The sequence below is a fragment of the Chitinophagaceae bacterium genome, from assembly GCA_016717285.1.
Classification (GTDB): domain Bacteria; phylum Bacteroidota; class Bacteroidia; order Chitinophagales; family UBA10324; genus JACCZZ01.
This window is the reverse complement of record JADKFU010000005.1, coordinates 1,443,598-1,558,940: the sequence shown is the minus strand read 5'-3', so window position 1 is coordinate 1,558,940 and position 115,343 is coordinate 1,443,598. Positions and strand designations below refer to the sequence as shown.

General features: G+C 40.5%; 95 protein-coding genes, 2 tRNA genes, 1 other RNA gene and 2 pseudogenes (1 of these 100 running past the window's edge). 57 read left to right on the top strand and 43 right to left on the bottom strand.

Annotated features, from left to right (window positions below):
- Positions 1 to 150: 150 nt before the first annotated feature.
- Positions 151 to 1,791, bottom strand: a complete 1,641-nt coding sequence (locus tag IPO83_16195; protein MBK9732793.1) for a T9SS type A sorting domain-containing protein — start codon at positions 1,789 to 1,791, stop codon at positions 151 to 153.
- Positions 1,792 to 2,503: 712 nt separating this feature from the next.
- Here IPO83_16195 and IPO83_16190 point away from each other — a divergent pair.
- The 3 genes from IPO83_16190 (at position 2,504) to IPO83_16180 (ending at position 8,268) form a co-directional block, all read left to right on the top strand.
- Positions 2,504 to 4,378: a T9SS type A sorting domain-containing protein gene (locus tag IPO83_16190; GenBank protein MBK9732792.1), complete on the top strand. Its 1,875-nt coding sequence runs from the start codon at positions 2,504 to 2,506 to the stop codon at positions 4,376 to 4,378.
- A 173-nt stretch (positions 4,379 to 4,551) separates the two neighbouring features.
- Complete coding sequence (locus IPO83_16185; protein MBK9732791.1) at positions 4,552 to 6,318, top strand: tetratricopeptide repeat protein; 1,767 nt, start codon at positions 4,552 to 4,554, stop codon at positions 6,316 to 6,318.
- Between the two features lie 339 nt (positions 6,319 to 6,657).
- The gene (locus IPO83_16180; GenBank protein MBK9732790.1) at positions 6,658 to 8,268 is read left to right on the top strand and encodes an arylsulfatase; all 1,611 of its coding nucleotides are present in this window, start codon (positions 6,658 to 6,660) and stop codon (positions 8,266 to 8,268) included.
- A 160-nt stretch (positions 8,269 to 8,428) separates the two neighbouring features.
- Here IPO83_16180 and IPO83_16175 read toward each other — a convergent pair whose 3' ends face one another.
- From IPO83_16175 to IPO83_16155, 5 genes are all read right to left on the bottom strand, one after another.
- Positions 8,429 to 8,740 (bottom strand): hypothetical protein, encoded by a 312-nt coding sequence (locus IPO83_16175; GenBank protein MBK9732789.1) that lies wholly within the window; start codon positions 8,738 to 8,740, stop codon positions 8,429 to 8,431.
- A 46-nt stretch (positions 8,741 to 8,786) separates the two neighbouring features.
- On the bottom strand, positions 8,787 to 9,143 hold the full coding sequence (locus IPO83_16170; protein MBK9732788.1) for a helix-turn-helix domain-containing protein: 357 nt from the start codon (positions 9,141 to 9,143) through the stop codon (positions 8,787 to 8,789).
- A 5-nt stretch (positions 9,144 to 9,148) separates the two neighbouring features.
- Positions 9,149 to 9,442 (bottom strand): type II toxin-antitoxin system HigB family toxin, encoded by a 294-nt coding sequence (locus IPO83_16165; GenBank protein MBK9732787.1) that lies wholly within the window; start codon positions 9,440 to 9,442, stop codon positions 9,149 to 9,151.
- A gap of 346 nt (positions 9,443 to 9,788) precedes the next feature.
- Positions 9,789 to 10,115 carry a DUF5615 family PIN-like protein gene (locus tag IPO83_16160; GenBank protein ID MBK9732786.1) on the bottom strand — a complete coding sequence of 109 codons (327 nt, stop codon included), beginning with the start codon at positions 10,113 to 10,115 and terminating at the stop codon, positions 9,789 to 9,791.
- Complete coding sequence (locus IPO83_16155; GenBank protein ID MBK9732785.1) at positions 10,099 to 10,332, bottom strand: DUF433 domain-containing protein; 234 nt, start codon at positions 10,330 to 10,332, stop codon at positions 10,099 to 10,101. Before IPO83_16155 ends, IPO83_16160 begins: the two co-directional genes overlap by 17 nt.
- A 761-nt stretch (positions 10,333 to 11,093) precedes the next feature.
- Here IPO83_16155 and IPO83_16150 point away from each other — a divergent pair.
- Positions 11,094 to 12,287 (top strand): annotated as a pseudogene (locus IPO83_16150) (beta-lactamase family protein).
- Positions 12,288 to 12,352: 65 nt separating this feature from the next.
- Here IPO83_16150 and IPO83_16145 read toward each other — a convergent pair.
- On the bottom strand, positions 12,353 to 12,535 hold the full coding sequence (locus tag IPO83_16145; protein ID MBK9732784.1) for a hypothetical protein: 183 nt from the start codon (positions 12,533 to 12,535) through the stop codon (positions 12,353 to 12,355).
- A 562-nt stretch (positions 12,536 to 13,097) separates the two neighbouring features.
- On the opposite strand from IPO83_16145, the gene IPO83_16140 reads away from it, so the two are divergent.
- The 5 genes from IPO83_16140 to IPO83_16120 all read left to right on the top strand — a co-directional run bounded on the left by IPO83_16140 (position 13,098) and on the right by IPO83_16120 (position 19,317).
- A complete protein-coding gene (locus IPO83_16140) occupies positions 13,098 to 14,789 on the top strand; it encodes a T9SS type A sorting domain-containing protein (GenBank protein ID MBK9732783.1) in 1,692 nt (563 codons plus the stop codon).
- Between the two features lie 75 nt (positions 14,790 to 14,864).
- A complete protein-coding gene (locus tag IPO83_16135; GenBank protein MBK9732782.1) occupies positions 14,865 to 15,578 on the top strand; it encodes a hypothetical protein in 714 nt (237 codons plus the stop codon).
- A gap of 3 nt (positions 15,579 to 15,581) precedes the next feature.
- A complete protein-coding gene (locus tag IPO83_16130) occupies positions 15,582 to 17,069 on the top strand; it encodes a T9SS type A sorting domain-containing protein (GenBank protein ID MBK9732781.1) in 1,488 nt (495 codons plus the stop codon).
- A 55-nt stretch (positions 17,070 to 17,124) separates the two neighbouring features.
- Entirely contained in the window at positions 17,125 to 17,826 is a 702-nt protein-coding gene (locus IPO83_16125) for a T9SS type A sorting domain-containing protein (protein ID MBK9732780.1), read from the top strand.
- A 3-nt stretch (positions 17,827 to 17,829) separates the two neighbouring features.
- Positions 17,830 to 19,317, top strand: coding sequence for a T9SS type A sorting domain-containing protein (locus IPO83_16120; GenBank protein MBK9732779.1), 1,488 nt, complete (start codon positions 17,830 to 17,832; stop codon positions 19,315 to 19,317).
- Between the two features lie 433 nt (positions 19,318 to 19,750).
- Here IPO83_16120 and IPO83_16115 read toward each other — a convergent pair.
- The 6 genes from IPO83_16115 to IPO83_16090 form a co-directional block, all read right to left on the bottom strand.
- A tRNA-Lys gene (locus IPO83_16115) sits at positions 19,751 to 19,823 on the bottom strand.
- A 218-nt stretch (positions 19,824 to 20,041) separates the two neighbouring features.
- An RNA gene (gene rnpB, locus IPO83_16110) (RNase P RNA component class A) lies at positions 20,042 to 20,572 on the bottom strand.
- A gap of 372 nt (positions 20,573 to 20,944) precedes the next feature.
- Positions 20,945 to 21,139, bottom strand: coding sequence for a cold shock domain-containing protein (locus IPO83_16105; protein MBK9732778.1), 195 nt, complete (start codon positions 21,137 to 21,139; stop codon positions 20,945 to 20,947).
- A gap of 166 nt (positions 21,140 to 21,305) precedes the next feature.
- Positions 21,306 to 22,001 (bottom strand): ABC transporter ATP-binding protein, encoded by a 696-nt coding sequence (locus IPO83_16100; protein ID MBK9732777.1) that lies wholly within the window; start codon positions 21,999 to 22,001, stop codon positions 21,306 to 21,308.
- A 41-nt stretch (positions 22,002 to 22,042) separates the two neighbouring features.
- Positions 22,043 to 22,339, bottom strand: a complete 297-nt coding sequence (gene gatC / locus IPO83_16095) for an Asp-tRNA(Asn)/Glu-tRNA(Gln) amidotransferase subunit GatC (protein ID MBK9732776.1) — start codon at positions 22,337 to 22,339, stop codon at positions 22,043 to 22,045.
- Complete coding sequence (locus IPO83_16090) at positions 22,329 to 23,072, bottom strand: 1-acyl-sn-glycerol-3-phosphate acyltransferase (protein ID MBK9732775.1); 744 nt, start codon at positions 23,070 to 23,072, stop codon at positions 22,329 to 22,331. The genes gatC and IPO83_16090 overlap by 11 nt, the downstream gene beginning before the upstream one ends.
- Positions 23,073 to 23,106: 34 nt before the next feature.
- Here IPO83_16090 and trpS point away from each other — a divergent pair, with 34 nt between their 5' ends.
- The 4 genes from trpS to IPO83_16070 all read left to right on the top strand — a co-directional run bounded on the left by trpS (position 23,107) and on the right by IPO83_16070 (position 28,262).
- Positions 23,107 to 24,102, top strand: coding sequence for a tryptophan--tRNA ligase (gene trpS, locus IPO83_16085; protein MBK9732774.1), 996 nt, complete (start codon positions 23,107 to 23,109; stop codon positions 24,100 to 24,102).
- Between the two features lie 114 nt (positions 24,103 to 24,216).
- Positions 24,217 to 24,864, top strand: a complete 648-nt coding sequence (locus tag IPO83_16080) for a deoxynucleoside kinase (protein ID MBK9732773.1) — start codon at positions 24,217 to 24,219, stop codon at positions 24,862 to 24,864.
- 406 nt (positions 24,865 to 25,270) lie between these two features.
- On the top strand, positions 25,271 to 26,092 hold the full coding sequence (locus IPO83_16075; protein MBK9732772.1) for a hypothetical protein: 822 nt from the start codon (positions 25,271 to 25,273) through the stop codon (positions 26,090 to 26,092).
- Positions 26,093 to 26,243: 151 nt separating this feature from the next.
- Entirely contained in the window at positions 26,244 to 28,262 is a 2,019-nt protein-coding gene (locus IPO83_16070; protein ID MBK9732771.1) for a helix-hairpin-helix domain-containing protein, read from the top strand.
- Positions 28,263 to 28,379: 117 nt separating this feature from the next.
- On the opposite strand, the gene IPO83_16065 is transcribed toward IPO83_16070, so the two are convergent.
- Entirely contained in the window at positions 28,380 to 28,955 is a 576-nt protein-coding gene (locus tag IPO83_16065; protein ID MBK9732770.1) for a hypothetical protein, read from the bottom strand.
- A 368-nt stretch (positions 28,956 to 29,323) separates the two neighbouring features.
- Here IPO83_16065 and IPO83_16060 point away from each other — a divergent pair, with 368 nt between their 5' ends.
- Entirely contained in the window at positions 29,324 to 30,172 is an 849-nt protein-coding gene (locus IPO83_16060; protein MBK9732769.1) for a T9SS type A sorting domain-containing protein, read from the top strand.
- A 28-nt stretch (positions 30,173 to 30,200) separates the two neighbouring features.
- Here IPO83_16060 and IPO83_16055 read toward each other — a convergent pair whose 3' ends face one another.
- The gene (locus IPO83_16055; GenBank protein ID MBK9732768.1) at positions 30,201 to 30,608 is read right to left on the bottom strand and encodes an SET domain-containing protein-lysine N-methyltransferase; all 408 of its coding nucleotides are present in this window, start codon (positions 30,606 to 30,608) and stop codon (positions 30,201 to 30,203) included.
- Between the two features lie 234 nt (positions 30,609 to 30,842).
- Here IPO83_16055 and IPO83_16050 point away from each other — a divergent pair, with 234 nt between their 5' ends.
- The 3 genes from IPO83_16050 (at position 30,843) to IPO83_16040 (ending at position 33,022) form a co-directional block, all read left to right on the top strand.
- A complete protein-coding gene (locus IPO83_16050) occupies positions 30,843 to 31,241 on the top strand; it encodes an Hsp20/alpha crystallin family protein (protein MBK9732767.1) in 399 nt (132 codons plus the stop codon).
- 124 nt (positions 31,242 to 31,365) lie between these two features.
- A complete protein-coding gene (locus IPO83_16045) occupies positions 31,366 to 32,421 on the top strand; it encodes an LLM class flavin-dependent oxidoreductase (protein ID MBK9732766.1) in 1,056 nt (351 codons plus the stop codon).
- A 103-nt stretch (positions 32,422 to 32,524) separates the two neighbouring features.
- Positions 32,525 to 33,022: a methyltransferase domain-containing protein gene (locus IPO83_16040; GenBank protein ID MBK9732765.1), complete on the top strand. Its 498-nt coding sequence runs from the start codon at positions 32,525 to 32,527 to the stop codon at positions 33,020 to 33,022.
- A 7-nt stretch (positions 33,023 to 33,029) separates the two neighbouring features.
- Here IPO83_16040 and IPO83_16035 read toward each other — a convergent pair whose 3' ends face one another.
- The 5 genes from IPO83_16035 to IPO83_16015 all read right to left on the bottom strand — a co-directional run bounded on the left by IPO83_16035 (position 33,030) and on the right by IPO83_16015 (position 40,589).
- Complete coding sequence (locus IPO83_16035; protein MBK9732764.1) at positions 33,030 to 33,674, bottom strand: alpha/beta hydrolase; 645 nt, start codon at positions 33,672 to 33,674, stop codon at positions 33,030 to 33,032.
- A gap of 23 nt (positions 33,675 to 33,697) precedes the next feature.
- On the bottom strand, positions 33,698 to 35,155 hold the full coding sequence (locus tag IPO83_16030; protein ID MBK9732763.1) for a TlpA family protein disulfide reductase: 1,458 nt from the start codon (positions 35,153 to 35,155) through the stop codon (positions 33,698 to 33,700).
- A 71-nt stretch (positions 35,156 to 35,226) separates the two neighbouring features.
- The gene (locus IPO83_16025) at positions 35,227 to 37,071 is read right to left on the bottom strand and encodes an alpha-glucosidase C-terminal domain-containing protein (protein ID MBK9732762.1); all 1,845 of its coding nucleotides are present in this window, start codon (positions 37,069 to 37,071) and stop codon (positions 35,227 to 35,229) included.
- Between the two features lie 70 nt (positions 37,072 to 37,141).
- A complete protein-coding gene (locus tag IPO83_16020; GenBank protein MBK9732761.1) occupies positions 37,142 to 38,584 on the bottom strand; it encodes a glycoside hydrolase family 125 protein in 1,443 nt (480 codons plus the stop codon).
- A 145-nt stretch (positions 38,585 to 38,729) separates the two neighbouring features.
- On the bottom strand, positions 38,730 to 40,589 hold the full coding sequence (locus tag IPO83_16015; GenBank protein MBK9732760.1) for a cyclomaltodextrinase C-terminal domain-containing protein: 1,860 nt from the start codon (positions 40,587 to 40,589) through the stop codon (positions 38,730 to 38,732).
- A 188-nt stretch (positions 40,590 to 40,777) separates the two neighbouring features.
- Here IPO83_16015 and IPO83_16010 point away from each other — a divergent pair, with 188 nt between their 5' ends.
- Entirely contained in the window at positions 40,778 to 41,704 is a 927-nt protein-coding gene (locus IPO83_16010; GenBank protein MBK9732759.1) for a YihY/virulence factor BrkB family protein, read from the top strand.
- 123 nt (positions 41,705 to 41,827) lie between these two features.
- Here IPO83_16010 and IPO83_16005 read toward each other — a convergent pair whose 3' ends face one another.
- A complete protein-coding gene (locus IPO83_16005; protein ID MBK9732758.1) occupies positions 41,828 to 42,331 on the bottom strand; it encodes a heme-binding domain-containing protein in 504 nt (167 codons plus the stop codon).
- 678 nt (positions 42,332 to 43,009) lie between these two features.
- Between IPO83_16005 and IPO83_16000 the strand changes: the two genes are divergently transcribed.
- The 4 genes from IPO83_16000 to IPO83_15985 all read left to right on the top strand — a co-directional run bounded on the left by IPO83_16000 (position 43,010) and on the right by IPO83_15985 (position 46,479).
- Complete coding sequence (locus tag IPO83_16000) at positions 43,010 to 43,420, top strand: hypothetical protein (protein MBK9732757.1); 411 nt, start codon at positions 43,010 to 43,012, stop codon at positions 43,418 to 43,420.
- A gap of 242 nt (positions 43,421 to 43,662) precedes the next feature.
- Positions 43,663 to 44,250 carry a YceI family protein gene (locus tag IPO83_15995; protein MBK9732756.1) on the top strand — a complete coding sequence of 196 codons (588 nt, stop codon included), beginning with the start codon at positions 43,663 to 43,665 and terminating at the stop codon, positions 44,248 to 44,250.
- A gap of 52 nt (positions 44,251 to 44,302) precedes the next feature.
- Positions 44,303 to 45,754 carry a hypothetical protein gene (locus IPO83_15990; protein MBK9732755.1) on the top strand — a complete coding sequence of 484 codons (1,452 nt, stop codon included), beginning with the start codon at positions 44,303 to 44,305 and terminating at the stop codon, positions 45,752 to 45,754.
- Between the two features lie 59 nt (positions 45,755 to 45,813).
- Entirely contained in the window at positions 45,814 to 46,479 is a 666-nt protein-coding gene (locus IPO83_15985; GenBank protein ID MBK9732754.1) for a YceI family protein, read from the top strand.
- A 36-nt stretch (positions 46,480 to 46,515) separates the two neighbouring features.
- On the opposite strand, the gene IPO83_15980 is transcribed toward IPO83_15985, so the two are convergent.
- The 6 genes from IPO83_15980 to IPO83_15955 form a co-directional block, all read right to left on the bottom strand.
- Positions 46,516 to 48,999, bottom strand: a complete 2,484-nt coding sequence (locus IPO83_15980) for a carboxypeptidase-like regulatory domain-containing protein (GenBank protein MBK9732753.1) — start codon at positions 48,997 to 48,999, stop codon at positions 46,516 to 46,518.
- Positions 49,000 to 49,072: 73 nt separating this feature from the next.
- A complete protein-coding gene (locus IPO83_15975; GenBank protein MBK9732752.1) occupies positions 49,073 to 49,576 on the bottom strand; it encodes a metallophosphoesterase family protein in 504 nt (167 codons plus the stop codon).
- Positions 49,573 to 50,505: a tRNA (adenosine(37)-N6)-dimethylallyltransferase MiaA gene (miaA, locus tag IPO83_15970; GenBank protein MBK9732751.1), complete on the bottom strand. Its 933-nt coding sequence runs from the start codon at positions 50,503 to 50,505 to the stop codon at positions 49,573 to 49,575. Before miaA ends, IPO83_15975 begins: the two co-directional genes overlap by 4 nt.
- 21 nt (positions 50,506 to 50,526) lie before the next feature.
- The gene (locus IPO83_15965) at positions 50,527 to 51,210 is read right to left on the bottom strand and encodes a hypothetical protein (GenBank protein MBK9732750.1); all 684 of its coding nucleotides are present in this window, start codon (positions 51,208 to 51,210) and stop codon (positions 50,527 to 50,529) included.
- A gap of 81 nt (positions 51,211 to 51,291) precedes the next feature.
- Complete coding sequence (locus tag IPO83_15960; protein MBK9732749.1) at positions 51,292 to 52,680, bottom strand: HD domain-containing protein; 1,389 nt, start codon at positions 52,678 to 52,680, stop codon at positions 51,292 to 51,294.
- Between the two features lie 288 nt (positions 52,681 to 52,968).
- Positions 52,969 to 53,042, bottom strand: a tRNA-Met gene (locus IPO83_15955).
- A gap of 349 nt (positions 53,043 to 53,391) precedes the next feature.
- Between IPO83_15955 and IPO83_15950 the strand changes: the two genes are divergently transcribed.
- The 8 genes from IPO83_15950 (at position 53,392) to IPO83_15915 (ending at position 62,276) form a co-directional block, all read left to right on the top strand.
- Complete coding sequence (locus tag IPO83_15950) at positions 53,392 to 54,585, top strand: pyridoxal phosphate-dependent aminotransferase (protein ID MBK9732748.1); 1,194 nt, start codon at positions 53,392 to 53,394, stop codon at positions 54,583 to 54,585.
- Position 54,586: 1 nt separating this feature from the next.
- Positions 54,587 to 55,588 carry a D-glycero-beta-D-manno-heptose-7-phosphate kinase gene (locus IPO83_15945; GenBank protein ID MBK9732747.1) on the top strand — a complete coding sequence of 334 codons (1,002 nt, stop codon included), beginning with the start codon at positions 54,587 to 54,589 and terminating at the stop codon, positions 55,586 to 55,588.
- Between the two features lie 182 nt (positions 55,589 to 55,770).
- On the top strand, positions 55,771 to 58,599 hold the full coding sequence (locus IPO83_15940) for a glycosyltransferase (GenBank protein MBK9732746.1): 2,829 nt from the start codon (positions 55,771 to 55,773) through the stop codon (positions 58,597 to 58,599).
- Between the two features lie 51 nt (positions 58,600 to 58,650).
- Positions 58,651 to 59,376 carry a hypothetical protein gene (locus IPO83_15935; protein MBK9732745.1) on the top strand — a complete coding sequence of 242 codons (726 nt, stop codon included), beginning with the start codon at positions 58,651 to 58,653 and terminating at the stop codon, positions 59,374 to 59,376.
- Between the two features lie 357 nt (positions 59,377 to 59,733).
- Positions 59,734 to 60,399 (top strand): DUF2461 domain-containing protein, encoded by a 666-nt coding sequence (locus IPO83_15930; protein MBK9732744.1) that lies wholly within the window; start codon positions 59,734 to 59,736, stop codon positions 60,397 to 60,399.
- Positions 60,400 to 60,559: 160 nt separating this feature from the next.
- Positions 60,560 to 61,006: an Hsp20/alpha crystallin family protein gene (locus IPO83_15925; protein ID MBK9732743.1), complete on the top strand. Its 447-nt coding sequence runs from the start codon at positions 60,560 to 60,562 to the stop codon at positions 61,004 to 61,006.
- A gap of 257 nt (positions 61,007 to 61,263) precedes the next feature.
- Complete coding sequence (locus IPO83_15920) at positions 61,264 to 61,644, top strand: hypothetical protein (protein ID MBK9732742.1); 381 nt, start codon at positions 61,264 to 61,266, stop codon at positions 61,642 to 61,644.
- Positions 61,645 to 61,844: 200 nt separating this feature from the next.
- Entirely contained in the window at positions 61,845 to 62,276 is a 432-nt protein-coding gene (locus IPO83_15915; protein MBK9732741.1) for a hypothetical protein, read from the top strand.
- 232 nt (positions 62,277 to 62,508) lie between these two features.
- Here the strand turns inward: IPO83_15915 and IPO83_15910 are convergent, their stop codons facing one another.
- From IPO83_15910 to IPO83_15895, 4 genes are all read right to left on the bottom strand, one after another.
- The gene (locus tag IPO83_15910; GenBank protein MBK9732740.1) at positions 62,509 to 63,042 is read right to left on the bottom strand and encodes an RDD family protein; all 534 of its coding nucleotides are present in this window, start codon (positions 63,040 to 63,042) and stop codon (positions 62,509 to 62,511) included.
- A 167-nt stretch (positions 63,043 to 63,209) separates the two neighbouring features.
- A complete protein-coding gene (locus IPO83_15905) occupies positions 63,210 to 64,076 on the bottom strand; it encodes an FKBP-type peptidyl-prolyl cis-trans isomerase (GenBank protein MBK9732739.1) in 867 nt (288 codons plus the stop codon).
- Positions 64,077 to 64,163: 87 nt separating this feature from the next.
- Positions 64,164 to 65,015: an FKBP-type peptidyl-prolyl cis-trans isomerase gene (locus IPO83_15900; GenBank protein ID MBK9732738.1), complete on the bottom strand. Its 852-nt coding sequence runs from the start codon at positions 65,013 to 65,015 to the stop codon at positions 64,164 to 64,166.
- A 3-nt stretch (positions 65,016 to 65,018) separates the two neighbouring features.
- Positions 65,019 to 66,029 (bottom strand): bifunctional oligoribonuclease/PAP phosphatase NrnA, encoded by a 1,011-nt coding sequence (locus IPO83_15895; protein ID MBK9732737.1) that lies wholly within the window; start codon positions 66,027 to 66,029, stop codon positions 65,019 to 65,021.
- Positions 66,030 to 66,138: 109 nt separating this feature from the next.
- On the opposite strand from IPO83_15895, the gene IPO83_15890 reads away from it, so the two are divergent.
- Positions 66,139 to 66,558 (top strand): nucleoside-diphosphate kinase, encoded by a 420-nt coding sequence (locus tag IPO83_15890; protein MBK9732736.1) that lies wholly within the window; start codon positions 66,139 to 66,141, stop codon positions 66,556 to 66,558.
- Positions 66,559 to 66,598: 40 nt separating this feature from the next.
- Here the strand turns inward: IPO83_15890 and IPO83_15885 are convergent, their stop codons facing one another.
- Entirely contained in the window at positions 66,599 to 66,970 is a 372-nt protein-coding gene (locus tag IPO83_15885; protein ID MBK9732735.1) for a CoA-binding protein, read from the bottom strand.
- 130 nt (positions 66,971 to 67,100) lie between these two features.
- On the opposite strand from IPO83_15885, the gene IPO83_15880 reads away from it, so the two are divergent.
- The gene (locus tag IPO83_15880) at positions 67,101 to 67,397 is read left to right on the top strand and encodes a hypothetical protein (protein ID MBK9732734.1); all 297 of its coding nucleotides are present in this window, start codon (positions 67,101 to 67,103) and stop codon (positions 67,395 to 67,397) included.
- Positions 67,398 to 67,531: 134 nt separating this feature from the next.
- Here the strand turns inward: IPO83_15880 and IPO83_15875 are convergent, their stop codons facing one another.
- Positions 67,532 to 68,182, bottom strand: coding sequence for an NUDIX domain-containing protein (locus tag IPO83_15875; GenBank protein MBK9732733.1), 651 nt, complete (start codon positions 68,180 to 68,182; stop codon positions 67,532 to 67,534).
- Positions 68,183 to 68,562: 380 nt separating this feature from the next.
- Between IPO83_15875 and IPO83_15870 the strand changes: the two genes are divergently transcribed.
- The 4 genes from IPO83_15870 to IPO83_15855 all read left to right on the top strand — a co-directional run bounded on the left by IPO83_15870 (position 68,563) and on the right by IPO83_15855 (position 72,176).
- Positions 68,563 to 69,210 (top strand): orotate phosphoribosyltransferase, encoded by a 648-nt coding sequence (locus IPO83_15870; protein ID MBK9732732.1) that lies wholly within the window; start codon positions 68,563 to 68,565, stop codon positions 69,208 to 69,210.
- Positions 69,171 to 69,800 carry a hypothetical protein gene (locus IPO83_15865; protein ID MBK9732731.1) on the top strand — a complete coding sequence of 210 codons (630 nt, stop codon included), beginning with the start codon at positions 69,171 to 69,173 and terminating at the stop codon, positions 69,798 to 69,800. Before IPO83_15870 ends, IPO83_15865 begins: the two co-directional genes overlap by 40 nt.
- Positions 69,801 to 69,901: 101 nt before the next feature.
- Positions 69,902 to 70,888, top strand: a complete 987-nt coding sequence (locus IPO83_15860; protein MBK9732730.1) for an alpha/beta fold hydrolase — start codon at positions 69,902 to 69,904, stop codon at positions 70,886 to 70,888.
- A gap of 244 nt (positions 70,889 to 71,132) precedes the next feature.
- The gene (locus IPO83_15855) at positions 71,133 to 72,176 is read left to right on the top strand and encodes a fatty acid desaturase (protein MBK9732729.1); all 1,044 of its coding nucleotides are present in this window, start codon (positions 71,133 to 71,135) and stop codon (positions 72,174 to 72,176) included.
- A 58-nt stretch (positions 72,177 to 72,234) separates the two neighbouring features.
- Here IPO83_15855 and IPO83_15850 read toward each other — a convergent pair whose 3' ends face one another.
- On the bottom strand, positions 72,235 to 73,632 hold the full coding sequence (locus IPO83_15850) for a hypothetical protein (protein ID MBK9732728.1): 1,398 nt from the start codon (positions 73,630 to 73,632) through the stop codon (positions 72,235 to 72,237).
- Positions 73,633 to 74,261: 629 nt separating this feature from the next.
- The gene (locus IPO83_15845; GenBank protein ID MBK9732727.1) at positions 74,262 to 74,984 is read right to left on the bottom strand and encodes a hypothetical protein; all 723 of its coding nucleotides are present in this window, start codon (positions 74,982 to 74,984) and stop codon (positions 74,262 to 74,264) included.
- 637 nt (positions 74,985 to 75,621) lie between these two features.
- Between IPO83_15845 and IPO83_15840 the strand changes: the two genes are divergently transcribed.
- The 5 genes from IPO83_15840 (at position 75,622) to IPO83_15820 (ending at position 83,093) form a co-directional block, all read left to right on the top strand.
- Positions 75,622 to 78,033 (top strand): T9SS type A sorting domain-containing protein, encoded by a 2,412-nt coding sequence (locus IPO83_15840; GenBank protein ID MBK9732726.1) that lies wholly within the window; start codon positions 75,622 to 75,624, stop codon positions 78,031 to 78,033.
- Positions 78,034 to 79,171: 1,138 nt separating this feature from the next.
- Positions 79,172 to 79,789: a rhomboid family intramembrane serine protease gene (locus IPO83_15835; protein ID MBK9732725.1), complete on the top strand. Its 618-nt coding sequence runs from the start codon at positions 79,172 to 79,174 to the stop codon at positions 79,787 to 79,789.
- Between the two features lie 56 nt (positions 79,790 to 79,845).
- On the top strand, positions 79,846 to 80,862 hold the full coding sequence (gene ltaE, locus IPO83_15830; protein MBK9732724.1) for a low-specificity L-threonine aldolase: 1,017 nt from the start codon (positions 79,846 to 79,848) through the stop codon (positions 80,860 to 80,862).
- Positions 80,863 to 80,914: 52 nt separating this feature from the next.
- Positions 80,915 to 81,616, top strand: a complete 702-nt coding sequence (locus tag IPO83_15825; GenBank protein ID MBK9732723.1) for a DUF547 domain-containing protein — start codon at positions 80,915 to 80,917, stop codon at positions 81,614 to 81,616.
- Between the two features lies 1 nt (position 81,617).
- Positions 81,618 to 83,093 (top strand): hypothetical protein, encoded by a 1,476-nt coding sequence (locus IPO83_15820; GenBank protein ID MBK9732722.1) that lies wholly within the window; start codon positions 81,618 to 81,620, stop codon positions 83,091 to 83,093.
- Between the two features lie 53 nt (positions 83,094 to 83,146).
- On the opposite strand, the gene IPO83_15815 is transcribed toward IPO83_15820, so the two are convergent.
- The gene (locus IPO83_15815; protein MBK9732721.1) at positions 83,147 to 84,064 is read right to left on the bottom strand and encodes an EamA family transporter; all 918 of its coding nucleotides are present in this window, start codon (positions 84,062 to 84,064) and stop codon (positions 83,147 to 83,149) included.
- Between the two features lie 246 nt (positions 84,065 to 84,310).
- Positions 84,311 to 85,771 (bottom strand): OmpA family protein, encoded by a 1,461-nt coding sequence (locus IPO83_15810; GenBank protein ID MBK9732720.1) that lies wholly within the window; start codon positions 85,769 to 85,771, stop codon positions 84,311 to 84,313.
- Positions 85,772 to 85,968: 197 nt separating this feature from the next.
- On the opposite strand from IPO83_15810, the gene IPO83_15805 reads away from it, so the two are divergent.
- A complete protein-coding gene (locus tag IPO83_15805) occupies positions 85,969 to 86,451 on the top strand; it encodes a glutathione peroxidase (GenBank protein ID MBK9732719.1) in 483 nt (160 codons plus the stop codon).
- A gap of 142 nt (positions 86,452 to 86,593) precedes the next feature.
- Here IPO83_15805 and IPO83_15800 read toward each other — a convergent pair whose 3' ends face one another.
- Entirely contained in the window at positions 86,594 to 86,914 is a 321-nt protein-coding gene (locus IPO83_15800) for a heavy metal-binding domain-containing protein (GenBank protein ID MBK9732718.1), read from the bottom strand.
- 814 nt (positions 86,915 to 87,728) lie between these two features.
- Between IPO83_15800 and IPO83_15795 the strand changes: the two genes are divergently transcribed.
- Complete coding sequence (locus IPO83_15795; protein ID MBK9732717.1) at positions 87,729 to 89,414, top strand: glycosyltransferase family 39 protein; 1,686 nt, start codon at positions 87,729 to 87,731, stop codon at positions 89,412 to 89,414.
- A gap of 64 nt (positions 89,415 to 89,478) precedes the next feature.
- Here IPO83_15795 and maf read toward each other — a convergent pair whose 3' ends face one another.
- Complete coding sequence (maf, locus tag IPO83_15790) at positions 89,479 to 90,078, bottom strand: septum formation protein Maf (GenBank protein MBK9732716.1); 600 nt, start codon at positions 90,076 to 90,078, stop codon at positions 89,479 to 89,481.
- A gap of 233 nt (positions 90,079 to 90,311) precedes the next feature.
- Between maf and IPO83_15785 the strand changes: the two genes are divergently transcribed.
- Together IPO83_15785 and IPO83_15780 are read left to right on the top strand one after the other, a co-directional pair.
- The gene (locus IPO83_15785; protein MBK9732715.1) at positions 90,312 to 91,148 is read left to right on the top strand and encodes a 1,4-dihydroxy-6-naphthoate synthase; all 837 of its coding nucleotides are present in this window, start codon (positions 90,312 to 90,314) and stop codon (positions 91,146 to 91,148) included.
- Between the two features lie 106 nt (positions 91,149 to 91,254).
- Entirely contained in the window at positions 91,255 to 92,004 is a 750-nt protein-coding gene (locus tag IPO83_15780; GenBank protein ID MBK9732714.1) for a glycosyltransferase family 2 protein, read from the top strand.
- 13 nt (positions 92,005 to 92,017) lie between these two features.
- Here the strand turns inward: IPO83_15780 and IPO83_15775 are convergent, their stop codons facing one another.
- A complete protein-coding gene (locus IPO83_15775; GenBank protein MBK9732713.1) occupies positions 92,018 to 93,442 on the bottom strand; it encodes an LptF/LptG family permease in 1,425 nt (474 codons plus the stop codon).
- Between the two features lie 15 nt (positions 93,443 to 93,457).
- Between IPO83_15775 and IPO83_15770 the strand changes: the two genes are divergently transcribed.
- Positions 93,458 to 94,069: a hypothetical protein gene (locus tag IPO83_15770; protein MBK9732712.1), complete on the top strand. Its 612-nt coding sequence runs from the start codon at positions 93,458 to 93,460 to the stop codon at positions 94,067 to 94,069.
- Between the two features lie 137 nt (positions 94,070 to 94,206).
- Here IPO83_15770 and IPO83_15765 read toward each other — a convergent pair whose 3' ends face one another.
- On the bottom strand, positions 94,207 to 94,602 hold the full coding sequence (locus tag IPO83_15765; GenBank protein MBK9732711.1) for an ATPase: 396 nt from the start codon (positions 94,600 to 94,602) through the stop codon (positions 94,207 to 94,209).
- Between the two features lie 339 nt (positions 94,603 to 94,941).
- On the opposite strand from IPO83_15765, the gene IPO83_15760 reads away from it, so the two are divergent.
- The 7 genes and pseudogenes from IPO83_15760 to IPO83_15730 all read left to right on the top strand — a co-directional run bounded on the left by IPO83_15760 (position 94,942) and on the right by IPO83_15730 (position 105,729).
- On the top strand, positions 94,942 to 95,811 hold the full coding sequence (locus tag IPO83_15760) for a sigma-70 family RNA polymerase sigma factor (GenBank protein ID MBK9732710.1): 870 nt from the start codon (positions 94,942 to 94,944) through the stop codon (positions 95,809 to 95,811).
- 141 nt (positions 95,812 to 95,952) lie between these two features.
- Positions 95,953 to 97,284, top strand: coding sequence for a signal recognition particle protein (ffh, locus tag IPO83_15755; GenBank protein MBK9732709.1), 1,332 nt, complete (start codon positions 95,953 to 95,955; stop codon positions 97,282 to 97,284).
- Between the two features lie 225 nt (positions 97,285 to 97,509).
- A pseudogene (locus IPO83_15750) lies at positions 97,510 to 99,270 on the top strand (ABC transporter ATP-binding protein).
- A 297-nt stretch (positions 99,271 to 99,567) separates the two neighbouring features.
- Positions 99,568 to 100,806, top strand: a complete 1,239-nt coding sequence (locus IPO83_15745; protein ID MBK9732708.1) for an aminotransferase class I/II-fold pyridoxal phosphate-dependent enzyme — start codon at positions 99,568 to 99,570, stop codon at positions 100,804 to 100,806.
- Between the two features lie 41 nt (positions 100,807 to 100,847).
- Positions 100,848 to 101,303 carry a DUF4907 domain-containing protein gene (locus IPO83_15740; GenBank protein MBK9732707.1) on the top strand — a complete coding sequence of 152 codons (456 nt, stop codon included), beginning with the start codon at positions 100,848 to 100,850 and terminating at the stop codon, positions 101,301 to 101,303.
- A gap of 124 nt (positions 101,304 to 101,427) precedes the next feature.
- Entirely contained in the window at positions 101,428 to 105,192 is a 3,765-nt protein-coding gene (locus IPO83_15735) for an HYR domain-containing protein (GenBank protein ID MBK9732706.1), read from the top strand.
- Between the two features lie 96 nt (positions 105,193 to 105,288).
- The gene (locus IPO83_15730) at positions 105,289 to 105,729 is read left to right on the top strand and encodes a hotdog fold thioesterase (protein MBK9732705.1); all 441 of its coding nucleotides are present in this window, start codon (positions 105,289 to 105,291) and stop codon (positions 105,727 to 105,729) included.
- A gap of 45 nt (positions 105,730 to 105,774) precedes the next feature.
- Here the strand turns inward: IPO83_15730 and IPO83_15725 are convergent, their stop codons facing one another.
- Complete coding sequence (locus IPO83_15725; protein ID MBK9732704.1) at positions 105,775 to 106,251, bottom strand: hypothetical protein; 477 nt, start codon at positions 106,249 to 106,251, stop codon at positions 105,775 to 105,777.
- Positions 106,252 to 106,369: 118 nt separating this feature from the next.
- Between IPO83_15725 and IPO83_15720 the strand changes: the two genes are divergently transcribed.
- On the top strand, positions 106,370 to 107,056 hold the full coding sequence (locus IPO83_15720; GenBank protein ID MBK9732703.1) for a VIT1/CCC1 transporter family protein: 687 nt from the start codon (positions 106,370 to 106,372) through the stop codon (positions 107,054 to 107,056).
- Positions 107,057 to 107,084: 28 nt separating this feature from the next.
- Here IPO83_15720 and IPO83_15715 read toward each other — a convergent pair whose 3' ends face one another.
- Positions 107,085 to 109,610 (bottom strand): YfhO family protein, encoded by a 2,526-nt coding sequence (locus IPO83_15715; protein MBK9732702.1) that lies wholly within the window; start codon positions 109,608 to 109,610, stop codon positions 107,085 to 107,087.
- A 106-nt stretch (positions 109,611 to 109,716) separates the two neighbouring features.
- On the opposite strand from IPO83_15715, the gene IPO83_15710 reads away from it, so the two are divergent.
- The 3 genes from IPO83_15710 to IPO83_15700 all read left to right on the top strand — a co-directional run.
- Entirely contained in the window at positions 109,717 to 110,655 is a 939-nt protein-coding gene (locus IPO83_15710; GenBank protein MBK9732701.1) for an NAD-dependent epimerase/dehydratase family protein, read from the top strand.
- 56 nt (positions 110,656 to 110,711) lie between these two features.
- Positions 110,712 to 114,356 carry a T9SS type A sorting domain-containing protein gene (locus IPO83_15705; GenBank protein ID MBK9732700.1) on the top strand — a complete coding sequence of 1,215 codons (3,645 nt, stop codon included), beginning with the start codon at positions 110,712 to 110,714 and terminating at the stop codon, positions 114,354 to 114,356.
- Positions 114,357 to 114,535: 179 nt separating this feature from the next.
- A protein-coding gene (locus IPO83_15700; protein ID MBK9732699.1) for a T9SS type A sorting domain-containing protein crosses the window boundary here: on the top strand, positions 114,536 to 115,343 show its 5' portion. The gene runs 755 nt beyond the window's last position; 808 of the gene's 1,563 nt are visible here — the first part of the coding sequence; its start codon is at positions 114,536 to 114,538; its stop codon lies beyond the right edge, outside the window.

Genomic DNA, 115,343 nt, shown 5'->3' with positions numbered 1-115,343 from the left:
ATATTGAGAAAATGAAGATAAGATTTTAATGGAGAAGTGGACGCGCACTCGTTCGCCTCCCTCAATTGCTTGTCTGCAAACGAGCGCGAGTATGAGACAAAAAAATGAGGCCTCAGAAAAAATTGTAATAATCAAATAAAATGTAGAGCATTACTGTTTTATTAGTTTAAAAACACTTCTCTTCTCTTTAGAAGTTATGTCAATAAAATAAATCCCAGCAGCTAAACCAGCGATGTCAATGGTGATGTTGCTGGTTCTTAATGCTCTTTCGAGGATTTTAACTCCAGAGGGGAGCGTGATAATAAGTCTGGCAGAAACAGGTGAGCTGGAATTAAATTTTATGTTGAAATAATCATTAGCTGGATTGGGATAAATGGAGATGGAAGAGATTTCGTCATTAATTGTTTCCACCATAGAAACAATACTGCAAGAGGTGTCGATCACATATTTCCATAAATCGGCTAATGAATGAGAATCAGGATAATAGCCACCACCATAAATCCAAATATTATCTTGGTCTTCTTTCCAACATGAAGCTCCAAGTCTGCTCCGTGGATCATTAGTTGGTGAATAAATTCCTTGTGTTCCAAAATTTCCTGGAAAAATAAGACTGTCACCCCAGATTACTTTCCACTCATTTGTTGATATTCGATACTTCCATGCGTCGCGCGTTATTGAAGCAAGGCTCCATTCAACGAAGCCGCCAAACATAAAAATTTCATCATCATTTAATTTAACACATGATGCTCGCGTTCTTGAAATAGGAAAATTTCCATTTTGATAATGGCAATACTCATCAATTGAACCATGGATATTAAATGTGTCTAATCCATTTAACCAAGTCCATTCTTTTGTATTTGGATTATATCTCCAAACATCATTGAATTGCAATTGAAAAGGAAATAAAGTTGTTCCTCCAAACAAATAGAAGTTACCTGCAGTATCCGTCCAACTGCAATTGCATGTTCTTGATCTTGGAATATTGGCGGTATCAGGAATTCCTTTGATGCCGTAGTTTCCTGGTTGATCAACTTCCTGGCTCCCACCCATCCAGGTCCACATGTTGGTTGCAATGTTGTACTTCCAAAGGTCGGTGTAATACTCCCATCCAATGGAAGGATTGATCCAATAGCCACCAAATAACCATAGATCGTTATTGATATCCACCCAGCATGCGCTTTCACTTCTTGGAGGAGGATTGTTAGTGGGAGAACCAACTCCTTTATTTCCATAGTGACCGGCAACATTCCAGGTGTCCGGACCTTTTATCCATGTCCACGTATTTGAGCCCATGTCGTATTTCCACATGTCATTCCAGGAGCCGTAGGCATTTACACCGCCAAACACCCATATCATGTCCGAAGTATCTTTCCAGAATCCGGAAGCAATCCTGCTACTTGGATAATTATCCACATTAGGTATACCAATATCGCCATATTCACCGAATGAGTTTATATATGGTGATGCTTTCATACAAGACCAATTATTCGTTGAAGGATTGTACTTCCAAATAAAATCAAAATATTCTTTATGTAAAGTCAACGGATTGTAATTAAGACCTCCGAATAACCACAATCGTCCTTCTTCATCAGTCCAAGTACTCGCCATATAAAGGGCTGATGGATGAAAAGAAGAGTCTTCAACACCTACTGTGTCCATATGAAGCCATTCATAAAATGAAGTATCACCCTTCATCCAGGTCCATTGGCCGGATTGGGTATATCCGAATTCGAATAAAAGTAAAAGATGATAAATGTAGTTACTTCCTTCATGGAATAATTGAGTACTCAAATTTACTCTTTTCTGAATTTTGTCCTTGGTTGGCGTCCTCGCCAACCACTGCATCCATACCAGGCTGATCTATCAAATATAATCCATGTAATGTGTTAAAAAACCAAAGGAACTTTTATTCAGCATGTAATAAGAGGCCGAAGAATAAGAATACTCCTCAGGGTTGGCGAGGACGCCAGCCAGGGACAAAATCTTCAAATAAAAGCACCAGGAATACAGAATACCTTTTTAAACTTACCAAAATTGCGGTACCATATTGTCTGCCTTCAAAATAATTGGCAGCATTCAGGATGAATCCCGCTTATATTCTTCAGCTATCATGAAATTCTAACAGCCTGATTATCAATCAGCTTTTTGGATTGTAAGGTATTGTAAGCCTCCTTTAAGATAGTGTAAGGCCAAAAATTTGACAGCGTGTGACAACTCCCGCTTCTTTGCACCATTATTTATAACTACTGCAATGAGCAACGGACAAATTAAAACCGAGAGTGAAAAGGCGAAGGAAAAACTCGATGAAATAATTCAGAAGAAAAAGAAGAGATAGCAGGACTTCAGCATTTACTGCGTTCACTCGAAAATCCAACGCAACCGGAATCAGATCAACTAACAGAACAGGGCAAAAAAGATAACAACGCCAAAACCAACGAATAATAAAACAAACAACGAGCATCAATTTTCATCCATTCATAAACTTCAAAACCAAATTTTACACATGAAACAATTACGAATTACCCAACTACCCTTCTTTATCTTCATCCTTTGTGCTACAGGATTCACCTACGCACAGATTCCAGGCACCATTGACCCTTCATTTGCAACGAATGGAGTTCTTATTCTTGAACCCAACACTATTGGCACTGATGTAGCCAATGGCATGGAAGTGCTATCCAACGACAATGTGCTGTTGGCAGGAAGCACTGAAACTGCATTTGGCTTGTCAGATGCAGCCATCTACCGTATCCTGCCCGAGGGAACTGTCGATGTAACTTTTGGTGTAGGCGGCGTTTCCATTTTTGACTGTGGAGGCGTACAGGATTATGTACAGGCAATGAAAGTGTTATCCAATGGGAAAATAATTATTGCCGGCGGTATTTACGACGGTGGCTCGGATGTTGATTTCTTTGCGGCCCGGTTAACTGAAAACGGGTTCCTGGATCCTACATTCGGTACCAATGGCTTCACCGTTGTTTCAAACCCGGCAGGTGGAGGAGAAAATATTGTGAATGCGATCGCGATTCAACCGGATGGTAAAATTATTCTTGCAGGTTCATGGGCGGTTCCGGGATCAACAGATGATCATACCACCGTTGCACGTTTAAATGAAAATGGTGCTTTAGATATTTCTTTTGGCACGAACGGTTTCGCAAATATCACCAATTCAGGATTTGCCAATGATTATGCGTACGATGTGCTGTTGTTGAGTGATGGAAGCATCATCACTACAGGGTACGCAGATGTTTTAGAGCCGCGGGTGATTGTGGAAAAACTTAATAGCTCCGGAATACCTGATCCGACTTTTGGCACCAATGGTATCGCCATTTTTAATCTTACCACAGGATATGATGTAGCCTGGGCGATCAAGTTACATCCAAATGGAAAGATCATGATTGGAGGAAAAATAGGCATTGGTGGCCCTGCCAAATCAGATTTTCTGTTGATGGCCATCACGGCCAATGGAGCGCTTGATAACAGCTTTGGAGTTGGAGGTGTTGCCTCGAAAAATGTAAAAACTTCAGACGCAGCGCTGGATTTTATAGTGGAGCCCAGTGGCAAAATTGTACTTGCCGGAACTTCAGGCGGAAGCGGTCTTGGTGTGAACGATTACGCCATCTGCCGTTTCAATGAAAACGGAACGGTTGACTCTTCCTTCGGAACCAATGGCGCCACCGTTTCTGAAATCTCTTCTTTCTTTTCAGAAGCTGCTGTAATTGGTATGCAATCAAATGGCAAGCTGGTAGTTGGTGGTCGTGCCGCTACTGTTAAGAATGATTTCGCACTGGTTCGTTATTTCAGCGATCCGGTTGTTGCAACGTGTGCTGCTCCGGTTAATCCTGTTACGTCTGCTATTACTTCCACCAGCGCCACGCTTTCCTGGAGTAATCCTGCAAATGCAGCGTCATTCCAGGTAAGATATCGCAACACCAATGATCAGAACTGGACAAAGTTGTACGTGAACGCTACAAGTGTAACCCTCAATGGATTGACTCCCAGCCTAAAGTATGTATGGAACGTGAAAGCAAAATGTGACAATGGTACTTCTTACTATACTACCAACACCAAGTTTAAAACTTCTGCACAGCGCTTGGAGGATGCAACGATGGAACTGAACGGAGCTATGCAAGTATATCCCAATCCTTCCAGCGGAAATTTTCAGCTCTCTTTTAATACAGGCGAAAACGCAACAGCAACAGGTACCATTCAAATCGTCAACATTTTCGGACAGGTAGTGGATTCCAGAACTGCGAATATGGTGGATGGAGATCTTACAGAAACATTTCAGCTTTCGGGCGAGCTTGCTTCAGGAACTTACTTTGTAAAGCTTTCTGTAAATAATAAAATGTATAGCAGCAGGTTTGTTCTTCAATAATAATGCGCTGTTGATTAAACTTTGACAGGATTCTAATACTGCCATAGTTGGAGTCAGTTCAAGCTTATCTCACCGGGAAAGCCGGCCACCAGTTGGCCGGCTTTCCTGCTTTCAGCTTTAAAATCAATTGCGAAAAGAATTATCTTGTCCTGCCAACAATGGTGTAGTACGAGATGTTGAAAAGAATCTATTTCACCGCCCTTCTTCTCATTTTAATTTCAATAGGTGCGGATCATTCAAGTGCCGGTGTGCAATCAGCAATCGATAGTCTGAAAAAAGAAGCAGTAACAGCGGATCATCTTCAACAACGCATTGAAATTTATATCCGCCTTGCGAACCTCTATGAGCACGTGAATCCTGATTCTGCAAATTATTTTTCTTATGAAGCGCTCCGGCTCAGCGATTCGAAAACACCACCGGAAATCATGGGACGGATTTATGATTGTATGGGACATGTGGCTGTAATGCGCGACAGTTTAGACAAGGCCAGGGAAGTGTACGAGCAGGCAGCGCAGTATTTCAGTGAGGCAAATGAATGGCCGGAGCTTATTCATGTTTATATGGTGCTGGGAAACATTTACCTCGTGAAAGATCAGCTCGCAGATGCATTGACCTATTATCATAAAGGAATAGAGGGAGCTGAAAAATACAACATGAAGGCAATGCTCCCGCAATTTCAGTTGAACATGGGTACTATTTACTTCCAGGCAAAAAGTTATGACGATGCGCTGCACTATTTTAATCTCTCTCTTTCCCGGTTCCACGAAAACCACGATTCCGTTAATATTGGAATAGCATTGGAAAATATTGCGACTGTATACTCCAATCTGAATAAACTTGATTCTTCGGAAATGAATCATCTTAAAGCTCTGGAAATATTCCAGGCTCTTCACGACCATGCTAACCTCTCCAATTCCTACATGAATATTGGAGAAGTTCTTAGTAAGAAAAATAATGACACGGCAGCGCTCAGGTACCTGCAGCTAAGCCTTGACGAATATGACAAAATCGGAAATGAATATGCAGGACCACGATCTGTTATACGCGCAGAAGTGTGGATACAAACGGGGAGCATTTATCTGAAATTACATCAACCGGAAAAGGCACTGCTCTATCTTCACAAAGGATTCACACTTGCAAAAGAAAGCAGCCAGCTTTCATTAATGGCCACGGCATGTCAGGATCTTTCATCACTCTGGGAACAACGATCAGTGGCGGATTCTGCACTCTATTATTCAAAATTGCACAGTGTATATTATGAACAGCAGTTGAATGCGGACAACCTCCACGCGCTTTCTTACCAGGCTGCGAAATTTGAATTTGACCAGCGGACAAAAGCAGCCGAGCTGGCTCAAATGAAAGCAGATGCTCAAAGAAACAGCATCTACCTTATGCTGGCAATAGTAATCGGTGGTCTTTCCATTGCCATTTTGATCTTGTTCCTGCTGGTGAAGCTTGGAAGAAATCGTTTAAAGGAAGCCGCGTTGAAAAAACTCAACCTGGAAAATGAACTTGAATTCCGCAATAAAGAGCTTACTACGCACGTGATGTACCAGGTAAAAAACAAGGAGTTTATTTTGAAAATATCGGAGAAGCTTAAGAATGCAAGCCTGATGGATAATCCGGCATATTCGAAGATGCTCAAAGAAATTATTTCAGAAATGGATATAGACTCCAATACAGATTCCTGGAAAGAATTTGAGATTCGGTTTCAGCGTGTTTACATCAACTTCTACAAAAACCTTAGCGCGAGATTTCCGGATCTGACTCCAAATGAGCTTCGTACCTGTGCTTTTCTCAAGCTGAACATGTCGACAAAAGATATCGCCTCTATCACTTATCAAACCGTCAACAGTATTGATGTGGCACGTCACCGGTTGAGACAGAAACTTGGATTGGGAAAAGATGAAAACCTTATTTCTTTTCTCTCTCAATTCTAAAGCGTTTGGTTCTGTCTCTGCGAAAATGCAGGCAAGTGCTCTCGTTAAGATATTGGAATAGGCGGATACGGCCTGGAAAGGAAAAGGTAGCATTTCTTAAATCAAAATACTCTGTCCTTTGTTGGCGTCCTCGCCAACCACTGCATCCATACGAGGCTGATCTATCTAATATAATCTATGTAATGTGCTAAAAAACCAAAGGAACTTTTATGCAGCATGTAATAAGAGGCCGAAGAATAAGAATACTCCTCAGAGCGCGGGAATTTTTTTTTCTTATATTATAAGTAGACATTTAGTCTCACTACCCCAATTAATTTCCTAACCCTCAACTTAAGAACTATGAAAAACTTGAAGCTGATTCTGCTTTTCTCGATCGCGATATGGTGTATACCTGTCTTCGCGCAAAAAAACAAACCACAAACAAAGCAACCACCACAATCTTCAAAACCTAACATCCTGATCATCTGGGGTGATGACATTGGTCAGTTCAACATCAGCGCTTACAACCTGGGCATGATGGGTTACAAGACTCCGAACATTGACCGCATCGGTCAGGAAGGCGCACTCTTTACTGATTGGTACGGTCAACAGAGTTGTACTGCCGGACGTGCCGCCTTCATCACAGGTCAGTCGCCCATCCGCACTGGTCTCACCAAGGTTGGTCTTCCGGGTGCTCCAGAAGGTCTGATGCCGGAGGACCCAACTCTCGCCGACTTGGTGAAGCCCTACGGATATGCTACCGGGCAATTCGGAAAGAATCATCTTGGTGACCGCAATGAATTTTTGCCAACAGTGCATGGCTTCGATGAGTTCTTCGGCAACCTCTACCATCTGAATGCAGAAGAAGAACCGGAGAATGTTGACTATCCGAAGGATCCCAAGTTTAGATCGATGTTCGGCCCAAGGGGAGTGTTACACTGCTTTGCAACTGATGTAGATGATGCTACAGTTGACCCACGTTTCGGCAAAGTCGGCAAACAAAAGATTGAAGACACAGGACCCCTGACGAAGAAGCGCATGGAAACTGTGGACGGGGAATTCCTCAATGCAGCGATGGGTTTCATGGACAAAAATGCGAAGGCAGGCAAGCCATTCATGTGCTGGTTCAATTCAACCCGCATGCACATCTTCACGCATCTTAAGCCGGAATCAGAAGGAAAGACCGGCCTCGGAATTTACGCTGATGGTATGGTGGAGCATGATGCCATGGTCGGTCAGTTGCTCAATAAACTCAAAGAACTTGGCATTGACCAAAACACCATTGTGATGTATGCTACTGATAATGGAGCAGAAACTTTCACATGGCCGGATGGTGGCACCACTATATTCCGCGGTGAGAAGAATACCCAATGGGAAGGCGGCTATCGTGTGCCATGCCTGATTCGCTGGCCTGGTGTTATAAAGCCCGGCACGATCATCAACGATATTGGCGCACATGAGGATATGATTCCAACTTTGTTAGCCGCAGTAGGTGATACTGCAGTTAAAGAAGATTTGCTGAAAGGAAAGACCTATGGCGACAAGACTTTCAAGGTACATCTTGACGGATACAATCTACTTCCTTCTTTAAAGGGACAAGGCGAATGGACGCGTCATGAATTCATTTACTGGACTGATGATGGCAATTGTGCAGCGCTACGTTACAACAACTGGAAGGTAACCTTCCTGAGACAGAACGCCACTGGATTTGATGTGTGGTCTCATCCCTTCGAGGAACTTCGGGCACCCTTAATTGAAAATCTGCGGATGGATCCTTTAGAACGCGCCTCGGATGAAGGAATGGACTGGACACGCTGGATGGCTGAACGCATGTACGTGCTTGCCCCCGCCGGGGCATACGTGGGGCAATGGCTCCAAAGTTTTAAAGATTTTCCACCGCGTCAAAAGCCCGGTAGCTTTAACCTCGACCGCGTGATGGAATCAATGACCAAAGGTGCAGGAGAAAAGTAAAAAATAAAATGCCCTGGTACCAGCGGCCATCAATCTGATGGCCGTTGGTTCTATTGGAACCTTGAAAAAATAATTATCTGCCGCATGCATAATTTTTAAAAACTTTAATACCATGAAAAAAATCAATTTAGTACTTGTACTGATCATGTTTGCAGGAATTTCAAATTCGTTTGGTCAGTTTTAATATCGCTTCGTGGTCATGATTCTCATTGTTTGGTGCATTGTACCTGTTCAGCGCTTCATGCCAATCTTTTATTATTTCGTACTCTTGGCCTGTTATCCAGCCGTTGTCAATAGAATATTTATAGTTGTCATCAATATTCAAGTCGTCAAAGTAGCAAGAACAAAATTCTACGAATGACCAATGAGGATTAGTATTTGCCTTGTCGAGCCATGCCTTTTTTTGGAGATTCAGCGAAGTCAATTCATTAATGCAGTCGAGCCATCTTTCTCTCCATATTTCTTTTTCCATTATCATTTGTCGAAATGATAAACTTAGCGTTAGTGGTTCTTACCGTTTAGTATGCCTGAATTAAAACGTCCGTCGGAATATTCAACTTGTCATGGAGTTGCCTGATCATTTCCAAGGATAGTTTTCGCTTTCCACTCAATATTTCGCTTGCCCTGCTTTTAAGTCCGACAACCTTTGCCAGATCTGTCTGCGTATATCCAAGTTGCTCCATCCTGAATTTAATGGCTTCAATAGGGTCTGGCAGGCCGATCGGGAAATGTTCATTTTCATATTGGTCAACCAATATTCCTAATATCTCCAATTCATCACCTTGTGAAGTCCCTTTTTCCGCATCAAAAATTACTTCAAGCCTGCTGAGCGCTTGTTGGTAGTCCTTCTTGCTTTTTATTGGTTTTAAGTTCATAGTCGTCAAATTTTATTGGCTTCAATGCGGTCATATTCTTTGTGAGTTCCTATAAATCGGATCCACATCATTTGATAGTGAAAATTAATCTTAACAATCAGCCTGTAATTATTTCCCTTGATATTAAATACAACTCTGTTGTTACCGGGAATGCTTGCTGTTGGATATTCTTTCTTTATTTCGTTGGTATTCTTCCATTCACTCTTTTCAGCTTCCTGGTACCAGGATTTAAGTTGTTGTTCGCAATCCCGATGTTTTGCCCAAAACTCTCTGAGAATTTTCTTCGCAATTACTCTCAATTGATCATCTTTTGTCAAAGGTAAATAAAAGTTCCCGTATTGGGAAGTTGTTTTTTATGCCACCTCAATGTCTCTGCCTGAAAGCTTGTGTTGTGAGGTGGCGGGACACAGGGGAATTCCGCGCTACATGGTTTTGTTTTGGATGAACATATTAGTGCTGCATTTTACGTATTGGGCAAACTTGTCAATTTCCAATAGCACACTATGCACAGGGTTTTGATTGAACAGTGAAGTCGTTTGGTTCCAGATTAATCCCATTTTGTTTATGATTTAAAGAAATGAGAAATTAGTCGTGGTGCAAATGACCTCTGCTCAAAATCTGGCGACGGCGGCGGTGTATATTTCCTTAAGACTTCTCCAAAACGTATGCGCGATGTTTTTCAAAGCTGTTAATCTTCATTTGAAATAGGGGAATAAATTCTTTAAGTTCTTCAATCTTGCTTGTTACAGAATTGAAAACAACTATACTCAACGGATACTTTTCAAAATTTTGTTGATTCTTCAAATTTTTGTCGATGGTCAAAAGTATTTCAAATTGACTTTCCACGCAGCGTCTCATGAGTTCACCATTTTTTATTCCACTCCATTTCATCTCTCTAACTGTAGCAACTTCATGACCAATTAGAAAAGGCTTCAAGTGCTTTGTTACGCATTCATCAAGCAATATTTTCATGTAGAATATTTGAAGATGATTCTAACAAGTTCTTTGACATTTCAAGTAATCTGATAACCTGCTCCCTGGTAACACCTTCAAAATCATCAAGGAAAAAGTCAATTGATTCGCCGGTTTCTATATAATCAAATAGGTTTTTAATAGGCACCCTGGTTCCGTTAAAAACCGGAGTTCCACCGAGTATTTCCGGGTCAATGTTGATGATTTGATCTTTCATGTTTTTTGTAATTATACTCGCAAATTTAAAAACTTTGTTTGGTTGTTGTTTGGTAATGTCAAGAGGTTTTTATACTCGCTCTCCATGCTCCACATGCTGGCGCAAGGTGCCGTGTGTCCCGTTAAAACTCTAAAGTCCAAAACCCGATTTTATCGGAACCAACAATAAATCTCCAATCCCTTTTCCTTTCTGTAATAATCCAGGCTGTCAACGCTTATTGAAAAGTATTCATCGCGAACAAATAGATCAATCCAGTTGATTATGGCAAAGCTAACAAAGTAAAGCCCTTCTTTATTTAGAAATTTGTATTTGCGGCTCATGATTGCGGGCAATTTTTTGCCAATCCCAATTAACCGGAAATTAGCGGTAGTTTTTTTGTTTCATTTATTCACTTTCCTGTTTAGGGCTTTAGTTTTTTAATCCAATAATTGTATTATTCTCTGGATTTCGTTTGGAATATTTTATTATCAAAGAGTCACCTACATTCACTGAATTAGCTTCAGCTACTTCAGTGAATGTAGAATAATGATTTTTTAAAACTTTAAATTCACCTTTATACAACCATTCATATTCCTGGCTTTTATATTTTTTTTTCAGAAGCCGTGTCACCGAAAGGGACACGGCTTTTTAATTGCGCCTTACTTGTTAGTCCGTGTCATTCCTGATCTCCTGCCGCTATTATTATTTCCCGCGTTCCCTTTTATTATTGACTACTTTACCTTCTTCAAATTACTCTTGAGATAACACCGAAAGCAATACACATGTCCCGTCAAAAAGTATTCTTGCTGATTATTTTCTGTACAGTAATGGAGCTTGCAGCAAATGCACAATCCATCAGGCGACTTGATAAAAGCAAGATCTCTTTTGCCGCGATGGACGATTCCATTCAATACTTAGTGAATGCAGCCAACGTGCAGGGATTGGCCATCAGTGTTTTTAACAACAACAAGCCTGTCTATAAAAAAACATTTGGATACAAGCGGATCGACACAAAGGAGCCGATAAAAAACAGCACAAATATTTATGGTGCTTCTTTAAGCAAGCCGGTGTTTGCGCTTATGGTGATGCAACTGGCAGAAGAAGGTGTTCTTGATTTGGATAAGCCGCTGCAGGATTATTTACCGAAACCCATTTATGAATACACGCCCACTAAAAAATGGCACGACAACTACAGCGATCTGAAAACTGATACATTGTATAAGAAGATCACAGCGAGAATGTGCCTTGATCATACATCCGGATTTCCCAATTGGCGATGGTATGAACCGGATCAAAAGCTGAGAGTTGATTTTACGCCTGGTTCGCGGTATAGTTATTCGGGAGAAGGTCTGGTATATCTTCAAGTGGTATTGGAGCATTTGCTTGGAAAATCATTGGAAGAAATGATGCAGGAAAAAGTTTTCAAACCATTGGGAATGAACAATTCTTCTTACACGTGGCAACAAAAATTTGAAAGTGATTATTGTTTAGGCCATAATGCTACAGGGGAGCTGTATGAAAAGATAAGGACAACGATGCCCGTTCTGCCAGCACGCTGGAAACCACACTCGATGACTTGACACTTTTTTATGGAAGCTATGCTGACGAGTACACTTATAAAGCCATCCACTACAAAACAAATGTTTACACCACAGATCAGGATCCGGTCGATCCAGCAATTTGGTCCATTGCAGTTCCGTGATTCTACATCCAATGATGCGATTGAATTGAGTTATGGTTTGGGCTGGGTACTGTTACAATCACCCTATGGCACAGGTGCTTTCAAAGAAGGACATGGAGACGGTTTTCAACACTACGTTATTTTATTTCCTGAGCAAGGAACAGCCATGCTGATCCTCAGCAACAGTGATAATGCCGAAAGTATTTTTAAATACTTGTTGAAGACCTGTATCGGCGATACTTTTACTCCATGGTATTGGGAGAATTATATTCCCTACGATCAGAAAAGAAATTAACAAAGCTCATAAAAAAAGACCGTGCATTTTGCACAGGCTCTTTTAGCATCAAATAAATACTACGTCTATTTTAATCCCAAGATTTCAAGATGCGCCTTGTCCTTCGAAGTGGCAGGAACAGTTTTGTAGGTGATACGAATGCTCTTTATCGCCCGTTCTTTTCCGTTGAGGTCAAGGTCATGGGTTTCTTCACCTGACTTGAGAATTTTGCGTACCTCAATGTCCTGTACCTCTTCGTTTTCGTACATAACTTTCAGGTCCAGGATTTCGATATCCTACACCGCCGTTTCTCCGCCGGCAAGGTTTCGAGGGGAGCAAGCGGGACCAGCGGCGGTATAAAATTTTTTTCAGATCTCCTAGTATGAACGGAAGTGTTTTTGCTGGTTCAGCTTTACTGATGATCAAGTGAACATGATTCGTCATTAAAACATACGCATGTACTTCAATACATTTATACAATCGCATTTAATATAACGGTATTTTGATTTCCGCACAAGTCCGCCTTGCCTCAGGGCTCTGCCAAGACTTGCGCTAGTGGTGACGGTGTAAAGTGAGAAGCATGTCATCTTTTAAAAGCTAAAGCCATTTTCCGGCAGAATATTTTTCCCTGTGGCCACGGCAGATGATATCCACTTGAATGATCGTTACTCCCGGCAAAAATTCACTTCCCGCTTAATAATCCAACGCTCCCGAACAATAACAGGATTTGTTTCCCGCACAATTCATGTGTTAATTTTACCATTGCTTTAGATTTCAGTGAAGCATTATATTATCATAACTTAGAGTTTCATAAATATTTGGATTAATAAAATGAAAAAATACTACCTGGTTGTCACTTTACTTTTTTCTCTCTCCTGTCCCTTTACTACCATCGCGCAAAACCTTCTATGGGCTAAGAGTGCCGGCAGCGCTTTCAATGATATTGGCCATGCCATAAAGGTGGATGCTTCCGGAAATGTGTACACCACCGGAACCTTCCAGGGAACAGTGGATTTTGATGCGGGTGCCGGAACCTATAACCTCACGTCATCAGGTGATGATGATATTTACATTCTAAAATCAGATCCAACCGGCAATTTTATCTGGGCTAAAAAATTTGGGGGCGGTGGGCTTGATCATGTGTTTTCGATGATTCTGGATCAATCGGGTAACGTGTACACAATGGGTACCTTTCTTGGAACCGTAGACTTTGACCCTGGTACGTCAACCTACAACCTTTCTTCTGCCGGTATGGACGATGCCTTTATCTCTAAACTGGATACCGCAGGAAATTTTATATGGGCTAAGAGCTGGGGCAGCACCGACCAGGATGAAGCCTTTGCTGCAGCACTCGATTATTCCGGGAATGTATATGTGACAGGAGATTATTTCGGAACAGTCGACTTTGATCCGGGTACGGCAAACTATAACCTGACAGCCGCAGGTGGATATGATATTTTTATTTTGAAACTGGACGCAAATGGAAATTTTTCCTGGGTCAAAAGTATGGGCGGCCCGATCTGGGACTTTGCCCTTTCGGTTGCTATAGATGGATCCGGAAATGTATATACGATCGGTTATTTTGATGGCACCGCTGATTTTGATCCCGGCACCAGCACGTATAACCTTACCTCCGCAGGAAATTATGATGTGGTTATTTCGAAGCTCGATGCGTCCGGCAATTTTATATGGGCCGATCGGATGGGAGGAAGCGATGTGGATTACGGATTCGAAGTAACCACAGATGTTGCAGGAAATGTGTTCATAGCCGGTGAGTTTAAAGGAACTGCCGACTTTGACCCAGGCACTGGAGTAAATAACCTGACATCGCAGGGCACGTATGACATGTTTATTTGCAAGCTGGATAATGCGGGAAATTTAGGTTGGGTTAAGAGCATTAGCGGCACTTTGGTGGAGTATGTAAATTCCATGTCGCTTGATGCTGATGGAAATATTTACTCCACCGGTTATTTCCAGGGGACAACGGACTTCGACCCCGGAACAGGCACCACCAATGTTACTGCAACTGGAGACGACGATATTTTTATTTGCAAATTAGATGCGTCGGGAAATCTTATTTGGGTAAAAAACATTGGTGGCGATGGAAATGATATCGGAGTTGGAATGACGCTGGATGCGGATAAGAACATTTATGTAACGGGATATTTTACTGAAACCGTTGATTTTGATCCCGAAGCTACCACCTATGAATTGACTTCATCCGGAGGTTTAGATGCTTTTCAAATGAAAGTGGGTAATGCCAACCAGACAGGCATTCACGAAACTTCCGGTTCCATTGGCGAGGTAACCATTTATCCCAATCCCGGCCAGGGATTTTTCCATGTAGCATGTCAACACGTGATTGATGAATTAAAAATTACGAATGGATTCGGACAAACAGTGCATCAGTTTCACCCAAACAATAATACCTGCGATTTTTTTGTGCTGGAAAAAGGAATGTATTTTATTCAGATCAGTTCAGGCGGAAGCAGGGTTACGAAAAAGATAGTGGTGGGCTATTGAAATCAATAGGACTGAGTTGAGTCTCGCTACACTGGGGAAAATGCAAGCCAATTGATGTTTAATTTAAAATCCACCTTGTATAAATCATTAAGTGATCATGAAGAGTTTAGAAACGAGAATGTGATATTAGAAAACTTTTATGATACTGTGCAAAGCAATCCGATAAGTTATCTCTATCGTGTTGACTCATTGATTGGCGCCATGTCCGATACTGCAATCGGTGTTGCTGGAATTGAAATTATTCGACAATTGGCAACTATTGAAAATGACAGGATTGAAGATGACGAGGTATTTATAGACAATCGTAAAGCTGTAAATGAAATCTTTCTGAATAACTTTAATAGCACAGGGTTTGCTTTCAGCTCTGGGGAAATTTCGGATCTTTTTAATATTGCTGATCAGTGTCCTTATGAAGGAGGCCTTGCAGTGTTCAAAGCGAGAGTCTTGCTCAGAAGTGTCAATGACACCCTCTTTTGGAATGATAGAGATATCTGCGATGTGAGTCCAAAGGTGCATGATAGCTATAAAGGAATTCTTAGCTTTTTTTCTTTATACCCTAATCCAACCGATGGGATTGTGAAATTTAAGTATTCATATGATACCACAGAACCCTGTTTTGTAATTTTGCAGGATATTCTTGGCAGAAATTTAAAAACAATTAGCTTAATGAATAAATCCGGCGAAATAGAGATTGATCTTTCGCAATTTAGCCCTACTTTCTATAACTTGTTTATTCGTTCTAATGATCAACTACAATTAATTGATAAAGTAATTCTCATTAATGATTAAATTATGAGAACTGCTCTTATAGTATTATTAGGAATTGGAGGAATTATTCATTGTAATGATGGAAATGCTCAAAACAGAAACAATGTTTGGATGATGGGTTTTGATTTCGATAAGACGCAAGGACTTTATTTCAGCAATGGTAATCTGGACACATTTACTTTCAATAAATCGATGTTTTTTTATTTCACTGATGCCTCTATCTGTGATACGACTGGAGAACTACTTTTTTATACCAATGGTAGTTACATTAAGAACCGGAATCACGATAGCTTATGGAATACTGCAGATTTCAATCCTGGATTTGTAACTGAAGAATATATCTATGGTTTACCAATTCCTCAGGGAGCTTTGGTGATACCCAAACCTGAGGATGATAAAACTTTTTATCTATTTCACGAATCCGCAGAGGAAATTTTTCCTCCAACCGGTTATGATGGTCAACCATTGGAATTAAGATACAGCGAAGTTGATATGACATTAGATGGAGGACTTGGAGGAATTGTAGCTGACAAAAAGAAAATACCTATTATAATTGACACAATGACTTTAGGCCGTTTAACGGCTTGTAAACATGCAAACGGAAGGGATTGGTGGGTGATCAGCCATGAATATCGCACTAACAAATATTACAAACTCCTTGTTAATCCAGATGGTATTTTCGGACCTTATGAGCAAAATATCGGATCTCCTATGATCTATGATATTTATGGTTATGCAGTATTTTCTCCTGATGGCAACTGGTATGCAAACCTGAGCCCCAAAGACAGCGTTGACATTCAACAATTTGACCGTTGCACCGGTGAGTTCAGTAATCAAATTTTGATTAATGTTCCTGATTCTTCATTAATCACAAGTTGTATGTTTTCCGCGAACAGTCGATTTTTATACGTTATTGGTTTTCTAAATGTATTTCAATATGACATGTTGGCAAGTGATATTCCATCTTCTGTAATTCATGTAGCAACTTATGATACCTCGCAAACTGGTTTACCTAGATGGTTCCGGTTATCCCAATTAGCGCCGGATAACAAAATTTATATTTCGACTAGCAACGGTACTTATTATCTTCATACAATAAACAATCCGGATTCGCTAGGACTAAGCTGTGATTTAGTTCAAAGCTCAATAGTATTACCGCACTTCAATATTACCAGCATTCCCAATTTTCCCAACTACGATCTAGGGCCTTTAATAAATTCACCTTGTGATACGCTTTATAATTCAACTGAGGACATATTTATATTTCAAAACAACTTTCATATTGCTCCCAATCCGGCAAAGGAATGGCTCAATGTTGTTTACAGTACAAAAGAAGATTGCCTGCTGAATTTATATGACATCAATGGTGTAAAAGTAGCATTCGTCTCTTTATTCCACTACTTCAAAAATCGGTTGTTAAATGTGAGGGGTTTGTCTTCCGGCGTTTACCTGGCATCGGTAACATGTGAAGGAAAAATGGTTTGGAGCGAGAAGGTGGTGGTTCAACATTAAAACGTGAATTTTTTATTTATTTTGAGAATGTGCATGTCCAACATAGTACAAATCCTTGAGTGATAATGAAGAGCTTAGAAACGAAAATGTAATATTGGAAAATTTCTATGATACCGTACAAAGCAATCCGATAAGTTACATTTATAGAGTTGACTCACTAATTGGCGCAATGTCTGATACTGCAATTGGTGATACTGAAATTGAAATGCTTCGGCAATTAGCAATTGTGGAAAATGACCGGATTGATGATGATGAGATATTTATTGACAATCGCAAAGCCGTAAACGAAATCTTTCTAAATTCATTTCAAACAACAGGGTTTGTTTTTAGCTCTGGTGAAATTTCGGGTCTTTTTAGTATTGCAGACCAGTGTCCGTATGAAGGAGGCGTGGCAGTATTTAAAGCGAGAGCGTTGCTCAGAAGTGTCATTGACACACTCTTTTGGAATGATAGAGATATTTGTGATGTAAGCCCGAAAATTTATGAGAGTAGCCAAGTTCAACTAAACTCTTTTTCTGTTTATCCTAATCCCACCTCTGGTATTTTCACATTTAAATACTCATTTCATCAAACTGAAACATGCCTCATAGTTTTGCAGGATGTTATTGGACAAAACCTAAAAACGATTTGGTTAAGTAACAAATCTGGAGAAATAGATATTGATCTTTCGCAATTTGGGTCAGGAATCTATAGCCTATTTCTTAATTCAAGTGATGATCTACAATTGATTGAAAAAGTAATTCTAATTAAGTATTAAACTATGAAAAATATTGTAATACTAATATTAGGAATTATAAGAATTATTTACTGTAATTATGGTAAAGCTCAAAATAGAAATAATGTTTGGATGATGGGCTCTGATTTTGATAAGACCCAAGGACTCTATTTTAGCAATGGAAACCTGGACACATTTACTGTCAATAAATCATTTTTTTTTTATTTCACTGATGCATCAATTAGTGACACGACAGGAGAATTGCTTTTTTATACCAACGGCAGTTACGTCAAAAATGGGAATCACGATAGCTTATGGAATACCGCAGATTTTAATCCTGGATTTACAACTGATGAATATATCTATGGCTTACCAATTACTCAAGGTGCAATAGTGCTTCCAAAACCTGGAGATGCCAATAAATATTTATTGTTTCATGAATCAGCTGATGAGATTTTTCTACTTCCCGGTTATGATGTAAACCCACTTTCATTGCGCTATAGCTTGATTGACATGGCCCTTGATAATTCATTAGGAGGAATTGACCCTAACCAAAAAAGTGTGGTTCTTATAGGTGATACTTTAACAAATGGTCGCTTAACAGCTTGCAAACATGCAAACGGCCGAGACTGGTGGTTGATCAGCCATGAATATCGCTCCAACAAATATTATAAGCTGCTTGTCACTCCAGATGGTATATTCGGACCTTATGAGCAAAATATCGGATCACCTATGATCTATGATATTTATGGTTATGCTGTATTTTCTCCTGATGGAAATTGGTATGCAAACCTGAGCCCAAGAGACAGTGTTGACATTCAGCAATTCAACCGTTGCACAGGTGAATTCAGCAATCATATTTTACTTAATGTTCCGGATTCATCGTTAATCACAACTTGTATGTTTTCGGCGAACAGTCGATTTTTATATGTTATTGGGTTTCTAAATGTTTTTCAGTATGATATGTGGTCCAGTGATATTCCCGCTTCAGTAGTTCATGTAGCATCTTATGATACTTCGCAAACCGGTTTACCGAGGTGGTTTCGTTTGGCTCAACTGGCGCCGGATAATAAGGTATACATTTCAACAAGTAATAGTACTTTATATCTTCATGTAATCAATCATCCTGATTCGTTAGGATTAGAATGCGATTTGGTTCAAAGTGCAATTGTTTTACCTCATAAAAATGGTACAAGCATTCCTAATTTTCCAAATTATGATCTTGGCGCATTAATAAATTCACCTTGTGATACGCTTTATAATTCAACTGAGGACATATTTATATTTCAAAACAACTTTCATATTGCTCCTAATCCTGCAAAGGAATGGCTAAATATTGTTTATAGTACTAAGGAAGATTGCCTGCTGATCTTGTATGATATCAATGGAGTCAGAGTAGCGTCGGTCAGTTTGTTTCATTATTTCAAAAACCGGTTAATGGACGTGAGTCAATTACCGGCAGGGGTTTATTTGGCCACCGTAAGTTGCAAAGGAGAAAGGGTTTGGAGTGAGAACGTGGTGGTGCAACATTGAAAGGTGTGAGGTTACACCGCCGCCGTGTCTCCGCCGGCAAGGTTTCGAGTGGAGCAAGCGGGACACGGGGGAATTCTGTGCTATGAATTCCCCCGTGTCCCGCTTGCTCACAGCACAAGGCTTTCAGCAGAGACACGGCGGCGGTATAAGTCCTCCTTGCCTCAGGGCGCTGCCAAGACTTGCGCAAGTGGTGCGCAAATGAAGCTTATTAATAAGCAGAGCGTTCGAGTGTGAATAGAACAGAAATTAATTTTACTTCCAAATTAGACGGCCCTGTTTACCAAAAATCAGTGTGCTGATATCATTATCAATTCGCTAATTTATTTGCCATACAAATCCTTTAATTCAGCACAAGAGATATTAGAACCATAGGATTATAAACTAAAAGTCCTCATAAACTATCAGTTTATAAGGACTTTCTCTGGTTTTTTAGTGATCCCGCTGGGACTCGAACCCAGGACCCCAACATTAAAAGTGTTATGCTCTACCAGCTGAGCTACGGAATCGTTTTTTCAAAATGGTGTGCAAAGATAGTCTGTCAAAGAAGATTTACAAATCGATTTTGGAAATTGTGGTGGAGTGTGGATAAAGATGGAGAATGGTGAATGGTGAATGGCTAAATTGTTAAATGGTTGCAGCAAAGCTGATGCATGCAACACTAAGGACTAAGGACTTCCGACTAAGGACTCATGACTTACGACTCGCTACTCACGACTCTTTAAAAAATTGCTGCAGGCTCATAAGCCGGATTCTGTATCACCCGTTGAAGCTTCAGCATCTGTGGATTGCTCCACCTCTACTTCCACTCCTACAGATACTGACATTCATTTATCTGTCGCGGCATCGCTGCCGGGATCAAGCGGTCTACCCACCTCCGGAGCATCCTTGCGGATGAATAAAGCGAGCAGCTTTACGAACGGCCTCGTCGGCCATTCACCGGAGTATATTTGACCTTACAGCCCGCAAGGTTTACCCTTTCCTGGTGTTACCACCACGAACCGTGAGCTCTTACCTCACGTTTTCACCATCGCCCGCCGAAGTGCAACGAAGGCAAGCCTTCGTGGATTCGGTTTAATCCGCTTCACATAAAACGGCAAGCCGCTTCACATTTCAGCAGACGGGCAGTTATTTTCTGTGGCACTTTCTTCACCTTCCCGGCAAAGCCGGAAAAATGCCCATCCGTTAGGTGGTGCGGCGCTCTGCGCTGTCCGGACTTTCCTCCCCGACAAGTCGTGGCGAATGTCTCACCTGCAGCAAAATTTTCAAAGAACAAAAAAAATTAATAATGGATGCCTGGCCTTTTAATAAAATTACAAACTCCCCTCTTTGCAAAGCTATGAAAGTAAACTTGCGTTATTCATCCTCCAATCGACGCTTAAATTGCAGAGTAAATGTCATTTAACTAAGAATGAGATACTTTGAATTATAAAATGCACCAGCAACGGTTTATACAAGTTGCAAGCCTGCACTAATCGCCGGCTTCGCCGCAACAGTTTATCCATTTAGCAATTTAACATCACTTGCTATCAAAGGATGACAACCTCTTACTCAAATCTATCCAGGACGCAGTTTAAATAAGAAAGCCCCTGATCGCTCAGAGGCTTTCCAGGAAGGTAATTGCAAATAGTTATGAAATCACTTTCACATCTATCGCATTTGGTCCTTTCTTTCCTTCGGAGATCTCGAAAGAAACATTGTCGTTTTCACGGATGTCGTTGATCAGACCTGTTGCGTGAACGAAAATTTCTTCATTCGTTCCATCCTGAATGATGAAGCCAAATCCTTTGGATTTGTTGTAAAACTTTACTTTACCTGTGTTCATTGAAATTGTAATTAAAAATTAAAAAATGAAATGGTAACAAAGATAAAAAAATATTAAAAAGTAGCTATTGCAACGCAAAAAACCTTCACAAAGCATAATTATTCCTCCTGCAAATTGAAAATATAAAAAGCATTCGAAAGGGAGATCAAAAGGTAACCGTCCATTATCAGGCTATCACAGTCCTGTTCTCATTTACATGATCTGAGAAGATGACGCCATCCTTCAGCCGGACAATTCGGTGAGCATAGAGTGAAATGTCCTCTTCATGCGTCACGATGATGACCGTATTGCCTTCGCGGTGGATCTGATCAAAAATACCCATGATCTCAATGGAGGTTTTACTGTCAAGGTTTCCGGTTGGTTCATCTGCGAGTATGATAGAAGGATTATTAACAAGGGCGCGTGCAATGGCCACCCTTTGCTTCTGCCCTCCTGATAACTCATTGGGTTTATGATCCATCCTGTCACCAAGGCTCACTGCCTTCAGCATCTCCCGGGCTTTCTCATCCCGGTAGGATTTGGATTTTCCTGCATAAATTAATGGCAGCGCCACATTCTCTTCGGCCGTCATGCGGGGCATCAGATTGAAGGTCTGAAAGACGAACCCGATTTCTTTATTGCGGATTACTGCCAGTTCATTGTCTTTCATTACGCCGACATCATTTCCATTCAAAAAATATTTGCCGCTGCTGGGTATATCGAGCGCTCCGATAATATTCATTAACGTTGACTTACCAGAACCGGACGGTCCCATCAACGCTACGTATTCATTCTTGTGAATGGTGAGATTGATTTCCTTCAAAGCCGGAATAACCACCTTTTCAAGCACATAGTCCTTTCTGATTTTCTGCAGGGAGATTATTTCGGCCATCTTCGTTGAGTTGGTTGTATGATAGTAACGGTTTATTCTGCTTTTGATAAAACTTTCGGCACCAGAATATAACCTTCCTTACTGACAGGCACATTCTTCATTGCTTCCTCCCGGGATATAGTTTCTTTCACCTGATCTTCCCTGAACACATTGGTTTCTTCGCTCAGAAAGATCAAAGGTGCTGTACCGGCTGTATCCACTTCTTCCAGCTTGCTGATAAACGCAATCATTTTTTCAAGGTCATCTTTGAGCTCCATTCTTTCTTCTTGTGTAAATTCCAACCTGGCAAGTGTCGACAATTTATCTACTAACTGATCATCAATTTTCATAGGTCTGCAATTGTTGCTCAATAACCTGATAGACTTTCTGTTTCAGTGATTCCACATCATCCAGCGTCATTCCTTTTGTTTCGATGGGCGAATGTACAAACACTCTCGCGATTCCGGGACGCCCAAAAGCTTTCCATCCATCAACAAATAAAATCTTCCAGTTATCGGCCATTGTTACCGGTACAACAGGCACCTGGTGCTCAATGGCCAGCTTGAACGGACCATTCTTAAACCGAACCAATTGGGGAGGATGCGGACCAATCATGCCTTCCGGATAGACCACGATGTTCATACCTTTCTTCAACCGCTCTCCTGCTGTCTTCATTGCCTTGTGTGATTCCCGTGCATTTTCACGGTTCACGGTGATATCAATTGTCTTAAAAAAAATATTGATGATCGGCATGCTGGCTAATTCTTCTTTTCCCATAAAACACCAGTTGCGGCGAGCCACCATTGCCGACATGGGGATATCAAAATAGGAAAAGTGATTGGAGCAAAAGATGTAATTACGGTGCTTGCTGAGTTTTTGCTCGTAATGAATGCGTGGAAGAATTCCTGTTAAAGGAAATAAAAAATAACCCCATATAATCCGCAGGCTATTCGCTTGCTTCCACCATTTCTCTCTATGAAGAGTGACGAAGAATGCGGGATACAGAATTAAAAAGATAAGCGTGAAGATGAAAAAATACCAATAGGCCCAGATCACCTTCAGCGCGCGCGTGATTATTTTCACAGCGTCAAAAATAATTTTTTTTACTTTGTCCGCTATGGAAACAGTGGTAAGTGGCATTCGGCCTACCGGCAATCTGCATCTCGGTAATTATTTCGGGGCGATGCTTAATTTTTTGAAGATGCAGGAAGAATTTCATTGTTTCTTTTTTGTAGCTGATTATCATTCACTCACTACGCATCCTCACCCGGCCAACTTACACCAGACCGTTCAACATGTAGTTGCTGAGTATCTTGCCTGTGGACTTGATCCTGATAAATGCACATTATACGTTCAAAGTGATTTGCCGGAAACAGCAGAGCTCTATTTGTTTTTGAATATGCTGTCTTATGTTGGTGAACTGGAACGCAGCACTTCTTTTAAAGATAAAATCCGCAAACATCCTGAAAATGTGAATGCAGGTTTGCTGACTTATCCTGTGCTGATGGCATGTGACATTATCATGCATAAAGCACACAAAGTGCCTGTTGGAAAAGACCAGGAGCAACATCTTGAGATGACCAGAAATTTCGCTTCCCGTTTCAACAGAATTTATGAAGTGGATTACTTTCCGGAACCTGTTGCCTTTAACTTTTCTGATAAGCTTGTAAAAGTTCCGGGGCTCGATGGATCAGGAAAAATGGGAAAATCAGAAGGAGAAGGAAATGCGATTTTTCTGATAGATGAGCCGGATATCATTCGTAAAAAAGTGATGAAGGCTGTAACAGACAGCGGTCCGACACAACAAAATCAGGAAAAACCTGAAGTGGTTCAAAACCTGTTTAAACTGCTGGAACTGGTTTCAACAGCAGCTACCATTCAACACTTTGAAGAGGTTTATAATAATTGTACCATTCGATACGGAGATTTAAAAAAGCAGTTGGCAGAAGACATGATCACTTTTACCGCACCCATCAGGGAACGCGCCAAGGATATTTACAATGATGCCGCTTTGTTGAAAAAGGTACTTTCGCAAGGCGCGGAAAAAGCAAGAGCCAGTGGCGGAAAAACAGTTCAGGAGGTGCGGGAAATAATCGGCTTCAGAAAGTTTTAGAATCGTTTATCTTCACGTTTATTATCTTACTACTTCCTTCGTTTCTTATAACTGATCGAAAGAAAATAAGCAACAAAACATTTTTAGTTACTTCATACACAGCACAACACCACGATGGCAAAGAAAGACCTGAAATTTTCAAACATCAAACATGTGGCCATCGCCGGGAATATCGGTGCGGGAAAAACCACCCTCACCACATTGCTTGCCAAGCAATTCAACTGGGAACCACATTACGAGGACGTAGAAAACAATCCATATCTCTACGATTTTTATGAGAACATGCCTCGTTGGTCGTTCAATCTGCAGATCTACTTTCTGAACAGCCGCTTTGGTCAGATCATCCGCATTCAGCAAGGTGAAAGAACTGTGATTCAGGATCGCACGATTTATGAAGATGCACAGATTTTTGCGCCTAACCTGCATGCCATGGGACTGATGACGAAGCGGGATTTTGAAAATTATACAGCACTTTATAAAACCATCGGTTCCCTCATCAAACCACCTGACTTGTTGATTTATCTTCGTGGTTCCATCTCAGCACTTGTGGGTCAGATTCAAAAACGAGGACGTGAATACGAAGACAACCTGCGCCTCGATTACCTCCGCCGGCTCAATGAATATTATGAGAACTGGATCAATAATTATAAAGAAGGCAAACTCCTCATCATCGATATTGACAAATGCAATTTTGCCGAAAAACCTGAAGATTTAGGAGATGTTGTGAATAAAGTTACTGCGCAGTTGCATGGATTATTCTGAGGTTGATTTTTTGCATTGTTGGAATTTATATTCCCCGTTTAAAACCATTAACACTTAAGCAGAAGCTAAAACTGAGCAGCGTCATTTTCAGGTTTTATTTGAACTGAACACTCTTTAATTTAATGGACTGTACTATTTCCGGCTATATCTTAACAGTCTCAGAAGTTGTTTTGAAATCAATCAATATAATTGTTACATCGCTTACCCTTCGGCTGCGCTCAGGGTGCGCTTCTGGCAAAGCCGAACCAAAGAGCATTGTAAAAAAATTAATTGATTTCAAAACAGATTCTCAGGTTATCGATGGTGTGAGATTTAATTTCGCCCGGTTCCTGTCACCACTACTTAAATATATTTGATCATCTTTACTTCCGGCATTGCAAGAACTTCGTAGCACTCAATTTATAAGATGAAAAAAAAACTACTCCTGTTTTTTTCAGTATGCATGCATGCAATGGCAACGTTAGCCGGTAATGAACCTCAATCAATTGGTGCAAAAACAAATGCAATGGGCGGTGCAGGCATCACACTTGCAGATCCGTTTTCAATATTCAATAACCAGGCAGCAATGGCTTTTGTGAAAGATATTTCCGTCGGCATATTTTCCGAACGAAGATTTATGATGAGCGAATTAGGTTACAATGCAGGTGGTGTAATACTTCCTACAAAATCGGGTGTATTCGGCGTGAGTGTTTCCTATTCAGGTTTTGATGTGTACAATGAAAAGAAAGCAGGACTTTCGTATGCAAGATTGTTTTCAAAAAAAATATCCGGCAGCATACAGTTTGATTACCTCGGAACTTCTATTGCTGAATATGGCAACGGTTCTACCTTCACTTTTGAAGCAGGTCTCCTGGTGAAGATTACGGATAAATTTTCTACAGGAGCTCATGTATTTAATCCGGTGAGAGTGAATTCAGGATTTATTGACGAAAAAGCTCCTACCGTTCTCAAGCTTGGGATTTCCTATGAAGCAAGTGATAAGGTCTGGTTAGCCGCCGAAGCGAAAAAAGATATTGATCAGGCCGTACAACTTTGTGCCGGCCTAGAATACCGTGTGATAGATGCGTTGCACCTGCGCGCAGGATTCGGGACAAATCCTGCATTGTATACATTTGGAGCGGGTATAAATGTAGCGCAACTGAAAATTGATATGGCAGCAACCTATCACCAGGTACTCGGCGTCTCACCCCAACTTTCTATCAGTTATGCTTTCGTGAAAAAGAAATGAGATGCGGCAAATCTTACATCATACCGCGTTTACATTTTTTGTCTCAAAATTCTATGCTGCCTTTTATTTTATTTTTAGCAAGCGGAAATATTTAATCGCAATCCTTTTCTCTGTATTCTGCTTGTTACCATTTTGTTTATTCGCACAGATAGTGGACACTACCGGAGATTCTAACAAGAAAGATGACTACATCGAACAACTTATAGAAAAAGACGATAACAGCGTTGGCGATTATGAAGGACTTGTTGATCTCGATAAAAATCTTCGTGAACGACCGGTTAACCTCAACGCTGCTTTTGATGAAGACATGAAACCTTTGCATGAACTGGGATTACTGACTGACATCCAGATCAATGCTATTATTACCTACCGTGAAAAATTAGGCAACTTCATCAGCATCTATGAATTGCAGTCGGTGCCCTACCTCGATCTGGAAACCATTCGCAATCTGTTTCCTTATGTAAGAGTAAATTCTGACATCAGCGTTGTACAGGTGAAAACGAAAGATCTTTTATTTGATGGCGATTATACAATGCTGATCCGCGCTCAGCAAATACTGGAAGAACAAAAAGGTTTTACGGAAGTTGATTCCGGCTCAACGGCTTCCCATTATCTGGGAAGTCCACTGAATTTATATGCACGCTATCGTTATCAGTACAATACAAAATTCAGTTATGGCATCACCGGACAGAAAGATGCAGGCGAAGAATTTTTCAAAGGCACACAAAAACAGGGATTTGATTTTTACTCCTTCCACCTTTATTATCGCGGCAACAATTTTTTAAAAGCTATTGCAGTGGGCGATTATGAATTAAAGTTCGGTCAGGGGTTGCTGGCAGCCTCCGGATTTGGTATCAGCAAAAGTTCGATGGTGATGACAGTGAAATATGGGGGAAGAACACTGAAACCCTATACTTCCACTAATGAATTCAACTTCTTCAGAGGTGGAGCGGTGGTGATGGGAACAAAAAATATTTCACTCACAGCTTTTATTTCTTCCAAAAAAATTGATGGTAATATCGGAAAAGTGGATACGCTGGATGAAGATGTTTTTGTAACATCTGTTGGCGGAGACGGCCTGCATCGCACCGAATCAGAAGTTGCAGACAAGAACACCGTGCACCAAACGGTGACAGGTGGTAACATCGATTTTAAAATTCATTCACTCTCACTCGGCGCATCAGTTATTTATTCAAAGTACAGTGTGCCATTGTCACCATCACTTGAACCTTACAACGAGTTTAGATTCACAGGAGATCAACTCACAACAGGTGGCGTTCACTACGACTGGCAGTATCGGAATTTCAACCTGTTTGGTGAAGCTGCCATGGACCAGGATGGAGGCAAGGCACTGCTTTCAGGCTTGCTCATCAGCGTTGATCCGCGTGTTGACCTGTCATTTATTTACCGCAATTATGGAAAAGATTTTCATTCGCTGTATGCAAATGCCTTCGCTGAATCAAGCACAGTGGACAACGAAAGCGGAATGTACAGTGGCATTATCATTCGCCCGGCAAGAGCCTGGCAAATTGCAGCCTATGCAGATTTTTTTAATAAGCCATGGCTCGATTATGGTATTGATGCTCCTTCCAATGGCCTTGACTTATTAACGCAGGTAACTTTCAAACCAAATAAAGTACTTGAAGTTTATGCGCGATGGAAAAATGAAGCTAAACAGCAAAATTCATCTGTCAACAATGAGCCATTGGATTACATTGTAGGCGTTCGCAAACAAAACCTGCGCTTTAATTTAAGTTATAAAGCATCGTCATCTTTCACACTTCACAGCCGTGCGGAATGGGTATTTTTTAAAGAAGAAAAACTGTCCACTCAATATGGTTTCCTTGCTTACCAGGACCTTATCTATCACAGGCTCGGTTCACCCTTACAACTTACTGCAAGAATCTGCCTTTTTGATGCAGATGATTATGATGCGAGAATCTATGCTTATGAAAATGATGTATTGTATGCGTATTCCGTTCCGGCGTTTTCAAATCGCGGCATGCGGTTTTATGCCATTGCACGATATACGGTTACCAGGGGAGTTGATGTCTGGATTCGTTATGCGCAAACGTATTATTCCAATCTTACTGTGATTGGAAGTGGTTTGGATGAAATTAATGGTGACACAAAATCAGAAGTTAAAGTGGAGGTGAGGTTTAAGTTCTGAGGCAATTCATGAATTGGGAAATCTTTTGAATTTTACTTTCAGGAAAATTCCAAAGCCATTTATTTATTGAATATGTTCTGTTGTAACTGACCATTTTTGCGCACCAGATGAATCAACCTATTCAACTTTCTTAACTGATAATCGCCCATAATACCAGGCGAGCCAGATTCCCACCAGGAGGTATCCCACGATCTGATCAATGATTAATCCTTTGATATAGTGCATGGGAATGCCCACCCAATTGTACTGCAGCATGATTTCTGAAAAGATGACAAAGAAGGCAAACAACATCACAAACCAAAGCCGTTGCTGAAAGTTAATTAGCTTGTCGCTGGCGGCGGCAAGCGCAACGCAAAGAATCAAAACAGCAAGCAGGTTATAAATAAAGCTCATAATGAACGTCATTGCTCCACCTGCGTCCACTTTTGAATAGTAATTGATCAGTGCACCAGGCTTACCTGCCATTTCCTGCATCAAATTCGTTTTCTCTTCTGCCGACGCTTCGGGTGGTGAGCCGGGCAGAAAATAGAAGCCCTCTTCGAGATTCGCAGCATTTAGAACATTCAGAATGTTATCCTGAGCTGCCGTATATTTAAAATCAGAAGCATGAACGGGCAAAATCGTGTGTGCAAGCGCGAGGTAGATAAATAAAATGAGAGCGCCTGTGAATGAAGCAATGATCAGTGATTTCATATGGATGCTGTTTTGATGATTAACAAATCTAATAAATGATCTCATAATGGAATGGAGAATTAATAATCAGGAATTGAACGATTTTTATTTTGAGATTCATAAAACATTTTAAAATTTCTAAGAAGTTGTTTTGAAATCAATCCATGTTTTTGTTGCCCCGGGGGGCGCCCCCCGCCCAGCCCGACCCCGCCCCCAACCCCCCGCCCGCCCCCGGGACCCACAACTCCGGCCACGGGGGCGCGGGGTTGTCCCCATCCCCCCCCGGGGCCCGGGGGGGGCGCCCCCCCCCCCCCCCCCCCCCCCCCCCCCCAGAAGAAGCCCACAAAAAAAAAAAAAAAAATTAATTGATTTCAAAACAGAATCTACTGATGAGAAATATTTTTTTTGCCTTCATCCTGTTTCCGGTTTTTTGCCTTGGCCAACAGCATCAGGGTCCGCTAACGCCAGGAAGCGCAGGGAACACTTCCTGTCCCTTTTCGTATAGCAGCATGGTGGATTATTTACCTGCTGAAAGCATATTCATTTCGGATGACGATTATGCAAAGGCTTCTCACTGCGATTGCTGCGATGCCAATACAAGATGTCTTGAAACTTCCGGATACGGTTTCGTAATTCCTGCTACCGCCACCATCAATGGAATACTGGTGGAAGTAGAAAAGAAAGCTTCCGGTGGTGCAATGATTCAGGATAACGGTGTAAAACTTATTAAAGAAGGCATCACGGTTGGAAACAGTATGGCCAATCCGTCCAACTGGCCATTTGCAGATACCTACTTTAGTTATGGCGGCGAAACTGAATTGTGGGGAGTTGATTGGTTACCGCAAGAAATTAATGGTGAAGGATTCGGTGTTGCGTTGGCATCAATTAGTTACACGTGCTTTGGAACAGGCGCTCCGGCTATTTCATATCTTGATAATATCCGGATCACAGTGTACTATACAGATATTGCAACGAACGTAGTGTCTGTTGCTGAGCCTGCCACTTTTTATATCACTCCTAATCCTGTAAGTGGAAATTTCGTTGAACTTAATCTTCCTTCATCAGCAGAGCAGGTGACTATTACCGTGGTTGATCTGGAAGGCAGGATTCATGATAAAATGAAGTTACAGGCCGTTGAAGGAAAAATTAAAATGCCATTCAGTCTTCCACCCGGAAATTATTTGTTACAGATTAAAGAAAAAGGAAGTACATCTGTTCAAAAGCTTATGGTTGATTGATGCTGCAGTTTCAAACAACCCTTCCAAATCAGATATATCCACGGCAATTAGGAGCGCCACACTTGCAAGGTAGTTTTCCTTCATGATGCGTGATACCATAATCAGCAGTCAGTTCCTCTCCTTTCTTAATTGCCCGCAACGTATAAAATTCAACACGCGTAGTGGTCACTCTGATATATGAATTGGGTGCGCAGGAATGATTGATATAACGCAACGAATTGCTTTCCACAGATGCATCGAGCGCTGTTTTATCCGTGAGTTCCACCATGGCAATTTCTTTTGTGGCACGTACCCTCTTTTTTGCCTCACGCATTGATATGATCACTCCGCCTAAATCCCCAATCTTTTTTCTTGCAGGAATATTACCTGTTGCATACGCACCTTTTCCCTGTATTCCACTTTTGGCAATTCTCAATTCATGAATTACTCTGAACATTCTTTCAAGTTTCGGGCAAGGTAAATTTTATTTTATTCCAAACTGTTTTGAAGAAGTTGTCAATATCAACATTCAGCAACCCTTCGACAAGTTAAGAGCGTTTCCTGAACCTGTCGAAGGGTGCTTAATGATTGATCTTATTTTGAAAACAAGATTTCATAAAAATTTTTAAAATATTCAAGCCAGGGCTTCGTCTTCACTATTAATTATTTCATTTAACCAAAACAACAAAACATGAACTACAATCAGTCATGGGCCGCAAAAGGCCACGAACACGGAAGCAGGAACAAACACCTGCTCATCCGCTCTATGCAGCGTGCTGCTGTTAGCATTTACAAAACCGAAAACAGCCATGAGCTGTTGGTTTTCGCTCCGGGTAGAATCAAAGAACATTTTCACCTGGATGTGAAAGGAGATGAACTTACAATCTCCTACACTCCTCCCGAAGGATTTCCCAGGCCAGAATGGATCCTGCGCGAATACAGTCGCGGTGGCTTTGTTCGCACATTCACACTTCAGTCAAACGATGATGCAAAAAACATCACCGCTAAATATGAAGACGGGGTGCTGCAGGTGAGTGTTCCGATGCTGAAAAGCGCAGAAACTCCGAAGCAGGAAATTAAAGTGAATTAGATTTTAAAAGGTTTTTAGCTTAGGTGTAAAAAGGTGGCGTCCTTCATTGGACGTCACCTTTTTAGCTGACAGTTCATGGTAATAAATTATTTCAAACGAAATTTGCGCCTAAATTAAATTACAGATGGAGATTGGCATTTACACTTTTGCAGAAACTACACCTGATCCAAAAACGGGAAAGACCATCAGTCAGCAACAACGAATGAAAAATCTGCTGGAAGAAATAGAACTGGCAGACCAGCTTGGATTGGAAATATTTGGTATAGGAGAACATCACCGTGCTGATTACGCGGTTTCATCTCCGGCGGTAGTGCTTGCCGCTGCTGCTGCACGCACAAAAAATATCAGGCTTACCAGTGCAGTTACTGTGTTAAGCTCAGATGATCCGGTGCGTGTTTTCCAGGATTTCGCCACGTTGGATTTGCTTTCAGGTGGTCGCGCAGAGATTATGGCCGGCCGTGGATCCTTTATAGAATCGTTTCCGCTGTTTGGTTATGAGCTCGATGATTATGACGCATTGTTCGAAGAAAAACTGGATCTATTGTTACAACTCAGGTCTCAAAAAATAATTACATGGTCAGGTAAATTTCGTCCTGCGTTGGATCACCAACGGATATTTCCACAACCGGTTCAGCATCCTATGCCTGTGTGGATTGCTGTCGGAGGCACTACACAGTCAGTGATTCGTGCTGCAACACTTGGACTACCCATGGCCCTTGCGATTATCGGCGGAATGCCCGAACGATTTGCACCCTTAGTTGATCTCTATCGTGAAACGGCAACAGCAGCAGGTCATGATCTTTCAAAACTTGCTGTCAGCATCAACTCACATGGTTACCTCGCCAATGATTCGAAACAGGCAGCCGATGAATTCTATCCAACGTTTGCCGATGTAATGACACGGATCGGAAGAGAACGTGGCTGGCCACCAACTAATCGCGCACAATTTGAAGCAGGTCGTTCACTAAAGGGGGCATTGTTGGTTGGAAGTCCCCAGGAAATGATTGATAAAATCATGTATCAGTATGAGCTTTTCCATCATGATCGTTTCCTTTTGCAACTCAGCGTAGGCACTTTACCGCACGATAAACTTTTGCATGCGATTGAATTGTTTGGTTCAGAAGTAGCGCCTGTCGTAAGACGTGAAACAAAAAAAGTATGGTCAGGTACAAAAAAATAAAATTCAGCAAATAGGATTGCTGTGTACTATTAATAAATATCTCCTCTCACTTCAAAATAAAATCTTCAATTTGTAGGTGGACCTTCATCAGGCAATATCATTAATCGATCATGACGCTCTCTCAAAGAAAACTATTTCAGCGTGGGCAGATCTTGGATGCGGAAGCGGATTATTTACAAATGCACTCTCCGGTTTACTGGGTCATGGCTGCATCGTGTATGCTATTGATAAAAACCTCAACGTTTTAAATACGATTACCTCTCCGACATCGGTTCAGATAAAAAAAATAAAAGCGGATTTTATTTTGGATGAACTTCCCGTTCCAACCTTAAATGGAATACTGATGGCCAATTCATTACACTTTGTAAAAGACAAAAAAGCATTGCTCGCCAAACTGCAACAGTATCTGAAGAAGGATGCTGTTTTTTTAATAGTAGAATATGATACCACGGTTTCGAACCAATGGGTTCCTTTTCCGATAAATTTTCAGGCGTTGGGTACGCTGTTCTCAGCTTCCGGTTATCATGCTATTCAAAAAATAAAAGAGCAACCTTCTATTTATAACCGGGCGAATATTTATTCAGCAATCATTTCCAGGTGAATATGCGTTATTCATAAATTCCATTTGCCCATTCCATAGCAGGCTTTGTCCATTCCGAAACAGGCTTAAAGAGAAACCCATGCTGAAGGCCGGTATTGATTTCAATTTCTTTATAGCGTGAAATAGTGCTCACACTTTTTTCCCGAAACGAGGCACATGATTCTCCGATGTCATCACTCTTTTCGTAGATGGATAATATGTTACCATAAAATTGTATTTCCGGAAATGCCTGAAAATTTCCATCGTTACACGCGGCAAGAAAAACAAAATTCAATTCCTTATTTTTCAGGATAGCAGAAACATGCATCGCAATCAATGCACCCTTCGACGCGCCTATCACGGTAATATTTTTCGACTCCACGCCTTTCTTCAGCAAATCATTAATCTGTTTTGCTATTGTGATGGCATATTCCTTCACATCAGTATTCGGCTTCCTCAATTCACTCATCACTGTAAATCCTGCTTTGCGGAATGCATCCAGGATATCGTCATATTGATAGGCTCCAAAATATGGACTTACCGCTTTCGCTCCCATATTCTCTACGATCATGCCATGCAGATAAAAAACATATTTGGGTGTTGAAGCTGCATTTGAATCCATAACTTGTAAAATGATGATGCATGAAAATAATACAGAACGAAAACTATTCATGCTGAAGAGATTTATTAAATAACTCAGTCTAAAAGTTTAATGATATCATTATAAATCATTTCACCGGAGCTTGGCCTTTTCGCATTCAGATCAACAATTTCACCTTTCCTGTTCATCAACATATATCTTGGAATGCTCAAAATGCCGAAATACTTTGCAATAGGCGCTGACCAGTTGCCGGGCGATATGGCGAGTTTGCCTTCAAGTCCCAACTGCTTCGCCGCATTTCTCCAGGCATCTTCAGAAGCATCAATTGAAATATAAAGGAACTCAATACCTTTCAATTGCTTTTCATCAAACATAGCATGAAGCTTCTTCGAATAAGGCATCTCACCCATGCACGGTCCACACCAGCTTGCCCAGAAATCAATGTATACCACCTTACCCTTCAAATCATTCAAGGTGAAATATTTTCCGTTAATGTCCATCAACTTCGGATAATTGATATCCGATGAACCCGCGGCATCCGTATTCTTTGCATCCGCAACAACAACATCCTTAACTGCAAGTCTTTCATCAACCTTATTCTTCAACAGTTTTGGATAATCACCTGATTCATCCTGCAGACTCAATACATTGAAAATATGCTTCGCTGTGTACTGACTAACTTTTGCAATATCATTGTTCAGCAGGTAGGCAATACACCAATCCAATGATTCACCGGAAAAATGTTGCATGGCTGTCTGCACTTTTTTCTCTACGGAAAGATTCGTGTCTTTAAACTTGTTGAATCCATTGGCCTCCGAGGTGAAATAAACAGTATAGTAATAAAGAAAATCACGGTAGGACTCAGCGATAAGCGCTTCATCATTTACCGGCTTTGCGTCAATGCCTTCCAGCATTACAGCAGGCAACGCCTTTACTGTCATCACCTGCTGCGATTGATTAGCTTGAATAATTGGAACGGAAAGTATGCGTGCATAATAATTATAGCGTATACTGTTCGAAAGATATTTTTTAAACGCATCGCTGAAAGTTTCTTTTTGAATGCCGGAATTATAAAATGCCAACTGCTTTTTTCTTTCCTCAAAAAGTTTCATCTCATAAGCATCAATATCAGAACTGATAATTTCCTTACTAACCTTTTCTTTGTTGAAGTCCGCTTCAAAATTTTTCAGGAATGAAACCAGGAACTGATTGTGCGCTGCTCCTTTACCGGAAAATGAAATTGCTTTCAACAATGAATCTCCCTCAATATTTACCTGCAAGGCATCTCCCGGTTCCATAAAAAGCGTGACTGATTGCTTGCCAACACGAAGCTTCGCCGTACTGGGTTTCTGAACCGGAAAAGTGAATTCACATTGGTTATTGGTAATTACAGCAGTATAATTCTTCTCATACTCATCAATATAATATTGAGATGGAATGATGGTAACTGTATCTCCTGAATGATTTTTAAATGTGCAATGAACCGAAGCATTCGATTGTGCCTGCAGCATTGCCGGAAACAGCAGGAAAAGAAGAAATTTATTTATGCGCATGATAAGGACTGATAATTGTTTGCCGAAGTTATTCTATAATTCTTAATCCGGCAATGTTGCATTAAACCCAATTACTCAACCCGTTTCAGAATGGCCGCCTCCATTTTTGCGAGCATCATGCTACCTCCGGCTATTTTTTTATTGGTTAACAAATCAAGGTAACGCGAATCTTTCGGCAGATCAAATTGCTGAGGGCTTGATTCGAGGTTAAACAATACTATGATCTCACTTTTATCATCAAACCGTCGATAGGCAAGCTGTTTTCCTTTTGCTTTCAGAAATTCAATACTTCCGGTGGCTAAGGCAGGATTGCTTTTTCTGATTGCTATCAATTTCTTATACCAATCAAATTGCTGCTGATTAGAAGCAAGTGTATCATATGTTTTTGCTCCGGACTGAAAATTATTTGTTGTTTCCGCTTCAAAAGTAAATTCCTTCCACATCAGTGGCTTCCTTGCCGGATCATCTGCTGACCACATGCCCATTTCTTCCCCATTATAGATTTGTGGCGCACCTATCGTTGTAAAAAGATGAACGAGATACAAGCGGACTCTTTGATACGTATCAACATCCGGTTTCCCAGTTTTATAATTCTCATCATCAGATGGAGAAGCTTTGTATTTATATTTATTCGGATTGTAAAAATCCGTCAGCAAACGTGGCGCATCATGTGAAGATGAGACATTCATCATTGCATAGCGAACATCAGTTTGTAGACTGTTCCAATGAAAATTGAGGCTGTCTTTGAACTGCTCAGCATCAATTCCATAATTATTGTTCGCGAAAAAATAACGGGCCGGCCGGTAAACCTGGTATTGCATCACTGCATCGAAAACATCGCCATTGGTATATGGAACAGGATCCATCAATTTGTCAGGCCATTCCTCCCACCAGATTTCACCCACGAGATATGCATTGGCATTTATTGAACGAACGAATTTCCTGAAGTCTCTCCAGAAAACCATTCCCACCTGGTCAGCCACATCCAATCTGAATCCATCAATTCCTTTTGATACATCACCATTGGGAGCCAACCATCTTTTACTCACCTCAAAAATGTGTTTTTTAGCGCCTTCATTTATATCGCCTTCGTAAGGATGACCTGTTTGTTTGGTTGTAGTGATATTAACTTTTTTCAATTCAACTAATGAAGTGGTACCGGCCCAACCTCTGTATGAAAACTCGTTTTGCAGAGTTGCAGGATCATCAAACGCTTTTATTTCAAACCAATCTTTGTAAACTGAACGCTCCTGGTTTTTCAGGATGTCCTGCCAGGCCCAAAATGTGGTGCCCACATGATTCCAGGAATAATCCATTATGATCTTCATCTTTCTTTTATGCACTTCATTCACCAGCCTTAAAAACAATTTATCGGCTGAGGTCCATTTCCACGTGGAAGGATCAAGCGGATTTTCCGTTGCGATCAACTTATTATCACCATCAGGATCAGGGCCGAAGTTCACATCCACATGATGGTAATTTCTTGCATCATATTTATGCAAACTCGGCGCATCATTTATCGGGTTTAAGAAGATGGCAGTAATTCCCAACTGCTGCAAATAGTCGAGCTTATCAAGCACGCCCTGCAAATCACCACCATATCTGCGGTATTGTATTTTTTCATTAAATGAACCACTGAGTTCATTTGCCCAATCATCAGGAGCATACCAATTGTGTGTCCAGGAAGTAACAGCCCAATGAGGTGGAGCGATCACATTGATTGGCAGTGTATTTATATTTTCCGGCCGCGGATCATTTGTGTGGTCACCATTATAAAATCTTTCAACAAAAATCTGGTACCATATTACCTGTTTGCTCCATTCCGGTGGTTTGTTGAATGGAGTTGTATTCACTTGAGCGCTGAGAGAAATAAAAAAAAACAAACAGGTTACAGTCAACGTCCGGTATTTCATCATTTAGTTGTTAAAGATTTAAATTTCTTATCAGGAAAACAGAGCGGTTACTTTGATAATAAATTCTGCAGCATTAAAACTGCTGCGCCAGCAACTCCTTTCGTTCTCTGTAAATTTTTATAATCATTTCTCCGAAAAGCGTATTTGCCCAGGCAAACCACTTCCTGCTGTAATCATCTGGATTGTCTTTGTTAAAAGCTTCATGCATAAATCCTGTATTTGCATGTGTGTGCTTCAACATTTTTAAACACTGAACAATCTCTTCATTCCTGTCACTCGTCATTGCTCGCAGTATAATTCCCATCGGCCAGATTTTTTCCTTTCCGGTATGAGGACTTCCCTGTCCTTCAGCAATATTACCTTTAAAGTAATATGGATTGGCATCACTTACCAGGAAAGATCTTGTTCTCTTATACAACGGATCCTCCACACTATGCACACCTAAATAAGCAAGTGACATCAGGGAAGGAACATTGGCATCATCCATAAATAACCGGTTACCAAAACCATCAATCTCATAAGAATAGATGGTTCCGAAAGTCAAATGCGTAGTAACAGCATGTTGATGAATGGCTGTTTCCAGTTCATTTGCGAAATCATTACACTCAGTTGAGAATGCAATTTCCTTCAGGGATGTTTTGTAAATTGCTGATAGCTGCCGCAAAGACAGCATCGCGAATAAATTGGATGGAATAAGAAACGGGAAAGTGGTAGCATCATCTGATGGCCGGAACATGGAGCAGATTAATCCTACAGGTTTAATGGGCGCACCTGTTCCTGAGAAAACCGGCGCATCAATCATGTTATCCGTTTTTCTTACAAATGAATAGGGAGAAGTGCCATTTTTTCTTTGCTCTGTTCTAAAAGTTGAAACGGTTAAACGCATCGCCTTATCCCAATCTTTGTCAAACAATGATGCATCACCGGTTAATGCATAATATTCATTCGACAACCTGATTACATAGCATAAGGAATCAACTTCCCATTTGCGTTCATGCACACCTGCAATGGGAGAAGGCTGATCACTTTTCCACGATGATTCTTTGCTGAGATCTTTGTAAAATGCATTGGCATAAGGATCTTTTAAAACACATTTCACCTGTCGGTTAATTAATCCCTGCACCAGCTTTTTTAATTTTTCATCTTTTAAAATCAACGGAAGGTATGGCCAAACCTGGGCTGTAGAATCGCGAAGCCACATCGCATCAATATCACCGGTAATAATAAAGGTGTCGGGTTTTCCTTTCACCGGTTCATAGTCAATGGTAGTATCCAATGTATTAGGGAAACAGTTTTCAAAGAGCCATGCAATTTCCTTATCTGCAATGGCAGGTTTAATTTCAGCAATCAGTTGTTCTACTGCCTCGCTGGTGAATTTTCTTTCTTTCAGTGCCGGACGGTTCGATGGAAATTCCGGACGAAGCGCAAAAACATCAAACGACTGTAATGATGGAGTTAACACAGCAAATCCCGCGATCACTTTACTGCTGTCTGATATAAACTTTCTTCTTTCCATCTAATTATTTCTTAGCAGATTCATTCATTTTCAAAAATCATTCTGATCTGTTTAGTAAACTCTGTCAGGGTTCACTTCTGATAGTTTCATTGTGAAGTTAGTTTGCAAACACTTCCAAAGTTGAATCAACTCAGGTTTAAAAAAACTACTTCGTTAAAGCCAGCACCCACATTTGATCAGGTGCTATTTGTTGATTTTCTGAAAGCATGAAAGCCTGATCATCTGTTATGCTCTTGGCGGCAACAAATCCATAGGTTCTCTCTGCATATTTATTGAAATCAATTTCCTTTTCTTTGGCAGAAGTATTCATTACGCACATGATGGTTTGATTATCATCATATCGAAAATAAACATACAGACCATCCACAGGAACATACTGCATCAATTTTCCTGTCTTGAGCGCGGAAGAATTTTTTCGGAAATTGGCGAGTGTTTTCACCAACGATTGCACCGACAGTTCATCCGTACTCAATCCTTCACCGGTGAATCCATTTTTTTTGTCACCCTCCCAACCACCGGGAAAATCAAGCCGCACCCAACCATCCGGATTTGTAAATCCTTTCATGAGTATTTCCGTACCATAATACATTTGCGGAATACCTCTGCAGGTCAGCAACCATTTAATTCCCATTTTTTGCTTTGCTACACTTTCACCCACCACGGAAAAAATACGGCTGAGATCATGGTTATCGAGGAAGAGAACATTGCGTGTTGGATCCTTGTACAAATAATCACCGGCCAATGTTGTGTAAAGTCTGTTTACACCTTCATTCCATCCAAATGGTTGTGTCAGCGAAGGCACAATACCATTTGAATACGTTTGAAAATCAGTGGCGCCCTGAAGATTGCTTTTGAAAGGAATGTCCATATTATTTTCTACAAAATAAGCCTGTGAAACTACACCTTGCACCCATGTTTCTCCAAACAAACTGATAGCAGGATATTCATCCATCAAGGCCTTGTTGCAGCGGTTCATAAACTGAGGGTCGTTGTAGAGATAAGTATCAATGCGCCAACCATCCACACCGAATTCTTCCACGCACCAAATTGCGTTTTGAATGAGATAATTAGCTACAAAAGGATTGGACTGATTCACATCAGGCATCAACCGGTTAAACCATCCATCCGTTGTAATTTTTTTATCGTAAGCGGAAGCATAAGGATCAAATACAGGTTGATCTTTAAAACTGGTTCCTGTGTAAGTAGGCCATTTATGAAACCAATCTTCATCCGGTTTATCAATGAAGAGAATATGATCAATATCCACATGATTGTAAACTGCATCCTGTATCAGCTTCATGCCATGCTGATGAAGGGCATCGCTTAACTCTTTGTAAAGAGCGGTTCCTCCAAGACGGGCATCGATTTTATATTGATTGGTGAAAGCATAGCCATGCTCAGTTCTTTCGGTTCTGTCGTTTTCCAGCACCGGCGTCATCCATAATGCTGTTACACCAAGCTGTTGCAAGTAATCAAGATGCCTGATAATGCCTCTCATATCGCCACCATGACGATGATAGATCGAGTCTCTGTTTAATGTCTGATCTCTCATTCCGGGAACGCGGTCATTGGAAACATCTCCATCACTAAACCTGTCGGGAATAAGCAAGTAGATAAAATCAGCAGATGTAACGCCTTGTGCGAATGAAGTGCCATTACCTTTTCGCCGTTCCATCAATGGCCATTCAATCGTATTTTTTTCGCCTTTGTTTGAGCATACAATTGATACGATTCCAGGCTTTGCTGAAGGAGCAATCGAAATATCCAAAGCGACGTACTTCCCGTTAGCAAACGTATTTTTCTTCAGCAATTTAATTCCCGGATAGCTGATCGAGAAGTCCTGCTTGTTAAAATCAGCGCTGTTACTTTTCAGCAGCAACTGAATGTTATTCATCTTCATGTTTACCCACCAGTTGGTTGGATACACCTCTGCATATTGCGCATGTGCAGAAAAGAGGCAGCCAAACAACCAGGCAATGCCAAGACAAAATTTTCGGTAGTTCATCATTTCTGATTTACATTTCTTTTCAACAACAATGATAATAGCTTTTACCGTAACCATGATTTTTCATCTAAAAAAATTATGCGCCACGATTTTAAAAAATAAAGGGCCATCCTAGTTACTGCTAAAGTTTCCCGGAATATTTTGTAACATTAAAATACAGTCGGAAAAAACTTAAATACATTTATGCCATGACAAAAGCAAAGCGAGAGGTAAAACATAAACGTCCTTCTCACATTTTACAACTGATAGCGAAGTCATTTGTAGTCTTAAAAACAAACAATCCTTTGCAAATGGCCGGAGCTACGGCATTCTTTACCACTTTCGCTCTTCCATCTATTCTCATTATTCTTATTCAGTTGTTTGGTTTGTTTATCAATCAGAAATTTCTGAGTTCAGAATTAATAAAAAGACTGACTGAAATATTAGGAAAGGAGGAAGGTGCTCAAATCACACAAATACTCCTTAATTTCAGAGAGCTTGCAGATAACCGCTATGTGACGATAGGTGGTTTTTTGTTTTTGATGTTTGTGGCTTCTACGCTCTTCAACGAGGTAAAAAATTCCATCAATCAAATCTGGCAGCTCAAAATCAGATCAAAGCCCGGACTGTTGTTTAGTTTATCCATCAGAGGAAGATCTTTTGTGGTGATTGGCATGGCCGGTATTCTTTTTCTCGCCGGATTACTCACAGAAGGACTTGTTATTTTCTTTGGCAGGAACCTCGATCAGCTTTTGCCGGGAAGCAGGCTCTTTTTCCAAGGGGCCTTCAGTGAATTTATCTCCATAATTATTGTAAGCACCTGGTTTGTTCTTTTGCTGCGCTTTCTTGCTGATGGCAGACCTTCATGGAAATCAGCCATTGCCGGTGGCCTATTAACAGGCGTATTATTTACGGCCGGAAAGCTGTTGCTGATTTGGGCATTGCCACGCAGTAACATAGGAACCATTTATGGTGCTTCCGGATCAGTGGTGCTGCTTCTGCTTTTCGTGTTTTATTCTTCCTTCATCCTCTATTTTGGCGCCTGCTTTACCAAAGTGCTTTCAGAAGCACTTGGTCTCGCTATAGTTCCTGTTGATAAGGCGTACCATTATAAAATTATGGAGGTGGAAGAATAAATAATGCAGCGATATTTCTTATCAGGAAGATCAGGATCCTCAACTGATCTTTGAAATTTTAAGTGCAAAAGAAAGTGCCGGTTCCGCTTCAAAATAGTGACCCATAGCGGAGCCTGAGTTCACTTACATTTTCTTCCGCTGCAAACTATCTATCGGGTAATGATGCTCCATCGTATCTTTCATTGCAAGCGACCATTGGATCACCAATTGCTTTTGCTGCTCATTTAATATAGCATCTTTATGTGTCAGCGTGTAAACTTCCAATGGCATTTCACCTTCTTCAATTTGTTCTTTAATTTCTACAAATTTCCGGTATTGTCTTCTTGGCGAATAGGAAGCAAACACCGAAAAATTCACCTCTTCATTTCCTTCCTTCACATGATGATCAAGCCACCAGTCAACGGGTTGAATTTTTGAATACCAGGGATAATTGGTGTGATTACTATGGCAATCGTAGCAGGAAGTTTTCAGAATGTCAACCACCTCTTTGGGCACCTCAAATTTTGTAGTAATAGCTTGCGTTTCATCATTTGAATCATTCTTTTCAGGATGAAAGAATTGTATAACAATGAATGCTATCAATGCCATGGAAAGCAATGCGCGCAAAAATCTTTTTAATAATTGCATAGGAAAATCAATTTTATTTAAACTTCATTAAAGATACACGATCAAACCGCAAATTTCTGCTGACTAAATCAGTGACCGTTTCATTTTCAGGCTGACTCCTGTGTGATTCACTTGCACATGCTATTAACAGAAAAGCCGCTGCCAAAACTCACAACGGCTCTTCCGCACTAAAACACAACGCTTACTCTTCTACATCAAATTCATTATTTCCTAAACTTGTTTTTAATTTCAACGCGCAAAAACAACTTCCTGTGGAAATGTCACTGTGCAAAAGCAAAACAGGCTCTGCCTTTTCTTTTTCAACAGTAACAACAGCTCACCGGTCATTAATAGTATTCCGGTAATTACGGCTAATAAGCGCAGATAATCCGGAGCCACTTTCATGATGAATAAGTTTGGTTCAAATTTAAAAGCACAGAAAATGCGAAAGAATGTCTTTAGTCATATGGAAACATGATTGTTGTTTGCTCATTGATTTTTTGTCAGACTGTTATCTTCGCCGACCATCAACTAAGGGATAAAATAAACGTGCTTGCAATTTCAGATCAGTGATTTTATGATAAAAATCATAGTCCTTGCAAACAATACTCAGCTAAATGTGAATACGCCTGCATGCTATATTTGATGTCTCATCATATTAGAATGCTTTTCATTTTAATTGCCTAAAAAAAATAACACATGAAAAAAGTAATCATCAGTGGATTAGTTGCAGGAATCGTAATGTTGGTGGTAAGTATTGCAGCATTATATTTCACCATCATGCTCTTACCGAATCTGGCGTTGGAATATTACAATCCTGCCTTTCGCATGAATGACGAATCGGGCAGCATTCTATATTATATACATCCTTTCCTGTTAGGCCTCGCTCTCGCCTGGTTTTGGGAACGGTTTAAAGGTGTATTAACGGGAAGTTTCACGATGCGAGGTATTGAATTCGGTATTATCTATTCACTTATTGCCACATTGCCCGCGATGTTACTGATCTACAGCGCGATGAATGTAACGTTTGACCTCGTGCTTACCTGGTTTCTCTATGGCTTTATTCAATCCATTATTGCAGGACTGGTTTGCGAGAAGTTAAATCCTTAGCATCTTTTAATTGCTGATGCGGATTTTTCAAATAAAAGATTCAGCATTAAAACAGGAAGCGCAGCAATTGCGCTTCCTGTTTTTTATATTCCGTTGTGCGTCACATTTTGTCATCATGACTTTTATCATATCATTCGCTTATGAAAGTCATATTGGTTTATGACTAATGTCATGCTTACCTGTTTTCACCCTTCACACCTTGTGCTTACAAATTCATACTAACTACCACATAAAATTTAAACATGAAAAATATCATAATCCTATCGCTGACAATGTTGCTTGCCGCTGGTTTGACTGTTCATGCGCAAACCACCAGTTATGTCTTTTCTCCAAACCATGAATTTGAGATAAAAGGAACCTCTAACGTGCATGATTGGGAGGAATCAGTGGAGAAGATAAATGGTTACGGATCATTTGTTATAAATCCGAATGGCAGTATTTCCATTTTATCGGTTGTATTTAAAGTTGAATGCAAAGACATCAAGAGCACGCATGGTTCCATTATGGATTCGAAAACGTATGACGCGCTGAAAGCAGAAAAAAATCCACTCATAACTTATAAACTCCTTTCGCAAATTAACAATGTGATGCCATCAACTACTGGCAACACCGTTATCGCGAAAGGCCAACTTACCATTGCCGGGGTTACCAAACCCATAGATTTGCAGGTAAAGGTTGCAGTAAAAGCGGATGGCTCCATCTCATTTGAAGGAACGAAAACAATTAAAATGACAGACTTCGATATTAGTCCACCTACCGCTTTCATGGGAGCCATGAAAGTAGGTGATGAAGTGGTCCTGAGCTTTAAAACCGTCATGCAGAAAAATTAATCCTTTCACAATCAATATTATTTCTTTTTAAATCCACTAAAACTCTAACGCTATGAAAAATTCAATCAAACTTCTTCAGCTCTTTAGTTTGCTGATGCTGGTCAGTTGTATTGCCTTTGCGCAACAACCCCCTATTCAAAATTTCAGGCATTACGACCAAAAAGGTCTGAATGTTTTTGAAACCGGGAAATCGGACACCACTCTCTACACAGGGTTTAAGGTGAGACTTGGTCTTAACTCCTCCTTTACCTTTCAGGACCTTAATCATGAAAACATAATTGATACCAATCAGGTTGCAGGCACAGGCTGGCACCTTATTGATAATACCGGAAAGACGTCTAAACCGGATGGCATTGACGACCGCACACTTATTGGAGTTACCAATGGTTTTAACCTTGCCATGGCCAACCTGAATCTGGATGCACAACTCTATGATGGAATTCACATGAACTTAATCACCTATCTTTCTACTCGTCACCATTCTGAAGCTTGGGTAAAAGGTGGTTATATTCAATTTGATAAGCTTACTTTCCTTAAAAGTGATATGATTGATAATATGATGGAATACCTTACCATCAAATTTGGTGACTATGAAGTAAATTATGGTGATCAACACTATCGCCGCAGTGATGCAGGCAATTCAATGTATAATCCTTTTGTGGAGAACCTCATACTTGATGATTTTACAACTGAAATAGGTGGCGAACTTCAATTTCATAACAAAGCCGGCTTTCTTGCAGTAGTTGAAATGACTGGTGGAGAAATAAAAGGAGATGTCGCTTATCCAGTATCATCTGTTGATACTTCAGGTGTGAAAGATGCCAACACAGGCGAAGTAAACAAGAGGTCTCCCAGCTTTATTGCCAAACTCGGTTATGACAAACAATTTAATCCTGACCTGCGTTTCAGAATAACAGGTTCCGTGTATACCACCAAGAGTTCGGTGAGCAACACTCTTTTTGCCGGTGACCGCAGCGGTTCCCATTACTTCATGGTATTGGAAAATTATTATTCCTCTATCGGTACCAACGCATTCTCCGGCCGCCTGAGCAAACCTTATGGTGACCAGTTAACCGCTTTCATGATCAATCCTTTTGTTAAATTCCATGGTCTTGAGTTATTCGGAACACTTGAATTTGCCAATGGAAGAAATACTAATGAAAAGGATTCCGTAACCAATGTGCTTATTGGCCACGACAGGAGACAAACCACTCAGTATGCAGTTGACGTCATCTATCGTTTCACCCAAAATGAAAACTTCTGGCTTGGATTGCGCTACAATGGTGTAAGTGCTGAACTTCCCTTCACCAGTCCTGCATTCAAATCTGAAATCAACACAGTAAATGTGACCCGTTTCACTCTTTCTGCCGGTTGGTATATACTTGATAATGTAATGGCAAAAGTGGAATACGTTACGCAGATGTACAAAGATTACCCTACTTATGATCAACGTAACGAAGGTAAATTCAGTGGTATTATGATTGAAGCAGCATTAGGATTCTAATCACTCTCTGAGAACCGTCTTTCTGAATCGGAAAGACGGTTCTTTTTTATTTTTATGTTATGGCTAATTTTATCGACAATAAAAATATCGTTCGCAACTTCCTCCTCTTTTTCACCTGGTTGCTATTTGCCGGCGCAGTAAATTCCACTATTCAACAAAAGCAATTATTTGAAAAACTTGATTATTCAATATTAGAAGGCAGCAGAATTTCTGTACTGGGCTCCACCAACATCAATGAATTCACCTGCTTTTCAGATGAAAAATATTCACATAACAAAGTTGAGTTCCAATTTGATAACCTGAAAAACAGTATCCAATTTAAAGATGCCATTCTTAAAGTGCCTGTTGTTTCCCTCGATTGCGGCAATGCTGCCATGAACAGTAACCTTTGCAGAACTTTGAAAGGCGATAAATTTCCATTTATAACAGTTGAAATTCTGCAGGCAAAATCAAGAGATGGAAAATCTTTAAAACTATCCGGCATTACAACTCTGATTGCCAATGTTAGGATTACAATGGCCGGTGAAAGTAAATTACACGATATTCTATTTACCGGAAAGCAAACTTCTTCCGGGCAATACTATTTTTCAGGATTGCACAACCTGACTTTTAGCGACTACCACCTGGAGCCACCGGAAGCCTTATTCGGACTGGTAAAAGTGAACGACCTGATTGCAGTGAAGTTTGCACTTAATATATCTGCGAATGTGTTGATCGTGCAATAATTTTACCTGTTGCGTTTCCGTTTACTCACGCAACCTTCATTCATCCACACTCACGGAAATACCACTTCCATTGCCTCCCAGCGTAAGTCCGATTAAAACGCCGGAGCTAAAATGCTGTTGATTGCTGTAGGCAGTAACAAAATCAACTCTGAATAATTTCAGGATGTGTTCTAATCCAAAACTCAGCTCTGCATATTGCAGGTCTTTTGTCTGGAGATAATGCGCGCCAATCACTTCCTGTAATTTCAATTTCCTGATAAGAGGAATGTGATTCAGCAACAAGCCATGAAAATGATGTTCGATATGCCCCTGCAAATACCATTGATCAGTGCTGTAAGTGTAATAAGGAAGCAACTGAAATGCATTCATGCGGTCAGCTTGAGCGAATATGGTTTGGTTACCATTGAAGTGCTTCAATTCCGCAGCGCCCAAATTTTTTCTGATAAGAAATGCGCCTCCTGACAAATTGTAATCACCTTCTCCTATCGTACCCAACTTGAAATGATCATCTACTGAAAGATCCAGCTGATTATAATTTACATCACTGCCAATCCATGGAAGTCCCTGCGTATAGCTCACTGTTAAAACAGGATACTTTGATCCGATATTGATTTTTTCATTCGGGCGTGAAAAATATTTTTGCGCAAAATGAATCGTTGCTTTCAGATTGATCAGCCAGGCGTTGTATCCAATAAAATACACAGCGCTGTCATAAACGGCAATTTGCGGATCGTTAGTGGTGAAGTTTCTGTTTGATTCATCCGCAAATGAGTTAAAGCTGGTATTTTCTAAAACTGTGCGGTGGTTGAATGAAGTGCCGGCTGTTAGCTGGATGCCATTCACTACTTCTTTCGTGACAGATGCTCTCGCATAAGCATTCATATACAACTTCATATAATTTTCTCCAACAAACAAAGTGTATATCGTATTGATGAGCGGAGAAATAGGATTCTCGTCATTAAACTGCGTTACAAATCGTCCGCCATCCAAACTCCACGAAGCAGCTTTAACCGGATCAAATAGATAACGCATTGAAATTTTAGCGGAAGGTTCATGGTTTGAAAATCCATAGCGTAACGTCGAACTTATCCGATACTCGCGATGATCATCCCACCGTTTGGTAAGGTGCAAACTGATGGAAGGTGCAAATCCTTCTACCGTATTATAGTTGATGAAACTCAAAAGTCCGCTGGTACTATAACTGGTCTGATTGTAACGACGGTAATAATGATAACCATAAATCAAATCAAAAAAAGCGAATTTATTATTGGCACGATCCGCTGAATCAAGAAATGATTTTGAATTTTGAACGATAAAGAGGCTGTCCTTCTCCTGGTAATCATTGGCTTCTTCATCAGTCAAAGGAATGAGCCGTTTCGCTTTCCAATACAATGAATCTTTTTCATTGGCATCTTCATTTATCTTCCACACTTCCCCGCTAAAAAATTTATTCACCAGAACAGGATCAATCATATACTCTGTGAATACACCTGCAAATTTTGCTTTCATCCGGAAACCAAAGGCATTTATAAAAACCTGCATCGTCTGATTGTATGGCATCCAGAGTGAGTCATTCACCTTCGCATAGGTTTGCGACAGTTTAAGAGAATCGATAAAATCCAGGTTCGCATCTTTGTTCAACCAGAGATCAGTGCTGTGTATTCGCCAACTATCTTCAACAATATAAATGTAACCGCTAAAAACAGGATCACCTTTTCTTCGTGGAATCATCTCAATTTTATTCACCAGCTCACCGTCTTCATAAAAAGTACCGATCAGTTTATATTTATAATACAGCAATGCTGTTTCCGCAATCGGAGAAATAAAGGGCCGGTTGCTCATCATACCGGCATCTACGAGGTTTTTGTAAAAATTAAAATCGAAATCGCTTGCCTTATTCCAGCTGAATGCTTTGCCATCGCCACTCACTTTTGAAGAAAGCATGATTTCTTTTACCTCATTTGGCTTGCGGAAATAATATTCCGACTCCGATTCACTGAGGTAAATAATGCCAAATGATGTCGAATCAAGCCCTTTTTTTTCAAGGTTATAACCCATAAATTTTTTCGGCGCACTGTCAAGACGGGCAACTCCTTTGATATACACTTTGCAATTGAATGCGTTAACCTGATCAAGAAAAAAGTTTCGTTTTTTTATTGCTGCTTTGATTACACGGTAAGCAGGATCTTCACTCCCGGCTGTAACCACCACTTCCTTTAGTTCCACCTGATCGGGTTGCAGTTGAACATTTAGTTGAATGGGAAAATCCGCAAGTGTCACATTTTTTTTCACTTGCAGATATCCGACATAAGAAAATACCAATTCATAATTGCCCGGTGACAGGTTCAATACATACCTTCCTTCCGAATTAGCTGTTGCACCTTGCGTAGTGTTTTTAATATAGACATTGGAATAAGACAACGGCTGATTTTTTTCATCCGTTACCAACCCACTTATTGTAGTTGAATTTGCCAGGAAAGAAAAACATTGAAGCACAACAACAAATAAAATCCTCTGCATAAATGGAAAGATAAAATGATTCTGGTTATGAACACTTAAGGTCTTATAATGGAACAGTCCATAAGTGCATAATTCAAATAGAACTTCTTTTTCCCAATTCAATCACTTCGACAGCAAACATCCTGCTCCCGTCAATTTTCATCCTTACGATTGTTCTCATTTGGTGAAACCCACTCCTGCCAGCGGCTCCGGGATTGATGTGCAATAAATTATTTTGTTTCGGATCGCGCACAATTTTCAAAATGTGAGAATGACCCGTAATAAATAAATCAGGTTTATTCGATTTGATAATATTGAGGGCCCGTTCTTCATAATGCCCCGGATAGCCACCTATATGTGTGATAAAAACTTTTATGTTTTCGCAGGAGAACAATAGTTCTTCCGGAAAGAGCTGCCTGATTGATTCACCATCAATATTTCCATAAACTCCTTTCAATGGTTTGAAGGCTGTTAAAGTAGCAGCAACTCCGTGTCCAAAATCGCCTGCATGCCAGATCTCATCACATTCGTTAAAATATTCGAAAACAGCAGGATCAAGAATTCCGTGGGTGTCAGATAAAATGCCAATATATTTCATGCTCCATATTTAACAGGAGAATTAATTTTCTCGTTTATAAAAAGTAAAATCTCTTCCAATTGTTCAGGAGTAAACCAGGTAATGCCATTCTCCTTCCTGAACCATGTTAACTGGCGCTTGGCATAATTGCGAGTATGCTGTTTGATCAGATTAACAGCATCTTCCAGTGATGATCTACCATCCAGGTAACTGAATAATTCGCGATAGCCAACTGTTTGCAGCGGATTCAGATGCTCGTAAGGAAGCAAAGTTTTCACTTCCTCTAATAAACCTTCCTGCATCATTTTATCCACCCTTTCATCAATCTGCCGGTACAAAGTTTTTCTCTCTATCTGCAATCCGATTTGTATCGGGATAAAATTTCTTTGCACCTTGTTTTTATTTCTGAAGGAAGAATATGGTTTTCCAACAGAAAGACATACACCTAAAGCCCGCAACAACCGCTGTGGATTGTTTCGATCAACAAATGCAAAATAATCAGGGTCTTTTTCTTTCAATAATTTTTGTAAAGCTTCAATTCCTCCTGATAAATATAATTGACTGAGCTCCGAATTCGCAGCATCAGTAATTTCAGGAAAAACATCGAGTCCATAAAGCAATGCGCTTATAAAAAGACCTGAACCGCCGACAAGTACAACAACATCCTGCGTTTTAAAAAGTGTCTCCAGTGTTGCTATTGCCTCTTTTTCAAAGTCGCCCGCAGTATAATCCTGTGCAACAGATAATTGATTTATAAAATAATGAGGTACCGATTGAAGTTCTTCAAACGAAGGTGTTGCAGTGCCTATATTCATTTCTTTATAAAACTGGCGGGCATCAGCAGAAATAATAGCAGTTGAAAAATGCCGTGCAATCTGTATGCTTACTTTGGTTTTGCCAACTGCTGTAGGACCAACTACAGTAACCAGGTATTTTTTCACAGCAGGCAGAATGGTAGGAATGGGTTTATTTTAATCTTTATCGTCGCCTTCAGGAAAATCACCACCAAATTCTTCCTCCGTAAATTCTTCTTCATCTGATTCTTCAGCAACATCTTCAGCGTCATCTCCTTCATCCGATACAACATCGGTTTCAGCTTCTTCTTCCACTGCAATATCTTCCTCCTCACCTTCTTGTCCCATGCTGCTGAGATCTACCTCGTCATCGTCAATGCGCTGATCTTCCGCGTCACCTTCATCCGCCACTTTACTATAATGCGCTACTAACTCTTCCTTCTTAAAAGGCGACGGTCCCTGTTGCCTCACACATACAGGGTATATGACAGTCGCTTTTTCGGCACCTGTAAGTGTAAGCAATTCAATCAGGAAAACAAATTCCTGGGTGCCTTTATAATCATAGATAAACTTCTGATGCGGATCATCAATAAATGCGACGAGCATCGGCAAGCTCTGCACCTTGGTTTTGGGTTTTGACTTTTCCTTTTTATCAGTGGGTTCAACAACAGTCAACAATTGCTTTACGCGATGCCAACTGTCATTGCTTTTATAAAACTGACCAACAGAAGTTGCCGGCAGGTTATAAGAGGAAATGATGACAGACTCAAAATCACTGATGGTTTGTGAAGGTTTGATTTCGACATCGCGAAAGATGCTATCATCATCCTCATACATAACCCTGAACTTATAGATTGTCATGCCATCAATTCTTTTGTGTGATTTAATTAAAATGCTCCTGCAAAGAAACCAATAAACCTAAACAGAACAATACAAAAAAGATTAATTTTCTGTCACGGGTGTCCATCCTGACTCTGAAGCTTTTTCTACCATAAAATTAAACGCTTCCTCAAAATTATTTGCAATTTTCCCATCCAGTATTGCTTCACGCACTGCATCCTTGATCCTGCCAATTTCTCTTCCAGGTGGTTTGTTAAAAGTTTTCATTATCAATTCCCCGGTGATCGGTGGTTGCCAGTTGCGCATCTGATCTTTCGCTTCCACCTCCACCATTTTTTCACGCACCAATTGGAAATTCTGCAAATACTTACGCACCTTATTTTCATTCTTGGAAGTAATATCCGATTCACATAAAATCATAAGTGAATCAACATCTTCCCCGGCTTCAAACAACAATCGCCTGATAGCAGAATCAGTAACCTGCTCTTTTGATAAACTGATGGGCCTCAAATGAAGCAACACCATTTTTTGCACAAACTGTAGTTTTTCATTCAACGGCAAATGAAATTTTCTGAAGATAGCTGCCGCCTTCCTTGACCCTACCACTTCATGGCCATGAAACGTCCATCCGTGATTTTTTTCAAACCGTTTCGTATCGGGCTTTGCAATATCATGTAATACGGCTGCCCACCGAAGCCACAAATCGTTGCTGCGATCCGCTACATTGTCCAGCACTTGCAACGTGTGGTAAAAATTATCCTTATGACCCTTTCCTTCCAGATGTTCTACACCATATAACTGCACAAATTCAGGAAAGATAAGCTGCAACAACCCGCTTTTAAACAGCAAATCAAAACCTATGGAAGGTTTAGGAGAGCTGATGATTTTATTCAGTTCTTCCGCGATTCTTTCTTGCGAAATGATTTGAATTCTTTCTTTGTTTCTCGAAATAGCAGCAAAAGTTTTAACATCAATCGTAAACTTAAGTTGTGTAGCAAAACGAATGGCACGCATCATCCGCAAAGGATCATCAGAGAACGTAATATCAGGATCGAGTGGTGTCCTGATTGTTTTCTTACTGATATCATTCAGCCCCTCAAATGCATCCAGCAACATACCATAGTCTGCATCATTCAAACTGATGGCCAGCGCGTTCATGGTAAAATCTCGTCGACTAAGGTCTTCGAGTAAAGTACCATCTTCAACAATTGGTTTCCGCGAATCTGCGCGGTAAGATTCTTTCCTGGCTCCCACGAATTCCACTTCAAAATCTTCATGCTTCAAAAGTGCGGTCCCAAAATTTTTATAGACGGCCAAAGATGGTGCAGGCACTACTTTAGTCGCAACATATTTTGCAAAATCAATTCCGCTTCCCACCACTGTTACGTCAATGTCTTTTGAAGGACGTTGCAACACCTGATCACGTACATAACCACCTACCAGGTAAGTCTCTATGTGAAGTTCTTTCGCGCAAGCACTCATCACTGCCATTATTTTTTCTTCTTCAGGAGAAACGATGAGCGGAACAAACTGCTTTTTTATTTTGGTTAGCTTCAACAATGTGGAATTTTGTGACCTTTCATTTTCATCTTTACTTTTAATCGCGGTACTTACATAGGAGAAGAAAAATTGTGCAGCCAAATTCATTCTTTCCATCCTGCTTAAAATAAAATGGCTCCCGCAAAAAAATCCGGGAGCCATTTTAAGAAAAAATAAAATGCTGAAAATGATTACTGCAGAAAAATGGATTGCAGGTAACAGGTTTTCAACATTCCACTGTAGCGAGAGAGGGAGTTGAACCCTCGACCTCCGGGTTATGAATCCGACGCTCTAACCATCTGAGCTACCTCGCCATGTGTTTCCGGAAGCGCTTACCGGATCAAATTCTACGACGTTACACAACGAAAGTAAGCGCATGACCCTCATTTCTTTAATTCAATGGTTGGATTTTAAGCCTGCAAATATAATCATTGAAATTTGTTGTCGGCAATCGAAATAAATCACGCTGCGATACTATTAAATCCTGTCCAGACCAGAGGACTGCTATTCAGCAATTGGTTATTGTTTAATTGTTTAATTGTCAGATTGCCATTTACATTATTTCATCAAATAATCGAAATAAAATAACTGATCATACAATTAATCGTGTCCTCAGAAACCCCTTCAATGATTTTCCTATTTTTGACCCTTTAAATTTATTTCATGGAAGTACTTTCACACAGGATAACAAGGCTGGCAGAATCTGAGACTTTACAGATGGCAAAGCTGAGCCGCGAGTTGAGGAGCAAAGGATATGATATCATTGACCTTAGCTTAGGTGAACCGGATTTTCAAACTCCGAAGCATATTGGAGATGCTGCTAAAAAGGCCATTGATGACGGTTTTACGAAATATCCTCCGGTAGCAGGTTATCTTGATTTGCGACAAGCCATTTCAGAAAAATTCACCCAGGAAAACAACCTTAATTTTACACCCGAACAGATTATCGTAAGCACCGGCGCCAAACAATCCATTGCCAATGTAATGATGGTCATGCTTGATCCGGGAGATGAGGTGATTCTTCCAAGCCCGTATTGGGTGAGCTACCGCGAAATAATCAAGCTGGGCGAAGGTAATATGGTGCTGATCCCTTCTACAGTTGAAAATAATTTTAAGATTACTCCGCAAGAACTGGAAGAAGCCATCAGCCCTCGCACCAAAATTTTCTGCTTCTCTTCTCCTTGTAATCCTTCAGGCACCGTTTACAGCAAAGAAGAATTAAAAGCATTTGCTGATGTCTTTGCGAGGCATCCCGGGATCTTCGTGATTTCAGATGAAATTTATGAGCACATCAATTTTACAGGAAAGCATGAAAGCATCGCGCAGTTTGATGCCATGAAGGACCGCGTGATTGTGGTAAACGGTTGCTCAAAAGCATATGCGATGACCGGGTGGCGTGTGGGATATATAGGTGCACCCTTGTGGATTGCAAAGGCTTGTGAGAAAATGCAGGGACAGATTACTTCAGGCACCTGCTCGATAGCACAGCGTGCCGCATTTGCAGCTATTACCAGTGATCAAACGGAAACGGCAAAGATGAGCGCCGAGTTTGAAAAACGACGCAACCTTGTGCTGAAAATGCTGGCCGATGTTCCAGGGATTAAATGCAATCATCCCGGAGGCGCATTTTATGTGTTTCCGGATGTTAGCTCATTCTTCGGTTTATCAAATGGAGAACAAATTATGATGAATGGAAATGACCTTTGCAACTATCTCATTTATCATGCACATGTAACTCTTGTTCCGGGTGCGGCATTCGGAAATGAGAACTGTGTAAGAATTTCGTATGCAACATCGGAAGAGAAGCTGACGGAAGCGCTTAATAGAATAAAAGTTGCGTTGGCAAAATTAAAGTGACATGCCTCACACGAAATTTGATTTGGACATTCAGAACATCATAAAGAAATTTATAGGTTCTAAAATAATCGTAGTAGGCGATGTGATGCTCGATGTGTATCTGCGTGGCAGTGTGAATCGCATCTCTCCCGAAGCGCCTGTTCCTGTTGTTTCCATTGAAGAAAAAGACGAACGTTTGGGTGGTGCCGCCAATGTGGCGCTTAACCTGAAATCACTCGGAGCTACTCCACTACTTTGTTCTGTTATTGGAAATGACGTGGCTTCAAAGTCTGTCCGCCGCATTCTTAAAAAAAATGGAATGGCAGGTGCCGGACTACTTTCGTCATCAAAACGAATCACCTCCGTAAAAACCAGAGTACTCAGCCGTAATCATCAGATGCTGCGTTATGATGCAGAGGACACCACAGACCTGAATACAATTGATGAACAATGGTTAATCAAAAAGATCTCAGAAATGATTATGGTCGAAAAACCGGCAGCGCTCATTTTTGAAGATTATAACAAAGGTGTGCTTACTGAAAAACTGATCTCCAACATCATTGCCCTTTGCAGAAAGAAAAAAGTGTTTACAGCAGTGGATCCCAAGAAAAAGAACTTCTTCACCTATAAAAACATTGACCTCTTCAAACCAAATCTTCGTGAAATAAGAGACGCCTTCAACAAGGAAATCACTGAAATTAATTCAGCATCCCTGTTAAATGTTTCGGATGAACTGATGCAAAGGCTCGGTAATAAAATAACGCTGATCACGCTTTCGGAAATGGGCATTTTCTTTCATTCCAAAAAAGATGCTGGTATTTTCTCAGCTCACAAACGGCATATCTCAGATGTTTCCGGAGCCGGTGATACAGTAATTGCACTCATCACGCTGTGTCTTGTATCAGGCTTGTCATTACCTGAAGCAGCTACTCTTGCAAATATGGCCGGCGGACTGGTTTGTGAACATCCCGGCGTGGTACCTATCAGCACCGATATGTTGCTTTCGGAATTAAAAAACAACTGACATTTTTCATTAAAGGACTTTTTATCTGCGGGAAAATAAGTTGTGAAATATTACTGCCCGTATTAAAAACTGTCGGCTGAATAAAATACAGCATCAATTTTCGGAATTTGTTATTCCTGATAAGGTTCTGTTAGTAAATCTTTTCTGTTAATTTTCCGCCTTTTATAACTTCTGATTTCTTCATGGCAGTATCAAAAAAAAATAATCTTCTTGCAAAAAACGATGGGAAAATATCGCTGATCATTCCCTGCTACAATGAAGAAAACCGCATCGAACAATTAGTGAGCGGCCTGCAGGAATTTGTAAAAAAAGGAATCCTGAGCTATGAAATAATTGTGGTGGATGATGGCAGCACTGATGGAACCGTAAATTCACTTAAGACCAACGAATTCATAAAAAGTCAGCAGGAAGCAGGTAAATGCAGCCTCATCCTTATGGATAAAAACCAGGGAAAGGGTGCAGCTTTAAAAAAAGGAGTGGAAGCGGCTGCTGGCTCTCATGTGCTAACACTGGATGCCGATATGTCCGCAAGACCGGCCGAATTGGAAAAGTGGCTGTCCATCAACAATAATAAGTTACCGGAAAATGAGATATGGATCGCATCGCGAGAACACGCTGATTCAAAAATCACTGAAGTAAGTTCCCGCAGATGGACAGGTCGCATCTTTAATTTTTGTGTTCGCCTCCTCACTCCTCTCCGCCATCGCGACACGCAATGCGGATTTAAACTGTATCCCGCTGATGTTGCAAAGAAATTATTTGCTGCCCAGGTTTCCACCGGTTGGGCGCATGATGTGGAGCTGTTGTACCGGGCGGAACAAAATAATATTGCAGTAACAGACATGCCTGTGAAATGGGAAGCTCAGTCAGGCAGCAAAATTTCGCCCTTAAAAGATTCGCTACCGATGTTTTTAAGTGTGCTGGCTGTCTCCATTCGTTTAAAATGGAATTACTACATCAGCACTCCGCTTGCCATGCTTTCTGCAAAAAATAAAGATATTTCATTTGAGCCGGCAGAAAAGCAGGATGCACTTTTCAGGATGTTGTTTTCAGTTTCGTCAGTGCTTCTGTTTTTTATCATGACCACACTGAGCTTTCAGTTTGGAATTACCGGAGATGAAAGAGTGCAGAAAGATTACGGTGAAAAAGTGCTCGATTACTTTACCACATTTGGAAAAGACCATGCTGCACTCGAATTCAAAAATCTTTATTTCTACGGTGGTTTTTTCGATATGCTCTGCGCTGCAGCCAATCGTTATATCGGCGTGCTGGACCCGTATGACATGCGCCATTTACTGAATGCCATCTTCGGATTTCTAATGATCTTCTTCGCTGCCTTAATTGCTAAGCGACTCGGAAGCTGGCGAAGCGGATTCATAGCTTTGGTGTTGCTGGCCATCTCCCCGCAATTGTTCGGGCAATCAATGAATAATCCAAAGGACATTCCATTCGCGGCTGCCTACGCATTTTCTATTTACCAATTCTTTAAATGGATACAGGAACTGCCCAACCCATCCGTGAGAACATTAATTTATGCATCGGTTGGTATTGCAGTCGCAATTGGTATTCGCGTAGGTGGTTTGATATTGGTCGGCATCTTAATCGTATTCCTGTTTACAGAATGGATTTTTAATAAGCAACTACGAGAAAAAATAAAAGAACAGGGAAATTATATCCGCATCATTAAACATCTTGTGATGGTATCTGCAGCAGGATATTTTGGATCTCTTTTGTTCTGGCCTTATGGACTGGCTGCTCCTTTCAGCAATCCATTTAAAGCGTTGGGCGAGATGCAGAATTTTTCTACTACCATCAGAATTCTTTTTGATGGTAAACACATCATGTCGAATGAGGTTCCATGGAATTATATTCCTGTGTGGATTTCCATCACTACTCCTTTGATCATTCTGATTCCTGCAGCACTGATGGTGGTGAGCACGCTGGCAGCAAGAAAATATTTCAGGTGGGAATATATGCTGCTGCTCATTTTTGTAATCATTTTTCCGTGGGCCTATGCGGTCTATAAAAAATCTTCACTGTACGACGGGCTACGTCACTTTCTTTTTATCGTTCCCCTGATAACAGTTTTGGCCGCTTTGTTTTTTGATTTCTTATTTCGTTCAGCAAAAAATGCAAACGTACGTGGTGCCCTTGCAGCCCTGTTATTGATCGGTATATTTTTCCCGCTCTCCTGGTCGATAAAAAATCATCCGGATGAATATTGTTACTTCAATGAATTAACCGGAGGCATTAAAGGCGCTTATGGAAATTATGAAACAGATTACTGGATGAACAGCATCCGCGAATCAACCGATTGGTTTCACGCACAAAAGGAGTTGATGGGTGGTGAAAAAAAGATTACCGTTGCTACCAATTGTATCGAACCTGTGAAGTATTATTTCAGAAATGATACTGCAAAAGTGAAAGTGATTTACGTTCGTTATTATTCAAGGGCTTCAAAAGACTGGGACTATGGCATTTTTTATTCACGGTTTATTGATCAGTCACAACTGAAAAATAAATCGTGGCCCAACACCCATACAATTTATGAAGCAAAAGCAGATGAAGTGCCATTAAGTATTGTGGTAGAACGTAAAGACAAATCAGATTTTTACGCGGCTGAAGAATTGGAAAAGAAAAATTTTATTGTTGCAGATTCGCTATACAGTAAAGCAGTGCAGTATGATCCGAAGAATGAAGAAGCACTGGCAGGTCTTGGCACTTCGCAACTGCAATTGAATGAACCGCAAAAAGCTATTCAATCCATTACACAATCGCTGCAGGTTTATCCTGCCAATTTCACGGCACTCAGCCTGCTTGGACTAGCCTATGCGCAAAGCGGAAAAACAGAGCAGGCCATTCAATTGTTGAATCAATCGCTGGAAGCCAATCCGAATAATCCTCAACCCTATTATTATCTCGGACTCATTTACCAGCAAAAGGGTGATAATGCAACAGCACAAAGGTACTTCGATGTGGTGAAGCAGTTTCAACAGGCAGGACAACAATAAATATTTGCAACCACATTTTCTTCTTCATAAAAAAATTGAATCCTTCCTGAAATGGACCTGAAAGAACTGGAAAGCGGTGTTGATCCCAAAATTCATTGGTACTACCAATCGAAAAAAATTCCGCTCGTGAATTATGTAAAGAAAATATTCAATGAAAAAAAAATCCCATTGACACTTATTGATGTCGGTTCGGGTTCCGGATTTTTCATGTATGAGTTACAGGAACAAATACCCGGACTGATTGCAAAAATTTACCTTGTTGATATTGGATATTCCAATGAAGAAATTGCAACCACCCGGAATCAGCTCATTGAAAAAACACTTTCACTTCCGCCAATCATTGAAAATTCCGTAGTGGTAATGATGGACGTGCTGGAACATCTCGAAGATGATCATGCCATGCTCAGCGCCATTAAAAAAAACACTGCCGGAAATAACAATCATTTCTTCATCACTGTACCGGCATTTATGAGCCTTTGGTCTGGACATGATGTTTATCTTGGTCATTACAGGCGTTACACCGGAAACACGCTGAACAAATTGCTCTCAAACAGCAGTTACAATAAACAAAGCACTTATTATATCTATGGCGCCATCTTTCCATTGGTGTGGCTATCGAGAAAATTTGCCGCGAAAAAGGAACATCCGGAATCGGATATGAAACCATCAGGCGCACTTGTGAATGGAATATTGAAAGGCATCTGTTCTTTGGAAATGCCCATTCGGAGAATTAATAAACTGGCAGGCGTTTCTGTAGTTGCTGAAGGAAGAATTTAACCTTTCATCTTTCAGATCACTGTAGACATCGGTTTAATCAAAGTAACCCATTGCTTCAATTCAATTCCATTCCTTTGGTCAACAACATCGGGTGGCACATGGGTTTATTTTTGGGTAGATAACGGAGTCTTCCACGAAAATTGAATTAAGCCCGAATAGTCTTATGTAGAAGCATGCCCTTTTTGAAAACCAATAGTTAACTTTTAACTATTGATTTTGAAAGAGGGCTTTTACATTCAACACTTTTATGATGTCGCATCTTTTCTGCGACCTTAAAATTTATCTTGCAACATAAATAGTGTTTTGTTAACCCGATGAAAAAAATCGTTTTTATAACTTCCACATAATTTAAAAAACATGACTCAGTTACACCCGCAAACATTAAAATTTCTTTCTGCTCTAAAAAAGAACAACAATAAAGAATGGTTCGAAAGAAACAGACCACTTTATGAAGCAGTCCGTAATGATTATGTGCAGGTAGTTGCCGAGATCATCAACAGCATTTCCCGCTTTGATCCTACAGTAGCACAACTCGAAGCAAAGAAATGCCTGTTCCGGATTAACCGCGACATCCGGTTTTCTACAAATAAAGCCCCTTATAAGATCAATATCGGCGCGTCAATATCTAAAGGAGGAAAGAATGCTCCTTCGGCTGGTTACTACTTGCATGTGCAGCCTGGAAGCAGCTTTACTGGTGGAGGAATCTGGATGCCTGAAGCGCCGGAACTGGCAAAGATTCGCCAGGAAATAGATTACAACTTCGGAGATTTTAAGAAGATCCTAAATTCCAAATCCTTCAGGAAAACATTTGGAGACCTTGATCAGGAAGGTAAACTGGTACGACCTCCCAAAAGTTATACCCCGGAAAATCCCTCCATTGAATACCTGAAATTACGAAGTTTTGTAGCCGCAGCAGCGATGACTGATGAAGAGGTCCTTTCAAGAAATTTCGTCAAAAAAATTACAGGCGTATTCAAAGAAATGTATCCGTTTATCTGCTTCCTCAATCGTTCAATTGAGTAGATTTAACTGTGAAGGAAGTACCCTGGTGTCAATTTAATACAAAATATTCAGAAAACATGACTTCTTGTCTGGCAATTTTACTAATCACTGCCCAATTGACACAATAAAATGCGCTGGTATATCAGTTGCTAAAGAGGCCGTCAAACAAAACTTCTAAAAAATGACACTCGTAAAATTCAAAAATGAAATTCATCCATTTCAGAAATGGGTGAATGAAACCCTCGATGCTTTTAACCGTGATGACTTTTCCACTTTAACTGACAATCGCACTTTCGGTCATCTGCCACCCGTAAATGTGAAAGAAACGAAGGATCAGTTTCAACTTGAATTGGTAGCACCGGGAAGAAACAAGAATGATTTTAATATCACGCTTGAAAAAGATCTGTTAACCATCTCTAATAAAGTGGAACGCAAGACAGATGAAACTGATGAAAAGTGGAACCGCAAAGAATACAGCTTTGCATCATTTACCCGAAGTTTCAGTTTGCCGGATTCAGCAGAGAATTCTAAAATCAACGCTGAATATGTGGATGGTGTTTTGAAAATTTCTATTGCAAAAAAGGAACAGGCAATTGATAAAGGACCACTTGAAATCAAAGTTTCATAAGCAGTAAGTCCTAATTGAAGATTTTCAGGCGATCCGTTTAACGGGTCGCCTGTTTTATTTTAGCTATATAAGCTTCCAGGGAATGAGGATTGCAGCATTAAAATTCAATTATGGAGTCCTGTACCTTTTTTTCCTGGTATGCACTTTTGAAAGATGTGTTTAAAATCAAAGTTAGAATTGGGCGAATGATTTATTTGATTATATTACAGACACCCTGTTTGATATTATTACAATCATTTACTTTAATTCTTCATCACATGGAATCAATAACATCGCAGTCCACTCCAACAACCTCCCTGTTCGCACAATTGACGGAAGGAGCTACCCTCGATCATTTAGCTGTCGAAAGTGAACATAATGCAGCAGCAACTCCCTTTCGATTGGGGCCAGTATTTTTTTCAGGCCGCTCCCCTTTCCGGATACGAGTGATTATTCTCACCTGCTTCGCAATTCCGGAAGAAAGCATTGAACCCAAAGGTGCTTATGTAACTTATGTGGGATATAAAAAGGAAGCGGACAAAGAATTTGATTTTGATGAAATGATTCCAAGCAACTCTCAGGAAGACGCTTTAAAAACCCATTCAAAGGCCTGTGGTTTTTTTGGTAATTCGCCGTTGTTTGTGAAATCTGCTATTTGAATTTAGAGGCAACTGCATTATCTGCGGTTGCATTTTCTATTCCCATCGAAGCAATCTGCTGTTTGGTCGAAGCTTAAAATGAATTCATCATTCGTCAAATTGAGTTGGTCACAATTGCATTAGGTATCTGTAACTTTTATTACAGCGATACGACTTACTTACTTTAAAATAACAATCACACAAACAAAAAACTTCATCCCATGAAAAAACTATCGGATTCCCGGATCACAGGCGCAGGTTTATTATTCATCATGCTGCTTGTAACAACTTTTAGCTTTTCTACTGAGGCAACTGCTGCCGTCAGAAAACCGAATGCACAGGTAAATGCAAATATTCCTGATCAATGGAAAAGCAACATCATTAAAGAACAAAACGGAGCAGTAACTTCTTTTTCTCTGGTGAATGGAAATTCAACACCGGTGTTTTTATTTTCAGTAACAGAAATTTCAGAACAGGAATGGATCAAAATGAAAACACAAATGCCTGATATAAAATTGCTGGAACGCAAGAATGGAAATATCTATTATTCTTATAAAAATCAAAAGGAAAAAGTGAAAGGTGCGTGCAGCGAATTGTACCTTGAAATCTATCCGCACCTCGATCAAATGATAACAGGTGTTCAGATTGACTAACTATAGTTAGCAATTGCTTTAGTCTTCTGCTTAAGACATTCTTAAATTACCATCGCTTGCAGTCAATAAATAAACCACTGCAGGTGATGGTTTTTTTTAACAACTATAAGTTATGCTGAATAATATCTGTTTGCCAGAATGAATATGTGTATACCATGTTCCCGGCTTATTTCGAAATTACAGGAGATGCAGATTATGTTTTAAAAAGCGATTTAATAACGGGACAGTACCATTATTTTCTAACTACCAGAGTTCCCGCAAGTACATCATGTAATCCTTGTTTCTTTTCGGTGAAGATGATCATGATATAACCGATACCAAATATCAACCCGGAAAGTATTTTTCCAAAGTAGCGCCCGGTTGCATTCAGGAAGGAAATACGGTTACCATTCAGGTCTGTTACTTTAATGCCGAGTGCACTCTTACCAAGGGTTGCCTGACGCTGCGAAGATTCCATCAATGCGTAATAGAGCCAACTGATCGTTACAGATATGATGATGAGTGTCGAGTATGCAGCAATTAGTCCCAGCACAAGGGCAATCTTTGCTCCATCGTCCATGCTTTCAAAATTTTCAAGGTCAGCAAAGCTCCTCATGCCATAGGCACTGATTCCCAAAATTGCCAACAGCGGAAAAATGACTGCAAAACTCAGAAAGCCCACAATAAACCTGTCAATGATATAAGCTATACCCCGCAACAAAAAACCAGCATGATTTACCGGTAATATGACGTTTCCCTGTGTGCTTGTTGAATCGATTATTTCCATAGGAATCAAGAATTAAGAATTAGGAATTAAAAAAATCATGAAATAAGAGTATGGATTGAATTGGATATGCCGATGAATTAATGGACGATTGAATCAATGACAAATGAACAATGACCTATACCTAATGACTTAGGACTAACGACTAACGACTCATCAATTAGCCCAAGCTATTCAACTCCCATCAACTCCACATCAAAAACTACTACAGCATTGGCAGGAATAGCTCCCTGAGCGCGATTTCCCCATGCAAGAGAAGAGGGAATGATCAATGTAGCTTTGCCACCTACATTCAGCATGTTTATTCCTTCATCAAATCCTTTAATCATTTGTCCTGCTCCCAGTTTAAATTCCAGAGGACTATGACCCGGACTTAAAGAAGAATCAAACACTTTACCATCAAGGAATTTGCCGGTATAGTTTACCGTAACGGTTTTACCTGACTCAGCCCTGGCACCATCTCCTTGCTTTTCCAATATATAATACAAACCAGAGGAAGTTTTTTGTGCTTTTAGTCCCTTAGATAAAAGGTAACTTTCAATGATAGTTACATCTTTTTCTGATTGCACTTTTGTTTCTTCTGCTTTCTTTTTCTCAAATTCTGCCTGCGTCATCATCGATAAAACATTCACGTGAATCTTCACAAACTCTCCCGGTTTTGCAAAAGGAGGCATCTCTTGTCCTTTATACGCGGAGTCCGATTGCATCAGGAATATCGCGCTGTCGCCTTCACCCAATAGGGTAAAGCCTTCCATCGGATCACCATTAAATGTCGGAGCGCTTATAGTGAATTGCACCGGACCCATTTCTTCCTGGTAAGTGGAAAATAACACGGAATCCTTTTGCGTGAGGTATTCCAGATTCATTTTGAGGAGGTCGCCTTGTTTGCCTTTAGGTTTTTTGCCATCAACAATAATCTTATAATATAAGCCGCGACTGGTTCTCTGGTAACCATCTGTCAACTTGCTTTGAGCAAAAGTATTTGCTGTTAGTAAAAGCAGCGCAAAAAAGCCGGCAACACCTGATTTCGTTCTCATAATGGAATAAGCTTTTAACAAAATGTATGATTACTTAAATTAAGCAAAGCTGTTTCAGAAGCTGTGCTCAGACAATAATCGTGTGGACTATTTTACTTCAATTAATTCGATGTCAAATTCGAGTGTTGAATTGGGTGGAATCCTTGCACCATTGCCTTGTTCGCCATAACCTCGCGCAGAAGGGATAAATAATTTACCCTTTCCACCCTGCTTAAAATAAGGAATTCCATCGTGCCACCCCGTAATAGCATTTCCCGGTCCTATCTGAAATTCATAGGGCCCATGCCCCGGATCGTGTGAAGAATCGAACTGCTCTCCGCCTAAAAGCCTGCCGGTGTATCCAACTTTCACGAAGCTACCATATGCCGGTTGTTTGCCTGTGCCTTCTGATTCAACTACAACATACATTCCTGAAGGGGTTTTCACTCCTTTTAATCCATGCTGCGTCATGTAACTCTCAATATTTTTTTGCTCCAGTTGCAACTGGGTGGTTGCCTGCGATTGTGTCATTTGAGCATATTCCTCCTTTGATAGCACCTGATCTACGGTGATATCCAGTTTCATGAAATCTCCTTTTTTAAGAAACACAGGTGGATTGCCTCTGAAAATCAAATCAACCGGCACTTTGCAGGAGGCACTGTCGCCCGCACCCATCATTGCAAGCACTTCAAGCGGATCGCCTTTAAACTTAGGCGAATCTACCTGGCTGTACAAAGGAATGTTTTTGTCCTTTGTGCTGAGAAACAATGAATCATTCATTTTTCTCCAGTACACATTGTATTTAATCACTTCTCCCACTTTTGCTTTGGGTTGATTCTTATCCACGATGAGCTTGTATTCAAGATCATTAGGGCTTTTTTTGTAATCTTCCTGCGGTGTACAGGATGCGAATGCAATAGCAACTGATAATAGAATTAAAAAAGAGGTGATTTTATTCATAATTTATTGTTGATTAAGTTGATTTTTAAGGGGCGCTAAGATAGCAATTAATTTTTCGCGGGTGTCTGTTACAGAGAGTGTCGAACGGCCACCTGCAGCGTTTTTATGACCGCCACCTGAGAAGTTTTTATTCGCCAGTTCATTCACATCAAACGCTCCTTTGGAACGGAATGAAAGCTTCACCTCATCAGGTCTTTGAATGATGAGCACCGAAAGCCGAATGCCTTTGATCCAAAGCGGATAATTCACCACACCCTCAGTGTCACCTGACTGAATGTAAAACTTCTTCAGGTCTGCCGTTTCCAGGCAAATAATACCGGTATTCAGGTCTTTGATGATTTCCATCCTTTCGCGAATACAATAACCAAAAAAGCGGAGCCGGTTTTCTGTAAAAGTTTCATAGATTTCTTCATAAATCTGAGTGTGGTTAATGCCCAATTCCAGCAATTCTGCAGCGATGCGGTGTACGATCGGCGAAGTGGTAGGAATGCGAAAGCGGTCGGTATCAGTCAGAATGCCTGTATAGATGCAGGTTGCAATATCTTTTGTAACCAACTGCCTGTCATCAAAAGAAACTATAAAATCATATACCAATTCAGCAGTTGAACAGGCAGTTGTTTTCCAGAATTGAAAATCGGCAAACGGATCAGGGTCGAGATGATGGTCGATTAATACTTTTACTGCCGTTGACGCCCCTATTATTTTTCCCAATTCTTCCAGCCGGTAGAGTTTGTTGAAGTCGAGGCAGAAAATAACTTCAGCATTTTCAACTAACTGCTTGCATTTCAAAGGTTCTTTATCATACACCACTACCGTTTTATTGCCTGGAAGCCAATTAAGAAAATCAGGATAGTCGGTGGGAGAAATTACGGTCGGTTGATGTCCTTTCTGTGAGAGATAATGATATAAAGCCAGTGAAGATCCCATGGCATCTCCATCGGGGCGCTGGTGCGTTGTAATGATAATTTTTCGGGGAACTGAAAGAAGTTCCTTCAGTTCTGCTGGGTCGTTCATTTAAAAAAAGCTGCGCGAAGGTCAGTAAAATTTATTTGCTGCCAAAATTTTGCCGTTAAAGACGGAAGGTTACTTTTGCCGCCTAAATAATGCTTTAAAAAACATAAAAATGAAAGGCAACAGAACACTTACGATTATAAAGCCCGATGCGGTACAAAGCGGAAATGCAGGTAACATCTTACAAATGATTACCGACGCTGGTTATAAGATAATAGCAATGAAATACACGCATCTTACCACTGCACAGGCAGGGAAATTTTATGCAGTGCACAGTGCCCGTCCATTTTACAATGACCTTGTAAATTTTATGACCTCCGGACCAGTTATACCTATGATTCTGGAAAAAGAAAATGCGGTGGAATCTTTCAGAACACTTATTGGTGCTACCAACCCTTCCAATGCTGCGGAAGGTACCATCAGGAAAGCTTATGCTGAATCCGTGGAACGTAACGCGGTTCATGGTTCTGATTCAGATGAGAATGCGGCTACTGAAGGCAGCTTTTTCTTTTCGGAAATCGAACGCTTTTAGAACTAACCTGGACCGTCACCTGAACCATAGTACCTGAGTTTTAATACTGTCCGGTAGAAAGCAGTACGAGTGTGCAGGCTTCCGTAGCTTCAATGCCATTTTCCTCGGCAAGTTTTGCCAATTCATCATTTTCGGAACCAGGGTTAAAGATGATCCGTTTGGGTTGCAGGCTCAGGATGTACTTATAATACTGCTGCTGCCTTTCCGGATTCAGATATAAGGTGACGGTGTCTATACCTTCAATCATTGGTTGGCCGGTCATGATTTGCGCTCCCGCTATCATTCCTTCCCTTAAACCGATAGGGAGCACCTTGTGCCCATATTGCACCAACTTGTTTACCGCGAGGTAGGAATACCTGGAAGGATTCGTGGACGCTCCCAGAACAACCGTAAATTTTTTCACTTCCGTCATAGGCTTTATAACTCCTTAAATCTACCATTTTCATTTTTCATCCAAAACAGCTATTGTTAATTAATGTTAACGGACGACTTAGTGTAACCAAATATGAATTTAATCCGTAAGAGGTTCAAACGCCTTATCTATGACTGAAGTGTACCCTATTATCGCTAAGGAAGAATTACCACATGTCATCTTCCTGAAAAAAGAAGTTTTAGAATCTGCAGAAAAAATTAAAGCCCGGGCTGAAATACTCAATAAAGCCGTTGTACAGGGAAGAAACTTTTATCGGAAGGCAGATCTTGTAATTGCAACCGAAGAAGGTTTGATCATGGTTCATGCCAACATATGGGAAGCAACCGATATCAATGTGTTGCTGATGGGTGGTATTGCAATTCCCGTTTGTTGTATCCGGGAAGTAACTTTTGAAGTGTTGAACTAGACCACGCGTTTAGATTGCCTGGAAAGTTTAAGATTGATATTGTAATACAATTCAGCAATGCAACAGCTAAGCAATAAACATTCTGAAATTGATTGAAAAAAACAAGCCTTCTTGTGCCGTAATGGGCATGAATGCTACAAGACTTCCCTCACAATTTCTTCAATTGCCTGAAATGAGTTTTTCAGATACTCCTGCACTTTATTATTAGTACACCATTCTGCTTTTATAATCCCTTCCGCAGCCTGTGGCATCAGTTTTTTGTTTTCAGTACTCCACATCTTAAACCAATACGTTCCTTTCAGTATTTGCGCTCCATTAAGTTCATACGTATGATAGGTGCAGTCTTGTTTTTGATTCAGAAACTTTATTGGGCTAATAATTTTCAAATCGCTTACGCCGGTTTCTTCCTCAACCTCCCGTAAAGCAGCACGCCTGATCGTTTCTCCTCGATCAACTTTCCCTTTCGGCAAATCCCATTTCCCCCTGCGAAAGATCATCAACAATTTTCCTTCGTCGTTTATCACAGCGCCACCTGCAGCATAAATCAATTTATAGGAAGAGAAAAATGTTTTTTCGAGCGCAACTGAAGAATCATGGACTATTAAAATAGTTTCTTCTTCAACTCCTGCCGCCAATCGTGATACCTCCTGCTCAAGTGCAACTTTACTTTTATAAGTTACTGTGTTGAAAGCTATTTTCTGCGCTTCCAATGCATGCATAATTTTCTGCGCACCATTTTTTCCCGCCAGGTAAAGTGTGCTTCTTTGGATGAAAATTTTTTTCACTTGAGTGTGTTGGGTTTAGTTGTGTGTTGTGTGTTGTCTGTTGTGAGTTGCCTGTTGTCCGTTGTCGGTTACCTGTTGTGTGTTGTCGGTTGTCAGTTGCCTGTTGTGTGTTGTGAATTGTGAGTTATGAGTTATGAGTTGTCGGTAGTGAGTTGCCTGTTGTCGGTTGTCGTTTGTGAGTTAAACCGTTATAGCAAGAACATACTTTTCACAATGCTTCTTGCATGCAAAAACGTTCCCGCTGCTAAACCATCTAAACACTTTAAACATTTCAAACACTTCAAACATTTCAAACCTTTCAAACCTTTCAAAACTTCCAAACATTCTAAACATTCCCTGTATGTCCAGACATTCTTATCTTGCACATCAAAAATAACAGAATGATTGGGTCTGAATCGGTTGCCGTAAAAATGGCTGCACTTCTTTTACAAATTAATGCAGTTAAATTAAGTCTTCACCAACCATTTACCTGGTCAAGCGGATGGAAGTCCCCTATTTATTGTGACAACCGCCTCACACTTTCATTTCCTGAAATAAGAACTTTCATCAAAGAATCGCTTGCTGAACTTATCAAAGAAAAATTTCCTGATGTAGAATTGCTGGCAGGAGTTGCCACTGCAGGCATTGCACACGGAGCATTGATTGCAGATGCGCTGGAAACACCCTTTTGCTATGTACGTTCTTCCGCAAAAGAACATGGATTAGGTAACAAAATTGAAGGACTTGCCCTTCCCGGCCAAAAAGTAGTGGTGGTAGAAGATCTTGTTTCTACCGGAGGCAGCAGCCTCAGCGTGGTGAATGCCTTGAGAGAAGCCGGTTGTGAAGTTATTGGCATGGTAGCTATTTTCAACTACGGATTTCCTATGGCTGAACAAAATTTTACGCAGTCAAATTGCCCGTGTTATACGCTTACCGATTATGAAACTCTGGTAAAGGCATCTCTTAAAAAAGGAACCGTTGCCGAAAACGAAGTGCACAGTCTCGAACTATGGCGCCTCTCACCCTCAACATGGGAGGGACTACAATGATCTATCTGATTCCTTTTTTGAATGCAGCTTTTGGGTGGTTCATTATAGCTCTCCTTTTCCGTTTACTCTTTCATCCGCTCCAAAAAAAGAATTATTTCATTGTTGAATTGCAGGGATTCATTCCCAAACAATTACCACAATGGGGCCGTCAGGCGGGAATTTATGCTTCAGAAAATTTGCTCAACATCGGCAAGCTGAAAGAAAATTTACTGGAACCTGAAAAACTAACCAAAATCAATGAGATACTGGACGATAAGGTGGATGATTTTCTCCGGAATAAATTAAAAGATAAGATTCCGCTTTTCGGAATGTTCATTACGGATGGATTGATACAGAAAATGAAAGAGACCCTCATGACTGAACTCGACCAAATGATTCCTGAACTGATCGGTTTTTTTGCTGATGATCTCGAAAAAAAATATGATGTGCAGAAAATGATTGCTGAAAAGCTGGCAATGTATGACGCTGCCTCTTTGGAGAAACTTTTTTATCAGCATGCAGGGAAGCCCATCCTGCAGCTTAAGATTTTCGTAGCTGTCATTGGATTCTTACTGGGAAGTCTTGAAATGCTGCTGGTCATGAGATTCTGAATGCTAAATTTGAATTATTGATTGAAGTACAGATTAATTGTTCAACAGCAGAGATTTTCTTTCCCAAAAAATTCATCCTCTTTTAATTCTTATTGCTCCCGTTGCCGCTGATCAAATCCACCTTTCGTTCTCCATCTTACCTGCCGGGAGGTGATCTTCAATCCATTGTGCCGGCAATATCACGAAACGTGAAAGGAATTAATTACCGCCGTGAAAGAATTAATACGCCCGACGATGACTTCATTGATATTGACTGGTTAGACAATAACGCATCAAAGATTGCCTTGCTGATACACGGTCTGGAAGCATCTGCAAACAGTGCCTACATGAAAGGAATGTCTAAAGAACTTCATGGCAATGGTTTTCGGGTGGCAGCGATGAACCTTCGTGGTTGCAGTGGCGAAGTGAACAGACAAGTACGGTCGTACCACAGCGGAAGCACCGATGATGTTGAAATTGTAATTAACCACGTGCTTCAAAATTCACCATGTGAATCTTTAATGTTGGTTGGATTTAGTTTGGGAGGAAACCTGGTGCTCAAGTACCTGGGAGAGCGATCTGAAATTCCGCAACAAATCAGCAGAGCAGTTGCGATTTCGGTGCCTTGCGATCTTGAGGCCTGTGCACTTCATCTCGATCAAAGAATTCCTTTTATTTATCGTGATCGCTTTTTAAAAACGCTCAAACAAAAAGCGGTCACCCGAATCGGCAGGCTCCCCTTTCCAATCACTCACCATCAAATTAAAAACATCAGCACGTTTATCGAGTTCGATGATTGTTACACCAGCCGGCTCTATGGCTTCTCAGATGCTGAAGATTATTATACAAAATGCAGCTCAAAACAATTTATCAAAAACATTATGATTCCCACTTTAATTCTTACGGCATTGAACGATCCCTTCTTTACACGTGCCTGTTTCCCTTTTGAAGAATGCCGGAATTCCACAAATGTATTTCTTGAAACGCCTGATCATGGCGGACATGTGGGTTTTTGTACTGATTTATTTTCCGGCAATTATTTTTCCGAACAGCGAACTCTGGAGTTTTTATCTGCCGCCAGCCAGCCACCTATCGCCTACAACAAATAAAAAAGGCAAAATCTGATACTTTGAAAATCAGGCTGTATTTAAATATCATGATCCAAATACTACTTTTCATTCTCCCGATAGCATATATTGCATGAAAGTAATTAGCTTCTGATCACGGGAAAAAAACTGAATTGTTGTGTCGAAGATGCAATGATGAACAAGCTGAATTATTTGTTGAGAAATTTTTCATTAAATTTGATTTATTCTCTCAATTTATTAGAACTTAATAATACACCAATAACTAATGCAAACCTTACAACCAATTACTGACCCTACCTTCCAGGAAACTGCTAACAGCAGAACAGATCAATTCTTACTCGGCTTTATTTCCGACAAAAGAGATTTGCCTTTTGTGAAACTGACCATAAAGATTTCTGTCACACTCATCCCTATCGGGATACTCCTTTTTATCCCGGCCATCACTGGTCCGCTGTGGTGGGCATTGGCTATCACTTATTTCTTTCTTAACAACATCATATTCAAAGGTCCATTCGGATTAATGTTGCATTGCACCAGTCACCGTAAATTCTTCATTAAGAAATTCAGTTTCTTAAATCATTACCTTCCCTGGGTGGTGGGTCCGTTTTTCGGACAAACTCCTGAAACCTACTACAGTCATCACATCTGGATGCACCATCCTGAAAACAACCTCGAAGAAGACCGGAGCACTACAATGCCTTATCAGCGGGATAGTTTTTTCGATTTTCTCCGTTACTTTTTTGATTTTCTTTTTGTGGGCCTGATCAGGCTTGTCAATTATTTCAGAAAAAAAAATCATCCGGAGCTGATTGTGAAATGCCTTATGGGCGAGTTTTCCTTTTTGTTCTTATGCATAGGTCTTTCATTTATCAGTTTTCCCGCAACACTGGCGGTTTTTATCATTCCTTTTTTTCTTTCCAGGTTTATCATGATGCTTGGTAACTGGACACAACATGCCTTTATTGACGCGAAAGATCCTTCCAATCCATATATGAATTCCGTTACCTGTGTAAATACCAAATACAATAAAAAGTGCTGGAACGATGGTTATCATGCATCACACCATGTAAGACAAGGAATGCATTATACAGAACATCCGGAATATTTTTTAAAAACCATCAACAAATACACGGAGAACAAAGCTGTTGTTTTCCAGGGAATCGGTTTTCTCAGTATCTTCTGGTACCTGATGCGCGGCGATTACCATTCGCTTGCGAAAAATGCTGTCAACATCAACAATACTTTCTCCGGCGACAGCGAGTTTATAGAACATTTGAAGTCACGGTGCAATCGTATTCCAAGGCATTAACCTTTTTATCCGGATGGATTTATTTTCTTCAAATTTCAATAATTGTTTTTTTTGTAGCCTATTTCTCGCCGGAGGAAAGTAGTTTTTCCAGCAGTTGACCAATCAACAAATCATATCCTTCCTGAAACTGGTTTACATAGACTTTAATTTTCGGGGGCAGTTGAGCCGGATATAATTTACGTAGCGACTTAATATCCCTGAGCAGGTAGAAAAAATGCGCATACTTGTATTTTCTCAGCGACAGTTTTTGCAGTTGTATATACCGGATATTTCTCTGGGAAAGTCGCGTTACAAATTCAAAATCTTCCGTAAAGGCAAAGAACATTGTTTCAAGCATCCTGATTCTAATCTCGTAATGGAAGTAGACCTGAATGGAATTCAATGATTTCGCAATGCTGATGTATTCGAATGCTTTTTCAAGTTCCCCAAGCTTAAGGTACATCTGTCCGTATTGTATCGCTCCCACTACACCTGTGCTTTCATGACGATTTAAAATATAAACCTTGAACAATGAATCCAACATCCTTTGTGCCACAGGAAAATCATTCAGAATAACGGCGAGTTCAATGCAGCGGGCAAAATGGTGAAACTGGTTTTTAAGCAATGGCATTTGGTGAGCAAACAGTTGCCGGTACATCTCATACGATGTTTTATGATCCCCTCTCTCATAGTACATTTCGGCAAAATGACATTTCGCAATGCTCTGCTCAAAGAGCGGCATCCTTTCAAAACCACCATATAATGCTGCAATTTTTCCAAGATAGTAAGTGCGTTTTTCGGCATTCATTTCAACCAGCCGGTAATAGTTTACCAACACATGATACAATACTGCCTTTGGTTCAATCGATGCAACTTCCTGAAAATTCAACTCAAGGTCCTTTACTTCCTTCAATATTTTACCTGTGGCACGTGCATCCGGGGCCTGCTGGGTCAGTTTATTTAACCTGGCAAATAGTATTTTCGACCATACTTCAAGTTCCTTTGCAGTCTTATCACCTGTAATAGTTGACAGGTAATAAGTGGCATTTTGATCTACAAATTTTTCGTCGAAATATTTGGCGGGCACATTGATAGAAAAATTAAATAAAGCACCCGCGTACTTTTCAATTACTTCCGGTGAAGCATTGTTCGCTTTAAGTTTCGAGGCAACATGACGTATTTCGTGAAACAGATGACGGAACATGAATTTTTTACTTAGAAAATTCAATTGCTCCAATTCATTTTCACCCGCCAGTGTCCTGTATGCTTTTTTAAGCACCACAGTGCCGATTTTATCGTAGTGCGAAGAAGTGAGTCCTAAGTGCCGCAACATGCCCTCTTTTGATATTTCTTCAATAGTGGGTTGCTGTATGATGGTTTGCATCACTAACTTTTCCTTGCCTGAAAGAGGCATTTGCTTAAGTTTTCCTAACTCCTCTTCATCTAAAAACCGTATGAGCGAAACCAAAAGCGACATAATATCTCATTTACAAAACAAATCCGGAAGGTCTTACCTGAAATGCCAGTGAAGCCTGAACGCTGAGCAAAATGATACTTCGTTTGCATGATCAACTATCAAAAGGCATTTGTAAAACTCTTTTGTAAGAATAGTAAATTAACAGGTATAATTTTCAAAAATTTTATAAAAATTGTTGCGCACCAACGCCACGCTTTTTCAGGATGCTTTTCAACACTATTCGCTTAACTAAATGACATTGCCTTCAAGGCGCGTCTCACACCTAAACTTTTCTTTCGCTCCTAATTGTGTTTGATTTTAAATGGAAAGGGCCTAAGAAGTTACCCGAATTTTGGAAGTTGATTGATCGCGTATTTTTTTGCGCCCTTCGGCTGCGCTCAGGGAGCAAAAAAATCTGCTGCAGAGAGTAATCATGACCAACATACATTGTATGAATACTTATTGTCCTGTTTACAAATCTAAAGGTTACACGATGCCCCTTCATCAATCTGACTTATAAAAAAATGCTTCATCGAAGCCACAGAATGGCACAGGAGTATGGCGCCCGTTGAGGGGCCACGGGGTGACTAAATAATAGCTATCTCCGGATATTTAAATATTCAAGTGGAAAGAAAATAATTCCATCCTGATCACTCAGCTTTGAAATATGCTGATTCAGTCGTGGTGTTCTCCGTCTTTTCTTTCACTTTCTTCTTTAATGTTAACGCGCCGAAAGAAAAATAGAACAACGGACTCTTCTCACCATAATCCGGAAGCTCTGTTCCGTCTATCATCTGAATCCCTTTGTAGTTCAGAAAATCCTTCATGTAATACTTGAACCGCAAATACTGTCCTTTCGGAAAATGTACTTCCGCAAGCAACGATGGATTAAAAATATTCACATTATCATCAAACCACCTGGTGAATTTATTCTTTGAATCTCCTTCAAAAATTTTTCTTTTATAAGCGAACATCACTTCAGCTTCAGCGCCACCCGCAAAGTAAACGCCGTCTTTCATGTCTCCCAATTTGAATAACAATGGTAATCCTAATGCATAGGACCGCTCCTTAATGGTTGCTGATTTATTAATATCCTGATCATCCACATATTCAACTTTACTGATCAGTCCTACGTTGCGGATTCCCAGACCGGTGTAAATTCCAAATGCGGGAGAAAAATCAATATGCAGTTGCTCCTGGAAATTTAAAACCGGAGACCACCGTAGCACCGGACGAATATCTTCGGCGCCGGCCTCTACTGTTCCAACCGAAAAGATAGATTCACCTGCTGCACCCAGATAGTAATTTTGTGAAAATACCTGTGTTGAAAACAACAACAAACAATACAGGATGCCAGAAAAATTCTTGAACATTGGATATTAATTTTTGTGAAAAATAAATAAACTATTTGGTGAATAGGTGTGTGACGGAAAAGTGGGGTTGATGTTACAGTGTTGGGATGTGGTGTAAATTGTTAAATGGTTAAATGGTTGCGGCGAAGCCATTTGTATGTTAAAATTGTCTAATTGATTAATTGCTTAATTGTTGCGGCGAAGCCGTTCCAATAAAAGCCGTCATCTTATGTTTGCAAAGGCATTCCAATCAACGCCGTCTTTGTCCAAAGGACTCATGGAGCGATCCCGCCTTTCATGCACTTCCAATCCACTATTGCCTGTGGCTTGAGAAGCAATCCCCAACCCGGAGCAATAGTAGTTGTGATCAAAATTCTACAAGCTTATGTCTTGCGCCCGCAGTGCTCCGCCCACATGCACAAAGTTTTCTGGCGGGACGGCGAGAGTTCCAACATTAAGATATGCCCTTCAAATCAGTCCTGTTTATATCCCAACTATTTAGTAAGAATTCCGCACAATTAAACATAAGTAACCTCTATAGACCAATTAACTTTAACCCGTGGATAAATATTGGTTGTTTTTACCATTATTTTTTCTTATGTTGGCAATTGGTTTTTCCCCTGAGTCACATACCATTTTGAATTAAACCACCCTCCCGATGAACATTGCTACAATCTACAGGTCCTTCAAAATAATAACAGCGACGCAATTGGTTTTGCTGCTATTGGTTTTTGCACCGTTTATGAGCTTTGCTCAAACATATAATTTTAGTATGACAGCAGGCACTCAAGTTTTAAGTGGTACTGCTCCTTCCATATATAATTTTTATGATTCAGGAGGAAACCTTGGAAGCGCCTCCTGTACAGCTACACCTGGAGTAAATGATTACAGCAACAACTCAAATATAGTGGAAACCTTTACTGCCGGAACAGGACAAAACATTGTTGTCACATTTTCCGTAGCAAGCATTGCCGCCGGTGATACATTAACAATTTATGATGGGGCAAGTGTTGCTTCAACCAAACTCGCAACCTATACCAACGTATCTTTTATCGCAACCGCAACAGGCACTACAGGCAGCTCCATTACTTTCAAATTTACTTCTGATGCCGCTACTGTTTGCAAAGGTTGGGCTGCCACGCTTACCAGGAATTACTTTATGCAACCGGGCAGTTATTTTTTAGATTGTAGTACTGCTAATTTTAATGATCCTTCCACAGCACATCAACCTGCTATTGGTGCTACCACTTGCCCGGGAGCAAGCACGGGAGATTATCTGGATAATTCCAATATAGTGGAAACGTTCGTTACCTCAGGTACTACTTATGTTACAGTAACCTGGAATAATATAAATGGATTTTATTTGTGTTCAGGAGATGTATTGAAGGTTTATGATGGACCGAGTAACGCATCTCCCCTTCTTCAAACCAATACAGGTCCCATTTTCGCAGGATTTAATGGGGCAACTATGCCTGCTGCAGTTAGTTCTTCCGGATCGAGTATCACCTTTGAATTTATTTCAGATGGCAGCAGTCATTCAAAAGGATGGAATGCATCGCTTGCCTGCACCGCTATATTGATCCCTGCAAACAACGAATGCACCACAGCTACCAGTATTTTTGCAGGATCTCCGTGTACCGCCACTGCAGGTACTACCAAAAATGCAACACAATCAACTGCACCTGCAACTGTTTGTTCAGGCACACCGAATGATGATGTGTGGTATTCTTTTGTTGCAACCACAACAAATCCCACCATCACCGTAACCGGAACTGCAAGCACCAGCAGCATGCAACCGGTCGCACAACTTTGTGTAGGGCCTGCGGCTACTCCAACGCAATCAACTTTAGGCGGTACGGTTTGTGCCGCTGCAGCAGCACCACTCGGTTCAGCTATATTGAATCCAACAGGACTTACTGTTGGAACTACTTATTATGTACGGGTTTTTGATTCGGGAAACAATTCAACCGGAAATGCCTATACATTCACTATCTGTATTACCGGTGCTACACAACAGGATTGTGCTGGCGCTTTGGATGTAAATAGCTATTTCACGCTGACAGGCACCGCTACCAGCTATGGTACACAGGAATATAGTTCCACCACTTTTGGTTGCCTCGTTGGTGGCGAGCATCGCTCACTCTGGTATAAAATGAAAGTGACCAGCGTCGGCACTATTGGGTTTACACTAACGCCGGCTGCAGGGCAGGATATTGATTTTGCCATTTGGGGTCCTTATGCCAACAGTAACTGTTCAAACATAACCACAGCGCCATTACGATGCACGTTTGCCGCCAACGGAGGCTCAGCCGGTGGATTAAGTGATTCTTACTTCGATGGTACAGAGGGCGCGGGTGGCGATGGATGGCTGCGCTCGATAGGGTGTCCCACCTGTACTTCAACGTACGGAGAAACTGCGGTTGCTGCAAACCAATACTACATATTTCTGATAGATGGCTGGTCGTCTTTTAATGGCAGCAGTCTATCGCTGGTATGGACAGGTTCTTCAAGTTTACCCATCACCCTTTCAGATTTTTATGGTCAGACATTTCTTGACTATAATCTGTTGAACTGGTCTACCCTGTCAGAATTCAACAACGATTTCTGGACCATTGAGCGGTCTGCTGACGGCGAAACATTTGAAACCATCAGCACCATGGATGGCTACGAACTTTCTACCACCATGCGGGACTATCAATACTATGACCGCAGTCCGCTGAGCGGCAATAATTATTACCGGCTGAAGCAGACCGACATTGGAGGTGCTTACACCTATTCCAATGTTGTGTTGTTGAAAAATTACGGTGAAGAGATTGCAGTGCAGGACATTTATCCAAATCCTACTAACGGAGCCATCACGGTAAATTTATATTCAGGCGAGAGCTACAATTGTGTGGTGCATGTGATGGATGAGACCGGTAAAATGCTGATGGATCTTAATCAACCGCTTGAGCAGGGAAATAACTATTTGCAAATTGATCTTCATCAATTTCACAATGGAATTTATTTCCTGCAATTAATTAACCCGCGTTCCGGAGATGTGGTAACTAAGAAAGTGGTGAAAATGTAATTTTTAATAACCCGTTAATCTTTCCTTCTTCACCGGTTTAATGAACAGAGCAAAAAGGTAAATTGAATTAGGTTTCAATTTACCTTTTTGCATTTTATAAAGCATTGAAGTAAGAACTGTCACCCCGTGGCCCCTCAAGGGGCGCCTTTCTCCTGTGCCATTCTGTGGCTCGTGGAGAGACTCTCGCTCATTCGTTAGCTTATTGAGAAATAATATGAGTAATTCAATTCCAAATAAGCAACTCCGCCCAATCGGAGCCACAGAAAGGCACCCGCGTGAGGTGCCCCTTGAGGGGCCCCGGGGTGATGTGATTTTCAATAAAAGGGCGACACATTTCTGATAAAAGATTTATTTCAAAGCAATCACTGGGAGTTTTTTTGAACAATGAAAATGGCATTGTATATATACAATCGCGCAGCAGAGGAGTTTCCTCCTGAATGACTTTATGAAAAATGGCGCGCCTAAACAAAGAACATGCATGGCAAAGGCGATCAAAAACATCACACAGGTATCCAATTGCACCCGATTTTAATCGGGTGAAATATAAATGAGTAGGATCAATTCGCCGTTGAATAAATTCAACGGCAATGGATAACGAACACACTACTAATTTTCATTATGACTGATTTCAATACCGTATAAATAAAGTTTTCTCTTGTCGTTTGCGTTGCAAAGTAAAGCCGATTCTTTCCATTCCGGCCGTCATTCAGGAGGAACCTCCTTCAAAATGATTGCATAGGTTATTCAAAGCAATGAGTAGTCTGCATTTTATAAGAATGAAAAATGGCATTGTATATATACAATCGCGCAGCAGAGGAGTTTCCTCCTGAATGACTTTATGAAAAATGGCGCGCCTAAACAAAGAACATGCATGGCAAAGGCGATCAAAAACATCACACAGGTATCCAATTGCACCCGATTTCAATCGGGTGAAACAGGAAGGAGCAAAACCCATTTATTCAAATTAAGCAATACCGTTCAAACACAGCTACAGAAAGGTACCCGCGTGAGGGGCCCCTTGAGGGGCCACGAGGTGATTATATGTTAACTCATGATTATTTTTTTTGAAGAGCACCACATTCTTACCTGCCGCTAATCCCAACTTATCTCCTCATATTTGTCGCCTCAAATAAATACCATGGCCTTTGACATAACGCTCCTAATTATCATACTCACTGTCGCCACTTCCATTGCGGCATTTCAATCCACCGATCTCATGAACCGCCTCCTCATGAATCCCTATGCCGTAAAACATGGCAGACAATGGTACCGTTTCATTTCATCCGGATTCATTCATGCTAACTGGACACATCTCCTTTTCAACATCATTGTCTTTTACTCCTTCAGTTCTATTGTAAAGTATTATTACGATTACAATTTTGGAATGCGTTCCACCTGGTATTTCATTGTGCTGTATCTCGGCGGGATGATCATCTCTGATCTGCCTACTTATATCAAACATCAGAACCACTCCTGGTACAATAGTCTTGGCGCATCAGGTGCTGTTTCCGCTGTACTTTTTGCATTTGTGTTTCTTGATCCGTTAGGAACCATCTACTTCTATTTCTTACCCATGCCGGGTATAGTAATGGGTGTTTTATACCTTGGATATTCCTGGTACATGGCCAGGCAAGGCGGTGATAACATTAACCACGATGCACACTTCTATGGCGCGGTCTTCGGTGTGGTGTATACACTTCTCTTAAAACCCTCCTTAGGACTTGATTTTATTGATAAACTTCTGCACCGCGCATAAAACAATTAATTCAGGCATTAACGATCCATTTATTTAGACATTCAACCCTGCACAAAATGATCGACCTCAGAAGCGACACCGTAACACGCCCAACCAAGCCAATGCTCGAAGCCATGATGCAAGCACCTGTAGGTGATGATGTTTTTGGTGATGATCCGAGCATCAATGCGCTCGAAGCAAAGGCGGCAACGCTCTTTGGAATGGAAGCAGCCTTATACTGTCCGTCAGGGACAATGACCAATCAGATCGCTGTAAAAACCCATACTCAGCCCGGTGATGAAGTAATAATTGAGCGCACGAATCATGTGTATTACTATGAAGCCGGTGGCATCGCTTTTCACTCCGGTTGTTCTGTACGGCTCATCAATGGCGACAGAGGCAGGATCAAACCCAATGACATTACAGACAATGTAAATCCCATTAACGACCACAGTGCAACTACACGTCTGGTAAGTATTGAAAACACAGCCAATCGTGGTGGTGGCAGTTACTATAGTTTGGAAGAAATAATGAACCTTAGTAAAACTGCACATGACGCCGGACTAAAAATTCATTTAGATGGCGCCCGTATCTTTAATGCGCTGGTGGAATTAAACGTGCAACCTGTTGAAGTGGGAATGCATTTCGATTCAGTATCCTGTTGCTTATCTAAAGGATTGGGTTGTCCTGTCGGCTCACTGCTTATTTCAAATAAAGATTTTATTAAGCGTGCAAGAAAGTACCGTAAAATATTTGGTGGTGGCATGCGGCAGGCAGGCATTCTTGCTGCAGCAGGAATTTATGCGCTTGATCATCACATCAATCGTCTTATCGAAGATCACCTAAGAGCAAAGGAAATCGGAAATGTGCTTACCACTTCAGCGTATGTTGAATGGTTAATGCCCGTTGAAACCAACATCATCATTTTCAAATTGAAAGAACAATATGCAGCCGACCAGTTTGTACAAAAATTAAAGGCGCAGCAAATTCTTGCCATTCCTATCGGGAAAAACCAGGTGCGTATGGTCACGCATTTAGATGTGGATGATAATATGTTGCAGAGAGTGGTTGATGCGTTAAAAGTTGCGTTTTGAATTCCTCTATCGTTGTGTGCAACTTATATCAGCACCAACTTCAACCTTCGAAATGAACTCCGTTATTCTTTCACAACAATTGTTGCTTGCTATCAAAACCAACACTTCCTCTGAATTGTTTATTCAAGAATTGGAGCGCAAACCAGCACGAATACTCTATGAAGAATTAATGAATGAGAACAGGAGGAAAATTTACTGGATCAATTTGTACAATGCATTTGTGCAGTGGCTCATTCAAAAACAAACTCCTGATTTTTCAAACCGGCTCAACAGAATTAATTTTTTCAGCGGGAGAAAAATAAATCTCTCCGGCACACTCCTCTCTTTAAATGATATAGAACATGGCATGCTCAGAAATTCATCAATTTGGTGGAGCATGGGATACCTGCAAAAAATGATGCCCTCTAATTTTGAAAAGCAACTTCGCGTACCTCTCGACTTCAGAATTCATTTTGCTTTAAACTGTGGTGCCGTTAGTTGTCCTGCGATTTCTTTCTATTCACCGGATGAATCAGATCAACAATTGAATAATGCCATGAAAACATTTCTTGATCAGGAAGTAATTCTCAATAATGATCGCAGCAGTGCAAAGGTATCTTCCATTTTCAAATGGTACCGTGGTGACTTTGGCGGACAAGCGGGCATCATTCAACTTATAAGTAATCACTACGGAATAAACAGGAACCAACTCAGAAAGCTTATTTTCAAACCATACGACTGGAACATATCACCAGGAAATTTTTCAGTTTTATAATATGATGAATGATAAACTGATGCTGCGATTAGGTCTTCTGCTGCTCTCAGTTGTACTGCTGCTGCACCTGCCCTTTCTTGGCGCAGACCCGGATATTCATCTTTCTTCCAGTCGCGATGCTTTTACCGATGAAGGATTAAACACAAGCCAGCTCCGTAATTACATCAACCATGGCAAATTGGATTTCATGGAATGTGACAATCTCATTAAAACACCGCTCTTCAATCTGGCGCTGTATATTCCATTGCAACTATTCGGCACTCATCTCACTGTTGCAAGAATTACCATTCTATTAATAGTTTTCGGATTTATTTTTTTCCTGTTAAGCAATCTTCACTTCCGGCCGGTGATTATTATTATGAGCTTAACAACCATGCTGCAGTATTATGTATTTCAATATGCACATTTCAGTCTGAGTGAAATGCTTTCCACCGTTTTTATTCTTTCGGGAATATTTTACATCTTTTTATTTGTTGCAAACAATTGCCGGCAGCAAATGCACCTGTTTCTTTCCTCGTTCTATATTGCTCTCGCCTACTATTCGAAGATTCAGTTTGTGTATATCATTTCACTGATTCCGCTTGTATTATTTTTCCTTTTATTGATCAATAAAAAGAAAGATAACATCACTGCTAAAATCAGCAGGTCTTTGATAATTGCAATTGGCTGGATGTTGCTTTTTTTAATCTTCTATATCGTCTGCTGGTATATTCCCAACCGTGCAATATTCAATTATGTATTGCAGGAAGAATCTACCGGCAAGTATGCAACACTTTCTTCCATTCCAAAAACCATTGCATTCAACATCGTAAACATTTTGTTCAGCACATCTGCCTGGTTAACGAATACATTGTTCTTCGCCTGCTTTCTCACCGGTTGTTATTTATGGAAACAAAACACTGATGCAAGGTTTAAAATACTTTTTGCCATCAGCGCTTGTTGGGTATTGCTTGAACTCCACAAGCTCACTATGGTTTATTTACCAGCAAGATATTTGGTAAGTTATTATTTCGCTGGTGGTTTTTTATCTGCAGTTGTTATCAGTCAATTAATTTTTCATCAATATAAAAACACAAAATCCAGGTTCGCCGGAATAGTGTTGCTTTTGTTGTTGATGTCAGTGAACACTTTCGCTTATTTCTCGTTGCTGGCTAACCGCCAATTCAATATCAGAAACGCCAACAATTACCTCTCAGAATGTTTTCGCAATCACTATGATGCAATTGTTTTAGGTCCATGGGCACCTTCGTTAACATGGGACAGCCGCGTAATTTCAAAACCTGTCTGGTATCATTTTATGAATGACCATGATATTCTTCAACAAAATCCTGCGCTGATTTTATCTGAACCGGATGAAGCAGAATCGAACCAGGCATATTCACTGCAGGGAATTCAACTTGCAGTTCATGCAGATTCGATACGAAGTTTTAAAATCGGCCGATGGGAAGTGATGGCTTATTGGATAACTTCAGACTGATGAATTGATGCATACGGGAAATGCATTTGATTCATTTTTATAAACTTCCCATGCTATAATAATTCTGCACTGGCCAAATCTTCTGTTGCTGCTTGCCTGCTCTTTCTCAATTGCCGGAATTTTAAAAACATGTAGATCACTACAGAGGATAAAATAATAAGTGTGCCCGCGTAAAATCCGGGATGAAGATCATCCTGTTCATGGTAAAAAATAAAAGCAAGCGTAATACCATACAGTGGTTCCATATTGATAGAGAGATTGGCGGTAAAAGCGGAAATGTTTCTTAATGCTTTCATCGAAAGATTAAATGGAATCACAGTACACACAACAGTAAACACCGCAAGTAATATCCAATCTCCTGATGCGGGCAAATATTTTTGGGTCGGGAAAAGCCACAGATATAATGGCATCAGCAGTGTCAGATAAATGAATCCGCTGCACAATTCATAAGTGGTTACTGTTTCTGAATTGTAGTCAGCCATCAGCATTTTATTTCTGATGGTGAAATAAGAACCGAGGAATGCAGAGATCAATCCAAGGAAAACACCTGTCCGGTATTGCACGTTAAATTCAAAAATCAGGAACATGCCCAAAGCAGCGAACATTGCCAAACCCAACTCGAACCATTGAAACCTGCGACCGGTGATCAGTGGTTCAAGAATAGATGAAAAAACGGCAATCATTGCCAGACAACTCATTCCCACAGAAATATTGGAATACTTGATAGACCCGTAAAAAAATAACCAGTGAATAGCAACGAGCAATCCTACAAAGCTGATTCGCAAGGCTTCTTTCAAAGGCAACACGCTCACTTTTTTGGTAACAACAGCAATAACCAGCCAGCAAATGGAAGTGAGGAGCAGCCGATACCATACAAGCACTCCTTCTGTAAGATCAATAGCTCTTGCAAAAATACCGGTGAAGCCCCAGAGTAAAATAGCAGTATGAAGGTAAAGGTATGACCTGCGCATGGTGCAACAAATATATTAATAGGAAAGGCAGAACCGCGAATGTTTAACGCGCATTTTTAAGTTCAAAACAGAAATAGGTGATCTTAGCTTTGAGCTGTTCATTTCAATAATCGCATTTTGGCAATTTGCTTCAAATCGAATTCATTACCGAATGAAATGGGTGGTATTGAAAAAATTTAAAGCAAACAAAAAAACCGCCCTGATTATGCATCAGGGCGGTTTTGAAATTACAATTACAGTTTTAATTTATTGCTTCACGTTGATTTCTATCAACTTGATTTCAACACGACGGTTTTCAGTGCGGCCTGCTGCAGTTTTGTTGTCTGCTATAGGACGAATCTGACCATATCCTTCAGAATCCAGACGATCAGCGCTGACGCCTTTCGAAATAAAATAATTCTTAACTGAAGCTGCACGGGCTTTTGACAGCGCAAGGTTTTTCGCTTCCTTACCAACATTATCCGTATGGCCTTCAATGCTCCAGCGTGTGTTTGGATATTTCATCATCAGGGAAGAAATATTGTCAAGCGTTCCATAAGAACCTGCCTGAATCTTATCGCTACCGGTTACAAACTGAATTGATTTAGCACTTACATTGATAGATTGAATTTCCTCAGCCTTTGGAACAGGACAACCACCATTTGATGCAGGTCCTGCATCTTGTGGGCAACGGTCATCATCGTCAGCTATACCATCAGCATCGCGGTCAGGACAACCTTTGAGCGCAACTGTTCCTGCTCTGGTTGGACATTTATCATCCTTATCGGAAACTTTATCACCATCCGTATCAGGGCAACCCTTCATATCAACAAGACCTTTTTGATCAGGACACAAGTCATCCATATCTGCAACAGCATCACCATCACGGTCAGGACAACCATTCAAAGCTTTGGTTCCTGCTACGCTTGGGCAACGATCATCCTTATCTGCAATACCATCAGCATCTGCATCAGGACAACCATTAAGAGTTACAGGGCCTGCTGCATCCGGGCAAGCATCAGATTTATCAGCTACACCATCATTGTCGCGATCAGGACAACCCATTGTTGTTGCAGGTCCCGGTTCATCAACACATGCATCTTCATCATCTTCAATTCCATCTTTATCGGTATCATGTTTACCAAAACGGACAACTATACCGGCTGAGTGATTCATGTAATTCTGTTTGCCAGCCACTGTTTCATCACCACCCGGTACAAGCCTGTAAGCTGATTGAACATATAAACCGAAGTCTTTCCAGAACCAGAAATTAAATCCAAGACCACCACCTACATTTGCACGGAGTGCGTCCTGTGAAAGATAATTTATACCTCCACCTGCAAAAAGGTAGGGAGCAAAAACCGCATTTTCTTTAATTATATATCCGTTATCAAATTTATAGCGAAGGTCAACATCTGCATCTACAAAACCTCTCGCACCAATGTCTTCGCCATTAGTGATCGTGGTAATTCTTGAACCACCAACCTGTAAATCAACCGCAAAAGAAGGGTTCAGGTTACGTGCCAATGTCAATTTACTGATTGCAGGAAGTACATTCCAGTACTCTGTTTTAAAAACCTGATCGAAGTTGTATGGGGCATTGAAGTCAATGACATTCAACCCCGCGCCAATCAACCAGGGGCGCTTCGTGCTTTGTGCATTTAACTGTGCAACCAACAGGAAATTAGTCAGTACAACAGCAAAAAAGAGTTTAGTAAATTGTCTCATGGGATGCCTTTTAGTTAAAAATATTGGCGCTAATTAACGAAAATCTTTTCATTGGTTATAGTAACTGACATAGAATTGTAAACATTCATTCGTTCATTTCTTTGATTTCGTACCAAAATTCCGTTTTGCAGGACTGTATATTTGACCACACTGCTGATCTTCAGGAACAAAACTCCTGATACTGCGTTACACTTGCAATGAATTTTCACGAACTCCATTTTAAAAATCTTCTTGGTAAAGAAATTTCCTTTTCTGAGTATAAAGGAAAGGTGTGCCTTGTTGTCAATATTGCTTCCCATTGCGGACTTACTCCTCAGTTGCATGACCTTGAAACACTTTATATTTTTTACAGGAAGAAGGGATTTGAAGTACTTGCTTTCCCATCGAATGATTTTGGTAGCCAGGAACCTTTGGGCAATTCAGCTATCGGGGAGTTTTGTAAGGACAGGTTTTTGTCTTCATTTTCTATTTTCGAAAAATCGCATGTAAAAGGAAAAGATACCAATCCGGTCTTCCGGTATTTATCCAGTAGAAAAATGAATGGAAAATTCTCGATCCGTCCGCTGTGGAATTTTCAAAAATATCTGATCGATAAAGAGGGTAACCTTCAGGATTTCTTTTTCCCTTTCACCAAGCCAACTGCCAATCGGTTGATGAAGAAAATTGAAAGACTATTATAGCATTTTCAATTTTATGAAAAAGTCTGGTTGCGCGGCACAATTATTTTTTTTACTTATTAACTGCTTCCCTTAATCCAGCGATTTTATCAGGCCTCATTTTGTGAACGGATGCATTTCCGTTTAATGAAAGATAAATCCTGAATCAACTATATCTAATAGCAGTTCCGGTAGCAATCACCATTAACATGCTTCCATTCGCTCCAACTGTTTCGAAGTCAAGGTCAATGCCAACAACAGCATTTGCACCCATACTCGCCGCCTTTTGTTCCAACTCTATCATTGCTGATTCTTTAGCCTCTTCCAATACTTTTTCGTAAGTACCGGATCGTCCGCCAAAAATGTCAGTCAATCCACCGAGGATATCTTTAAAAAAATTAGCGCCGATTATTGTTTGGGCCGAAATAACACCAAGGTAATCGGTGATGGTTTTTCCTTCTATGTGTGGAGTGGTGGTGGTAATCATGGATCAAATTTATTTAAAAAGAGTGAATGAAAAAATCAATGACCAATGACTAATGACTAATGATTAATGACTGAAAGACGTAAGACTTTAGGACGTAAGACTTTAAGACGTAAGACTTTAGGACGTAAGACTTTAGGACGTAAGACTTTAAGACGTAAGACTTTAAGACGTAAGACTTTAAGACGTAAGACTTTAAGACGTAAGACTTTAAGACGTAAGACTTTAAGACGTAAGACTTTAAGACGTAAGACTTTAAGACGTAAGACTTTAAGACGTAAGACTTTAAGACGTAAGACTTTAAGACGTAAGACTTTAAGACGTAAGACTGAATCCGTAAGACTCACACCGGTGCCTGCACCGGCAATGTATACTTTCTTCCTGCATTAACTCAGATAATTCATCATCGAAGCAAAATAATCAACCATTGGTTTCGCGCTCATATCGGTTTTTATGCCTGATTTTAAATGCTCTCTCCAATCTATACCGGCCGTTTTAGTGGCAGCATCGCTATAGTTCTCCCTTCTTACAGCAGGAGGAAAATATCATTGTGTAAATAGAAAATGATGTTATCAGGCTTTGAGGTAATTTACAAAACATTTTATCAGTTGAGAATAGTTACTTAAGTTGACTGTGAAGACATATCCAACGGCGAAGCCCAGCCATTTGAGTCTTCATAAGCGGCCATGATAAATCAGGATAATATTTTTAACCCTTCTCCTGCTAAAAAGTTGATGATCCGCATGGAAAAATATACTTACTTTATTTTTCCATATCAACTTTATAAATTGCCAAAGTTTTGTGAACTGCCCGGTAAATGAAAGAAGTAAAGAAGAAATCAAACAGAGAAAAGAAAAAAGTCACAGCGCCTGAAAAAAAGGGATTTCAGATTCCTTATCCTTTCCTCCTGTTGTCAGTTATTGTTGTTTTGCTGTATGTCTCATCTGTGAGTTTTGATTTTACAGAGTTGGATGATTCTATTTTTATAAAAGAACAGCATGCATACAATGAGGATCTTACCAATCTTGTTACGAGTTTCAGGCGCGGAGTGTTTAACCCGACAGAAGATGTTTACTATCGCCCTCTTTTGCTCGATTCATTTATTCTGAATTACCAGGTGAATGGCACCAACATCAAAGGATATCACATTGTCAATATTTTCCTGCACCTGCTTTCTGTGCTCCTGCTTTTTGTATTGTTGAAAAAACTACGTTTTAAAGAATGGGAATCCTTTCTGCTTTCATTGCTATTTTCAGTGCATCCTGTTTTATCTCAGGCCGTAGCATGGATTCCCGGAAGAAATGATACGCTGCTTGCTGTATTTGTTTTCTCATTTTTTATCTGCGCAATTAACTACGCCAGAGAAGGAAAAATCACTTCGCTGCTACTCCAATTCATTCTTTTGCTGCTTGCCTTTTTCACAAAAGAAACCGCCGTTTTCGCTCCACCGGTTGCTTTTCTGTTGTTGTTACTGTGTGTAGAAAAAAAGTGGCTCGACAGAAATAATATTATGCTGTATGGTTCATGGGCGTTGGCTTTTCTTTTATGGTTTTATATACGGTCCCTTGCCACATTAAAAAATGAACAACTGCAATTAGGAGAGGTCATTCTGGCTTTACCTTCAAGATTATCCGTGCTGTTGCAATATCTCGGTAAAATAATATTGCCTTTTAACCTGAGTGTATTTCCGATTGCCAAAGACACAACCAATATTTATGGAATAATTACCGTGCTTTTGCTGGCAGCGGGCATTTATTTTTCAAGAGAGAAAAACTTAAAGGTGGTAGTTGCTGGCATTGGAATTTTCCTGTTTTTTTTAATACCGGTATTATTAGTTCCGGGCACATTAAATGATCAGGACTTTGAACACCGGCTCTATCTTCCCATGTTAGGAATTTTATTGTTGCTCAGTCAAACGGTATTATTTAAAAACAACTGGAGTGAAAGAAACATTGTGGTTGCAGCCAGTGCACTTTGCTTCATTTTGGCCCTTGTCAATTTCAATCATCAAAAAAAATTCAGTGACCCTATTACTTTTTGGACGGAAGCAGTGAGTAACTCTCCTCATTCGGCGTATGCCAATATGATGTTGGGAGCAAGATTGAATGATTCTGATAAAGAACAATCGCATGCGTTAATTAAAACTGCATATGCATTAAATCCTGATGAAAAATACCTGAACTTTTATATGGGCAAGATGGTGCTGGACCAGGATTCTGTTATCGAAGCGGAAAAGTATTTTCTGAAAGAAATTAAAAAGTCAGATTACTATGAGTGCTACTTTCACCTTGCACGCATCGCTTTTACAAAAAATGATTTTAACCAGGCAATTGAATATCTCCATACGTTTTTAGCAAGAAGTCCTGATGATCCACAGGGAAACAACAATTTGCTACTGTTGTATATGCAAACGAACCAGACCGAAAAAGCGAAAAATCAGCTGCAAAAAATGCAGCAACTGGGATTGGAGATACCGCCTGAAGCACTTCAGCTCCTGAAATAAATCTAATCAGAAAAACAGGATACAGGAGTTATTGAAATCAAAGGCCTTTCATTGTTTCCGGATTTCACACTTCTTCCTTTCCGAATTCGTGAACCCAGCCAAATTTTTTCAATTCCTCCACTAAACGACTGACCGGCAAACCCATTACATTATAAAAACATCCGGAAATTTTTTCTATTCCAACCAAACCGATCCAATCCTGAACGCCATACGATCCTGCCTTATCAAATGGTTTGAATTTTATGATGTATTGCCTGATTAATTCATCGGATAGATTTCTGAAATATACCCGGGTCATTTCAGAAAATGTAACGGACCGTTCGCGGGTGCATAATGTAACGCCGGTAATTACCTCATGCATGTTACCTGACAACTGCCGTAGCATTTCAAACGATTCTTCTTCATCAACAGGTTTTCCAAAAATGCGGTTTTGAAATAATACGACGGTGTCAGCAGCAATCAATAGTTCATCGAACTTCAGATGTGGCAATACTGCTTTTGCCTTTTTCTCTGATAGATAAGAAGGAACCATTCTCAACGGTAAATTATCCGGATACGTTTCATCAACCTCCGGTACAAACAGCGTGAATTCAAGACCGAGGTTCCAAAGTAATTCATGCCTTCTGGGCGATTGAGAAGCCAGCACTATTTTTTTAGGCGTCATTATCCGCTTTTCGTTTGCAATCAAAAATAGTTGAATTATTTTCTGAAACTAATTCTCATCGTCTTCTTAAGCAATTGCGTTGTTCAATGCCATATTGACGGAAGGCAGATTTTAACCCATTCGTGCAGCAGCTTAAGTTATAATCCGTAAAATAAATTGCCGCATTTGAAATATATGAAAAACAAAATATAATCAGAGAGAATAAAAACACCAAGTGTTACGTAACTTGCGGCATGCAATTAACCCTCGGGTTTTCACCCTGTCCGAATGACACGTTTATTTTCTACGCTTTATTGCATGGAAAAATCAATACACGAGGTCTCACCTTTCTTCCCTTGCCGGATGATGTAGAATCCCTTAACAGAAAAGCGATTAACAACGAGCCGGACATCACTAAAATAAGTTTTGCAGCCTATCTTTCCATTCAACAAAATTATTTACTGCTCACCGCCGGTAGTGCGCTTGGCAACAATTGTGGCCCCTTGTTGATTTCAAAAAAGAAAATTATCCAGGAAGAGATGCACCTGCATACCGTGGCGATTCCCGGGAAACATACCACTGCCAATTTTCTCTTCGATGCCTTTTTCCCGCGACATGCAGGAAAAACAGAAATGGTTTTTTCTGAAATAGAATCCGCCGTGCTCAATGAAATTACTGATGCAGGCGTAATCATTCATGAAAACCGTTTTACCTATGAAAAAAAAGGGCTTTTTAAAGTTGCAGACCTCGGCGAAAAATGGGAACAATCAACGGGTCAGCCGATTCCGTTGGGAGGAATTGCTATCAGACGTTCAATAAACCATGAAATTGCCGCTAGCGTAAATGAGTTAATAAAGCAAAGTGTAATTTATGCATTCGCACATCCTGAAGAAGCGATGGAATATGTCCGGCAGCATGCTCAGGAAATGGATGAATCGGTGATGTGGCAACACATCAGGTTATATGTTAACGATTATACCATTGATTTGAAAGAAAAAGGGAAGGCTGCTATCAACAAATTCTTTGATCATGCACACAAGCAAAACCTGATCGAAGAAATAAAGCGGCCTTTATTTATTGATGAACAATAGTTCCACGGAATGTTCTGAAAGTCATCAGGTATGATTTGCAGTACCTAACTGAAATCACGTCTTTGATTTCCTTCTTTCACGAATAGAATTATTTTTGTCGCCTGACATGCTGAACGGAAAAAAAATTGTGGTAGTGCTCCCGGCCTACAACGCGGCACAAACACTCGAACCAACCTATCGGGAAATCCCATTTAATCTCGTAGATGAAGTAGTATTGGTGGATGATGCCAGTCGCGATAATACAGTGAAGGTGGGCGAAAACCTCGGCATCCGTCATATTATAGTGCACGAAAAAAACAAAGGCTATGGCGGCAACCAGAAAACCTGTTATGATACAGCGCTTGCATTAAATGCCGATATCGTCATTATGCTTCATCCCGACTATCAGTACACGCCGAAGCTGATTCCTGCCATGGCCTACATAATTGCCAACAATATTTATCCGGTGGTGCTTGGATCGCGCATACTTGGAAAAGGAGCGCAAACAGGCGGCATGCCGTTGTATAAATATTACTTTAACAGGATGCTCACCTTCGCACAAAATCTGTTGATTAACCAAAAGCTTTCTGAATATCATACGGGTTATCGTGCCTTTTCAAAAGAAGTGCTGAATGGCATAAATTACCATGCAAATTCCGATGATTTTGTATTCGACAACCAAATGCTTTCACAGATTTTTATGGCCGGTTTTGAAATTGCTGAAGTTACTTGTCCTACAAAATATTTTGAAGAAGCCTCTTCAATCAATTTCAGCAGAAGCGTAACGTATGGAATAGGTGTGTTATCGGTAAGCTTCAGACATTTCCTGCATAAAAAGGGACTTGTTAAATCTCCCATTTACGCTAAACAAAAATAAAGGCTGGCGTATGCTATAATTGGTTTTTTCTGCTGAAAGGCAGCCGGCGAAACAATTGCTTCAATAGACCAACATATGCATCCGTGTTAAATAAGACAGAATCTACCGAAGCTTTGTAGACCAGGAAAACAGCAATGGGTAATAATACAACCGTTGAAAACCACATTCCCTGGAAAGGTGTCAGTACGGCTTCTTTGGCCATTTTTTCTCCAACAATGGACAAAGTATAAAAGATCACAAAAAAGAAAACCGACACGACAAAAGGTAATCCAAATCCACCCTTTTTTATAATGGCGCCTAATGGTGCTCCAATCAGAAACAATATAAAGCAAGCGAAGGAAAGCGAAAATTTTCGTTGCCATTCTATTTCAAATTTGCTTAACACCTCCTTTTTATATTTGATATTCTTGGCAGAGATAGACAGGTAACCTTTAATATTTCTTGCCGATGCCAATGCCCTGTTATAAATAGCAAAAGAATCTGTAACTGCAGCTACTTGCGTCGTATCCGTTTTTTTAGTGATGGTATCAAAATCAGTGCGTTGAAATGAAAAATAGGTTGCACTGAAAGCTTTAGATTCAAGGTAGGTTTTGTCAAGCGCGATTTCCAGGGTATCAATTGATTTTTTCAATTGACCAAGGTTTTGCATCTGGTAATTATCCTTAAAGAGATTTTCATCGGTACGGTTCAATGAAAATTCAGACAGGTCAAAAACTTTTTTCCATTCTTTAAATCCAATCCTGAGTTGCTCATATTCCTTTGATTTTTTGCCGGAAGGCGGAGCCATTTCCTGATACTGTTTGCCGTTAAAAAGTTGCAACACCAGAAAATGTTTATCGTCCGTCATAAACATCTTTCCATCTTTTGCAGTAATTACATAATCATTTCCCCTTCCGCTGCTGTGATCGTAGATAAGTATGTTGTGAATGGTTTGATTATCGGGATCTTTGTTTCCAACACGTATGCTGTAACCATCAATATCATTGTAAAAAATTCCTTGCCTGATGTTGACGGCAGGTCGCTGCTGGCGTATATCATATAGCAGCGCGCCAAACTTGAGGTTGGCTACGGGCAAAATAAAATTTGAAAACATAAAAGCCATTGTTCCGATGAGCAATGCTATTCCCATAAGGGGAGAGATGATACGCAAAAGAGAGATGCCTGATGATTTTAATGAAGTAAGCTCATAGTGCTCTCCCAATGTGCCAATGGTCATGATAGAAGAAAGCAAAACGGCAAGTGGAAATGCCAGTGGTACCATGCTTGCGGAGGCATAAAAAAGCAACCTCGCGATCTCAAATGCAGGCAGTCCTTTTCCAACAAGGTCATCAACATACTTCCATAAAAATTGCATGACCAGCACGAAAAGTGTGATAAAGAAAATTGCCACAAAAGGTCCCGCAAAGGACTTGAGCAAAAGCCGGTCTATTTTTTTCAATTATCTTTCGTGGATATGTTGGAAGCTGCAAAGATAATCCTTTCAGAAGACGAACTTGATGTAATACGCGACGGTTCCTTTTTTGAAAAAAAGCATCGCATTACTGAAAAAATTTATCAGCAGTTTGCAAATGCAGTGCGTACTGCCAATGATGAAAAAATATTTACTGGCATTGATTTTCCAGCCGGAACAGATTATACCACCGGAAAGATCACGAAAGGCGAAAATTACCTCGGGCTACCTTATATACTGCTTGATTTTCCCAGGAATTTTAAGGGTGAACAACGATGGGCCATCCGGACGATGGTATGGTGGGGTAAATTTATCAGCAGTACACTGTTGATTTCCGGAGCATCAATGGACGGTGTCAGGGAATCAGTGGTCCGTCAATCAAACATACTTTCAAAAAAAGAGGCATGGATTTGCATCAATGAATCTCCGTGGATTCATCATTTCGAAAAAGACAATTACCAAAAGATCAAAAAATTTTCCCGGAATGAAATGTCTTCTATGATGAAAGTCGCCGGTTTTGTAAAGATTGCGAGAAAAATACCGATCACACGTATTAACCAGTTGCAACGTTTCACGGTAGAAAACTTTATACTTTATGCAGACATTCTCCGGTGATAGAATCTGCTGTATTCAGAGAATAGGAAGTGTTGCTTTTATTTTAAGTAGCAATTGGACGTCAACTTAGAAATGGTTTGCAACAGATAATAGCAATGATGCTGAACCCTGCCAAAGTTTACCTGACAGCGCACAGCTTATAATCCACCTAATCTTTTTTTCAACTCATGCACCTGGCTGTCCCATAACCTTTTAATATCTTTCATCTCCTTTGGGTTGCCAAAGTCGGTAACCAGCAACACCGTGTCTCCGGTGATTTCACTTGTCTGAATTTTGAATTCAAAGTATTCATCCTTAGGTGAATCCTCCCATCTGAAACGGATCCGATCATTCTCATGCCGTTCAATGCGCTTTGCCTTCTGTGGATAGCCATCCCAGGAAAACATAAACATTTCCTGAAGCGAATCTACCCTGTCGGCAAACCATTGTGAAAGTCCCGAAGGGGTAGAAAGAAAATCGTAGAGGATACCCGGCGACGATTTTATATCATACTCTAATACATACTTTTTGTTTTTTGAAGCAACTGATTTCATCCTGAGGTTACCCTTATTATTTTATGACTCTATTTAATGATCAACAAATTGATCTGTCTTCCCCCGAAACAAACTGACACATTATCAATACTATTTTAAGTTATGGCTGTGCCGCTGCAAAAGCGGAGCGATTAAAAGTAGAAATTCCAATTAAATAAAAAAAAATAATTGAAGAAAATGCAGAACTATTCTAAATTCCACCTGTCAGAAATAACAGCCCTTGGCCAATTTGAACGGTAAGAAACAATATGAATGTACCCTGAAAAGTTCACTGACTGTGATTTTTGAAAGCTATTTTTAAGTATCTTTGCTCGTTTTTCGTAAAACCCCCACCCTATCATGCGTCAGCTAAAAATTACCAAATCCATTACCAACCGGGAGTCACAGTCACTGGAAAAGTACCTCCAGGAAATCGGGAAAGTAGACTTGCTTACACCGGAGGAAGAGGTGGACCTGGCCAAAAAAATAAAGCAGGGCGATCAGAATGCGCTCGAGCGACTCACTAAGGCCAACCTTCGCTTCGTAGTATCAGTAGCAAAACAATATCAGAATCAGGGACTTTCACTCAGCGATTTAATTAATGAAGGAAACCTTGGTCTGATCAAAGCCGCTCAGCGTTTTGATGAAACCAGAGGCTTTAAGTTCATCTCCTACGCTGTGTGGTGGATCCGCCAATCAATATTACAGGCTTTGGCCGAACAAAGCAGGATCGTGCGACTTCCATTAAATAAAGTTGGCTCGCTGAATAAAATCAACAAAGCATTTTCAGCCCTCGAACAGGAATTTGAACGTGAACCATCGGCTGACGAGCTCGCCACAGTGTTGGAAATCAACACCGAGGAAGTAGAAACCACGCTCGGCATTGCAGCACGTCACGTATCTGTTGATGCACCATTTGTTGAAGGTGAAGACAATTCATTGCTTGATGTATTGGAAAATCCAAATTCACCTCAAACGGATGAAGCACTGGAATACCGTGAATCACTGCGCCGTGAAATCGAACGCTCACTTTCAACATTAACAGAACGTCAGAAAGATGTAATCAAACTGTATTTTGGAATCGGTGTCGAACATCCTATGTCATTGGAAGATATCGGAGAAAAATTTGCCCTTACCAGGGAACGGGTGCGTCAGATCAAGGATAAAGCCATAAATAAATTACGCTCCACTTCAAGAAGTAAACTCTTAAAAAGCTATCTCGGACAATAACATTTACACTCTTTGAAGATTAATCAAAACCCTGTTCATCGGAAGATGAAACAGGGTTTTGAATTTGAGTCATTAGTCATTTTGGTTATCAGTCATTAACTTTGTTTCCCCATTAATTCCTAATTCCTAATTCACCAACCGATGTTTGAAAATCTAAGCGACAGATTAGAAGGTGCCATAAAAAATCTCAAAGGTCAGGGCAGAATAACTGACCTGAATATTGCAGCCGCGGTAAAAGAAATCAGGCGCGCTTTGGTAGATGCTGATGTCAATTATAAAATTGCCAAGGAGTTTACAGACCGCGTGAAAGAAAAAACGCTGGGCGAAAAAGTATTAACCGCAGTTTCTCCCGGACAGTTGATGGTGAAAATTGTGCAGGATGAACTAACTGAACTGATGGGCGGCGGCAAATCCGACATCAATCTTAAAGGCAGCCCGGTTATCATTTTATTATCCGGTTTGCAAGGTTCAGGTAAAACAACTTTTGCTGCGAAGCTTGCAAACTATCTTAAAACAAAACGCAACAGGCAACCGATGCTGATCGCCTGCGACGTTTACCGTCCGGCCGCTGTGGAACAATTAAAAATTCTTGGCGAACAGATTGGCGTTACGGTGCACGCTGAAGAAGGAAATACCAATCCGGTTCAGATTGCTGAAAACGGAATTCGACAGGCGAAATTGAAAGAATTCGATACTGTGATCATTGACACTGCCGGCAGGTTGGCCGTGGATGAAGAAATGATGAATGAAATTTCGAAGCTGAAGAAAGTGCTGCAGCCACAGGAAGTATTGTTTGTAGTCGATTCCATGACTGGTCAGGATGCTGTCAATACTTCAAAAGCATTTAATGAACGACTTAATTTTGATGGCGTAGTGCTTACCAAACTGGACGGTGATACACGCGGTGGTGCTGCACTTTCTATTAAATATGAAGTGCAAAAACCCATCAAGTTCGTATCAACAGGTGAAAAGCTGGATCAGGTAGATATCTTTTACCCTGAAAGGATGGCGCAACGGATTTTGGGAATGGGCGACATTGTTTCACTGGTGGAAAAAGCGCAAGAGCAATTTGATGAAAAAGAAGCGGAACGGTTACAAAAGAAAATCAGGAAAAATCAATTCGACTTCAATGATTTCCTGCAACAACTGGCTCAGATAAAAAAGATGGGCAATATTAAAGACCTCGTCGGAATGATTCCCGGCATGGGCAAAGCTGTGAAAGACATTGATATTGACAACGATTCCTTCAAAAAAATTGAAGCCCTTATTCTGGCAATGACGCGTGAAGAGCGTGAAAATCCTGAGCTGCTAAATGGCTCCCGCAGAAAACGTATTGCAACAGGCAGTGGCAATTCCATTCAGGAGTTGAATCAGTTCATCAAACAATTTGATGAAATGAAGAAGATGATGAAGACATTTAATAAAATGGGATCCATGAAAAGACCGATGAGCGGAATGCCCACCAGAAATTAATGCATACGAATACTCTCGCATAACACTAAGTGGTCATTTTAAAGTTGGACTATTCAGCTTATAGTTGAACTGTGACTATGACTATTTTATAAGTAAATTTTTCAGCAATATCATTCATTTGCAAATCCATCATGTACCTTACGAAAGCCGCTTGTGTTTGTTTTGGAATTTTATTCAGGTTTGGGTGTTTACACTTTCCATTTTTAAGCAACTCTATTTAAATACATGAAAATACTTCTCTCTTATCTTGAAAAACACTGGAAGTTGTTAGTGCTGGCACTCGTGCTGGCAGCCATTAACCAGGTGTTCTCCATGCTGGATCCGTTTATCCTTGGAAAGATGATTGATCAGTACGGTAACAACTTCAAGAGTCTCTCACAAAAGGAATTCTTTGATGGTGTTACACTAGGATTGCTGGCGCTCATTAGTGTCGCCATGGTTTCGCGCATCGCAAAAAATTTCCAGGATTACTTTATGAATGTGATTATTCAAAAGACGGGCGCGGATATTTACTCGGACGGTATTCGTCATTCTCTTGAACTCCCTTATGAAGTATTTGAAGATCAGCGCAGCGGTGAATCGCTTGGAAAACTGCAGAAAGTTCGTTCTGACATGGAGAAATTGCTGAGCGCTTTAGTTAATATTTTATTTACCTCCATTGTCGGGATTATTTGGGTAGTGATTTACTCCGTACAGGTTTATTGGGTGATTGCTCCTATCTATTTTTCCGCGATCCCGATTATTGGCATTATCAGTTCTGTGCTTAGCAGGAATATCAAAAAATGCAAAAGCTGATCGTTGCGGAAACCACTGCACTTGCCGGCGCAACAACTGAATCACTGAGAAATATTGAATTGGTGAAGAGTCTTGGATTGGCGCAACAGGAAATTGATCATCTCAATAGCACCACCACAAAAATTCTGAAGCTGGAACTGAAGAAGGTTCGCTATGTGCGAAGCCTCGGTTTTATCCAGGGCACTTGTGTTAACCTGCTACGCGTTAGTATCCTGGGCGTAATGATGTACCTGATTTTCACTCAGAAAATAACAGTAGGGCAGTTCACCACTTTGTTTATTTATTCTTTTTTCATTTTTGGTCCGTTACAGGAATTAGGTAATATCATTAATATCTATCGCGAAGCGGAAGTGTCATTCGCAAATTTCAGTGCGATTATGAATACACCTAAAGAATCCGTTCCTGATCATCCTGTAGCTATCGGAAATGTAACGGAGTTTGAATTCAGCAACGTTTCGTTCAGGCATCAAAGCTCAAAGCAATATGCTGTAAAAGATATTTCTTTCGATGTTGGCCTGGGAGAAACCATTGCTTTTGTAGGACCCAGCGGTGCAGGAAAAACAACACTCATAAAATTACTGGTTGGCTTATACCAGCCAGCTTCAGGTGAAATTCTCTACAATAAAGTAAGCGGCAAGAAAATAAAACTCAATGATCTAAGAAGTCAGATCGGATTTGTTACGCAGGACACTCAGCTTTTTTCAGGTTCCATCCGCGAAAATTTACTTTTTGTAAATCCGTCCGCTACAGATGAAGACATCATGGATGCGTTGCAAAAGGCATCCTGCCAAAATCTGTTGTCACGCGCTCCCAACGGAATTGAAAGCGTAATCGGAGAAGGTGGTGTTAAAGTTTCAGGCGGTGAAAAGCAACGACTTTCCATTGCGCGGGCAATTCTCAGAAAGCCGAAACTCATGGTATTTGATGAAGCAACCTCAGCACTTGATTCCCTTACTGAAGAAGAAATAACAGATACCATCAGGATGGTTTCAAAAAATCAGCAACACATCACGATTATGATTGCGCACCGGTTATCCACCATCATGCATGCCGACAGAATCTATGTTTTAGAACAAGGTCAGATTGTTGAAGAAGGTCAGCATTCTGAACTATTGGCTGAAAAAAGGTTTGTACTATGCAATGTGGCGTCAGCAAATAGGTGAGCGAAAACAATTACTTGCCACTGTTTGATACAGTTGATTCATTTTAATTTCAGCAGACAGTTCCTCTACCCTACTTGCAAATATTTGCAGGAATGGTATATGCAAGTGTCCAATTACCAGTAATAGTTTTACCGTTCTATATTTGACAGTCCTGACAATCACTCCTTATTTTGGGAAGCCAGGCTAAACCGGTCCAGGGCTTTTTAGCAAACCCATGTGCTAAACTTTGAACCCGGAAAAATGAATAAGATTGTACCTTTAAATCGTCACAAATAAAAACGTTATGGGTCAAGTTGCCTCCCGAAGAAAACTTATTGTATCCGATATGGCTGAAACGCTGATTGGAAGCGAAATCATCAAACTTGCCGCGGAGGTAAATGAGAAAATAAAACAGGGTGAGAAAATATTCAATTTCACTATCGGTGATTTTGATCCGAAAGTATTTCCTATTCCGCTGGCGCTTGAAAATGAAATCATCAAATCCTATCAAAATAAACAAACGAATTATCCGCCGGCCAATGGCATGGCAGAGTTGAGAAAGGAAGTAAGTCTCTTTCTGGCCAATGGCGGCATGCATTATTCACCAGACGAAATTCTGATTACAAGTGGCGGAAGGCCGGCGATTTATACTGCCTACACCACTTTGATTCAGCCGGGCGACGGTGTAATTTTTCCTGTTCCTTCCTGGAACAATAATCACTACTGTCATCTTTCCGGTGCACGACCCATCATGATTGAAGCTAAACTGGAGAATAATTTTATGCCTTCGGCTGCTGATATAAAACCGCATATTAAAAATGCAAACCTGATCGCGCTGTGTTCTCCGCAAAACCCTACTGGCACAGCTTTTACAAAAAAAGCGCTGGAAGAAATATGCGACTTGGTGCTGGAGGAAAATGAACGTCGCGGATCAGACCAAAAACCAATTTACCTGCTGTATGATCAGATGTACTGGCAGCTCACCTTTGGTGAAACGGTACATTATGATCCTGTTTCATTGCGCCCTGCGTTGAGAGACTATACCATTTTTATGGATGGAATGTCAAAAGCATTTGCAGCCACAGGTCTTCGTGTCGGCTGGGCATTTGGCCCTGCAGATCTGATCGATAAAATGAAATCTATTGCATCACACATTGGTGCATGGGCTCCAAAACCGGAGCAGGTAGCTACTGCTCATTTCCTGAAGCAGGGTGATGAAATTCAAACGTATATGACGTCCTTCAGGTCACAAATTGATCTTCGGCTGAATGGAATTTATAAAGGCCTTATGGCACTTAAAAATGAAGGACATAAAGTTGATGCAATTGCTCCACAGGCTGCACTTTATCTCACTGTTCAGTTTGATCTTAAAGGAAAACAAAAAGCAGACGGCAAAACTTTATATACTACAGAAGAAATCACTGCTTACCTGTTGAATGAATGTGGAATTGCCCTTGTTCCGTTTTATGCTTTTGGTACTTCTCATGAGTCAACGTGGTACAGACTTTCTGTTGGAACCTGTAAGACAAATGAAATTGAAGAGTCGATTATAAAACTCAGAACAGGACTTCAAAAACTTTCCTGATAAGAACATGCGTTTTTTTTGATCAAAAAATTCTCCGCATTATGAAAGCATTCCAGTTATTTCTATCCCGGCAATTATTGGTTGGAGTTATATTCCTTATCCTTTATTCCTGTAATCATGCTGACGAAACAAACACCACTGAAAATACAGTTGCCGGGCAGCCGGATAACACGGTGATAAAGACGGAAGACAACACCGATACCATTCATAACGCTGCAGTTGTAGTAACCAAAAAAGAAACTGAACTACCAGCCGGTTTTAAATACACTATAATTGAATCCGAAGAAAATACATTCGGATACGATATTTACAAAGATGAAAAACTGATGATACATCAGTCGTCTATACCAGCTCTTCCCGGAAATAAAGGTTTCAACACAAAAGAAATGGCAGCCTCTGTTGCGCATTTAGTGATTGAAAAAATCAACAAAGGTGAAATGCCACCTACAGTTTCTCCAGAAGAATTAAAAACTTTGGGAGTTCAGATCGATCAGTGATATGCAGGGAATCACATTCCTTTTATTCTGCCTTTTTAGATCTGACAATCTTAATTAGGTGTTCTTCTTACTATCCTTTTTTCCTTAAGTAATACATCAGCTATCTTTGGGCGTTCAAAAAAAAATGATGAAAACACCATTTCGCATTTTACTGCTGGTATTCCTATGCAATCTATTGGTTAAATATACAGGCGCCCAACCGGGCTGGTCTTCAAGCACTCCATTAGGACACGGTGCTACGCCCCGCTATAATGCCTGTGCAATGTCAATAGGAACCAAAGGTTATATCGGTACAGGCTTTTTTAATTCGAATTTCTATAGTGATTTTTATGAATACGATGCATCCTTAAACAGTTGGTCTCAAAAATCTACTCTTACCGGCGGGAATCGTTCAGGTGCTACCAGTTTTTCCATTGGATTAAAAGGTTATATCGGATTAGGTTATGATGGACTTAATTACAAAAATGATTTCTGGGAATATGACCAGACATCAAATTCATGGTCGCAAAAGGCAACCTTCACAGGTGATCCAAGGTCGGGAGCAGTAGGTTTTTCAATTGGAACCAAAGGATATATCGGAACAGGCTATACAGGCTCTGTACGTAAAGCTGATTTTTGGGAATATGACCAGGCTTCCAATTCATGGCTTCAAAAAGCCAACTTTGGTGGTGTTGGTAGATCAGCCGCAGCAGGATTTTCAATCGGTACAAAAGGATATTTAGGTACCGGCTATGATGGCGTTGTGAGAAAAAATGATTTCTGGGAATATGATCAGTTAACAAACACCTGGACTCAGAAAGCCAATTTTGCAGGAAGTGCCAGATCGAACTCCGTTTCATTTACAATTGGTTCGAAAGGTTACATCACTACCGGTCTTGATGGTACTTATAAAAATGACCTTTGGGAATATAATCCAATCAGTAATACATGGACTGCGAAAGCAAATTTCGGAGGTGCAGGAAGGTACAATGCTGTTGGATTTTCATTTGGAACGAAAGCTTATGTCGGTACCGGCTTTGATGGCCTCACTGCCCGCTACGATTTCTGGGAATACGATCAGCTAACTAATAGCTGGGTTCAAAAAGCGGTATTCGGCGGATATGCAAGAACAGGCGCCGTTTCTTTTTCCATGAATAACAAGGGATATATGGCCTCAGGATTCGATGGAAATACTTACCTCAATGATTTATGGGAATTCGATCCTTCCAACAACATATGGACGCAGAAGGCGGCCTGTCCGGGTGCCGGCAGAACAGGAGCTGTTGGTTTTGCTATCAATTCAAAGGGATACATGGCAACCGGATTTAACGGAACCTATTTGAATGACTTGTGGGAATATGATCCGATCTCAAATACATGGTTACAGAAAGCAAATTTTGGTGGTGCTGCCAGGCAGGAAGCAATTGCATTTGTAGTGAATGCTAAAGCATATGTAGGGACCGGAACAACCGGATCTTCAAAAAATGATTTCTGGGAATATGATCCGCTTACCAATCAATGGATACAGAAAGCAGTTTTCCCTGGCGGCGTACGGCAGGAAGCCTGTGGATTTTCAGTAAGCTCAAAGGGATATCTCTGCGCCGGTATTGATAATGCAGATGTTTATTATGATGATCTTTGGGAATATGATCCTTCCTTAAACTCCTGGTTGCAACTTGCCGATTTTCCCAATGGAGCCAGAAGAGGCGCAGCTGTTATTTCATTTGACAACAAAGGATACTTGTGTGGTGGTTTTGATCCACTCGGTTTTAATGATAATGATGTTTGGGAATATGATCCTGCATCAACAATATGGACCAGAAGAGCAGACTTTCCGGGTAATGCAAGAAACAGTGCTATCTTTTTTAATACCAATACCGAAAGCTGGCTGGGCTTTGGTGATGATGGAACGATTTCTAAAAATGATCTTTGGAAATTCAAACTGGGTAATTCACTCACGCTTCCCGGTTCCGCCTTTTGCGCCGGTACTTCTTTCAATATTACTTTTGCCTCCAGCAATTATGTTGCAACAGGAAATTTGTACACAGCAGAATTGTCTGATGAATTCGGAACATTTAACTCACCGACTGTGGTTGGCACATTAGCGGGCTCATTATCCGGAAGCATAGCGGTAACTCTTCCTTCCTCATTAACCGGAAGCACAAATTATAAACTACGCGTTATTTGCAATAGCCCTAACCAGATTCTTAGTACCTCCATACCTTTCACTATAAATACTTCCCCGGTTATTATATCGTGTCCGGCGCCTGTTACTTCCTTTACCGCATTTAATTTATGCAGTGCTGTTGTTACTTATAATGCAGCTACGGCTACCGGATTTCCCACACCTTCCATCATTTACTCCAAAAATTCGGGTACTGTATTTCAAACAGGAATCACGAATGTGATTGCAACCGTTTCCAATGCTTGTAATACTGTTAACTGTAACTTTAATGTAACAGTTATCGACAATCAACCACCATCAATTACCTGTCCGGCAACTGTAAATGCAAATGCATCGCCTGGTCAGTGTTCGGCCAATGGTGTAAGTTTAGGATCACCAGTAGTAAGCGATAATTGTGGAGTCGCGGGTTTTACTAATAATGCTCCATCAAGTTTTCCTGTCGGAAATACTGCAGTTACCTGGACGGTGACGGATGTAAACGGAAATACGAACCAATGTGTGCAGACAGTAATTGTGAGCGACAATCAGCTACCTGTAATTACTTGTCCGGCTACCGTTAATGTAAACGCAGCTACAGGCCTTTGTTCTGCCAGTGGTGTAGTGCTCGGCACACCTTCTGTGAGTGATAATTGCGGAATCGCCAATGTCACTAATAATGCACCTTCGGCTTTTCCGGTAGGTAATACAGTTGTTACCTGGTCGGCAATAGATGTAAACTCAAATGCAAAACAATGTGCTCAAACAGTAACTGTAACTGACAATCAAACACCGGTTATCACAGGTTGTCCTGCAAACATCATTTCCCGAAATCACAGTGCAACGTGGATACCACCAGTTGCATCAGACAACTGCGGCATTGCTTCATTCACCAGCAACTACGCTCCCGGGGCAATTTTTCCGAATGGAATCAGCACTGTAACTTATACAGCTACTGATGTGAATGGAAAAATTTCCACCTGCAGTTTCACCGTTAAGACCAATCAAATTCATTATACCATCATTGCATCCGGACCGCTTACCATTTGTAAACCCGGAAGTATAATGTTATCAGCTTTTCCTTCGGGTAATTTTTATCAATGGTTTAAGAATGGGAATCTAATCAGTGGCGCTACGGAAATAAATTATAGTGCTGCAACCGATGGAAGTTATTTTTGTAAGGTTACAGACGATTTTGGTTCTGTCAATTCCAATACCTTGACAGTAAATTCTGTTTCAAAACCTGCAGCAGCCATCACTCCGTCAGAAGCGGTAACTATATGTGAAGGTCAATCTATACTACTAAGTGCCAATACCGGAACAGGTCTCACCTATCAATGGAAAAAAGGAACAGCGAATATCAATGGGGCTACAAACAGTACTTATCAGGTTACGCAACCTGGTGCTTATAAGGTAACTGTAAAGAACAGCACCTCTTGCAGTAAATCATCTGCTGCCACTTCCGTAAGTGTTTCTTGTAAGGAAGATATTGCTGTGAATGAACAAATCAATATCAAGGTTTTCCCAAATCCCAATGATGGAAATTTCACTGTTTCATACAATACGGCAGGAAATAATACATCGATTATCCAGGTAGCAAATTTATTAGGCCAGGTTGTTTATGAAAAGGTATCAAAAGATAACAATCCCATTTCCTTTAACTTTAACAATGAAGCTGCGGGAATTTATTTTGTCCGGTTGAAATGTGATGACCGAACGGTAGTGAAAAAAATAGAGATTATCCGTTAGCAGGCAACCAGTTTTTTATGTTTTGTTTTTCAGCTTCTTGCATAATTTGGTTGAAATACTTTTTAGTCCGTAAACAAAATAAAATACAACCAACAAATGTCGCACCCTGCTGATCCATTGCTTGCTTCGCGTGTCGTAAACAAAATGCTGGAACAGGATACGTATGGTAAATGGCTGAATCCATCTATTGAAAAAATTTCTGCAGGTTATTGCCTGATGAAAATGAAAGTGAGGCAGGAATTCTTAAACGGTGTGGGCACCGTGCACGGAGGTATCGTGTTTGGTATTGCTGATACGGCATTTGCTTATGCGAGCAATTCGCATAACAGGATTGCTGTTGCTTTGGATGTTTCCATTTCTTATCCGAATGCCGGCCAGTTGCATGATGAATTTACCATTGAAGCTAAAGAGGTTTATCTGGGAGGAAGAACCGCCATTTACCAGGTTATGGTTACCAATCAAAGCAATCAGTTGATCGGGATATTCAATGGCACCGTATTCAGAACACAGAAGAAATATTTTGAAGAGGATGTATGAAATTATGATGCGGTAATCCAACGTAGAGACGCCATGTTGGCATCTCTACTTCAGTTGATTAATCCACCTGTTGCAAATCCATAAAATCAGAAAGGCGCCCGCTCCTATAGATGCATCTACCATCGACCAGAAAAATGGAATTCCACGAAACGGTTCGGCAACCAAAGCCATAACAATGGTAAGTGCTGATGCTATCATACCCCAGATAACTACCCATTGATTTTTTACAGGATCCATCAACGGACCAATAAATGCAAGCGCAATAAGCACGTGGGCGAAACCCAACCAGTCATAGCCGTATAATACCAGTGGATAATTTACACTTGTTTCACTGATGGCAAGATTTACTTTGTCAAACCATGCAACAAGATCTGCAGGCAATTGCGACCTGAACTGCAGTACGAAATTCAATTCAGTTTGCAATGGAAAAGCAGACAACCCACTACCAATCAATCCTAAAATAGTAAGCCACAACAGGAAGCGTATTCTCTTTCGAAGTCCGTTGTTTGCACGATAGTTCATTGGAATTGCATTTTAGTTCGTGAAAAATAAAGAAAAAAAGCGTTGCAACTACGAAATTAAAAACATGATCGCGGGAGTAGAAAAAAAACACTTCTTTTGAGGATTCAATACCGGCGATATGCATGAAGAAAAACATTTTGAAAGTTCGGATGTGGTAAGAGACATTGTGATTGGCATGGCAGATGGACTCACCGTTCCTTTTGCATTGGCTGCCGGTTTGAGCGGAGCAGTTGATTCCAATACTATCGTAATCACAGCAGGCATTGCTGAAATTATTGCCGGATCAATCGCGATGGGGCTTGGTGGATATTTAGCAGGCAAAACAGAATCCGATCATTACGTATCCGAATTGCAACGTGAATATGAAGAGGTGGAGCTTGTTCCCGAAAGAGAGAAACAAGAGATCAGGGAACTGCTGTCAGAATATGGGATTTCTGCATCTACACAGGCACTTGTGGCTGATGAACTTGCAAACAAAAAAGATAAATGGGTTGATTTTATGATGAAGTTCGAACTCGGGTTGACAAAACCCCAGAGCAATCGTGCAAGCAAAAGCGCTTTCAATATTGCAGCTTCTTATGTTGCCGGCGGATTTATTCCATTGAGTGCCTATTTTATTACGTCACATCCTGAGGAAGGATTGCCGATCTCAGCAGGCATTACCCTTATGGCATTGCTCATCTTCGGATATTTTAAGGCGCGTGTTACCGGTCAACCGGTTTGGAAAGGTGCATTGAGTACGGCAGGAATTGGTGCGCTGGCAGCAGCAGCAGCGTTCCTCATTGCAAGATTAATCAGTGAATAATTTTTCTATTGAATGAACTTCCAGTTTATTAAACCTGTCCCGTTTTTCTTTTATTCATGAATTCTTTTCCAATCAAACCGAAAAGAAACAGCAAAATAAGTCCTGATCCTGCCATTGCAATTTTTTCGCCGGTATAATAAGAGGCGGGCTCAAACTTAAATTCTATTGTGTGTTGGCCTGAAGGAATTTTCATTCCTCTCAAAATATAATTGCAGCGAAAATGATCAACAGGTTTGCCATCTATAAATGCGTCCCATCCGGGTTGATAATAAATTTCAGAAAACACAGCCACCTGATCAGTTTTTGAATTGGAGTTGTACACGAGAAAATTCGGTTCGTAAGTCTTTAAGTTAATTTGCGCCGTAGAATCAAACGCAGGTGTAAACCCTGTTAATTGATTCGAAAATCTCTTGTCAACAATTACAGTCTCTGCAGGATTAAAATCATTCAAAGATGCCATTTCCTCATCGGCATTGTCAACCATCTTTACCTTATTCACAAACCACGCATTATCAAGTGCGGCGGTATTGGGCAATACCTGGTCTTTTTCTCCCGATTTAAAAACGATGTACTTTGTATTCAGCATGTCCACCACTTCTTTGTTAAAAGGAAATCCGGATTTCTTTGTGGTGTCATTTTTAGTCAACTGGTTTTCAATAATTTCCTGGTATCTGCGCAGCTTCACTGCACTGTATCCTCCTAATGATTTATGAAAATAAGAAGTGCGTGAATCTGAAGTCGGCGCGCTGGCAAGGTTAAAGACCCTGAAATCCTTTGAGGTTTCTTTTTGAATTAAGTCATCGACCTCTGTCGGGGCAAAATAACTATTGTATTCATTTTTAGAAATGAAGTCACCACTGTCGAGGTAACGTTTGCCAACGGTAAACAAATCAAAAAACACGAGCAGCACGATTCCCGCTGTCAGCACATTTCTCTTCACCCGGTCTTGCATATAAGCCCAGATCAAACCGGCACTCAACAAAATAAAAACCAGTGATCTGATGGAATCGGAACGCAACAATGATTTACGATCTTCAATAATTGCACTCAGCACTTCCTTTTGCAATTGTGCATCATTTGTCCCGCTGAAATTAAACAGTGCGGGGCCCGCAACGGCAAACAAGAGACACAATCCTCCCGTCACATATACGCTGATTTTCAATCTCGAAATAAAGAAAGCCTTATCAAATTCACCATTCAGCATTTTTGAAAGTGTCATGAATCCCATAAATGGAAATGTAAATCCAATCAGCACCAGGATCATTGATACAACACGGAATTTATTATACCCCGGAAAATAATAGAAGAACAAATCGGAAAACCATTCGAAGTTCTTTCCCCAGGCCAGCAATAAAGCAAGAATTGAAGCTGATAAAATCCACCATTTCCATTGCTCCTTCACCACCAGCATTCCCAATAAAAATAAAAGGCAAATGATTGCACCAACATATACAGGACCTGATGTAAATGGCTGATCGCCCCAATAAGTTGGAGCATTGTTAAGATAGCTGGTAACTTGTGCAGGAGGAGCCTGGTATTGCCTGAGTAATTCTCCGAGTTTTGAATCTGCTCCAAGTTTTGAATTAGATGAACCGCCACTGAAATCGGGAATCAAAAGCGTAAATGATTCCATCTTTCCATAACTCCATCCCATTGCATAATCTTTATCTAATCCTCCTGATGATTCCTTGTTAGTTGTTAACTCTGAAGGGCCGCGAATGGTAGATGGCAGATATTCATAGGTTGACCAAAGGATAGAAAGATTAGATAGCACTGCGAACAAAGCGCATACAACAGCAAGTCCGCCTGCAAGCCATAAATTCCTGAAATCCTTTTTACGAATGGCTGCGATTAACTCCACTACGCCATACACTAACATCAGCATCATAAGGTAATACGTAATCTGCAAATGATTGGCGTAGATCTCCAGGGATAATGCAACGGCCGTTACTACGGCGCCCCAGTAAAATCTGCCCTGGCGCAACATCATAATACCCGCAACTCCTAATGGCAAAATGCCGATGGCATGTAACTTCGAAGTGTGTCCCGCTTCCAGCAAAATCATATTATAAGAACCCAAACCATAAGCCAATGCGCCACCAATAGCTAACCATGGACTGACTCCCATTAGAATCAGTAAAATATAAAAACCAAGAAACGCAAACAACAACAACTGGGAAGGATGCGGGAATCCAAGTGCAGCTACCTTTTCAATATATTGAAGAAGGTTGCCTTCATACTTTGCGCCCATTTGAAAGGTTGGCATACCACCGAATTGTGAATTGGTCCACAATGTGGTTTTGCCATTTTGCTGATAGTAATCCGTTAGTTCCTTCGATACACCTTTGAAATGAATAATATCACTCTGCTGAATCATCTTATTGTCTAACACCATAGGCGAAAAGAACAAGAGGTTTACAAACACAAAAACCATTACGGCAACAACATGCGGAATCACCAGTTTAATGATACCGGAACTTTGATTGGCAACAACAACTTTTTTATCACTTGTGATTTTTTCAGCTTCTGCTTTTTCTTTTCTTTTCTCTTTCATGGGATGGAAATAATGAAGTGGGTAAAAATAGCCAAAAACTGTTAAGGAGAAGTACTATTGCTGATGGCCAAAATATTTACATTTGCCCGCTACCATACCATTTCTTATGAACAATGATGATACAATACTCGTGATCGGTGCCTGCGGTCAGATAGGTTCCGAACTGACCATGGCACTGCGAAAAATTTATAAAAATGTGATCGCTGCAGATCTCAAAGAACCAAGTGCAGAAGTGAAAGACTCCGGTTTGTTTTTACGATTAGATGTTTTGAACAAATCAAAATTATATGAAACAGTAAAAACGCACCAGGTAACGCAGATCTATCACCTCGCAGCTATTCTTTCTGCTACCGGTGAAAAAAATCCTGAACTGGCCTGGCGTGTTAACATGAAAGGATTGAGACAAGTGCTTGATGCTTGTGTTGATTTAGGTGTGAAAAAACTATTCTGGCCGAGTACGATCGCAGTTTTTGGTCCAACTACTCCAAGGCAAAATACACCTCAGTGGACAGTGATGGAACCCAACACCATCTATGGCATCAGCAAGCAGGCCGGAGAAAGATGGTGCGATTATTTTTTTCAGAAAAGAAATCTGGATGTTAGAAGCGTACGTTATCCGGGATTGATCAGCTATAAAACACCGGGCGGCGGTGGCACGACAGATTATGCCATTGATATTTATTTTGAAGCGAAAAAAAATAATCATTATACCTGTTTTCTTGCAGAAAAAACCCGCTTACCAATGATGTATATGCCCGATGCTATTCGCGGCACCATTGAACTCATGGAAGCACCGGCAGAAAAAGTAAAGGTCCGCTCCTCTTATAATATTTCAGCGATTTCATTCACTCCGGAAGAGCAAACTGCTTCCATTCAAAAAGTACGACCTGAATTTAAAATTGATTATGCTCCTGACTTCAGGCAGAAAATTGCGGAGAGTTGGCCTGAAAGTATTGATGATTCAGTGGCAAGAAAAGATTGGGGGTGGAAACCTGAGTTTAATTTGGATGGAATGACGAGGGATATGTTAACACATATTGATTAACATCATTATCGTTTTTGTTTATTCCATATCTTTAGAAATAAATATTTTCTATAACGATGCGACTCGCACCTGTTCTTATTCTTTTATTAATGCAATTCCAGGCACAATCTCAAGCTTGGGAATCGCTTGGAATTGGTATTGGTAATCCCGGTAGGGTAATTTGTTCTGCTTATGATTCTACTAATGACCTGCTGTATGTAGGTGGCATGTTCAAATTTGCAGATGGCCAGGAGATGAATAGCATTGCTTGTTTTAATGGAACAAATTGGACTCCTGTCGGAGGTGGTGTATTTAATGGTACTTACCAGGCCATTGTAGAGCAGATGGCTTTTCTAAATGGGATATTGTATGTATCCGGATCATTTAACATGGCTGGAAAAACTAATTGCTTTGGCAGCTTCGCTGCCTGGGATGGATCACACTGGTCATCCATACCATTTATGCCGGGTTTTAAAGTAGTCAGACTTTTTGCTTTTGAAAACAAATTGTTTATTGCCTCTTATCAGGAAGTCACCGGTACTGATAAGAGGACGATTTTTACCTGGGACGGGAACAAATTGGAAAACGCGTCAGCAGGCTTGGGTGATTGGTCTGTCTTTACAAATTATGATCCTATAGATTTCACTATCCGCAATGATCAATTAATGGTAAGTGCTGATTTCGATAGCATGAGTATTGGAAGATGGAATGGCGCATCTTGGATTGCTGAATACAATGGAGCAAATGGCAATCAGCACTACCCGATAATTTCTTATCATGATACTTTATTAGTCGATGACGCAGGTACTTTGAAATTCTTAAAAAACCATCAGCTTATTTCATTAAGTATTTTCGGTACGCCCGGCGGAATGTTTGCTATCCACCACGATACTTTGTTTGTTGCCCAGTCATCAGGCAATATTTACCGCCTCAATGAAAACGGTACATGGATTTTAACCGGTGACGCAAGCGGTAATTATGATTCCTACGTAGATGAAATATCACATTTGCAATCCTGTGATATGGGTTTATTTGTAGGTGGAGCCATGACAACAATTAATGGAAAATATGCAATTGGATTGAGTAAATGGAATGGTGCGCAGTGGGACAGTGTCTCTATGTTCAGCAGCCCTGACGGTGAAGTAAGTACACTTATATACGACTCACTCAACAATTGGTTGTATGCGGGAGGCGATTTCAGGGTTGCTGGAGAAAAAATGGTAAATAATATCGCGAGATGGGATGGTAGTTCATGGCATGATCTGAATGATGGAGTCAGTTCTTCCGTGAAATCATTTGCGCTTATCGATACCACGTTATACGCATTAATGAATTATAATAGCTACAACCTGGGAACCTACCTTGGGAGTCTCGGAAAATGGAATGGCATTTCATGGTCTAAGTGTTCCGATGCTACTTTTCTTCAAGAACAAAAAATTTTCTCTTCTGAAGACACGCTTTATCTCTGTGGAGGAAGCGGTCATGTTAAATTAAATGCAGGCAATTGCATTTGGCCCACAGTTGGAAATTTATTCAATGAGGAAGTGTATGATGTAACTAAATTCAAAGGGCAGCTTTTTGCCGGAGGGAAAGGCAGCATGATTGAGAACGCTAATTTTGCCATCTGGAATGGCAGTGCATGGAGTGTTCCGGCTTACCTTGAAGGATCAATAGTCAGCTTCACACATTTTCATGATTCACTTTTCATCAGCCTGTACAATTCTCATTTCATGAAAAGCGGCGATGGAATAAATTGGATTGAACTCGACTCTACTCACATTGGCACTCTTGACTATTCTGTAACCTCATCCATTTCTCACAATGATCAGCTTATCGCTTCATTAAATAACTACAAGGCATTGCTTACGCTTCAGGACACCGGCTGGGTGGCCTTGCAACCTTACTTCGATGGTACTGTTAATTGTGTTGTTTCTTATGATTCTTTTATGGTAGCCGGAGGTAGCGTTTACAATTTTGCCGGTTACACCTGGCCTCGAAAAGCAATGCTTGATAAACCAAAAGCAGATTTTATTTTTAACGATACTACCGTTTGTGAAGGAATGAGTTCAGTTAAAATCATTAATCGAACTTCCTCTCCGGTGAATTTTTATAAATGGTCGGTTGATCCTGTAACAGCGTCAAGCACAAGCGACCTGAGTTTCTTTGACCCAAAAATTTACTTTGATTCTGCAGGTACTTATGCTGTTACGTTAATTGTTTCCAATATTTTTGGAAAGGATACAGTTACCAAAACAGCTCATGTTTCCATACAACCAAAACCCAACGTGTATATTACCGGCAATCACGAAACTTGTTACGGAGACTCACTGGAATTAACAGTGCATGGCGGGGAAAGTTATTTTTGGGGTGCAAATACTCAAAACATCACCAGTTGGTTTGATTCAGTAATTCAAATCTTTCCTCAATACGGTTATATATTTATTGCTACAGGATATGATAATCTTGGATGTAGTGATACAGGCCAGGTAAAAGTTTATATAAATGACACTGCAAAGTTTACCCTGAATCCCTTTTTAAATCCATTTATTTGCAATGGTGATTCTGTAATGTTGACAGTTCAGGGCAATCCCATCTCTTATAAGTGGCTTCCATCAGAAAGCCTTAATGTTGATACAGGAGCAGTGGCACTTGCCTTCCCATCAGCCACAACAACCTATACTGTTACTTCAATTGATAATGCATCAGGATGCACATATAGCCTTTCAAAAAAAGTGAATGTTGACTTTTACGGACCATTGATTATTTCAGCCAGCGACAGTTTAAAATGTCCGGGCTCTTACGGAATCCTGCATATAGATGGTTATAGTGGCAGTTATGCATATCAGTGGCTTTTTAACGGAACTGAAATTACCGGAGCAAATTCAAGTTACTACTACGCGCTTGATACCGGATTGTATTCCTGCATCATTCATGCTTCGTTATGCACAAAAAATGACACCCTGAATTTTTTTCTGCATTCTGTACCACTTATCAATATGACCATCGAACCATTCTCCGACTATTGCCAGTCAGAACCCAATCAACCTTTACCGGCAGCCACTCCTCCGGGTGGTATTTATTATGTTGATTCTTACTTTAACTATTCAAATGAAGTTGCAATTTCCGATTTAGCAGTGGGCACTCATGTAATCAAATATATTTTACCTGCTGATACGTTTGGATGTGCTCAATACATTACAGATACTTTTGAAATTATTCCTGGTATTGAAGTAACATACGATATGCCATTGGATACCATTTGCATATATCATCCGCCTTTCTTACTAACCGGCGGAATTCCTGAAGGTGGAACATATTCAGGAGATGGTGTTGCCTCCAATATTTTTTATCCTTATGATGCAAATGGCGGAACGACTGTTGTTACGTATTCTTATCAGGATTCAACAGGTTGCACAGGTTACGCGGAGGATACAATAATGGTTTATTTCTGTATAGGAATAGAAAGTGTTCCAAATACAGATGAGTTGACAGTTTACCCAAATCCAACATCGGGACAATTCAGCATCCTGCAGAAATCAAATATTCCTTTCGCTATTGGTATCTATGACCTTAATGGATTGCTTGTTTACCCGAAGCACTTTTTTAATTCACGGGAAAAAGACATCAGTATCGATTGCTCCTATCTTAGCGCCGGATTATATATTCTTTCCGTAGAAAGCGGGAAGTCAAAACATTTTCTGAAGCTATCCATCATGAAATAGCTGATTCAGTCTCTCCTATTTCTAAGGCATCAACATTCCATCTGCATTCTTCACAAAAATAAATTCTTAGTTATCCTGTAACCTTTCGGGGAGTTTCCGTTGTATTTCCAAATACTTATTGCCGGTCTTCAATTGTAACCTTTCATCACCCTTTCCGCTACACTCAAAATCTACACAACATGAAGAAATGTTTTCTATTCATTATCCTTTTGCCTGTTGTCACTTTCAACAGTAATGCACAAACGCCTACCTGGTCTGATGATGTCGCCTCTATCATCTACAATAACTGCAGCACTTGTCACCGCGAAGGTGGCATTGGTCCATTTACATTGATGAGCTATGATGATGCAGTTACCAACGGCTTTGGCATACAGGCTCAGGTGGAATCGAAATTGATGCCACCGTGGAAAGCTGATCCGAGCTACACCCATTTTAAAGACGAAAGATTTCTTTCTGAAACGGATATCAATACCATCAGCAGTTGGGTGGCTAACGGTGTACCATCAGGTGATCTGGCCACTGCTCCTCCTCCACCAGTATTTCAAACCGGTTCGCAATTACCTTCGATTGATCTCGGATTGCAAACACCTTCTTACACTGTTCCGGTAAATGAAGATGCGTACCGCACTTTTGTGATTCATTCTAATTTCACGGAAGACGTTTATCTGAATCAGGTTGAATACCTGCCGGGAAATGGTTCCATTGTGCACCACATCGTCATTTTTTATGATCCAACTAATTTTTCCTGGAACCAGGACCAGGATGATCCTGAACCCGGTTATGAAAGTTATGGTGTAGGACCGATCAATAATGCATCCTACATAATTGGTGCCTGGGCTCCCGGAAGCGGCATCTTCACACTTCCATCCAACATGGGAATTTTGATTCCCGCAGGCGCTGATTTCGGAATTGAATTACATTATGCGCCAGGAAGTCAGGGCCTTACTGATCTTACTACCGTGAATTTAAAGTTCACGCCTATACAAC

Excerpts from the sequence above, each read along its gene's own strand:
- IPO83_15845 (MBK9732727.1), bottom strand. The coding sequence starts at position 74,984 with ATGTTCAAGAATTTTTCTGGCATCCTGTATTGTTTGTTGTTGTTTTCA.
- IPO83_16080 (MBK9732773.1), top strand. The coding sequence starts at position 24,217 with ATGGCAAAGAAAGACCTGAAATTTTCAAACATCAAACATGTGGCCATC.
- IPO83_15745 (MBK9732708.1), top strand. The coding sequence starts at position 99,568 with ATGGCTGAAACGCTGATTGGAAGCGAAATCATCAAACTTGCCGCGGAG.
- IPO83_16105 (MBK9732778.1), bottom strand. The coding sequence starts at position 21,139 with ATGAACACAGGTAAAGTAAAGTTTTACAACAAATCCAAAGGATTTGGC.
- IPO83_15780 (MBK9732714.1), top strand. The coding sequence starts at position 91,255 with ATGCTGAACGGAAAAAAAATTGTGGTAGTGCTCCCGGCCTACAACGCG.
- IPO83_16075 (MBK9732772.1), top strand. The coding sequence starts at position 25,271 with ATGAAAAAAAAACTACTCCTGTTTTTTTCAGTATGCATGCATGCAATG.
- IPO83_15855 (MBK9732729.1), top strand. The coding sequence starts at position 71,133 with ATGCAAACCTTACAACCAATTACTGACCCTACCTTCCAGGAAACTGCT.
- IPO83_16145 (MBK9732784.1), bottom strand. The coding sequence starts at position 12,535 with ATGTACGAAAACGAAGAGGTACAGGACATTGAGGTACGCAAAATTCTC.
- IPO83_16175 (MBK9732789.1), bottom strand. The coding sequence starts at position 8,740 with ATGGAAAAAGAAATATGGAGAGAAAGATGGCTCGACTGCATTAATGAA.
- IPO83_15740 (MBK9732707.1), top strand. The coding sequence starts at position 100,848 with ATGAAAGCATTCCAGTTATTTCTATCCCGGCAATTATTGGTTGGAGTT.
- IPO83_15725 (MBK9732704.1), bottom strand. The coding sequence starts at position 106,251 with ATGAACTATCGTGCAAACAACGGACTTCGAAAGAGAATACGCTTCCTG.
- IPO83_15800 (MBK9732718.1), bottom strand. The coding sequence starts at position 86,914 with ATGATTACCACCACCACTCCACACATAGAAGGAAAAACCATCACCGAT.
- IPO83_15735 (MBK9732706.1), top strand. The coding sequence starts at position 101,428 with ATGATGAAAACACCATTTCGCATTTTACTGCTGGTATTCCTATGCAAT.
- IPO83_15935 (MBK9732745.1), top strand. The coding sequence starts at position 58,651 with ATGGACCTGAAAGAACTGGAAAGCGGTGTTGATCCCAAAATTCATTGG.
- IPO83_15945 (MBK9732747.1), top strand. The coding sequence starts at position 54,587 with ATGCCTCACACGAAATTTGATTTGGACATTCAGAACATCATAAAGAAA.
- IPO83_15730 (MBK9732705.1), top strand. The coding sequence starts at position 105,289 with ATGTCGCACCCTGCTGATCCATTGCTTGCTTCGCGTGTCGTAAACAAA.
- IPO83_16060 (MBK9732769.1), top strand. The coding sequence starts at position 29,324 with ATGAGAAATATTTTTTTTGCCTTCATCCTGTTTCCGGTTTTTTGCCTT.
- IPO83_15915 (MBK9732741.1), top strand. The coding sequence starts at position 61,845 with ATGAAAAAACTATCGGATTCCCGGATCACAGGCGCAGGTTTATTATTC.
- ltaE (MBK9732724.1), top strand. The coding sequence starts at position 79,846 with ATGATCGACCTCAGAAGCGACACCGTAACACGCCCAACCAAGCCAATG.
- ffh (MBK9732709.1), top strand. The coding sequence starts at position 95,953 with ATGTTTGAAAATCTAAGCGACAGATTAGAAGGTGCCATAAAAAATCTC.
- IPO83_16010 (MBK9732759.1), top strand. The coding sequence starts at position 40,778 with ATGACAAAAGCAAAGCGAGAGGTAAAACATAAACGTCCTTCTCACATT.
- IPO83_16045 (MBK9732766.1), top strand. The coding sequence starts at position 31,366 with ATGGAGATTGGCATTTACACTTTTGCAGAAACTACACCTGATCCAAAA.
- IPO83_15960 (MBK9732749.1), bottom strand. The coding sequence starts at position 52,680 with ATGGCAGTGATGAGTGCTTGCGCGAAAGAACTTCACATAGAGACTTAC.
- IPO83_15905 (MBK9732739.1), bottom strand. The coding sequence starts at position 64,076 with ATGAGAACGAAATCAGGTGTTGCCGGCTTTTTTGCGCTGCTTTTACTA.
- IPO83_15920 (MBK9732742.1), top strand. The coding sequence starts at position 61,264 with ATGGAATCAATAACATCGCAGTCCACTCCAACAACCTCCCTGTTCGCA.
- IPO83_16155 (MBK9732785.1), bottom strand. The coding sequence starts at position 10,332 with ATGAAAGATCAAATCATCAACATTGACCCGGAAATACTCGGTGGAACT.
- IPO83_15710 (MBK9732701.1), top strand. The coding sequence starts at position 109,717 with ATGAACAATGATGATACAATACTCGTGATCGGTGCCTGCGGTCAGATA.
- IPO83_15890 (MBK9732736.1), top strand. The coding sequence starts at position 66,139 with ATGAAAGGCAACAGAACACTTACGATTATAAAGCCCGATGCGGTACAA.
- IPO83_15990 (MBK9732755.1), top strand. The coding sequence starts at position 44,303 with ATGAAAAATTCAATCAAACTTCTTCAGCTCTTTAGTTTGCTGATGCTG.
- IPO83_16140 (MBK9732783.1), top strand. The coding sequence starts at position 13,098 with ATGAAAAAATACTACCTGGTTGTCACTTTACTTTTTTCTCTCTCCTGT.
- IPO83_15925 (MBK9732743.1), top strand. The coding sequence starts at position 60,560 with ATGACACTCGTAAAATTCAAAAATGAAATTCATCCATTTCAGAAATGG.
- IPO83_15910 (MBK9732740.1), bottom strand. The coding sequence starts at position 63,042 with ATGGAAATAATCGATTCAACAAGCACACAGGGAAACGTCATATTACCG.
- IPO83_15850 (MBK9732728.1), bottom strand. The coding sequence starts at position 73,632 with ATGTCGCTTTTGGTTTCGCTCATACGGTTTTTAGATGAAGAGGAGTTA.
- gatC (MBK9732776.1), bottom strand. The coding sequence starts at position 22,339 with ATGAAAATTGATGATCAGTTAGTAGATAAATTGTCGACACTTGCCAGG.
- IPO83_16005 (MBK9732758.1), bottom strand. The coding sequence starts at position 42,331 with ATGCAATTATTAAAAAGATTTTTGCGCGCATTGCTTTCCATGGCATTG.
- IPO83_15895 (MBK9732737.1), bottom strand. The coding sequence starts at position 66,029 with ATGAACGACCCAGCAGAACTGAAGGAACTTCTTTCAGTTCCCCGAAAA.
- IPO83_15950 (MBK9732748.1), top strand. The coding sequence starts at position 53,392 with ATGGAAGTACTTTCACACAGGATAACAAGGCTGGCAGAATCTGAGACT.
- IPO83_16170 (MBK9732788.1), bottom strand. The coding sequence starts at position 9,143 with ATGAACTTAAAACCAATAAAAAGCAAGAAGGACTACCAACAAGCGCTC.
- IPO83_15705 (MBK9732700.1), top strand. The coding sequence starts at position 110,712 with ATGCGACTCGCACCTGTTCTTATTCTTTTATTAATGCAATTCCAGGCA.
- IPO83_16020 (MBK9732761.1), bottom strand. The coding sequence starts at position 38,584 with ATGGAAAGAAGAAAGTTTATATCAGACAGCAGTAAAGTGATCGCGGGA.
- IPO83_15870 (MBK9732732.1), top strand. The coding sequence starts at position 68,563 with ATGATTGGGTCTGAATCGGTTGCCGTAAAAATGGCTGCACTTCTTTTA.
- IPO83_15880 (MBK9732734.1), top strand. The coding sequence starts at position 67,101 with ATGACTGAAGTGTACCCTATTATCGCTAAGGAAGAATTACCACATGTC.
- maf (MBK9732716.1), bottom strand. The coding sequence starts at position 90,078 with ATGACGCCTAAAAAAATAGTGCTGGCTTCTCAATCGCCCAGAAGGCAT.
- IPO83_15985 (MBK9732754.1), top strand. The coding sequence starts at position 45,814 with ATGGCTAATTTTATCGACAATAAAAATATCGTTCGCAACTTCCTCCTC.
- IPO83_15865 (MBK9732731.1), top strand. The coding sequence starts at position 69,171 with ATGGCGCCTCTCACCCTCAACATGGGAGGGACTACAATGATCTATCTG.
- IPO83_15820 (MBK9732722.1), top strand. The coding sequence starts at position 81,618 with ATGATGAATGATAAACTGATGCTGCGATTAGGTCTTCTGCTGCTCTCA.
- IPO83_16185 (MBK9732791.1), top strand. The coding sequence starts at position 4,552 with ATGTTGAAAAGAATCTATTTCACCGCCCTTCTTCTCATTTTAATTTCA.
- IPO83_15980 (MBK9732753.1), bottom strand. The coding sequence starts at position 48,999 with ATGCAGAGGATTTTATTTGTTGTTGTGCTTCAATGTTTTTCTTTCCTG.
- IPO83_15940 (MBK9732746.1), top strand. The coding sequence starts at position 55,771 with ATGGCAGTATCAAAAAAAAATAATCTTCTTGCAAAAAACGATGGGAAA.
- IPO83_16015 (MBK9732760.1), bottom strand. The coding sequence starts at position 40,589 with ATGAACTACCGAAAATTTTGTCTTGGCATTGCCTGGTTGTTTGGCTGC.
- IPO83_16035 (MBK9732764.1), bottom strand. The coding sequence starts at position 33,674 with ATGAATAGTTTTCGTTCTGTATTATTTTCATGCATCATCATTTTACAA.
- IPO83_16030 (MBK9732763.1), bottom strand. The coding sequence starts at position 35,155 with ATGCGCATAAATAAATTTCTTCTTTTCCTGCTGTTTCCGGCAATGCTG.
- IPO83_15930 (MBK9732744.1), top strand. The coding sequence starts at position 59,734 with ATGACTCAGTTACACCCGCAAACATTAAAATTTCTTTCTGCTCTAAAA.
- IPO83_15715 (MBK9732702.1), bottom strand. The coding sequence starts at position 109,610 with ATGAAAGAGAAAAGAAAAGAAAAAGCAGAAGCTGAAAAAATCACAAGT.
- IPO83_15805 (MBK9732719.1), top strand. The coding sequence starts at position 85,969 with ATGAATTTTCACGAACTCCATTTTAAAAATCTTCTTGGTAAAGAAATT.
- trpS (MBK9732774.1), top strand. The coding sequence starts at position 23,107 with ATGGAAACAGTGGTAAGTGGCATTCGGCCTACCGGCAATCTGCATCTC.
- IPO83_16050 (MBK9732767.1), top strand. The coding sequence starts at position 30,843 with ATGAACTACAATCAGTCATGGGCCGCAAAAGGCCACGAACACGGAAGC.
- IPO83_15840 (MBK9732726.1), top strand. The coding sequence starts at position 75,622 with ATGAACATTGCTACAATCTACAGGTCCTTCAAAATAATAACAGCGACG.
- IPO83_15825 (MBK9732723.1), top strand. The coding sequence starts at position 80,915 with ATGAACTCCGTTATTCTTTCACAACAATTGTTGCTTGCTATCAAAACC.
- IPO83_15810 (MBK9732720.1), bottom strand. The coding sequence starts at position 85,771 with ATGAGACAATTTACTAAACTCTTTTTTGCTGTTGTACTGACTAATTTC.
- IPO83_15885 (MBK9732735.1), bottom strand. The coding sequence starts at position 66,970 with ATGACGGAAGTGAAAAAATTTACGGTTGTTCTGGGAGCGTCCACGAAT.
- IPO83_15760 (MBK9732710.1), top strand. The coding sequence starts at position 94,942 with ATGCGTCAGCTAAAAATTACCAAATCCATTACCAACCGGGAGTCACAG.
- IPO83_16130 (MBK9732781.1), top strand. The coding sequence starts at position 15,582 with ATGAGAACTGCTCTTATAGTATTATTAGGAATTGGAGGAATTATTCAT.
- IPO83_15770 (MBK9732712.1), top strand. The coding sequence starts at position 93,458 with ATGTTGGAAGCTGCAAAGATAATCCTTTCAGAAGACGAACTTGATGTA.
- IPO83_15785 (MBK9732715.1), top strand. The coding sequence starts at position 90,312 with ATGCAATTAACCCTCGGGTTTTCACCCTGTCCGAATGACACGTTTATT.
- IPO83_15765 (MBK9732711.1), bottom strand. The coding sequence starts at position 94,602 with ATGAAATCAGTTGCTTCAAAAAACAAAAAGTATGTATTAGAGTATGAT.
- IPO83_16160 (MBK9732786.1), bottom strand. The coding sequence starts at position 10,115 with ATGAAAATATTGCTTGATGAATGCGTAACAAAGCACTTGAAGCCTTTT.
- IPO83_15975 (MBK9732752.1), bottom strand. The coding sequence starts at position 49,576 with ATGAAATATATTGGCATTTTATCTGACACCCACGGAATTCTTGATCCT.
- IPO83_15835 (MBK9732725.1), top strand. The coding sequence starts at position 79,172 with ATGGCCTTTGACATAACGCTCCTAATTATCATACTCACTGTCGCCACT.
- IPO83_16180 (MBK9732790.1), top strand. The coding sequence starts at position 6,658 with ATGAAAAACTTGAAGCTGATTCTGCTTTTCTCGATCGCGATATGGTGT.
- IPO83_15965 (MBK9732750.1), bottom strand. The coding sequence starts at position 51,210 with ATGACAATCTATAAGTTCAGGGTTATGTATGAGGATGATGATAGCATC.
- IPO83_15995 (MBK9732756.1), top strand. The coding sequence starts at position 43,663 with ATGAAAAATATCATAATCCTATCGCTGACAATGTTGCTTGCCGCTGGT.
- IPO83_15900 (MBK9732738.1), bottom strand. The coding sequence starts at position 65,015 with ATGAATAAAATCACCTCTTTTTTAATTCTATTATCAGTTGCTATTGCA.
- IPO83_16025 (MBK9732762.1), bottom strand. The coding sequence starts at position 37,071 with ATGATGAAATACCGGACGTTGACTGTAACCTGTTTGTTTTTTTTTATT.
- IPO83_15815 (MBK9732721.1), bottom strand. The coding sequence starts at position 84,064 with ATGCGCAGGTCATACCTTTACCTTCATACTGCTATTTTACTCTGGGGC.
- IPO83_16190 (MBK9732792.1), top strand. The coding sequence starts at position 2,504 with ATGAAACAATTACGAATTACCCAACTACCCTTCTTTATCTTCATCCTT.
- IPO83_15720 (MBK9732703.1), top strand. The coding sequence starts at position 106,370 with ATGCATGAAGAAAAACATTTTGAAAGTTCGGATGTGGTAAGAGACATT.
- IPO83_15795 (MBK9732717.1), top strand. The coding sequence starts at position 87,729 with ATGAAAGAAGTAAAGAAGAAATCAAACAGAGAAAAGAAAAAAGTCACA.
- IPO83_16120 (MBK9732779.1), top strand. The coding sequence starts at position 17,830 with ATGAAAAATATTGTAATACTAATATTAGGAATTATAAGAATTATTTAC.
- IPO83_16000 (MBK9732757.1), top strand. The coding sequence starts at position 43,010 with ATGAAAAAAGTAATCATCAGTGGATTAGTTGCAGGAATCGTAATGTTG.
- IPO83_16055 (MBK9732768.1), bottom strand. The coding sequence starts at position 30,608 with ATGTTCAGAGTAATTCATGAATTGAGAATTGCCAAAAGTGGAATACAG.
- IPO83_16065 (MBK9732770.1), bottom strand. The coding sequence starts at position 28,955 with ATGAAATCACTGATCATTGCTTCATTCACAGGCGCTCTCATTTTATTT.